This window comes from Streptomyces sp. WAC00040 (assembly GCF_056835925.1).
The window spans coordinates 287,778-402,796 of the sequence record NZ_JAKQZE010000003.1 but is presented as its reverse complement, the minus strand read 5'-3'; the positions used below and the strand labels follow the sequence as shown (position 1 = coordinate 402,796).

The following is a 115,019-nucleotide window of genomic DNA, read 5'->3' as shown; positions in this document are numbered from 1 at the left end:
GCGACTCCAGCAGCTCGTCGATGTCCTCGGCGCTGAATCCGCCCCGGTAGCCGGTCGCGGGATCGTCGATGTAGCACGGCGACGGGGTGAGCAGGACGAGCCGTGCGAAGCGCTCCGGTTCCCGCGAGGCTGCCAGGACACCGACCGTCGCGCTCACCGAATGCCCGACGAAGACGGGACGCACGTCCAGCTCGTGGCAGATCTCCAGTACGTCATCGGCGTAGCCGTCGAGGGTGGAGTACCGCTCTTCGTTCCACGCCGACAGGTCGGACCGGCCGGCCCCCACGTGGTCGAAGAGCACTACCCGGAAGTCCCGTTCCAGCGCCGGCACCACGAGACGCCACATGTTCTGGTCGCACCCGAACCCGTGAGCCAGCATCACCACCGGACCGTCGGCCCTCCCGCTCACCGTGACGCGGTTCCTGTTCCGTACATCCATACGAACATCTTCGCATCAACGCCTCAAACCGGATTCATTCCTCCTGTGGGGGTCATGCGAGTGGTCGCCCGGGGGCCGTCGTGCCCGCGGGGACGCGTCCCGCCGGCAGGAAGAGCACCGAATTGACGTACCGGCCCTCCCGCTGCGCCAGTGCCCGGCGCAGGAGCCCCCGGTGCACGAGGTGCTCGGTCCTCGACTGGTGGCCGGCCAGGTCGAAGTCGTCCAACGGCATCCACCAGCGGGCGGCCAGTACCCAGCCCCTGTAGCCCTGCCCGGTCAGCAGGGCGATCACCGGGGTGATGGGCCGGATACGGGTCTCCAGCTCGACGAGGAGCGCCGGGCGGTCCCGTTGCAGAAGGCCCGCGGCGCCGAGGAGCGCCGGGAGTTCCTCGCCGTCCACGTCCACCTTCACGAACCGCACGTCGCGCAGGCCGAGGCTGTCGACGGTGACCGCCGGTACGGACACGCTGTGGGAGTGGATGTCCCGGCGGGCGAGCGAGGAGACCCCCCGGTCCCCTCGGTCGCCCGCCGGCAGCCACAGCCGCCGGGCGGTGGTCTCCCGGTCGCTGGCGGCCGCCTGCACGACCCGGGCGTTGCCGGGCAGGGTCGACCGCAGATGACGGGCGAGGTGGGGCACCGGTTCCAAGGTCACGACCCTGTCGCAGCGGGCGGCCAGCCGGCGGGACCAGGGGCCGTACCAGCCGCCGATGTCGATCGCCGTGCCTCCTCGCGGGCAGAAGTCGGCGAGCCGGCCGAGTTCCGGTTCGAAGCGCGGGTACAGGGCGCAGGCCGCGGAGCCGACCCAGCGGGTGGGCAGGCGGGAGGCGACCGCCGCCGCGACAGTGGTCACTCGGCGGCCGCCCGCAGATACCTTGCGTGGTCGTCCTCCGTGACCCTGCTCCCCGACGACGGAAGCAGCTGGGGGATGCCGTCCACGATGGGGTAACTCAGCTGCAGCCTCGGGTTGTAGAGGATGTTCTGTCCGCCGAGCAGTGTCAGGGGGCCCTTGTCGAGCGGGCAGGCGAGGATGCGCAGCAGCGGGTCGTCGGCGTCCATGGCAACGTCCTTACGGTTCGGCGGTCGGGTCGGGTCGGTCGGTTCAGGTGACCGGAGGCGGTCCCTGGGTACGCGGGGCCGGATCGTGGCGGGGGAGGGCGAGCAGCACGGACAGCGCAAGCGCCGTGCCGGCCACCCGCAGTGTCAGCAGCAGCGGATCCTCCGGCAGCCGCTCCCCGAAGGTGATCGTCCCGAGCACCGCCGTGAACAGACAGGTCACCGTGGTGCATACGGGCACGATGAGGGAGGCACGGCAACGCTGCAGCGCAGCCTGCGACATGACGAGACCGGCCGCCGCCGTGAACATCAGCAGATACGGGTAGGGCGACGTGAACAGCGAGCGGGCCGCGTCGCCGACGTCGGCCGTGGTCAGCCGGCTCGACGCGCCCTTGATCGCCAGCGAGCTGACCCCGTACAGCAGACCAACGGCCACTCCATAGCCGATGCCGTTGGTCGGCAGCCGGTGGCGCTTGCGGGAGCGCTGCTCGACCCGGCCGTACAGCCACACGCCCGCGGCGAGGGTCGGCACGCTCACCAGCAGCACCAGCGTCCACGGAGCTCCGCCGCTCACCGTGTCCTCGCCCTCCCGGACGGAGGCGACGACCATCAGCAGCGCCACGAGCACCGCGCCGAGCGCGTAGCGTTCGCGGCCCGACGGCCGTTCGCCGAGTACCGCCGAAGAGAGCAGCAGGAGCAGGACGAGTCCCGAAACGAAGATTCCCTGGGCGGCCGCGATCGGCAGCGCCCGGTAGACGATCAGCTGGGCCGCGAACCCGGCGGCCAGTGCCAGCGATCCGGCGATCCACGCCGGACTTGTCAGCAGCACCAGGACGACGTGCACGGGCCTGCCCGCGGAGAGCGCGGGCAGCCGGCCGAGGGCCTTCTTCTCCAGGACGAATCCCACGCTGTACAGCAGGTTGGCCAGCAGTGCCGCGCCCACGCCCCACCACACGGCCGCTACCCCCGCCGGGCGTGCGCGAGGAGGATGGACGCCGCGCCGGGAACCGCGCACGCCGCCCGGTCCAGCAGCCGCAGCCCGCGCGGCACCCCGTGGAACGGCGCGCCGGTGATCCGCACGTCGCGAAATCCGGCGGCCGTGAGGTACGAGCGCAGGGCACGGGCCGTGTACAGCCGCAGGTGGCCCACGACCTGCGAGCCGGGCCGGCCGTGGATCCCGCGCAGGCTCACCTCGGAGAACACCGGCTGCACCCCGGCCAGCAGCAGGGCGCGGTTGTACCAGGCCGCGAGGTTCGGCGTCGAGAGCATCAGATGGCCTGCCGGCCGCAGGATCCGGCGCAGTTCGTCCAGCGCGTGGTCCGGGTCGACGAGATGCTCGATGACCTCGCTGAACAGCACCGCGTCGGCGCAGCCGTCGGCGAACGGCAGCCCGTGGTCGAGCTCGCCGCGCACCACGTTCCCGATGTGCGGCCGGGCGCGGCGCAGCGCGTCGTGCGACCAGTCGACGCCGACGAGCCGATGGCTGCCGAGGTACGGCGCCGCGGCCCGCGCCGCGCTGCCGTCGCCGCATCCGACGTCGACCACGAGCCGCCCCGTCGCCGGGCCGAGGGCGTCGGCCAGCAGCCGTGCCTGGCGTCTGCTGCGGGCGTCGCCGGAGGCGACGGGGACGGCGGGATCCTCGTAGAAGTCCCGCAAGGACGGTGAGCCGGTGCCGGTCACAGGGCCTCCGTCGCCTTCAGATGGTGTGCGAACAGCTCGCGCAGCCGTACGCCGTCCTCGTCGCAGAGCAGCGAACGCGACCACCGCAGCACCAGATGGAGCCGGCCTGCAGTGGCGGCGGTGGTGACGGTGAGCCCGCGCGGCATCCTGGCCGGCGCGGAGAACCAGACGGCGACGGCCCGTCCGGCGTCGCCGAAGTCCAGCGGGTACGGGATGCGGCCGATGTTGCTCAGCAGTGTCGTCGACGTCCACGGCCCGGCCAGCAGCCGCAGACCACGTGTGAGCCCGGCCCGCGCCGCGACCGGCAGTACGGGAAGCGTCAACAGGGATGCCCCGTAACCAAGTTGAGGACGGGGTGCGGCTTTGAGGGCGCGTGTGCGCTCCGCGGTGCGGCGCAGCAGTCGCGCGAGGTCGAGGCCGTCGGTCTCGGCGGCCGTGAAGCCGACCTCGACCAGCCGGGTGCCGTTGCCGATGGGCATCTCGGGGCCACGGCTACGGTCGTCCACGGGCATGGTGATGCGCAGCGGCCGGCGTGGGGCGTCATGGGCCCGGTTCCAGTCGGCGATCATCAGGGCGGTGGCCACCATCAACTGGTCGTTGACCGTGTAGCGGGCTCCTGTCTCCCGCCGGGGCACCGGCAGTTCGGTGACGAGCATCGCGTTGCCCGGAACCGGTCCCGGGGTACCCGCCGCGACCCGCGCGGGTCTGCCCGGCAGGGCGGGGCCGCCCGCCCGGTGCGGCCGCCCGGGGGGCGCGGGCCGGGCCGGCGGGGGTGCGGCAGGGGCCGGCGTGCCGCTGTAGATCTCCGCGGCCGTGGCCGCCAGCCGCAGGCACGCGGGGCCGTCGAGGGCCGTGTGGTTGAGCGTGAACACCAGCACACAGCCGGGCCTGCCGGGTTCCTCGACGACCTCGAGCCGCAGCGGCGGCGAGGACGTCAGCGGCGGCGCCTCGGCGAGGGCGCGTTCCCGTGCCCGGGCGAGGGCGCCGGCCGCGCGCGGCGGAAACGTCACCACCTCCGTGTCGGGCCCGCCCGTCAGCTCCCACTCGTAGCGCCGTGCGAGCGGGCCGCGGGCGCGCTCGCGCATCAGCGCACGCGGATAGCGGCACAGGGCCTGCCCGAACGCGGCGCGCAGCCGGTCCGGTTCGACGGCGCCGGGAAGATGGATCTCGATGTGCACCGTGTTGGGTTCCGTGTCCTGCGCGCAGTGCCGTGCGACCTCGTCGACGACGGGGAACGGCACCCGCGGCAGCTCCGGCTCCGCCGCGTGGGGGGACACGGGGCGCTCGACCGTCGCCATCAGAGACTCCCTCCGGGATGCCGGCGCGGCGGGCCGCCGCTGCCGGCGGCAGGGGGCGGCGGAACGCCGGGCGGCCTGGGCGGACCCGGTTCCGGTGTGCCCGAACCGGGGGGACGCCCCTCGTCAGGGCCCGGCGCCCGCGGCGCGGGCCCTCCGCCGGACCGGTGGGCGCCCATGGGACCGCCACGTTCCCGCCCCACGCTCACCAGAGCGGCGAACAAGGCGGTGAGGGCGAGGAGTTGAGCCGCCGGCCCGTAAGCACCCCGGTCCGGCGACAGCCCGTCGCCGGCTCCCAGCGCGGCCACCGCGCCGGCCCCGGCCATCGCCGTGAACGCGAGCGGTACGAGGAACGCCGGCCGCAGCCACGCCAGGACCGCCAGCACGGGCACCACCACCGCCACGGGTCCGGCGACCACCACGGCCACCACGGTCAGGGCCACGGCGCCGACCAGCGGCCCGGGTGCGGGAGGGGCCGCCACGGGGTGCTCCGCAGCCCGGCCGCGCCGTCCGACGAGCGCGAGGCACACCAGCACGGCGAGCAGCAGCCCGGCGCCCGCCAGACCGGCGCGGTACATCCACGACGGCTCGTACTCGAGCGTCACCGTGCCGCCCTTCCCGGCGGGGACCAGCCAGGCCTGCTGCCAGCCGTCGATCCTCAGGGGCGTCAGCTCCTCGCCGTCCAGCCTGGCCTTCCAGCCGGGGTTGTGGTTCTCGTGGAGTTGGAGGTACGAGGCGTCTCCCGGCCCGACCCGCACGGACCGGTGGTCGCCACTGCCTTCCCGGACCTCCAGGGCGCGGTCGGTCCCGGCGCCCGCGCGGGACGCCGGCGTGCCGGTCGTGAGCGTGACGCCGATGACGGCGAGGGGGCCCGCGTCTCCGGCCTCGACCGTGTGGGTCCGCTCGTCGAGGTCCACCCGGCTCCCGTCCGTGCAGAGGGAGACCTCGACGGGCCGGCGCCCGGTCAGGTCTCCCACCCGTCCTTCGGCACGGGTCTCGAGGAACTGCCCGTCGACGGAGAGGACCGGCCCCTTGCCGCACGGCAGCGTGAACGTCCGCTCCGGGTCCGGCTGAGGTGCGCGGAACTCCTTGAGGGCCGGGATGTGGATCTCGCTCAGGCCGACCGGAAGCTGCAACTGGTCGTCGGCGACCGGGTTGTGCAGAGTGAGCGGCGCGGTCCGCGAGACGGTGATGTCCATCCGGTCGGTGGTGATGGGCGGGAAGCGGGCCATGCCGTTCTCGTCCACCGCGGCGACGGCGGTCCCGTCGGGAGAGCTGATCTGCACCTGCTCCGGCCGGGTGGAGAGCCCGCCGGCCGCCGCGAAGACCATCTCGCCGACCGAGGTCTTCTTCGGCCAGGACAGATGGAGCACGGGGCGCTCACCGGCGATCCAGGCCGTGGTGAGGTCGCCGTCAGTGAGGTTGCGGGGGCTGAGGTTCGTCCCCAGGGCCGCCGTCGAGTCGGCGCTCGCGACGATCTTGTCGCGCTGCCCGGTGAGGTCGAACAGCAGCTTGTCCAGCGCTTCGCCCGGCACGGGCAGCGCGGTGGCACGGACGGTGTACGGGCCGGAGCGGGCCGCGGTGAACTGCCGGTGCAGCCCCACCTCGGCGGCGACGGCGGACAGTCCGCCCGGGTCGCTGCCGCGCTGGAGCGAGTAGACGACCGAGCCGCCGGTCTCCTTCGGTGCGTCCTCGGGGAGCTGGAGCATGCGCGTGACCTGGACGCCGGGAACGGAGATCTCGGCGAACCCTGCGCCGGTCAGTCCGGGACGGCCCTGCTGCGACTCCAGGACGGTGACCTTCAGCCAGGTCGCGGCACCCGCGGGGGCGTCGACGTCCTGCACCGAGCCGTCGGGCCGCAGCGTGCTCGTACGGCTGCCGAGGTCGGTCTCGACGCGGACGGCCGTCGGCGCTGCCCGGACGTTGCCGCTCGGCAGCGGGGTGAGCCGGAGCGTGGCCGGGACGTCGGTCGGGCCGTTGAAGTCGATCCTGATCCATTCGCCCGCCGGCGATCCGGGCGAGCCCTCCGCCCAGCCCGTGCCGGGATTGCCGTCGAAGGCGTTGACCGGGTCGTACTGCGGCAGGTGGAAGAGCCAGTTCCCGGCGGACGACGCGGTCACCGACGCGGCGCCCCGCAGCACGGCGGTGGTCTGGTGCCCGGGGCCGGGCAGGGGCAGGATCTGTCGGGGCTCGGCGCCGGGGTCCTGCACCGCCTCGGGGGCGTTGCGTTCCTCGCGGGTGTAGGTGTGGGACGTGTTCGAGTTGACCAGTCCGAAGCGGGTGTCGGCGCGGCGCATCCCGTCGCCCGCCGCGTACAGCGACGGCTGGTCCACGCCCGGAAGTTCATCGCCGGCGAGTACGGCCGCCCGGCCGTCGAGCCGCCCGCCGGAGGACAGCGGCAGCAGGGACTCGGGACCGCCGCTGACGACGGCCGCCGCCGAGGCCGGGGTCAGCCGGGCCTTGCCGGGGCGTGCGGTGCCCGCCGGCGGTTCGTAGATCTCCACGGCCCGCTGCCGCGGGAACAGGCCCTCCACCTGGACCGGTGTGTCGTCGGCGATACGTCCGCCGGTCAGCACCGGGCCGAAGCCCGCGACGCGCCTGTATCCGGAAGCCTCCAGGGTCCGTTTCACCGTGGTGGTCGGGACATGGCCCAGCTGGCGCGGGTCGAGGTCGTTGCGCACCACGACGTGGTGCAGTCCGGCCCGGTGCAGAAAGGCCCTCAGACCCGGTACCTCGCCGCCGGAGGTGAGCGCCTGCTCGACGGCGTCCATCGCACGGCGGTTGCCCGGTGTGCCGAAGGGCACGTAGTCCCGCTGCGCCCATGGCGAGCGGGCGAGGACGTCGAGCGGCTGGTCGATGGGCGAGCCCCAGGTGTAGATGCCGTGCGCGGTCGCCGGCACGACGAGGGCCCGGTCCTGTGCCGCGTTGTCCGCCAGCCAGTCGGCGGTCGTCTCCCAGTACGCGGGCAGCCGCTGGAACGAACCGGGCTGGAGGACCGAGCCGTTGACGTACGGCCAGCACAGGCCCGGCAGTACGAGCAGGGCCGCCGCCGGGACGAGCCGGCGCCCGCGGACCCACGCGGCGAGCGAGACGACGGCGGTCAGGTGCATGAGGCCCAGCGCCAGGGCAAGGGCGGCTCCCGTCTGGAACTTGTAGATGTTGCGGAACGGCACCAGCGGGCCGTTCAGCCAGTCCTGCACGGCCCCGTGGAAGGGGCCGCCGAGCGCCCCGCCGTACCCGGCCAGCGTGACGAGGCCGACGGTCAGGACGGTCACCACCAGCCAGCGGCGTTCGGGCAGATCACGCCGGGCGAGACCGGCGAGCCCCAGTGCCGCGGCGAGCGCCGAGCACAGCACGGCCACGGCGGAGGTGGCGACGGTCCAGCCGGCCGGGAGCCACGCCTCGCCGAAGTTGAGATAGCCGACCCAGTTGCCCGCGCCGCGCAGCACCTCGGTCGCCGACATCGTGGCGGTGGTGGTCTGCGAGGACTCCACGTACGGCATGAAGTTCTCGCCGTACGTACCGAGGAGCAGCAGCGGAACGATCCACCAGGCGGTGGCGAGAACCACGAAGGGGGTCCACCAGGCGATGAGCGCCCGCTTGCGCGGCCCGCCGGGCCGGCACAGCAGATAGAGCCCGACGGGCAGCAGTGAGGCCAGTGTCGACGCGGCGTTCACACCGCCCATGAGCGGGATCAGCAACGCGGAGCGGGCGGCGGCGATCCGCGGCGGTGTGTGCGGGTTCGTCAGCGGCAGCAGCACCCACGGCAGCATCGCGCCGGGCAGCGCGGCCGCGGAGGTCGAGCCGACGACGATCGTGTACGTGGGCCACAGGGCGTAGACGGCCGCGCCGAGGAGCCTGCTGCCCGACGATCCGGCCTCCAGCCGTTCGGCCAGCCGCAGCGCGCCCCAGAAGGCCGTCGTCACCACGATCGAGAGCCACAGCCGCTCCGCGAGCCAGACGGGCAGCTGGAGCACATCGGCCAGGGCGTGGAACGGCAGCATGGGGACGACGTAGCCGACGTACTGGTCGGCGATGCCGCCGAAGCCGGACCGGTCGTGCCACAGCCCGCTCAGGTCGCTGAGGAACTGCCACGGGTCCGCGACGACGCCGAGCTTCGTCTCGAACGTCATGCGGCCCGGCGACACCGCCAGGAACGCCACGAAAACCGCTGCCCAGAAGCCCAGCAGCCACCGGCGCGACCGGGGCCCCCGCGGCCGGTCGGAGGGCGGACCCCCGGCCGCGGGACGGGCGGGCGGTCGTGTGTGGACAGCGCTGGTCATGAACACCGCCGGAGAATGAGGAGGAGGTTCCAGGTGGCGAACTCACGCAGGCCGGGGACGCGCGGGACGAGCTCCGGCAGGACCGGCCAGTACCGTGAGCGCGCGCAGACGAGGTCCACATCGCCGCGGCCCCTGACATGGCGCAGTGTCGAGCCGACACCGATCTCGAAGAGGTTCTCGCCGAGCCGGTGCTTCGCGGCGCGTCCGCTGCGGCGCTCGTACCGGGCACGGGCCCGCTCGGCGCCCAGATAGTGCCAGGGCGCCCACTCGTGACCGCCCCAGGGCGAGAGCCAGTTGGTGAACGAGACGTAGATCAGGCCGCCGGGGCGGGTGACCCGGACCATCTCGCTCAGGAAGGTCCGCGGGTCCGCGACGTGTTCCAGCACGTTCGACGAGAAGCAGACGTCGGCCGTGCCCTCGGCGAGGGGAAGGAGGTATCCGTCGGCGACGACCGTTCCCTCGGCCGGCTCGGCCGCAAGTTCGGCGGCGTCCGGCTCGAAGAGGTAGCTGTGGGCGCCGCGCCGTCTGAACTCGCGGGTGAAGTGACCGCTGCCGCCGCCGATGTCGACGACGACCCGGCCGTCCAGCTTCACATGGCGCTCCACCTGGTCGGCAGCGTCGCGGGCGAGCAGCCCGTAGGCGGAGTCAGGGTCGGCCTGTTCGCGCAGGAACGCCCGGAAGAGGGTGAGGGAACGCCGGAACGAAGGATCCTTCACGTCCGTGCGCCGTTCGTGACGGCGGGCGCGGGGCCCTGCGGGGCAGGTGAGCGGTGCACCGCTTCCGCGGCCACGGCCTCGAACTGCCGCACCGTGCTGCTCCAGCGGAACGCGGCGGCCCGCTCGGCGGCGGCCTTCCCCATGTCCTCGCGCCGGTCGCAGTCGAGCGCCAGCGTGCACCAGGCCGCGGCGAACGACGACTCGCCCCGGCACAGCAGGCCCGTGACGCCGTCCTGGACGGAATCACGCAGGCCGGGTACGTCGAAGCCCAGCGTGGGCGTGCCGCGCGCCCCCGCCTCCGTCACCACGAGACCCCATCCCTCGACGGCCGCGGGATGCAGCAGCAGCCACGACTCGCAGAGCAGGCGGTGCTTCTCCTCCTCCGGCACATGACCGGTGAACTCGACGCCCTCACCGGCGAGTCGCTCCAGACGGGCCCGCTCGGGTCCGTCACCGACGATGACGAGTCGGCCGCCGGTGACCGGCCGGACCCGTTCCCACAGGTGCAGCAGCAGATCGATGCGCTTGTAGTCGACCAGCCGGCCCAGCGCCAGGAACATCGGCGTCCGCGAGCGGGGGCTGCGCGCGGCCGGTTCGTCGACGCCGTTGTGCACCACGCGGATCTGCCGGTCGGGCACGCCGATCGCGCGCAGGGCGCCGGCCGTGGACGGGGAGACGGCCACCATGAGGTTGCCGCGGTGCGCGCGAGCGAGTGCCCAGTGCTCGAGCAGCCGGCCGGCACGGGCGACGGGTGGTGGGAAGCGCATGTCCCAGAGCTCGGTGTGGACGTGGTTGACCAGGCAGACGGTGGGTCCGCGGTGCCAGAGGGGGCTCAGGTAGGGCATGCCGTTGCAGACCTCGACCAGCAGATCGCACTCGCCGACCTGCCGGGCGAACGCGGACCGTGCGCCGGCGTAGTGCCCGAGCGCGCCGCCGGCGGACACCACCCGGTACGACCGGTGCACGGCGGGTCCGCCGCACAGCAGTGTGATCCGGTGGCCCCGCGCGGTGAGGCCCTGCGCGAGCTGGTCGATGAGCAGTTCGGAGCCGCCGGCGGCGGCGTTGCCCAGGTCCCGATGGGCGAGGAAGACGATGTGCCGGGGGCTCTCGGACAACTCCGGGAGCAAGGCCTGGCGTTGGTGCGGGCGGGCCGGCGGCTGCTGCGGCGCCTCGAGCAGTGGGGGAGGTACGTGCTGGGGCATGGGTGCTCCAACTCGTTTCGGGGTGCGGAGGGGAATGGGGGGTGGCGGTGCCGGGTCGGGGACGGTGGGGGTGACCGGGGGGCCGTGCTGTGGTGGGGACAGCCAGTTTGGATACGCAGTCGGCGCGCGGCTACTCACCGGTATGACAACTTCTGCCGCTCTCAGGCGGGCGGACTCGTCATCAGGTGAGCATTCGCGCGGTCCGGAGCCGGACGGCGACCGCGTGCGACCAGCGCCGCGCCGATCACCGCGAGCAAGGAGCCCAGCGCCGCCGCGCCCACCGGCGCGGTGGAGCCGATGAGGGCGAGCTTGCCGCTGTCGCGCGAGGCCAGCGCGACCTGCTGCCGCTGTGTCTCCGCGGTGAACGCGAGCCGTTCGCTCTCCAGCAGCACCACCGCGTCCTTGTCCGACCCTGGCGCGCGCAGCGTCTTACGGGGACCGATGGCGGCGTGCATGATCCGCCCGGTGCGTCGGTCCACGATCAGCTCGACGCCGCTGTTGGCGTACCACTCCTCGGCCAGCACCTGCGGGGCCCCGGCCCTGCCGACCAGCCGCCCCGGCACCTGGCGCACCCCGGTCCTGGTCGGCGGCACGCTGCCGGTGAACCGCAGCCCCTCGTACCCCCGGACCTTGGCCGTGCCGCTGTAGCGGAGCCGGATCACGCCCCCGAGCGTGCCGTCCCACCAGCGGTAGGAGCGCTTCTCGACGTCGAAGGGGAACTTCAGGTAGGCCTCGCCGTCGAAGGCGGGGGACTCGTCGCAGCAGTGCACCGGCTCGTTGGTGGCGCGGTCGGTCACCCAGCGCTCCAGCGTCCACTGCAAGGAGTCGCGGGTGTCGGCCGCCGGCAGCGTGGCGTCGCTGTCGACGGACGTGGACACGTCCCACACGGCGTTGCCGCTCTTCTCGCTGTCGGCCACGTCGCCCCGCACCTGGCGGGTCACCGTGATCCGCTGCCCGTGCACGGTTCTCACCTTGGAGGTGTCGAAGTAGCTGCCGGTACCGGTGAACACGGTCGTGGTGTCGACGTCGACAGGTGTCCGCTTGGCCTGGGGTGCCACGTACCAGGCGAGAAGGGGAGCCAGTACGAGCAGGAAGACCCCTGCCCCGAAGAGCAGAAGCGAGGTCGGTGAAGCAGTACGGCGCATCCGGCACTCCTGGATCGAAAGAATTCGCAGGGAGATGCACGGACCCCGGGCCGGTCAGCCCTCAAGGGCTCAGAACAGTAGGCAGCCACTTGACGGAATGTCAATGTACTGTCAACACTGTGCGTTCAGCCGGTGGGGGCCGGCCGACGGGTGGGGATCGCCTCCAGCTAGGAGCTGACCCGACATGCGCAGACTTCTTGCCGCCGCCGTCACCGCAGCGTTGGCCACGGCGCTCGCCGTGGGAACGGCGCTGGGCATCGTGGCCGCGCTGCAGGCCACCCCGGAACAGCCGAACACCCCACTGATCAGCTACGACACCGGCCGGCCCGCCCGATGACCCGTCCCGCGTGGAGCGAGGTGCCCAAGGCTCAGGTCGACCGTTTCTCCGCCATCGCCCTGGCCGGGGCACAGGAGCTGGCCGAGGAGATCCTCGGCGAGATACGACGCGAGCACCCGCAACTGAAGCTCGTCGGGGACGAGTCCGGCGAGCCGATGGCACTCGTCGGCATACGCCGGGCCATCGAAGGCTTCGTACACAATCTGGCGTCCGGCGCCGGGCGTCCCCGCGTACCGCCGGACGTCTTCCAGGAGTTCGGCCGCGGCGAGGGACGCGGCGGCCGCAGCCTCGACTCGCTCCAGGCCACCTACCGGCTCGGCGTCAGACTCGCCTGGCGGAGATTCGCCGAGATAGGGCAGCAGGTCGACATCGCCGCGCCCGCCATGTACGAACTCGCCGAATCCGGCTTCGAGTACCTGGACGGCCTCGTGGAACAGTCGGTACGCGGCTACGCCGAGGCCGCGGCCCGCCGCGCGGGCGAACGGCTGCGCCTGCAACGCCAGTTGATCGACCTGCTGCTCGTGGAGCACCGCGGTGACCCGGCCGGCACCCTCGCCGAACGGGCGGCCCGGATCAGTTGGGAGCTCCCGGCCACCGTCGCCGTCGGCGTCCTGGTGCGCCCGGCCAGGGAAGCGGTCGCACCGGCCGTCGAGCCGGGCATCCTCCTCGACATGGAGAGCGAGCAGCCGCGCATCGTCGTGCCGGAACCGTGCACCGCCGGCCGCTCGGAGACCCTGCGCCGCGCCACGGCCGGCTGGTCGGGCGCGATCGGCCCCCCGGTGCCGCTCGCGGCGGCCGCCAGGTCGCTGCGCTGGGCGGAGACGGCGGTCCGTCTCATCGAGAGCGGGCTGCTGCCGGACGGCGAGGTGCTGCACTGCACGGAGCGCACGGAGGAACTGGTGCTACTGCCGTCGGGGGAGCTGATCGACGCGGCGGCCCACCGCTGCCTCGCGCCGCTGCGTGACGCGGCCCCCGCCCAGGCACGCCGTCTGGCGGAGACCCTTCTCGCCTGGATGGAGACCGCGGGCGGGGCACCCGAGGTGGCGCACCGCCTCGGCATCCACCCTCAGACGGCCCGCTACCGGCTGCGGCAGATCCGCGAACTGTGGGGCGACGTGATCGACGACCCCGACCGCCGCTTCGAGATGCTCCTCGTGCTGCGCGCCCAACGGCTGCGCGGGCAACTGGGGGAGGGTGGCGCCTGAGCGGTGTGCCCTGCCGCCGTCACGTCTGGCGAGCGATGCACGTGTACAGGCCTCACGCCTCGCCCATGACCCACCCGTACGCGGCCTCCGCCGTGAACTCGCGCTGCCCGCCCTTGAACAGCAGGTCCGCCGCGAGGAACGCCGTGTCCTCGGCCGTGTCCTCGACGTACGGCACGGCGATGCACCGCATGCCCGCCGCGCGGGCGGCCGCCGCCCCCGGCGGCGCGTCCTCCACGACCACGCAGTCGCCCGGCGCCGCGGCCAGGCGACGTGCCGCCTCCAGGAAGACGTCGGGCTCCGGCTTGCCGCGCCCGACCTCCTCCGCGGAGACCGTCACGGGGATGTGCCTGGCGAGACCGGTGACGGCGAGCACGGCCTCGATGGCGGCCGGCGACGAGCCCGAGGCCACCGCCATCGGCACGCCCCGGGCCGACAGGCGTTCCACGAACGATCGCATCCGCGGGAACACGTCCGTCGAGGCGCCCGCCAGCTCCAGGTAGGCGCGGTTCTTCGCGGCCAGCAGGTCGTCGAGCGGCGCGTCGATGGCGTACCGGGCGCGAAGGATCTCCAGCGTCTCGCGCGTGCCGATGCCGATGAACCGCTTGTGCTGCTCCCAGTCGAAATCGAGCACTCCGTGCGCCGCGAGGACCCGGCGCCCCGCTTCGAAGTAGTTCGGCTCGCTGTCCACGAGTGTGCCGTCGAGATCGAAGATCACCGAAGGGGTACGCGCAGTGCTCATGCCGTCCAGCATGCCAAGCGCCGGTTCAGCGCGGCGTACCGGTCGACCGGCCGACGGCCTCGACCAGCGGCAGCAGCCGGTAGGGCACTCGCTCGCGCAGGGCCATCTCGGTACGGGTCCGCACCACGCCGGGCAGATTGATCAGCCGCTGGATGACGTCCTCGAGATGCCCGTTGTCCCGTGCGGCGACCCGGGTGAGCAGGTCTCCGCCGCCAGTGATCGAGAACGCCTCGATGATCTCCGGCACGGCCGCCAGGGCATCGCCCACCTCGTCCAGATGCCCCTGGGTGACCTCGATGTGGACGAAGGCCAGTACCGGATGCCCCAGCGCACGGGGGGAGAGGTAGGGGCCCGTCCCGGTGATCACGCCGTCGCGCTCCAGGCGGTCGATCCTGGCCTGCAGCGTCCCGCGGGCGATGCCGAGGATGCGGGCGTACTCGCGCACGCTGGTGCGCGGCTGCTCGATCAGCAGCCGCAGGATGCGGGTGTCGAGTTCGTCCACCGCCATGGTCCGTCGGGCCCTTCCGCGGCGCGTTTTCCGGACCCCCACGGTACCAATGGCCCAGTCGGCCGGGCCTGGGCCCGCCGGTGCGCCCGGCGCTCACCACTCGAAGTCGTCCAGCAGCGTGCCGCCGGGCGGCACCTGCCCGTCGGTCAGCGACTGTTCCGTCCAGATCACCTTTCCCGTCGCCGTGTACCTCGTTCCCCACCGCGCGGACAGCTGAGCCACGAGGAACAGGCCGCGCCCGCCCTCATCGGTGGTGGCCGCCCGCTTCAGGTGCGGCGAGGTGCTGCTGCCGTCGGACACCTCGCAGATGAGGGTCCGCTCGTAGAGCAGCCGCACGCGGATCGGCTCGCTCCCGTACCGGATGGCGTTGGTGATCAGCTCGCTCAGCACCAGCTCGGTGGTGAATCCGGCCTCCTCGAGCCCCCACTCGTCCAGCTTCCTGCTGCACGCGCTGCGGACGGGCGCCACGGCCGCGGGGTCGCGCGGGACGTCCCAGGTGGCGATCCGGCTCCTGTCGATCAGCCGGGTGCGGGCCACCAGCAGGGCGATGTCGTCCCGCCGCGTCGCCGGCACCATGGCGTCGAACACGGCCTCGCAGGTCTCCTCGGGGGTCTCGTCGTGGCGGCCTGCCAGCGTCGTGCTGAGTGCGTGGAAACCGGCATCCAGATCGCGGTGGCGATGCTCCACGAGGCCGTCGGTGTACAGGACGAGACGGCTCCCCTCGGGCAGTCGCACCTCCGAGGACTCGAACGGCAGGCCGCCCAGGCCCAGTGGCGGGGACACGGGCAGGCGCAGGAACTCCACGCTGCCGTCCGGGCGCACGAGGGCCGGCGGCAGATGCCCGGCCGTCGCCAGCGTGCACAGGCCGGAGACCGGGTCGTAGATGGCATAGAGGCAGGTGGCGCCGGTGATCCCCTCAGTGCCCCCGCCCGGCTCGTCCTGGTCGATACGGCCCACCAATTCATCGAGACGGGCGAGGAGTTCGTCCGGCGGCAGGTCGAGCGTGGAGAAGTTGTGGACCGCGGTGCGCAGCCGGCCCATCGTCGCCGCGGCGTGCAGTCCATGGCCCACGACGTCTCCGACGACGAGAGCGACCCGCGCCCCGGGCAGCGGGATGACGTCGAACCAGTCGCCGCCGACCCGGGCCTGCGCCGGCAGATACCGGTAGGCGATGTCGACCGCGGTCTGACTGGGCAGGCCATGGGGCAGCAGACTTCGCTGGAGGGTTTCGGCCATCGTGTGCTCGCGCGTGAAGCGGCGCGCGTTGTCGATGGCGACGGCGGCCCGTGCGGCCAGTTCCTCGGCGAAGGACAGATCCTCCTCGCCGAAACGCTCCTCGCGCTGGGAACGCCAGAAGTTGACCATCCCCAGCACCACGCCGCGGGCCTGAAGGGGAGCCGTGATCAGCGAGTGGACGCCGTACGCGAGGGCGTTGTCCGCCCCTTTCGGGTCCTGGGCGCGCCAGCCGTTCGCGACGGTCAGATCGGCCTCGAGCACCGCGTGCCCGCCCGACAGTGCCTCGGACATCGGCGTGGCCGGGGAGAGGAAGCGGATCACGTCACCCACCGGCTGGAACGGGTGGTCCGCGCGGATGCCGGTCAGCGCGGCACGGCGCATCTCCGTGGGAGCACCCGACGGCTCGTCACCGTGCAGCACCGGGTTCAGCAGCTCGACCGTGACGAAGTCCGCGAACCGCGGGACCGCCACGCGGGACAACTCCTCCGCGGTCCGCACCACGTCCAGTGTGGTGCCGATCCGTCCGCCGGCGTCGTAGAGGATCTTCAGACGCTGCCGGGCGGTCTCGGCGGTGCCGGACAGGGCCCGCAGTTCCGTGGTGTCCCGCAGGGTCGCCACATTGCCGGAGTGCCCGCCGTACGGAGCGGTGGGTCGGGTGCTCACCGCGAGCAGCCGGTCCCCGGCCGTGTGCACCTCGTCGGTCACGGCTCGGTGGGAGGCCAGCAGAGCGGCGATGCCGCTGTCGAGGCCGAGGTCGGTGACGAGGCGTCCATCCGCGTCCGGCGGCAGCTCGAGGAGCCTGCGGGCCTCGTCGTTGGCCAGCATCAGCCGCCCGTCACCCCCGACGATCAGAACGCCTTCGCGCACCGCGTGCAGGACCGCGTCGTGGTGCTCGTACATCCGGGTCATCTCGGCGGGACCGATGCCGTGCGTCTGGCGGCGCAGCCGGCGGCTCACCAGGAGGGCGCTGCCCGTGGCCAGCGCCAGCGCACCGGCCGCGGAGAACAGGAGCATCGGGAGCTGCCGGTCCACCGCGTTGCCCACGTTCTCGATCTGGACGCCCGCCCCGACCAGGCCGATGACCGTGCCCTGGGAGTCGGCGACGGGTACGACCGCCCGTGCCGCGTCGCTGGGAGCGCCTTCGTAGATCTCGGTGAAGGCCTCACCTGCGGCGGCCCGCTCGACGCCCAGATTCCGCACGCCGATCAGGCGCGGGTCGGTATCGGCGTAGCGGGTGCCGTTCTTCGACATCACGGTGATGAAGTCGACCCCCGCCTCCCGGCTCGCACCGTCGATGAGCGGCTGGAGCGTGGCAGTGGGGTCCGGCGACCTGAGCGCGGCCGCCGTTCCGGGAGCGTGGGCGAAGGCCGTGGCCGTCGCCAGGGAGCGGTTCTCCGCGTCCTGCTCGCTGTTGCTCCGTGCCTGGATCACCAGCGCGGCGACCGCGGCGATGATCAGCAGCACGGCGACCACCATCTGCAGGAGGAGTACCTGCCCGGCGACGCTGCGCGCGCCCAGCAGGGACTCCCGCGGTCCCCACAGCGGGCGCCTCGATGTGTCGGGCCTGTGCCCGTTCATAGCGCTCCACTTCCCGGAGATGGGCGCCGACGCCGGGCTGATGCGCCGGCGAGAGCCACTTACCGCACTCCGGACCGGGCGGTCGGCCCGGTCATGTCTCTTTTCTAACACTTGAGGCGCTTTCCGGGCGTCGCCGCACGGAGGCGCGCAACTCTCAGCGCAGCGTGGCCTCCCTTGTCATCGGGGGCTCGGCGGGCGTCCTGGGCGGCGGGCCGAGGAGCACCGCCCGGAGCACCTTCGGCGCGAACAGGGTGCTGAGCGGAGTGGTCAGCGTCAGCACGGAACGGAACGCCTGTCCGACGACCGGGTCCCCCGGGTAGCGGTGCTGGACGCGGGACAGGTACCAGCCGGCAGCCCGGTCGGCCGGGGTGGCGGTGACGGCGCTGCCCACCGCCCCGGGCATCTTCTTGTCCGCCCCCGCCGAGATGTCCCACGCCTGCCGTGACGCCTCCAGCAGCGCACGCTGGACCCGGCGTGTCGTCGGTGTACGGCGGTGGTCGGTCAGCGCGTCGCGCAGTGCCACCGCGCTCATCGCGGCCACCGCCATGCCCTGCCCGTAGATGGGGTTGAACGTGCACAGCGCGTCGCCCGTAGCGAGGAAACCGGCGGGACGGCGGCCCGGCCGGTCGTAGCGGCGGCGCAGGTTCGACGTGCCGCGGAAGCCGAACGCCGGTGCCTCCGGCCGCGCCGCGCGCAGCCAGTCGTGGATGAAGGGGTGCGGGAGGCGGGCCGCGTACGCGGTGAAGCCCTCCTCGTCCGTGGGGGGTTCGTCACCCCGCAGGCCCGAAAGGGTCACCAGGTAGCGGCCGTCCTCCAACGGCAGCACCCCGCCCCCGTGCACCTGCGACGGTCCGGGCAGGACGTAGTAACCGAGCGACTGGGAACCGAGGTTGCCGCTCCCGTTGTGATAGACGCGGGAGGCGTACGCGAGGCCCGTGTCGATGGTCTCCTCCTGCGCCGGCTCCGCCCCGATCGCCGACAGCCACTGGGGGGCGCGCGACGCCCGTCCCGAAGCGTCCACCACCAGGTGCGCCTCCAGCGGCCGCGGCTCCTGGCCGGCCCCCGCGCCGCGGTCGCGCACCAGGACGCCCCGTACGCGCGTGGAGTCGCCGAGCAGGCCGACGGCCTCGGTCGAGGTGAGGACCCGGATCGAGGGCCGGGCGAGGACACGCCGGCGCACCAGATGCTCCACCTGCCCGCGCGAGCCGGTGTATAGGTGCGTCGTGGCCTCCGTACGGCTGAACCAATGGCCGCCCTGCCACTGGACCATGTCCGACGGCATACCGATCCGGGGCGCACCCGACGCCCTCAACTCGGCCATGAAGCCGGGCAGCAGGTCCTCCAGCGCGAGCTGACCGCCCTCCAGGAGCACATGGGGGTGCTGTCCCTGCGGAACACCGGGGCGCGATGCGGCGTCCTCGGGCAAGCGGTCCCGCTCGACGAGCGTCACCGTGTCGGCGTGATCCGCGAGCACATGCGCGGCCAGCAGCCCGGCGAGGCTCCCGCCGACGACGACAGCGTGCCGCCCGCCTGTGCCCCGCCGCCCCCAACTGCCTTTCCCCTGCGCGTCGTCCACCATGCGTCTGCCTCTCGTGGTCAGCAAGCCGATCGAGCACGACCAGTATCCCGGTGGCCGTGCCCCCAGCTCACCGCCCTCCGGCACCGCCCATGCGCAGGAACCAGTCCCGGGCCGCGTCCGCCGCCGCCTCCAAGGTCCCCGGTTCCTCGAAGAGATGGGTCGCGCCCGGGATCACATGGACGCGGTACTCGGCGCTCAGCTGCTCGGCGGCCTGCTCGTTCAGCTCGAGCACCTCGCGGTCCTCCCCGCCCACGATCAGCAGCACCGGAGCGCGCACCCTGCGGAGCGCGGTGCCCGCCAGGTCCGGGCGGCCGCCGCGTGACACCACGGCGCTCACCCGGTCCGCTCTGGCCGCTGCCGCGACGAGCGCGGCGGCGGCGCCCGTGCTCGCGCCGAAGAGACCCACCGGCAGGGACCCGGTGTCCGGCCGTTCGGTGATCCGGTCGACGGCCGCCTTCACACGCCGGCCGAGCAGCGGGATGTCGAAGCGCAGCTCGGCGGTCACCCGGTCCACGCGTTCCTCGTCCTCGCTGAGAAGGTCCATGAGCAGCGTGCCGAGGCCGGCCCGCTGCAGCGTCTCTGCCACCTGCCGGTTGCGCGGGCTGTGCCGCGAGCTGCCGCTCCCGTGGGCGAAGCACACGATGCCCGGAGCCGCCTCCGGCAGCACCAGATCACCCGTCAGGGTGACGTCGCCGGCGTCGATGGCGACCGTCTCCGTTGCCGTTGCCATGGGACCGCACCTCCTGTGCCTGTCGTCCGGTACGCCGGCCGCCCTTCTGCCGGTGCCTCCTCGGCCCGTGCCGCCGCCGCCGTCCGGAAGTCGGCGGGTACCCATGGACGGCGAAGACCCACTAGAGGCGAAGACCCGGGGGCGAAAGGCACGCGCGGGTGGGGGCGGGGCCGGCGCGAGCAGGGGCATGGAGGGGGCATGCCACGGAGGGAGCGGCGCGGCGGCCATGGCCGGGCGGGGCATGGCTGGAGTGTCGCGCAGCCGCTGCGGGCGGGACGGTGCCGCGCCGGGCTCCGGGGTCCCTCGGTCGGGCAACGCCGGGGGTCGTGGGCCAATGGCCGGCCCCGCGGCCGACGACCGTGCGCTCTGCTGAGCCAATGGCACAGTCTGATCCGGATGAGTTGAGCCAGCGGGCCGCCGGATGGTGTCATAGATACGTCGATGGCGCTGCGGGATTCCGTGGCGCCTTTTTCATGCCCGAACGAAAAGGGGACGGTAAGCAGTGCTGAAGAGGATGTTCGTCGCCGCGGATCCCGGACGGCTGCGCCTGCGCAGCGCCGTCCGGGCCGTGCTCGGCACCGGCCTGGCGGTCGCGGTCTGCGCTCTCGCCGGTCTCGCTCTGCCCGCGGTCGTCACCGGCGGGCTCTCCGCGCTCCTCGCCCTGTTCACCGTCACCGACCGCACGGTACGCGGCCAGGCCGTCACCACCGCGCTGCTGCCCGCTGTCGGCCTTCCCGTACTGGCTCTCGCCGCCGGCCTGCACGATCACGCCGTGCCCCGCGACCTTGCCTTCCTCGCCGTGGCCGGCGCCGGTGTGTACGCCCGGCGCTGGGGTCCGCGCGGTCACGCGCTCGGCACCTTCGCCTTCATGACGTTCTTCGTGGCGCAGTTCCTGCGCACCGCGCCCCGGCAGCTCCCCGAGGTGTACGCCGCCGTGATCCTGGCCGTGCTGGCGGCTTCGGCCGTCCGCTTCGGGCTCTGGTGCTACGAGCGGCGCATGCCGCCGCCGGTCGTCCCGGTACTGCCCGGCGGCTCGGGGCTCGCCCGGATCACCACACGGCAGGCCGTCCAGGCAGTGGCGGGCGGGGCCTTCGCACTGGTCGTCGGCCAGGTCGTCTCCGGCGACCGCTGGTACTGGGCCGTCGGCGCCTCCTGGTGGGTGTTCGTCAACACCTCCTCGCGCGGGGAGACGCTGGTCCGCGGCTTCCGCCGGGTCCTCGGTACGTTCCTCGGGATCGGCGCCGGTGTTCTCGTCGCCGTCCCGCTGCACGGGGCGACCGTCCCCACGGCGGTGCTCACCGCGGCGTGCGTCTTCGGCATCTTCTACACCGCCGCTGTCTCGTACAGCTGGATGATGTTCGCCGTGACGGTCCTGGTCAGCCTGCTGTACGGGCTCCTCGGCTTCCTCGAGCCGGCGCTGCTCCTGCTCCGCCTCGCCGAGACGGCCGTGGGCGCGGCGGGCGCGATGCTCGCAGTGCTGCTCGTCCTTCCCGTCACCACGCACGCCACCACCCATGCCTGGATCGAGCAGGCAGTGCGCAGTGTTCACCGCTGCACCGCGGAGGCCGCCGCACGTCTGGCCGGCGCCGTGGACGCCGACCCGGCCCCGCACGTCACCGAGCTGGAAGGGCTGCTCACCAGGGTCCGCCTGTCGCTCGCCCCGCTGACGCACCCCCTGTCGCCGCTTCGCGCCCGCAAGGCGCGTGCCCGCCGGGTGCTGGCGCTCCTCGACGACTGCGCCCGCGAGGTACGGGGGCTCGCCGCGGTCGCGGCGGATCCCCGGGCCTCGCACGACGCCCGCCTCGCGGCGGCCTGCCGGCGCGTGGAGGCGGCGGTCCACGCCCTGGTGGCGCCGCCCTCCGCCCCTGCGGCCGTGGCGGTCACTCCCGCCCCCGGGCACCACCCGGGGGCCGAGGCCGCACTCGCGCACCTCCACGGCCTGGAGCGCGCGCTCGCGGAGCTGGCCGCTCCCGTACGCACGTCGCCGCGCGCGCCGCTCGTAGCGGCCTGAGCCGTTCCCTCACGAGCGGTCCCATCGGTCACCCCGACCGGCGGATTGGTCTGGACCAACCTGCTACCTTCGTGGCGGCAGCAGTGATCGGTGACGGACGGCCGACGGGCCGAAGAGGGGCGGCACAGTGGCGGACAACAGTGCGGGACGGGCTTTCATCGGCTCGTTCACCTCGGCGGGAGGGCGCGGCATCGTGGCCGCGACCGTGGATCCGGTGACCGGAGCACTCACCGGGACAGGAGCGAGCGACGTCCTCGCCGATCCCTCCTACCTGGCCGCCGTCACGACGCCGGCCGGAACCGTCCTCTACGCGGTCTCCGAGACGGCGGACGGGGCGGTGGCGGCTTTCGCCGCCACCGGCGGCGATCCGCGGCCCATCGGCCGTCGGGTGCCGGTGGGCGGCGCGTCCCCGACGCACATCGCGGTCTCGCAAGGGCACCTGATGACCGCCAACTACGGCTCCGGCAGCGTGAGCGTGCTGCCTGTCGGAACGGACGGCGCGCCCGGACCCCTCGGTGGAGTCATGCGGCACGAGGGGCACGGCCCCGTGGCCGAGCGACAGAGTACGCCGCACGCCCACCAGGTACTGCCGGATCCGACCGGGCGCTGGGTGCTCAGCGTGGACCTCGGGACCGATTCCGTACGGACCTGCGCGCTCGACACCGCCGCGGACGCCCTGACCCTCCACCGGGAGGCGCCGCTGCGGCCGGGGACCGGACCCCGCCACCTCGCCTTTCATCCGGACGGGCGGCACGCCTACGTACTCGGCGAGCTCCAGCCGACAGTCACCCTCTGCCGTTGGGACCCGGCCGCCGGCCTGCTGGAACCGGTCAGCGAGACGAGGGTGGTCCCGGACGGCACGACGGGCCCCGTCCACCCTTCCGCGCCGGTCGTCTCGCGCGACGGCCGGCACCTGTGGGCCGCGGTCCGTGGGCACGACAGCATCGCCGTGCTCGCGCTCGACGCGACGGGGGAGCGGGCGACGCTCGTCACGAACGTGCCGTGCGGCGGGCACTGGCCGCGGGATCTGACGCTGGACCCGACGGGCCGCCGGCTCTACGTGGCGAACGAGCGCTCGGGCGATGTGACCTGGTTCGCTGTCGACCCGGCCACCGGCATCCCGCACCGCAGCGGGTCGCTCGCCGTCCCGGCGGCTTCATGCGTGGTCTTCGCCTGACCCTCCCGGACGGACGGGGTCTTCCGGGCGTGCGCCCTGGCCGCCGACCGGGCCGCCGCCGGGCACGGGCGACGACCGGCACGGTGGGCGCCCGCACGGTATCGAGGACCGCGGTGTCCTCACCGGCCGCCGGCAGCCGGTGAGCGGCACCGCTCGTACCCGCGCCGGTCAACCGGGCGCGCGCCGGCACGCGATGCCTTTCGTACACGCAGGGCCCGGGCCGGGCGACTCATGTCGCCCGGCCCGGGCCCTGCGGTGTGCTGCTCCTCGTCGGCCGCGTCCGCCGCCCGGTGGCGTCAGTGGGACGGCGTCCCGGGCTGCGGCGCGATGCCCAGCGCGGTCGTGTACTGCGACAGCACCAGCTTGCCGATCGCCGGGTACGCGCCGAGCGCCTCGGCGGCCGCACAGCCCGCGTCCTTCGCGGCGGCGTCGAGCAGACCTGCGGGCAGCTCCGGACCCACCAGGTACGGGGCGAGGGCCAGCTGCATCGACCCGGAGCCACGCAGCTGCTCCGCGATCGCGGCGACAGAGCCCTCCTCGTCGAGCGCGGCGGCCATCACCGGCACGGCCAGGCGGGCGGCGAGCAGCATGCCGGTGATTCCCGCGGCCTGCACCGCTTCCTCGCCGCCCACGGTGGCCAGGATGATGCCGTCGGCGGCGGTGGCCACCGTGAACAGCCGGGCACGGTCGGCGCGGGCCAGCCCTGCCTCTGAGAGGCGTACGTGCACGGCCTCCGCCAGCAGCGGATGCGGGCCGAGGACGTCGGTCAGCTCCACGGCGGCGCGGCTGTCCATGACGGCCTGGCGGACGCGGCGCATCAGCGCGTTGTCCGGGCCCGCCAGCAGCGGCACCACGACCGCGGCGGGACCCTCTGGCGCCGCCACGTCGCGGCCGGCGGCCTTGGCGATCTCGTAGCGCTCTGTACGCCGGGCGGCGGTGTGCGCGAGCACGGTCCGCAGCGCGGGGTACTCGGCGTCGTCACCGTCGAGGTAGCCGATGGCGACATCGAGGCCGGGCAGCTCGGACCGGGCGATGCTTATGACCTCTTCGGCCAGGCTGCGCGTGGTGGGCGACGGGGCGCCGGGCACAGCGAGCACGAGGGCGGGGGCGCCCTCGGGAGCCGCCACGGGCTCCGGGCGACGGTGTCGCCCGGACTGGCGGGGTCGCGGCATTCGTACAGGCAGGCCGGGTGCAGGCCCAGTGGAGGAGCTCATGGCGCCGCATGCTACTGGTTTTGCCTGAGCGGCTGTTCGGGGAGGGGGCGGACGAGCGTCATCTGTCCCGGTTTATCCGGTGGGGTCGTCGTGGCCCTCCCGCGACGCCGTCCCACCGGGGACGTACAGCATGGTCGGATGCGCCGGAAGCCGCAGTTCACCGGCCGCGAGGGAAGCCGCGAGGCGCAGCGCCCCGAAGAGCGGGTCGCCGTCCGCCGGCACCTGGCGGGCGTGCGGCAACTGCCCGGCCAGCTCGGCGCGCAGCGGGGCGAGCAGCGGCTCCCCGAGCTTCAGCAGCCCGCCGGTCAGAGCGACCTCGCAGCCCTCCGGCACCTCGTCCGGCGGAGGGCACACGGCGGCGGCCGCCTCCGCGATGTGCCCCGCGGCCCGCTCGAGGATGCTTGCGGCCACCGGGTCGTATCCGGCGCACCGGCCGACCTCGGGTGCGAAGGAGGCGAGCACCGCCGGCCGGTCCGGGCGGGGGTAGAGCATCCCCGGCAGCTCCGCGGCCGGGCCGAGTGCCGACTCCATCCGTTCCAGGAGCGGGGCCGAGCCGCCCCGCCGCCCGTCGTGGGCGCGCAGCGCCGCCTCGAGTCCCGCCCTTCCGATCCAGGCGCCGCTCCCGCAGTCGCCCAGCAGATGACCCCAGCCGTCCGCACGTCGCCAGGAGGTCAGATCGGTGCCCAGGGCGATCGTCCCGGTGCCGGCGGCGACCACGGCCCCGGGCCTGCTGCCCAGCGCGCCCGCGTACGCGGTGACCGCGTCGGCGGCCAGCCCCAGACGCCGTACGCCGAGCTCGCGGTCCAGCGCGGCGGGCAGTTCGGCCCGCAGTCGGCCGCCGAGTGTCGCCATCCCCGCCGCGCCGATCACCACGGCGGACAGCCGGCCGGCCCCGACCTGCTCCATGAGCCGCCGCACCATGGGGACCAACTGCTCCCGCATGTGTCCGGCATCGATCCCCGCGCTGCCGGTGCGCACCGGCTCACCGGAGAAGGCGGTCCGCGCCTGCTCCGGCTGCCCGGCCTCCGCGAGCGCCGCGCGCAGGCCGGAGCCGCCCGAATCCACACCCAGCACCCAGCTCACGACAGTCGCCGGCTGGAAGGACGGGCGCCTTGGCGCAGCACAAGCTCGTTCACGCGACTCCAGGACGAAGAGGACCGGTAACGACGGCGGCAGCCTATCCGCAGGCGCATGTCGGGGCGCAGCGGTGGCGGTTGAGGCCGTCGCGGCGCGGGCGTCGGACCGGTGACGGAGTGCCGACCGCTCCGCGCCACAGCGGCCGCGCCGACGGGCCGCGGTGGGTAACCGGTTCGCGGTCGGCAGGGAACCAGGGTGGTGGCAGGCGTGACCAGTCGCGGTCAGGGGGAACAGGCGCGGGCGTTGACGTCTCCGCCGTGCGAGCCCTCCGCCACCGGTCGGATGGCACTCCGTGGGCCGGTAGAGTGACGCGCCGTGGCAGCACGACCGTTGAGTGAACTTGTGGAGCCCGGATGGGCCGAGGCGCTGCGCCCCGTGGCCGGGCGCATCGCGACGATGGGTGACTTCCTGCGTGCGGAGATCGCGGCGGGCCGGACCTATCTGCCGGCAGGGCAGCACGTTCTGCGCGCCTTTCAGCAGCCCTTCGACGAGGTGCGGGTGCTGATAGTGGGTCAGGATCCCTATCCCACGCCGGGAATGGCGATCGGACACAGCTTCGCGGTCGCACCCGAGGTCCGTTCGCTGCCGGGAAGCCTGGAGAACATCTTCCGGGAACTGCAAACGGACCTCGGCTTGGACCGCCCGTCGAACGGTGACCTGACCCCGTGGACCCGTCAGGGTGTGCTGCTGCTCAACAGGGCACTGACCACGGCCCCTCGGAAGCCGGGGGCGCATCGCGGCAAGGGCTGGGAGGAAGTGACCGAGCAGGCCATCAGGGCGCTCGCCGCCCGGGGCAAGCCGCTGGTGTCGGTGCTGTGGGGGCGTGACGCCCGCAATGCCCGACCCCTGCTGGGCGACCTGCCGGCCATCGAGTCCGCGCACCCCTCGCCCATGTCGGCGGACCGGGGCTTCTTCGGCTCACGGCCCTTCAGCCGCACCAATGAACTCCTGCTCCGCCAGGGGGCCCAGCCGGTCGACTGGCGGCTCCCGTAAGGACGCGCTTCGCGGACGCGGGTTTCCTGACCGGCGACCGGCGGGTGAGGGACGCCGACCATCGACATTCTGGTGCACGGCCAGGACACCGCCCTGGCGCCGGGCGGGAGCGCACGATGCCGGTGTCCGCCGCGGCCGACGCGACGGACCGGGTAGGGACCATGCGCTTCCCACTCCGGCCCTGGCCGCTCCCCGAGGCCCGGCTCGTCGCCACCGACGCCGAGAGGGCCCACGGCGCGGAGGAGGAGGTCCGCGCCGGTCTCGGCGCTTCTGATGCTCCTCACCGGTCGCGCCGGGCATCTCCTCCCTCCGCCGCACCCCGGCACCGGCGATCGAGAAGCCTCGGGACGGCCGTGAGCGTGGTGCTTCATTTCATGACGGCCGCCCGCACGCACAGCACGTCCGGGAGGTGTGAGGCGAGCAGCTGCCAGCTGTCGCCGTCGTCCGCGCTCGCGTACAGCTCGCCGTTGCGGTTGCCGAAGTAGACGCCCGCCGGGTCGGCGTCGTCCGTGCACAGGGCGTCCCGGAGCACCGTGCCGAAGTGGTCGCCCTCGGGCAGGCCGGCCGACAGCGCCTCCCAGGTCTCTCCCGCGTCACGGGTGCGGTAGACCCGGCAGCGGCGCTCGGCGGGGACGCGATCCGCGTCGGCGGTGATCGGGAACACGTACGCGGTGTTCGCGCGGTGCGGATGGGCAGCCATGGCGAAGCCGAAGTCGGACGGCAGCCCCGCGCCGATGTCGGTCCACTTCGCCCCGGCGTCGTCGCTGCGGAACACGCCCCAGTGGTTCTGCAGATACAGGCGGTCGGGGTCGACGGCGTCCTGTGCGATCTTGTGCACGCACTGGCCGAACTCCGGGTTCGGGTCGGGCAGGAAGACAGCCGACACGCCCTGGTTCGACGGGGCCCAGCTCTCCCCGCCGTCACGGGAGCGGAACACACCGGCCGTGGACACGGCGACCGTCACGGCCAGTGGGTCCCTCGGGTCGGTGATCACGGTGTGGACGGCCTCGCCGCCGCCACCGGGCACCCACTGCGAACGCGTCGGGTGCTCCCACAGCGGTCGGACCAGCTCGAAGCTGTCGCCGCCGTTCTCCGAGCGGAAGAGCGCCGCCGGCTCTGTGCCCGCGTAGACCACGTCCGGATCGGCGTCGGAGGCGGGGTGCAGCTGCCAGACACGCTCCAGCGACGCACCCGTGTCCTGGGGAAACTTGACCGCCGGCTTCTCCGGCTCGATCCAGGTCTTCCCCAGGTCGTCCGAGTGGAACACCGACGGGCCCCAGTGGGCGCTGTCGCCGCCGACCAGCAGCCGCGGGACGGCCCGGCGGGTGTCGATGCCGATCGAGTACACCGCCTGCGCGTTGAAATGCGGGCCACTGAACTCCCAGGTCCCGCCGCTCCTGCGGCCGATGAAGAGCCCTTTGCGTGTGCCCACGGTGAGAAGAACATCGGTCATGACCTGCTACCTCCAGGACGCCTTTGTCTCGGTTGTGGGCCAGTCTGCACCCGACCACCGACAGCGGCCCGCAGGACGCTCTCGGCGCAGGTGGGCGCCCGTCACCCAGGCCGGCCCGGCAATGCAAGTGCTGACCGCCGGCCGGCCCGGAACTCATCGGCGGGACGGAAACCTGTGCACATCCGCCGGGCCGGCGCCGCGCCCCGGGGGAGGCGCGGAAGCGCGTCCAGGGAGGCACTGGCGTCCGCGCGGGCCCGTGCGCCGCGGAGCGTCGTCCGCGCGCAGTCGTCCGCCGACCGCGTCTGGGACGCGGCGGGCCTCCCGCTCGGACAGAGCGGCAGCGGCGCGAACCGCCACCGGCCCGGGCCGAGCGGCGGCCAGGCGCGCCCCCGGCTCAGACGGAGCGGTGGTACTGCCGCGGCACGTGGACCTCTCCGCCGAGTTCGCGCGCAGCGTGGCGGGCCCAGGAGGGGTTGCGGAGCAGTTCGCGGCCGAGCAGTACCGCGTCGGCCTCGCCGTTGGCGAGGATCTTCTCCGCCTGCTCCGCGTCGGTGATCAGGCCGACGGCGGCCACCGGCAGGTCGGTCTCCGCCTTGACCCGGGCCGCGAACGGAACCTGGTAGCCGGGGCCGGTGGGGATGCGCACGCCGGCTGCGTTGCCGCCGCTGGAGACGTCCAGGAGATCCACCCCGTGCTCCTTCAGCAGCGAGGCGAAGCGGACCGTGTCGTCGGCCGTCCAGCCGCCTTCCTCCAGCCAGTCCGTGGCGGATATCCGGAAGAACAGCGGCAGTTCCTCCGGCCAGACGCCGCGTACCGCGTCCACGACCTCCAGCGCGAAGCGCACGCGGTTGTCGAAGGAGCCTCCGTACTCGTCGGTGCGGTGGTTGCTGTGCGGTGACAGGAATTCGCCGATCAGATAGCCGTGGGCCCCGTGGATCTCGGCGACCTTGAACCCGGCGTCCAGGGCGCGACGGGCCGCGTCGGCGAACCGGCCGACGATATCGGCGATCTGTACGCCGGTCAGCTCGTCCGGTACCGGATGCCCCTCGGCAAAGGGGATCGCGCTGGGCGCCAGGGGCTGCCAGCCGTGCTGCTCGGGGCCGACCGGCTCGCCACCGTTCCACGGCCGGTCGGTCGAGGCCTTGCGTCCGGCGTGGGCGATCTGGATGCCGGGCACCGTGCCCTGGCTCTCGAGGAACGCGGTGATCCGGCGGAACGCCGCGACCTGGTTGTCGTTCCAGATGCCGAGGTCGGCGGGGCTGATGCGCCCTTCGGGGCTCACGGCGGTGGCCTCGACGAGGATGAGCCCGGTACCGCCGGCGGCACGGGCGGCGTAGTGGGCGAAGTGCCAGTCGCCGGCGACGCCCGCGTTCGGGCCGAAGACCTCGGCGCTGTACTGGCACATCGGCGCCATCCAGACGCGGTTGGGGACGGTCAGTGACCGAAGGGCGTAGGGCTCGAACAACGCGCTCACTGCGGGCTCCGTTCGGTAGAGGGTCCGGGGCACTCGTACGATAGACACCGTAGTACGATGGAAGTCAAACTACGAGGGGTATCGAACTACCGGCTCGCCGTATCGCGGGCGGGGACCCGGCCCGGGAGGGGGAACACGCGAAACGCCGAACTACGAAGGGCCTCGTACCATGGACCTCCCCGGACGAAGCGGAGCCGTCGTGACCACCGTGACCAGCCCCCGAGTGCTCGCCCACCCCGGCCGGGACGAGATCCGGCTGGAGAACGTGCTCCATGCCCTCTCCGACCCGATGCGACTGCGCGTCGTGCGCGAACTCGCGGCCGGCGAGGCCGATCTGAGCTGCTCCGACATCGAGCTGCCGGTCACCAAGTCGACGACCACCCACCACTTCCGCGTGCTGCGTGAGAACGGTGTGATCCGCCAGACCTACCAGGGCACGGCGAAGATGAACGGTCTGCGGCGGGACGACCTCGAAGCACTGTTTCCCGGTCTTCTCGACCGGGTGCTCGAGGCGGCGCAGGCCCAGGAACGCCGCCTCACCGACGTCTGACACGACCCTCGCGACGCCCTCGGCCGAGCCAGGTGCCGGCGCCGTCGAACGCGCCGGGCGCCGACGCGACGGCCGTCAGCGCCCGCCCTCGCCGGGCACGCCGGAGCCGGCGCCCCGTGCCGCCTCCAGCAGCCCCTCCCAGTCCGCGATCTTGACGGGCGGCCGGCCCAGGGTGCGCCCCAGCGCCGCTTCCGCCTCCTCGATCGCGAGCCACCCGCGCCACCGCACCGGCTGTTGCCCCATGGCCCGGAGTTCGGCTTCCGGATCAGCGGCGACCGGCCGCCCCACCAGCGTCGCCGCGTCCTCCAGCAGGGAGTTGACGGTCTCCTTCGCGCAAGGGCGGTTGGTGCCGATGACGCCGTTCGGTCCGCGCTTGATCCATCCCGCCACGTACTCGCCGGGCGAGGAACGGCCCTCCCGCAGCACCCGTCCCGCGGCGTTCGGCACCACACCGCGATCGGCGTCGAACGGCAGTCCCTCCGTCGGCACGCCCCGGTATCCCACCGCGCGCAGCACCAGCTGCGCCTCGATGTCCTGGTACGCGCCGGTCCCGCGCACGCCGCCCGTGGCGTCCGGCTCGGTCCGCTCGAAGCGGACACCGCCCACCCGTCCGTCACGCTCCAGAAGTTCCACCGGCCTCAGGAAGAACCGCACATGGATGCGGCGCGGCCGGCCCTGCGGCGGCCTGGCGGCCCACTCCCGTACGACGGTGAGGTTGCGGCGCACGATCGCCGGCACGGCGGCCGGATCGGCGTACGCCGTCTCCAGCGCGAGATCCGCGGGGTCCACCAGGACGTCCGCCGAGGGCAGCGCGCCCAGCTCCCGCAGCTCCTTGGTGGTGAACTTGGCTCCCGACGGGCCGCGCCTGCCGACCATGTGCACATCGCGCACCTGACTGGCCGCCAGTGCCGCCAGCGCCCGCTCGGGAACGTCCGTTCCGCGCAGCTCGTCCGCGCCACGCGCAAGGATGCGCGCCACGTCGACCGCCACATTGCCCACGCCGATGACGACCGCCGCCCGCGCCCCGAGGGCGAAGGCGTCCGGGGCTGCGTCGGGATGCGCGCTGTACCAGGAGACGAAGTCGGTGGCGGAGTGGCTGCCGGGAAGGTCCTCGCCAGGGATGCCGAGCTTGCGGTCCTTGGCCGCGCCCACGCAGTACACGACCGCGTGGTAGAGCCGCAGCAGCTCCGCCGGACCGAGGCCCGCCCTGCCGACCTCGACGTTCCCCAGGAAATCGATCCGGTCGTCCTCGAGGACCGCCCGCAGGCTGTTCTGCAGCGACTTGATCTTTTCGTGGTCGGGAGCCACGCCGTAGCGCACGAGTCCGTACGGGCAGGGGAGGCGGTCCAGGATGTGCACCCGGACATCGGGCACAGCGGTCTGGCCGACGAGGGCCTGCGCGGCGTAGACCCCACTGGGACCCGATCCGACGACGGCGACGCGAAGCACGTGGCGCTCCTTCCCGCAGTGGGATCTCCAGCATCGCACCGGAGCGCGTCCCTGGGGAGGCTTGCGCCCTCGCGTCCTTCCGTCGCGCTCCGAGGCCACCCTTCTGGCCCGGCGTATCGTCCTCCGTCCCGCGTCGGCCGGCGTCCGCCCGGCGACCGGGCCGCCCCCGGGTGACCCGCCCGGTCCGTCGCGCCCCGAGGGTGCCCGCCGGCCCCGGCGCAGGCTTGCGGCCCTGGCGGCACGCGCCGGCCCCGCCCGTCCCGGACGAGCCGGTCCGCCGGGCCACCGCCCTGGCGTCCCCGCGCCCGCCAGCGGCAGCCCGGTCCGCCGGGCGACCCCTCCGGCCGGGCCACCCCGAGCGCGGCGCCCACGCACCCGCCCGCAGGACCGGTCCGCCCCGGCAGCCCGGTCCCTCGGCTCCGACGCGACCCCGTCGCGTCACATCTTGCGCATCCGGCCGATCTCCGCCGTCTGCTGGGCGATCACGTCGTTGGCCATCTCCTCGACCTGGACGTTGTTCCCGTCCGACAGCACCTCGGCGGCCATCGTCACGGCGCCCTGATGGTGGGTGATCATGAGTTTCAGGAAGAGCTCGTCGAATGCGCTGCCGTCGGACTCACGCAGCTGCTTCAGCTGAACCTGCGTGGCCATCCCGGGCATCGCGCCGTGGTCGTGCCCGTGCGCGCCGTCCTTCTTGGGACCACCGTTGTTCGTGAGCCAGCCGCGCATCGCGTCGATCTCGGGCTTCTGGGCCGCGGATATTCGCTCTGCCAGCCGTTTCACCTGTGTCGACTCGGCCCGTTGCGGCGCGAGCGCCGTCATCTGCAGCGCCTGTTCATGGTGTTCGATCATCATCTGCGCATAACCGAAGTCGGCCGAGTTGGGGCTGTCGTCGGGCAGTGCGGCGGCGGCCTCGTCCGCGGAGAGCGTCTTGGCCGGCTCTCCGGGCTTCCCCGGCGCCACCACCGAGGGGCCGTCGTCGCCGGCCGCCCTTTTCGGGCCGTCGGACTCCGACTCGCATGCGCCCAGGGACAGTACGGCCACGGCGACCGCCACGGCCACGGCCGATCTGCGCGGACGCGCGGTACGGGGGCGGTTCAACACGGGTGACCTCCTGGGGAACTCGGGCCTCTTGCGACAGCCGCCTTCACTTACTGCGCACGTGTCGCCGCTCAGAAACCTTGATTACGTCCGTGTTGCCATCTGTTGAGATGTGCATGCTAGGGAAGATACTGCCGGGGTCCGTGAACCGTTCAACCAGGAACGGATACCAGGGGAGGACCGCAGTGATCCTGTTGCACACCACCCAAGTGCGACGCAGACGACTGGGTGTCGCCGCGGCGGCGGCCGGACTGCTCGCCACCATGCTGGCGGCGGGCCCGGCGGCGGCAGTTCCCGATCCGGGAGACGCCACCGTCCGCGAGAGCATCTCGGCGAGCGAGTCGGCGGAAACCAGGTCGGCGATCCGCGACGGCGAGATACCCGGCGTGGACGAGGTCGTCCACAGCGACAACATCGAGCACGTGACGAACATCCCCAAGGCCGCGCTCACCGGCACCAATTCGGATCTGGCCTTCCAGGGCAGGTACGCGTTCGCCGGCAACTACGACGGCTTCGTCATCTACGACATCGGCAACCCTGAGCGTCCGAAGACCGTTTCGCAGGTCCTCTGCCCGGGATCGCAGAACGACATCAGCGTCTCCGGCGACCTGCTGTTCCTGTCCACCGACTCCTCGCGGAGCGACAACTCCTGCAACAGCACGTCCCAGCCGGCGACCGAGAAGTCGTCCTGGGAGGGCATGAAGATCTTCGACATCAGCGACAAGGAGAACCCGAAGTACGTCGCAGCGGTCGAGACGGCGTGCGGTTCGCACACCCACACGCTGGTGCCCGAACGCAAGAACGTCTACGTGTACGTCTCCTCGTACTCGCCGAACGCCGCGTTCCCCGACTGCCAGCCCCCGCACGACGGGATCTCCGTCATCAAGGTGCCGCGCAAGGCCCCGGAGAAGTCGGCGATCGTGAACTTCCCGGTGCTCTTCCCGGGCGAGGGACCCGACGGCGGCGGCAACCCGGGCGCACCCACCAACCCGGGCGTCTCCAAGACCACGGGCTGCCACGACATCACCGTGCTGCCCTCCAAGGACCTGGCCGCCGGCGCCTGCATGGGTGACGGCATCCTGTTCGACATCGAGGACCCGGAGCACCCGAGGGTCATCGACCGGGTCCAGGACAACGTCAACTTCGCGTTCTGGCACTCCGCCAGCTTCAACCAGAAGGCGAACAAGGTCGTCTTCACCGACGAGCTCGGCGGCGGCGGCGCCGCCACCTGCAACGCCGAGATCGGCCCGAACCGCGGCGCGGACGGCATCTACGACATCGCGGGCAAGGGCGACAGGCGCAAGCTGGTCTTCCGCAGCTACTTCAAGATCCCGCGCCACCAGGCCGCGACCGAGAACTGCGTGGCCCACAACGGCTCCCTGATCCCGGTCAAGGGCCGCGACATCATGGTCCAGGCCTGGTACCAGGGCGGCGTCTCCGTGTGGGACTTCACCGACTCCTCGAAGCCGAAGGAGATCGCCTACTTCGAGCGCGGCCCGCTGACCACCGACAGGCTGTCCAGCGGCGGTTCCTGGTCCGCGTACTACTACAACGGCTACATCTACTCCAACGACATGGCCAAGGGCTTCGACGTCCTGAAGATCAGCGACCGGCGCACCGACGCCGGCGCGAAGGTGCGGATGCACGAGCTCAACGTGCAGACGCAGCCGGACTACTTCGACGACTTCGACGACTGATCCGGTATGTGATCCGGCGCTCCGCCGGGCGGGGGACCGCCCGGCGGAGCACCCAGTTCCCAGTCCAGCCCGTACCGCTGGAACAGCTCCGCGCGCAGCCGCGCGCGGGGCATCGGTACGCCGGGCAGCAGAAGGGCGAAGACCGCCCCCATCAGCAGCCCGCGAAGCAGCGGATAGTCGGTGTCGACGTCCCGTGATCCGTAGCGCTCCACCGTGTCCCGCAGCAGTCCGGCGAGCCGCTGCTGCTCCGGGCACTGCACGAAGCCGTCGGCCTGCAGGAGTCCCGCCATGTGCGTGCGCATCAGCACGGGATGGTCGATCGCGAGGCCGAGGATCGCGTCGATGGCCCTGGCCAGCCGCTCGCGGCCGTCGTCGGTGCGCGGTTCCCTCTCCAGCGCCTCCTCGAGAGTGAGGTGCATCAGCCGGTGCACGGCGGACTGCAACAGCTGCCGTTTGCCCGGGAAGTAGTACGAGACGAGACCTCGGGCGGAACCTGCCCGGTCGGCGATGTCACCGAGGGTCGTGGCCTCGTAACCGCGCTCGTCGATCAGCTCCACCGTCGCCTGCAGAAGCCGCTGGCGAGAACGTCGACGAAGCTCTTCATTGACCGATGCGCTTCGCGGGGACATGCTTGGCTCCTGCGTTGACTGGCTCTCAGCCAATATACTCAGCGCGTCCCGTCGTCCGGCCCTCGGGGGCCTGGGCCGGCGGGTGGTGCTGCCCGAACCGGGCGACGCGGGGGATCGTCCGGTTCGGGTGGCTTTGTTCTGCTTCCAGTCTCCTACGGCGCGGGCCGCCGGTCGACGAGTCCGAGCACCGGAAGAAGCCCCGCGGGCCGTTCCTCCGCCGGCAGGTGGTCCACGAAGTGGACGGCACAGCCCAGCTCAGCGGCGCCGCCGTCGGCCCGGCGGTCGTCGCCCACCATCAGCACCTCCCGCGGATCTCGGCCGAGTCCCTCGCACGCCGTCCGGAACAGCCGGGCATCGGGTTTCTGCACGCCGTGCTCGAACGACAGGGTGTACGTGTCGACCAGCTCCGCGAAGCCGTGGGCCCGGAAGACCGGGCGCAGGTCCCAGCCGATGTTGCTGACCACGCCGACGCCGATGCCCCGTTCGCGCAGGCCGCGCAGCACCTCTGCGGCGTCCGGGTAGGGGCTCCAGGCCCCCGGAGTCATATGGCGGTCGTAGAGGGCGTCGTACAGGGCCTCGTCCGGCAGGGGCACCTCGCGCGCCAGTCCTGTGTATGCCGCCCGGTGCCGGGCCGTGTCCGTGTCCCGCGCGGCCCACAGCTCGGCCAGATGATCGGGGATCCGCTCCGGGTGGGCGCCGCCCGGCAGTGCGCCGGCCGCCTCCAACCGCCGGGCGAAACCGTCGAGTTCCTCCTTGGGCAGGCAGGCCCCGTGCTCTCGCAGCACCGCGCGGAGCCAGCTGCCGGCCGACTCGATGCGAAAGAGCGTTCCGGAGAAGTCGAAGAGAACAGTCCTGATCGTCATGCCCCGGATCCTCGGCTGTTCAGTGACCGCGGGACAAGGCCACCCGCCCGTAGGAGGCCACGGCGAGAGCGACGACGCACACCCCGAGGAGCCAGCCGCCGACCACGTCGGAGGGCCAGTGGACCCCCAGATAGAGCCGGGTGAAGCCGACGCCGAGGACGGAGACGGCCGCGACGGCGACGCACCACATCCAGGCGCCCGCGGCCATGCCCCGCCGCCTGCAGAGCCAGAGCAGCAGCCCGCAGGTGACCACGGCGGTCATCGCGTGCCCGGACGGGAACGCCGCGTAGTGCGCCGAATCGACGGGGTCCGGCCACAGCGGCCGCTCCCGCCCGACGAGGGCCTTCATGCCCTGCTGGAGGCCCGCGCCGAGGACACTTGCGAGCGCCACCCACATCGCGAGGAGGCGTTCCCCGCGCAGCCACAGCCACACGACCGCCGCCGCGGCAAGCAGCCGCATGGCCCATGGGTCCCACACCCAGTCGGTCAGCACGCGGTTGACGTGCGTGAACGTCGGCTCCTGGACCGCGGAGGTATGCAGCGCGTCCACCACCGCACGGTCGAAGGAGACCAGCGGTGACCAGGTGACGGCGACCGCCGCAAGCAGCAGGGCGCTCAGCGCGGCGGTCACCGCACAGGTGCGCACGCACAGGGCGCTCGTCCTGGTCGCCCGTCGCGACCGGGCGGTGCGGGGGGAGGTGTCCTTGGTGTCGTGGGGGGCAGCGGGGTCCGTGGAGTGGGGGGAAGACATGAATAAATCCTGTCTTCTTCGTGGCCGTACGGCTATCCCAGCGCGCGCAGTCCCGGCACGAAGGCCACGAGCAGCGGAACCACCGGAACCAGAGCGGCGGCCGCCGTCAGCCGCAGCCGGCGGGCCGGAGTGAGCCGGGGCACCGGGGTCAGCAGCCTGTTCACGCGCTGCGGCAGTTGCGCTCCGGGCGTCGGGCAGGGGCCGAACACGCCCCGTTCCTCGTTCAGTTCGACCAGGGCCAGTGCGATCGTCAGCCGGCCGAAGCGCCGTGAGGCGACGTCGTCGGCCGCCAGCTCGACCAGCCGGTGCATCTCGTCACGGAAGGCGGCGAAGACCGGGATCTGCGGAAATCCGTTGGCCAGCGCGGCCGAGCAGTGCAGCAGCCAGTCGTGCCTGGCTCGTGCGTGGCCCTGCTCGTGCGCCAGCACCGCGTCGAGCTGGCGGCCCTTCAGCCGCCGCAACGCCGCGGTGGTGATGACCAGCTGCGGCGCGGCGCCCGGCAGCCACCACGCGTCGGGCCGCTCCGCCTCCAGGACCACCAGGGGCTCGCTTCCAGGGACCTCGTCCGGCATCAGGGGGGAGCGCACGAGCAGCTCGGCGCGCTGCCGCTTGCGCTGGACATGCGCCCGGTGGATCTCCCTCGCCAGCATGGCCCCGGTCCACACGCCGCCGCATGCCAGGATCACGGCGAGGGCGGCGGACCATGTCTCGTTCGCCCCGAGCGCGTACGCCTCGACCACCCCGTGCGGTGCGGATGCGAAGACAGGGCCGCGCACCAGCTGCCAGGCAGCGGCAGCGCTGAACGTCATGGAGAGCGCGAACGACAGCAGCACGGCGGCGACCACGCACTGCCAGACCCAGAGGGCAACGACGGGCTCGCGCTCCGGCCAGTCGGCACGCGACACGAGGCGCGGGGCGACGACGGCGGCCAGTGCGCCGAGCAGCAGCAGCGCGAGCGAGACCATCATGGAGGCAGCCTATGAGCGCGGAGCTACCTGCGGGTATGCCCGTGCGCGTCAAGTGACGCACGCCACGGCGGTACACACGCCGCCGCTCGCACGGGGCAGCACCCCGTCACAGGGCCAGCAGCATCACCAGCATGGCCGTCGCCATCGAGACCCGGCAGGCCGGCACCAACTCGGGCCGCGAACCGGCCGGATCCTCGACGGGGACCGTGCCGCCGCCCACCGGGGCGAGCGGCATGAGCCGGGGGCCGGAGAGGAGCACGTATCCGGCGAAGTAGAGGAGCAGCACGCCGGTGAGGAGCGGGACGCCGCCGGCCGTGTGCGCCCCGTGAGCGCCCGTGCCGCCCATCGCGGCCGCCATGTAGACCATCGCCACGCAACCGACGGCGTGGTGGAGATGACGCGCGCCGTGCCCGGCGGGCCGCACCGCGTGCACCGCCGCGGCGCCGAACACGACCGCGTACACCATCCAGTGCCAGGTCGGCGGGGTGAACACGGGGGCGGGCACGGCCATCGCCGCCATGCCGAGTCCCATCAGCGCCTCACCGCCTGCCACCTTTCTGTCCGGCGCTCGGCAACTGCGCATCCGGATCAGGCAGTACAGGCCGGTCGCGGTGCACAGCACCATGAGCAGCCAGCCGGACATCGCGGGTCCGTGCACGGCGTACCTCCCCCTTCGGCCGGCCTCGGCGGCGGCTGAGGAGTCGATGCCCACCTCCCGCCCGCGTACGCGAGCGCACGGGGGTACGGGGGAGTACACGGAGGCGCGAGGGGAGTGCGGCGAGCGCGCGAGAGCTCATGGCGGACCGGCTCGGGGCGTGTGCGCGGGGCCGGGTTACTCTCATGCCGACCGCACCCCGTTGGAACGGAGCCACTCCATGGACACCGCCCCGCCCAGGGACTCGGCCGAGCTCACCTACCGGTACGCCGCCGACGCCGACGTACCGGCGCTCGTCGCGCTGATCGAGTCGGCGTACCGCGGGGAGGCGAGCCGCGCGGGCTGGACCTCGGAGGCCGACATCCTCGGCGGGCAGCGCACCGATCCGCAGGGGGTGCGCGAGGTCATCACCGCCCCTGGCAGCCGTCTTATGGTCGTCGAACGGGACGGGGAGCCGGTGGCCTGCTGTCAGCTCGAGCATCGTGGCGAGGCCGCCTACTTCGGCATGTTCGCGGTCCGCCCGGACCTTCAGGGCGCCGGTCTGGGCCGCAGGATCATCGCAGAGGCGGAGCGTAGCGTGCGCGAGACCTGGGGCGTGGTGGCGATGCACATGACGGTGATCTCCGTGCGCGAGGACCTGATCGCCTGGTACGAGCGCCGCGGCTACCGCCGTACGGGCCGGATGACCCCCTTCCCGTACGGCGACGAGCGGTTCGGGATTCCCCGGCGCGACGATCTCGCCTTCGAGCTGCTGGTGAAGACCCTCGCCTGAGCGACCTGTCCCGGGCGCGCCCGCCGGTTCCACAGCGGTGCCGGCGAGCGCGGGTGCGGGCGGTGGTCAGGCCGTGAAACGGCCGGTGCGCCGGATCTCGGGGAAGTCCGTGGTCGCGCCGTCGAGCTCGAGGGCGCGCACCAGCCGCAGATGCTCCTGTGTGTTGACCACCCAGCCGATCACCCCCAGTCCCTCGGCGTGCGCGGCCTCGACGGTCTCCAGCGTCAGCCTGCGGATGTTCAGCGCCAGCGCTCGGGCGCCGACGGCCTTTGCCCGGTCCGTGATGTCGCCGCCCCAGCGGCTGGCGATCAGCACCGTGCGCACCCCGGGCACCAGCGCGGAAATCTCGGCGATCGCGTCGTCGTGGAACGAGGAGACCTCGACCCGGGGCACCAGATCGCGCCTGTGCATCACCTCGGCGAGGGCGCGCGCGGCGGCCACGTCCTTGATCTCCGCCTGGAGCGGGCACCGCACGGCGTCGAGAACCTCCTCGAACACCGGCACCTGCTCGCCGCCGCCCGCGTCGAGCTGACGCAGCTCGGCCAGCGTCATCTCGGCGATGGAGCCGCTTCCGTCGGTCGTGCGGTCCACGTCGGCGTCGTGCATGACGGCCAGCGCGCCGTCCTTGCTCAGATGCAGATCGAGTTCGATGGCGTCCATGCCGGCCTGCTCGGCGCGGACGAAGGAACGCAGGGTGTTCTCCGGCTCGACGCCCATGACCCCGCGATGACCGATGGTGAGGAAAGTCAAGATTCTCTCGCTTCCGTCGACGGCGGCTCCCGCGGGACGCAGCCCGACGCCCGGCGGTACCGAGGCAGCCTAACGGCCCCTCCCGGAGACGGAACCGCTCGCGCGCGGGGTGTCCGGAAGCCGCACACCGACGGCGTCAGCGGCCTGCGGACCGCGGCCTGTGGGATCGGGTCACCCGTGGGTGGGCGAGTCCTCCTGGAGCTTGACGTGGATGGACTCTTCGAGCCCTCATCGGACACCGATGCGGTCGTGATGCGCACCCGTCACCGCAAAAACTGCGGCGATCATGGGGGTAGGGCAGGATAATTTCCCTCACACTGACTTGTGAGGGAGAACCGCACATGGATACGGTGTCTTGACGCGAGGTTCTCCTGTGGAGGAAGTGACATGACGGAAATTCTTGTGCAGGACGTGGCTGCAAGGGGCATATCCCAGGCCGGCCCGGTGGTCGGCCATTCGAGCTGGACGTTGCTCAAGAATGCCGTCGAAGAGATCCGCCCCTGGCAGTCCAAGGACGGCTCGATCGACTTCGACGCTGACGGCGCTCCCTCCCGTACGGACGCCGAGGCCGCCGTGGAACGTGTGATCGGCGCGGTGGAGGACCTTTCCCCGCTGCTCCCGCACGACGCCGCTTACCACCGTGCCCTCGTCGCCGACCTGCGCAAGTGGGCCGACGCGGGCTTCGCGGTGCCTGACTTCCTGGACTCGCTGCTCGCCTTCCAGCCCGCCGCCTCCCGCGAGGACGGACTGCGGCACCTGGTCGTCTTCCCGATGTACACGCAGAACGGCAACCCCGACCGCAACCTCGAGGCGGTCGTCCTCCAGATGGTGTGGCCCGAGTGGCTCGCCGAGCTCGAGCGCACCCGCTACGACAACCCGCTCTTCTGCGGCATCACGTTCGAGGACTTCACCGCCGGCTACGACACCAACTCCGCGGTGCTCTTCCCCGAGACCATCGCCGTGCGTGAGGCGCCCGAGCGCTTCACCTGGGGCGGCATCTTCTGCGACCGCGAGGCGGCCCGTTTCCGCGCCGTCACGGAAGAGGCCGTGCGGGTGCTCGGTCTCGAACTGCCCGAGGACATCCGGGAGATGGTCGCGGACCAGAAGCGGTGCGAGCAGGCGTTCGTGCTCTGGGACATGGTCCACGACCGCACCCACAGCCACGGCGACCTGCCGTTCGACCCGTTCATGATCAAGCAGCGCCAGCCGTTCTGGATGTACGGCCTCGAGGAGCTGCGCTGCGACCTCACTGCCTTCAAGGAGGCCGTGAAGCTGGAGGCCGAGGGCAACCCGCACGGCCGTGACGTGCAGTACGCGGTGCTCTTCGACCGCATGTTCCGCTTCCCCGTGACCGGCGACCGGGTGCGCAACTACGACGGCCTCGGCGGCCAGCTGCTCTTTGCCTACCTGCACAAGCACGACGTCGTCCGCTGGACCGACAACACCCTGAAGATCGACTGGGAGCGTGCCCCGCACGTCACCAACCAGCTCTGCGGCGAGATCGAGAAGCTCTACCGCGAAGGTATCGACCGCCCGAAGCTGGTCCACTGGTTCGCCGCGTACGACCTGGTCTCCACCTACCTCGCCCCGCACCCCGGGTCGCGCTGGGCCAAGGGCCCCGACGCCCTCGATCTGACGCTGCCGCCTCGTAAGCTCGTGGATGACGTGCTTCCGGACGAGTTTCCGCTGAGCATGTTCTATGAGGCGCTCTCCAAGAAGCTGAAGAACGTGATCGCCTCCACCAAGGGGATCACCGCCGCTTCCGCTCCGGGGGCTGCCGCGTGAGCTCTCGAACCGAGGAGGCGACCAGCATGGACACCAACGGCAGTGGCGCCCTGGAGGGCGCGGTGATCGCGGTGGCCGGCGCGGCCGGTCCCGCCGGCCGGGCCACCCTGCTCCGGCTGGCCGAGGCGGGCGCCGTCGTCGTCGCCTCCGACGCCGACGCCCAGCGGCTCGCCGAAGCCGTGGACGCGGCCAGGTACGCCCACGGCGGAGCCACCGTCACCGGCGACACCGTCGATCTGCTCGACCTGGGCGCCGCCCGCGAGTGGGCCGACAAGACGGAGAAGGAGTTCGGCCGGATCGACGGACTGGTCCACCTCGTGGGCGGCTGGCGCGGCAGCGCCTCGTTCACCGAGAGCAACCCCGCCGACTGGGAGCTGCTGGAGAAGCTGCTGATCCGTACCGTCCAGAACACCTCGCTCGCCTTCCACGACGGTCTGCTGCGCAGCGACAAGGGCCGCTACCTGCTGATCAGTGCCGCCGGGGCGAGCAAGCCCACGGCGGGCAACGCGGCGTACGCGGCGTCCAAGGCCGCCGCGGAGGCGTGGACCCTGGCCCTCGCCGACTCGTTCCGCAAGGCGGGGGGCGAGCAGGGTCCGAAGGCCGCTGCTGCCATCCTGGTCGTCAAGGCACTGGTGCACGACGCCATGCGCGCCGAGCGTCCCAATGCGAAGTTCGCGGGCTTCACCGACGTGACGGAGTTGGCCGACGCCATCGCCGGAGTCTGGGGCCGCCCCGCACAGGAAGTGAATGGACAGCGTCTGTGGCTGACCCCCGAACCGTAAAGACCGACGCACGGCGCCACCACGACCCGTCCGTGCGCGGGTTCGCCAGCGACAACTACGCGGGTGCCCACCCGGAGATCCTGGCCGCGCTCGCTCTCGCCAACGGCGGCCACCAGGTCTCCTACGGCGAGGACGAGTACACCGACCACCTCCAGCGTGTCGTCCACAGCCACTTCGGCCCGACCGCCGAGGCCTTCCCGGTCTTCAACGGCACCGGAGCCAACGTGACCGCGCTCCAGGCGCTCACCGACCGCTGGGGTGCAGTGATCTGCGCCGAATCGGCCCACATCAATGTCGACGAGGGCGGCGCGCCGGAGCGCATGGGCGGGCTGAAGCTGCTGACCGTGCCCACGCCGGACGGCAAGCTCACGCCCGAGCTCATCGACCGGCAGGCGTGGGGATGGGACGACGAGCACCGGGCCATGCCGCAGGTGGTGTCGATCACCCAGAACACCGAGCTGGGCACCCTCTACACCGTGGACGAGATCCGCGCGATCGTCGCCCACGCCCACGGCCACGGCATGAAGGTCCATCTCGACGGGGCCCGGATAGCCAACGCCGCGGCGTCGCTGAACGTGCCCATGCGGGCCTTCACCAACGCCGTCGGCGTCGACGTCCTGTCCTTCGGCGGGACCAAGAACGGCATGCTCTTCGGTGAGGCGGTCGTCGTCCTCAACCCTGACGCGGTCAGCCACATGAAGCATCTCCGCAAGCTCTCCATGCAGCTCGCCTCGAAGATGCGTTTCGTCTCCGTGCAGTTTGAGGCGCTGCTCGCCAAGGACCTGTGGCTGCGCAACGCCCGGCACTCCAACGCCATGGCCCAGCGGCTCGCGGACGGAGTGCGCGCGGTGGACGGGGTGGAGATCCTCTACCCGGTGCAGGCGAACGCCGTCTTCGCGCGGCTGCCGCACGACGTCAGCGAGCGGCTGCAGAAGCGCTTCAGGTTCTACTTCTGGGACGAGGCGGCCGGCGACGTGCGTTGGATGTGCTCGTTCGACACCACGGAGGACGACGTGGACGCCTTCCTCCAGGCGCTGAAGGAAGAGATGGCGCGCCGGCCCTGAACCCGGCTTGAAAACTGCATAGATATACGACCGGCCGATAAGTCATTGACTGTCGGTCGGTCGTCTTTCTATGCTCCCCGGTCATGGAGCTCATCCAGCAAGACCCGGGACTGTCGGCCTACTTGGCGGCTGATGCTGCCATCGACCACGGCCATCCGGTCGTTCGCGAGGTCGCTGCCGAGCTGGCGCGCCAAGCTGCTGATTCATACGTATACGCCCAGGCCGCTTACGAGTACGTCCGTGACGCCGTACCGCACTCGCATGACACGGGCGACCCCCGGGTCACCTGGCGCGCCTCCGACGTGCTGCGGCAGCGCACCGGCATCTGCTACGCCAAGTCCCATGCCCTGGCCGCCCTGCTGCGCGCCGAGGACATCCCGGCGGCCTTGTGCTATCAGCGGCTGGAGGGGGTGGTGCACGGCCTGGTGGCGGTGCGCTTCCACGGGGCCTGGCACCGTCAGGACCCCAGGGGTGGCCGGCCCGGTGGGTCCGTGCCGTTCTCGCTGACGGGGGAGCGGCTGCCGTACACCCCGCGATCTGAGTCCAGTGACATGGACTACCCGGTACTCTATGCTGCACCGCACCCCGTGGTCCTGGAAGCGCTCCAAAAGGCTCCCGACCGGGAACGTCTGTGGAAGGCGCTCCCGGCCACCCTCTGAGAAGTTCGAGGCAAGCAGGCGATGACACTCCGGCTCACCGTGTCCCACGACGTACGCGCAATCGCGCCCGGATTCACCCATGTCGCCGTCGAGGCGAACGGGCTCACCAACGGTCCCAGCAACGAGGGGAGTTCGGCGCTCCTTGACGAGGCCACCCGCCGACTCATGAGCCGCCTCGACGGGTGCGCGCCCCACGAGGACCCCGGCATGGCCGCGTGGCGCGAGGCCTACACGGCGTTCGGTGCCAAGCCGTCCCGGACCCGCAACTCGGCGGAGGCGCTGGCCAGGAGGGCGCTCGCGGACGGCGGGCTGCCCCGGATCAACGTCCTGGTCGACGTCTACAACGCCATCAGCGTGGCGCACCTGATCCCCGTCGGCGGCGAGGACACCGACCGGATCAAGGGCGGCATGAGGCTCGTCAGGGCCACAGGGCAGGAGCCGTTCGTCACCGTGGCGGGCGGCGAGGAGATCGTCGAACACCCGGAACCCGGCGAAGTCGTCTGGCGCGACGACGAAGGCGTCACCTGCCGTCGCTGGAACTGGCGCCAGGGAATGCGCACCCGGCTCACGGAGGACTCGGTGAACGCCCTGTTCCTCCTCGAGGGCATGGGTCCCCTGGCGGGCGGCCAGGTGGCGGCCGCAGGGGAGGAACTCGCCGAGTCGCTGGAGAAGTTGAGCCCTGGGGTGCGCATCACCGTCCATGACCCGCTCCAGTAGTGTCTTGCGAAATTGTTCATCGCTGAACCAGGGGGCTTCGGCCCAGGCGATGCCGGGTCGCACACCCGTGACCGATCCGATCGCCGGCGCCGCGCCGTGTCCGTGCTCGAATCGAGCACGCCTTCGCCCGTACGAATACCTGGAAGATGCTGCGCGACTGTCGTCCCAAGGGTGAAGGCGTGCACCACGCCATGAGCGGCATCGCCCACCTGCACTCCCTCGCCCTCGCCGGATGGACGAGGGTGCCGTACGGCGACCGACCTGGCCCATGCTGATTCGAAGACCGGGCTCGGGACAGGTCTCAGCCTCCGAAGCGGAGCTTGTACTGCGCCTTGCCGTTCGGGAAGTCGTCCAGCGTCCCGCCGCCCCAGTCATGGTTGAAATACGCCTGATACTTGGAGTCCTGGACCAGCTCGGCCATCCGGTCGATGAAATAGGGCGAGTCGCCGCCCCCCGCATAGACGTCACCCTTCAGGTACAGGCCCCATTCCGGGTAGGACTTGGGCTTGTTGTGGGCGGCGGCAAATGCCTTGAACTCGTTCACTCCCATGGCGGTGGTGAGGGTGTGGTTCCACCGCTGAGCCGGCGTAGCGCCCGGGTGCTGCCACCACACGTCGTAGATGTTCAATCCAACTATGTCGACATAGGAGTCGCCGGGGTACAGCGTCTCGAACGACGTGACCTTGCCCGATGGGCCGACGGCCATGTTGTAGTCGAACTGGAAAGCCGCTCCGGTACGAGCTCGCATAAGAGAGACCACGCGTCGGAACATGGCCCTATAAGCTGCTGGATCGTCAGTGCCCTGCCATGGTCCGATGATCTTGTTATTACCCTCGTACCCGAGGCGTACGACCGAGTTGCCCAAGCCGTTCTTGATCATCAGGTCGGCGAGGCCCTGAAACTGGCTGTCGTACTTACCGGCGAGCCCGTCGGCGAAATTGCCGCCCTTCGGCAGCATATGCAGCCCGAGTACGAACTGCCGACCGGCTTCGGCCTTCTTCCAGTCGCCCCAGTACTTGAACGCGTACTGGTTCCACTTGGTGTTCTCGGACGGGTCCGCATAGTCGGTCGCGTGGACCTGTGACCGGCTGAGCCAGGTCCGGAAGTTGTTCAGGTCATCGGTTTTCCCGGGGCCGACATAGACACCCAGGTGCGAGGAGGTGGCGACACCCTCGGACGGCACTGCCATGAGCGAAAGAGTAGCCGCCGCCATGGCCACTGTCGTTACCAGCCTGCGCTTCATCCTTGGCCTTCCTCACTCACTCGCCGACCTACCGACCAGGCTTCCTGTAATGCGCTACGCCTGAGCCACCCGGGCCTCCCCGCGGCCCCGTCATTCTTAGGAGAGCCTGACGCGCAGGGCAACAAAAGATCGCTACGAAGGGACTTCGTAGGCGAGAGAGGTCTTGCTTACGGACCTGCGGCATGCTGTCCGGTCCCAGGGTTTCGCGGAAGGAATCCATCTCGCCGCCGAAGCGCCTTCATCGCATGGCGGGCGGCGGAATGGCGGGCGGGTCGAATGCCGCGTCGCCACTCGCAGGGCATGTCCGCTATGGGCGCCTTGTCCGGATGTGTGCCAGGGATCTGCTGCTAACGGGCATCGTTGGAGCGGAACGCGCGATGGCTCATGTCACATCGCCCAAGAGTCCGGAGCCGTATGTGGCCGGCAGGGCCGTGGAGAGTCCGTCGGCTGATCGCGGGGCCCGGTGTGCCCACCCGGCCCGCCGGGGCCGGGCGCATCCAGCGCGTCAGACGCGGTCGACGTGCCGGACCGGGAGCCGCAGTGTCGTTCGGCGCCGGCGGCAACTGATCGGATTCGGCCATGCAGGCCTCTTGACGGCTGGCCGAAACCCGCCAGTAATATGCGCTCACCCGGCAGAGCACCTGTGCCCTGCGGCCTGCGGAAACCCGCTCATCCGCTGCTCGGTCGCTCCCGCAATCCGGGAGCCGCTCCTCGTGCGTCGACGGACCTCTCTCGCTTTTACGCCATGCCGTTCCCAACGGCAGGCACCCATTCGTTCGTCCCCACCCGACGTGAGGTCTCATGAACAAGATCCTCGGCGCCGCCGTGCCTGCTGCCGCCCTGCTCCTCGTGGTCGGCCAGGCGCCGGCCGACGCGGCCGCTCCGTCCGGCTACCGCCCGTCGAGCAATCCGATCATCTTCGTCCACGGCTACAACTCCAGCGGTTCCATCTGGAACACCATGGCCGACCGTTTCCAGAACGACGGGTGGCCCGTCAGCCATGTGAAACAGTGGAGTTACGACTGGCGCCAGTCCAACGCGACCACGGCGCACCAGCTCGCGGGCGAAATCGACAGCCTTCTCGCCGCCACCGGAGCCTCACAGGTCGACGTCATCACGCACTCCATGGGTGGGCTTTCCTCCCGCCACTACGCGAAGAACCTCGGCGGCAGTTCGAAGATCGACGCCTGGGTGTCCCTCGCGGGCCCCAACCACGGCACGGACTGGGCCAATTCCTGCATCGACGCGTCGTGTGTCGAGATGCGCATCGGTTCCGCTTTCCTGGCCGACCTCAACTCGGGGGACGAGACGCCGGGCACCCCCCGCTACGCCACCTGGTGGTCCCCGTGCGACACGATCATCAACCCTGACAGCAGTGTGTCCCTGTCCGGAGCGGCCAACACCAGGACGGCATGCCTGGGCCACAACGCTGTCACGACGGACAGCACCGTCTACGCCCAGACGCGGGACATGGTCAACAGCTAGGGCCTCTCGTTCGGATCAGGCTGGGACGACGCGGCGAGCGTCCGTGCCGGACCCCGCTCCCTGATCCAGCCTGATCCGAACGGAAGACCCCAGTACTGCGGTGAGATCCCGTGTGCGTACCAAGGGCTCCTGCCCGATCGGGCAGGCTCAGTGCGCCTCGCGGACCTCGGCGGCCGTGGGGGCCGTGCCGCCGAGGTGGGCGGGCACCCACCAGGTGTCGGCCGCGTCCCTGGGGCGTACGGGGTAGGCGCGCTGCGCGGCCTCGAGCAGTTCCTGGACACGCTCGCGCAGCCGCCGGGTGATCGCTCCCGCGTACTGGTCGGCGGGCGCCTCGAGGGGCTCGCCGACGCGGATGGTCACAGGGATGTGGGAGCGTTTGAAGTTGCGCGGCCGGCCCTTGGTCCACAGCCGCTGCGTACCCCACAGCGCCATCGGGATCAGCGGGACGCCCGCCTCCTGCGCGAGTCGCGCCGCACCCGACTTGAACGACTTGAGCGTGAACGACTGGGAGATCGTCGCCTCGGGGAAGACGCCCACGATCTCGCCCGAGCGCAGCGAGTCCAGCGCGTGCGTGTACGCCGCCTCGCCCTGCTTGCGGTCCACGGGGATGTGCTTCATGCCCCGCATCAGCGGGCCGGAGACCTTGTGGCGGAAGACCGAGTCCTTCGCCATGAAACGCACCAGGCGCTTCTGCGGCAGGGCCCCGAGGCCGGTGAAGATGAAGTCCAGATAGCTGATGTGATTGCTGACCAGCACCGCTCCGCCCGTGCGCGGAATGTTCTCCGACCCCTGAGTGTCGATCTTCAGGTCGAGCGCCTTGAACATCGTGAGAGCGGCGCCGATGACCGGCCGATAGACGAGCTCTGCCATGGGGGGAGGACCCTTTCGTCACGCCCGGGGAGGGTTCGCCCGGTTGGAAGTTACGCAGCCGTAGGTTTTCGGCTTTGGGCCGATCGTGCCCCATGTGCGCCGTGCTGACCAGTCCTGGACGCCCGCGGGCGCGAGATTCTCGTCACTCCACGGACGGGAACCCGGCCACCGGCGACGGCCTGCGGGAATCCCCGCCGGGTGGGGAACGCTGCATCTGGGGGAAGTGGATGCATGGAGCACGGCGGAAGGCGGAGAAGGTGCGGGGACAGGACACGGAACGACGGCTGGGCGCACCGGAGCTGGGCCGACCGCCGGGTGAGCGCGCCACCCTCGTCCAGTTCTCCACCGCCTTCTGCCAGCCCTGCCGGGCCACCCGGCGCATCCTCGCCGACGTCGCCGCGATGGTCGGCGGAGTGGTCCATGTCGAGATCGACGCCGAGGACCAACTCGCCCTGGTGCGCGAACTCGGCATCGAGAGCACGCCGACCGTGCTGGTCCTCGACGCCGACGGACGGATCGTCACCAGGGCGTCCGGCACGCCCCGCAAGGCCGATGTCATCGCCGCACTGGGGCGGGCGATATGACGCCCGTGACCCTGGTCGCACCTTCCGGTGCGCACTTGACTGTGCACGCCATGTATCGACAGGCTGGCTTCCGTGCATCCAGAACTCCTTCTCGACGGGCGGGTTCATGCCGATCTCTCCCGTGACGCGAGCGCTCGCTGTCAGGCTGCCCGTGCAGCCGCAGTCGCATAGCCCGCTCCCCAAGAAGGAACACTCGATGACGGCCTCGCCCGATCTCGGCGCCGCTCAGCTCGCCTCTCCCGACCTCTTGCGCTCGGTCTTCCGGCAGCACGCCGCGGGTGTCGCGGTGATCACCGCTGCGGGCCCGCGTCCGGTCGGATTCACCGCGACCTCGCTCACCTCCGTCGCGGCCGAGCCGCCGCTGATCTCGTTCGGTGTGGGCACCGGCTCCTCCAGTTGGCCCGTCGTCGCGGAGGCCGGACATGTCGGCGTGCACATACTCGGCGAGCACCAGCGCGAGCTGGCCGCCACCTTCGCCCGCAGCGGCGCCGACCGCTTCGCGCCGCCGACGAGCTGGCGCGCGGGTCCGGAAGGTGTCCCCGTGCTGGACGGTGTGCTTGCCTGGATGGTGTGCCGTGTCGTGGCCCGGGTGCCCGCGGGTGACCATCGCATCGTGATCGCCGAGGTGGTCGTCGGGGATCCGGCGGGCGGCGGCCGGCCACTTCTGTACCACCAGGGACGCTTCACCGCTCTGCGGGAGTGAACTGGCGGAGGCGGCGGACGCTCCGTTGTCAAGGTCACAGTGCAAAGCGCTTGCTTAGCGGGAACACACTGGGTGTACTGACGAGTAATATTTCGTTCGGAGCGCGGCCCGCCCCGACCGGGATCCGCCCCATCGGACGCCTATGCTGCGTTCACAAGGCAGTCCAGTAGAGACGATGCAGTAGGAGAGCCGGCGTGAGCCTGAGGATCGTTGTCTGTGTGAAGTACGTGCCCGACGCCACCGGCGACCGGCACTTCGCCGATGACCTGACCGTCGACCGCGACGACGTCGACGGCCTGCTGTCGGAGCTGGATGAGTACGCGGTCGAGCAGGCGCTGCAGATCGCGGACGAGGCGGACGACGCCGAGGTCACCGTGCTGACCGTCGGCCCCGAGGACGCGAAGGACGCGCTGCGCAAGGCGCTGTCCATGGGTGCCGACAAGGCCGTCCACGTCGAGGACGACGACCTGCACGGCTCCGACGTCATGGGCACCTCGCTGGTGCTCGCGAAGGCGATCGAGAAGACCGGTTACGACCTGGTCATCTGCGGCATGGCCTCCACCGACGGCACCATGGGCGTGCTGCCGGCGATCCTCGCCGAGCGTCTGGGTGTCCCGCAGGTCACCCTGCTCTCCGAGGTCTCCGTCGAGGACGGCACCGTGAAGGGCCGCCGTGACGGCGACACCGCCAGCGAGCAGCTCGAGGCGTCCCTGCCCGCCGTCGTGTCCGTGACGGACCAGTCGGGCGAGGCCCGCTACCCGTCCTTCAAGGGCATCATGGCCGCCAAGAAGAAGCCGGTGGAGTCCCTGGACCTCGAGGACCTCGAGATCGACGCGGAAGAGGTCGGCCTCGAGGGCGCCTGGACCAAGGTCGACTCGGCCGCGGAGCGTCCGGCCCGCACCGCCGGCACGATCGTCAAGGACGAGGGCGAGGGCGGCAAGCAGCTCGCGGAGTTCCTCGCGAGCCAGAAGTTCATCTAGAGGCTTCGGCCCTCTACCGCCCCCTTCATACTTCGCAAGCAGGAGAGAAGAAGTCCCATGGCTGAAGTTCTCGTCTACGTCGACCACGTGGACGGCGCCGTCCGCAAGCCCACCCTGGAGCTGCTGACGCTGGCCCGCCGCATCGGCGAGCCCGTCGCCGTCGCTCTCGGCTCCGGTGCCGAGAACACCGCCGCCGCGCTCGCCGAGCACGGCGCGGTGAAGGTCCTCACGGCCGACGCCCCCGAGTTCGCCGAGTACCTGGTCGTCCCGAAGGTGGACGCGCTGCAGGCCGCGTACGAGGCGCTCTCCCCGGTCGCCGTGCTCGTCCCGTCCTCCGCCGAGGGCAAGGAGATCGCCGCCCGCCTCGCGGTCCGTATCGGCTCCGGCATCATCACCGACGCCGTCGACCTCGAGGCCGGCGACGAGGGCCCGGTCGCGACGCAGTCCGCGTTCGCCGCGTCCTTCACCACCAAGTCCCGCATCACCAAGGGCACCCCGGTCATCACGGTCAAGCCGAACTCGGCCGCCGTCGAGGCCGCCCCGGCCGCCGGCGCCGTCGAGGCGCTGACCGTGTCGTTCTCCGATCAGGCCACGGGCACCAAGGTCGTCTCCCGCACCCCGCGTGAGTCGACCGGTCGCCCGGAGCTGACCGAGGCCGCGATCGTCGTCTCCGGCGGCCGTGGCGTCAACGGCGCCGAGAACTTCGCGATCATCGAGGCGCTCGCCGACTCCCTCGGTGCCGCCGTGGGCGCCTCGCGCGCCGCCGTCGACGCCGGCTGGTACCCGCACACCAACCAGGTCGGCCAGACCGGCAAGTCCGTGTCGCCGCAGCTGTACATCGCCTCCGGCATCTCCGGCGCGATCCAGCACCGCGCCGGCATGCAGACCTCGAAGACCATCGTGGCCATCAACAAGGACGCCGAGGCTCCGATCTTCGACCTGGTCGACTACGGCGTGGTCGGCGACCTCTTCGAGGTCGTCCCGCAGCTGACCGAAGAGGTCAAGACCCGCAAGGGCTGATCCGCAGGTTGTCTTCCGGCCCGGGGCCGCGCGGTGTTCGCCACCGCGCGGCCCCGGCCCGTTCCGGGGGACCATTGACGCAGATCACGGCCGCCCATTAACTTCATTCAACAGAATGTTGAATCCGTGATGCGGAAACCACGGATCCCGAAGTGTGCGGAGGGTGTGGGAATGGGTCAGCAGGAGAAGGTGGCGACGAGCCTCGCGGGCGCGGTCAGCGAGGGCATCAGCGCCTCCCTGGCGACGGTGGACGCGGAACTCGCCCGCCGCTACCCCGGGGATCCGGGCACCCGCCAGCCCGTCCACACCGTCTACGTCCCGGGCAACGACTTCGCCGCCGGCACGATCCGCTCGTGGGGCGACCAGGCACTCACCGCACTCGACGAGCACGCGCCCGACGCCCGCACCTTCGCGGGCGTCCTCGGCCTCACGGACGAACTCGCGGAGCCCGTGTACACGCGCGTTCGCGCCAAGCTGGAGCGCGAGCCGATCGAGGACCTGCGTGTCGACTTCGAGGACGGCTACACGGGGGCCGGTGGGGCCGATGAAGACGCAGCCGCCGCACGCGCCGCGCGGCTGATCTCCGAGGCGTACGAACAGGGCACCGCCGCCCCGTACATGGGCATCCGGATGAAGTGCATGGAGGCCGCCGTACGCGACCGGGGCATCCGCACCCTCGACATCTTCCTCACCGGCCTGATGGAACGCGGAGGACTGCCCGACGGGCTCGTCCTGACCCTGCCCAAGGTCACCTACACCGAGCAGGTCACCGCCATGGTGCGACTCGTCGAGGAGTTCGAGAAGGCGCGCGGCCTGGAACCCGGCCGCATCGGCTTCGAGATCCAGATCGAGACGAGCCAGTCGATCCTCGGCGCCGACGGGACCGCCACCGTCGCCCGCATGATCGACGCGGCCGAGGGACGGGCCACCGGACTCCATTACGGCACCTTCGACTACAGCGCCTGCCTCGGCGTCAGCGCGGCCTACCAGTCCAGCGACCACCCCGCCGCCGACCACGCCAAGGCCGTCATGCAGGTGGCCGCAGCCGGCACCGGGGTACGTGTGTGCGACGGGTCCACCAACGTGCTGCCCGTCGGACCGACCGAGAAGGTCCACGACGCCTGGCGGCTCCACTACGGCCTCACCCGTCGTGCCCTCGGTCGCGCCTACTACCAGGGCTGGGACATGCACCCCGGCCACCTTCCCACCCGGTACGCCGCCGTGTTCGCGTTCTACCGCGAGGGCTTCGAGCAGGCAGCGGCGCGCCTCGCCGCCTACGCCGGCCACGTCGGCGGCGACGTCATGGACGAACCCGCCACCGCCAAGGCGCTCAGCTCCTACCTGCTGCGCGGCATCGACTGCGGAGCCCTCGACGAGGCGGAGGTCACCCGACTGACCGCCCTCGACCGCGCCGGTCTCGACAGCTTCGCCCGGCCGCGGCGCGGCGACCTGACCGCCACAGCCGGATAACACCCGGCCTCGGCACCGCGCTGGCCCCTCTAGTCTGTGATCCGTCACTTCCGGAGCGAGGAGCGGGGCAGCGGTGTCAACGGGGGAGAACGAGCGGCTGGCCGGGCGCTACCGGCTGGTCGAACAACTGGGCCGCGGCGGCATGGGCGTCGTCTGGCGGGCGGTCGACGAGGTGCTCGGGCGCGAGGTCGCCGTCAAGGAACTGCGCACGTACACCGACTCGTCGGCGCCCGAACTGGCCGACCTGACCGTGCGGATGCAGCGCGAGGCGCGGGCCGCCGCCCGCGTCCGGCATACCGGGGTCGTCGCCGTCCACGACGTCGCGGAGCACGAGGGCCGGCCGGTCATCGTGATGGAACTCGTCGACGGCCCCTCGCTCGACGACGTGCTGAACACCCGCGGCGTGATGGACCCGAGAGAGGCGGCCGGCATCGGCGCGAGGGTCCTCGAGGCGCTCGCCGCCGCGCACCGCGCCGGCGTGCTGCACCGGGACGTCAAGCCCGGCAACGTCCTGCTGGACCGCTCCGGCCGTATCGTGCTCACCGACTTCGGCATCGCGGCCATGGACGATCCCGGCGACGGTTTCACGTCCCGTCTCACCCGCAGCGGCGAGATCGTCGGCTCCCTCGACTACCTGGCACCCGAGCGTGCCCAGGGCCACGATCCGGGCCCGGCCTCCGACGTGTGGGCGCTCGGCGCCACCCTGTACGCGGCGGTCGAGGGTTCGTCGCCGTTCCGCCGCACTTCCACCTGGTCGACGCTCACCGCGATCGTCGTCGAGCCGCTGCCGGAGTCCCGGCGCGCCGGTCCGCTCGGGCCGGTACTGCGGCAGTTGATGCAGAAGGATCCGGCGCAGCGGCCGGACGCCGAAGCCGCGGCGCGGATGCTGTCGGCCGTCGCAGCCGGTGAGGATCCCGCCGGACACACGGCGCCGCTCGTGCCCCCGCCGGACGGACCGCGGGAACAGGCGCCGCCCAGGATCCCGACCGTGCTCGACGCGGCGCCGTACCAGCCGCAGGGCTTCGGCCCTGCGGAGTCCGGGCCTGTCGCGGGCGGTGCGGTGCCCGGATCCGAGGCGGCGTACGGGCCGCCGGGACCCGGTTCCGCAGGCAGTGCGATGCCCGGCCTCGGGGAGTCGTACGGTCAGTCGGCAGCCGGCTCACCGGTGGCGGGTGCCGCCGGATCCGCGGAGCCCTTCGGACGTACCGACGGGCGGCCGGTCCGGCCCGGTCGCGGCAAGGTGATGATCGCCGCTGCCCTCGCCGCGGTCCTGCTCGCAGGCGGCGGCGTGACATACGGGCTCGTCGGCAACGACGGCAGCAGCATCGGCGGCGGACTCGCGGGCGGCGAGGCCGCGGGCCCCTCCGCCGCAGCGGGCCCATCCGGTGACACGCCGGGCACCAGCCCGGCGGGGGAGCGGTCCCCGACCACCGGCAGCGAGACCGACGACAAGGGCAGGGACAGGAGGAAGTCACCGTCGCCTTCCTCGAAAGCGCCCGTGCCGGGCGCCTCGGCGGCCGGATCGGAGTCCGGAGGATCGACCGGCGGCAGCGGGAGCGACGGGGCCGGCGGCTCCGAAGGCGCCGCGTCCCCGGGTTCCACGGGCGGTTCCACCGCAGGGAGTTCGACCGGAGGGGCCGGTACGACGGGCGGCGGCGACGCGGAGCCCGCGCCGGCGTGCCACGCGATCGGCGCCGGCAAGTACAACTGCCAGGTGTGGAAGACCGCGCACTCCTACAACGACGGCGGCGCCCAGGTCGGTGTCCTGAACGCGGGCATCAACTACTTCTACTGCCAGGCGAACCTCGGCCGCCGTGAGACCTCCGGCGAGTGGACCAATGTCTGGTGGGCCAGGACTGACGACGACAGCGGCAACCGCAACGTCTGGGTGAGCGACGTCTACGTCCAGGGCGGTGCCAACGACGATCCGGTACCGGGCCTACCCGTCTGCTGACCCCCTGCCGTCCCCCGGGCCCGCCCGGTCAGGACGGCGGCGGGATCTCGCCGGAGCCGCGCGGCACGAGCACCGTCTCCAGTGCCACCTGGACCGGCTCGTCGTTCACGCCGTCGAGCCTGCGGAACAGCCGCTCCGCCGCGGTGCGCCCCAGCGCCGCGGCGTCCTGGGCTATGACCGTGATCCCGAGCAGGTCCGCGAGCTCGATGTCGTCGAACCCGACGAGGGCGACGCGCTGGTCGTGCCCGGCGAGGACCCGTACGGCGGTCACCGTCACCCGGTTGTTTCCGGCGAAGACAGCGGTGACCGGCTCCGGGCCCGCCAGCACCGACTTCACGGCATCCTGGACCCGCTCGGGAGCCGTCGAGCCGAGGGCCACCCACGAGTCGTCGATCACCAGACCCGCGTCCTCCATGGCGGCCCGGTAGCCGCGCAGCCGCTCCACGGCGGTGTGGATGCGCGGCTGGTCGCCGATGAAGGCGATACGGCGGTGGCCGTGGGCGATCAGATGCGCCACACCGGCCCGCGCGCCCCCGAAGCTGTCGGACAGCACCACGTCCGCGTCGATCCGGCCCGGCGGACGGTCGACGAACACCGTGGCCACGCCCGCCTTCATCTCCGGCTCCAGATAGCGGTGGTCGTCGCCCGCCGGAATCACGATCAGGCCGTCCACCCGGCGCGCGCACAGGGCCAGCGCCAATTCCTGCTCCCGCTCCGGGTCCTCGGCGCTGGAACCGTTGATGAGCAGCGCCCCGTGGGCCCGCGCGACCTCCTCGACCGCGCGGCTCAGCGGACCGTAGAACGGGTCGGCGAGATCCTCCAGAACGAGGCCGATCGAGGCGGTACGGCCCTTGCGCAGCACACGCGCGCTGTCGTTGCGGCGGAACCCGAGGGACTCGATCGCCTCCTGCACCCGGCGCTCCGTGTCCGGCGTGACACCCGGCTCGCCGTTGACCACCCGCGACACCGTCTTCAGCCCGACACCGGCCCGTGCCGCCACGTCCTTCATCGTGGGCCGGTTCCCGTAGCGGGGCTCGGGGCCGCGGGGGCCGCCCGGAGGCGTCGGGGGACGGGTCGAATCGGCCACAGTGCGCTGTCCTTATGGGTCTGGCGGTCACGTTCTTCGTATTTGTAGCGTGTGGCGTCGAGCATAGGCCCTGGACAACGTTGTCAGGGGAATGGAGACTGTTATGGAAACCGCAGGTCCGACAGCTCCCGGGGGATCCCGTACCGATGCATAACAGCCTCGTCGCCGCTCTCGACATCGGCGGCACCAAGATCGCCGGCGCGCTGGTGGACGGCAACGGCGCGATTCTCCACCGCGCCCAGCGCCCCACCCCCGCCCACGACGACGGCGAGACGGTGATGCACGCGGTCGAGAACGTCCTGGCCGAGCTGACGGCCTCACCGCTGTGGGCCCCTGCCACGGCGCTCGGCATCGGCAGCGCCGGCCCGGTCGACGCCTCCGCCGGTACGGTCAGCCCCGTCAACGTGCCCGGATGGCGTGAATTCCCCCTCGTCGAGCGGGTGTCGCACGCCGTCGGCCGCCACCTGCCCATCACCCTCGTCGGCGACGGCGTGGCCATGACCGCCGCCGAACACTGGCAGGGCGCCGCACGCGGCTACGACAACGCGCTGTGCCTGGTCGTCTCCACCGGCGTCGGCGGCGGCCTGGTGCTCGGCGGCAAGCCGCACGCCGGACCGACGGGCAACGCCGGGCACATCGGCCACATCAGCGTCGACCTCGACGGCGACCTGTGCCCCTGCGGCGGGCGCGGCTGCGTCGAACGCATCGCCAGTGGACCCAACATCGCCCGCCGGGCTCTCGAGAACGGCTGGCGGCCCGGTCCCGGCGCAGACACGTCCGCCGCAGCCGTCGCGGAGGCGGCGCGCGCCGGCGACCCCGTCGCCACCGCCTCGTACGAACGCGCCGCCCAGGCGCTCGCCGCCGGGATCGCCGCCGCCGCCACGCTCGTCGAGATCGAGATCGCCGTGGTCGGAGGGGGAGTGGCCGGGGCGGGCGACGTCCTGTTCGGCCCGCTGCGGCGTGCGCTGCGCGACTACGCCGCGCTCTCCTTCGTCCAGCGGCTGACCGTCGTGCCTGCGATGACCGGCACGGACGCCGGGCTGGTGGGCGCGGCGGCAGCGGCGATGCTGGGGCGGGGGGAGGCGGCGGTGCCGGCGGGGCGTGGCTGAGTGGGGGTGGTCCGGTAGGGGGTGACGTCCCTGCGGGGCGTGTCGCCCCTTCGGGGGCGGCCGGGCAGGTGGTGCGCCTCGCGGGGCTTGGCTTGTGTCGTCCTTGCATGGCATGGCCCCGGTGAGGGGGCGTTGCGATCCTGCGGGGGAGGGGTGCCCCGCCCCTCCCCGCCGGACGGGCTCTTGTCTCTCACCGCGGACGACCTGCTGCTCCAGCAGGTCGTCGTCACCCCGCCGTGCGTGCTGTTCCACCGCGTCCCGCTGCCCTACCGGATGTCCGACTCGATGACGATGCTCGACTCGTAATGGGCCGTGTTGCTCGTGCAGACCGGCTTCCGGGCCGGGTCCTACGTCTTTGTTCTCGCCAACTTCATGCGCACCCTGCCGCAGGAGATCCTCGAGGCGGCGACCGTGGACGGCGCGGGCGTGTGGACCCGGTACGGGCGGGTCACGCTGCCGCTGTGCCGGCCCGCGCTCGCGGCGCTGGGCACGCTGCAGTTCACCTGGATGTACAACGACTTCCTGGGGGCGCTGGTCCTCGTCTCCTGGAGTCCGTGAAGAACTGGCCGCGCAGGTTGTTCAGTGCCGAGGTGATGGGCAGCTTGTCGCCGTCGTCGTCTTCCTGCTGCTCCAGCGCAACTTCATCGCCGGGCTCACGCTTGGCTCCACCAAGGGCTGAGCCCCGACGGCCGTCACCAGTCCCGCTCCGAGCTCTGCTGCTGCGGCACCACGACCAGGAACGCGTCCGAGTCCAGGTCCATCACGACTTCCGCGGCCAGACCCTCGTTCCTGCGGTGGCGGGCGTACTCCTCCGCCTGCCGACTGCCCCGCGGATCACCCGCCGGGAACTTCTCCAACACTGTGCGGCGCATGACGCACTCCCTCGTCTCTCCCGCTCCAACGACGGTCCCCGGCAGGTGTCACGGCCCGGCCACAGTTGGAGTGCCTGACCGGCCAACCGGTTCCGGTACCGCGTTTGCGTGGCAGGGTGTTGCGGGCAATCCACTGTGGGCTACGGAAGAGGGGGACCCGTGATCGTCTGGATCAACGGTGCGTTCGGAGCGGGCAAGAGCAGTACCGCACGCGAACTGATCGACCTGATCCCGAACAGCACTCTGTTCGACCCCGAACTGATCGGCGCGGGCATGCGCCACCTACTGCCGGCCAAGCGGCTGGCCGAGGTGGGTGACTACCAGGACCTGCCCATCTGGCGGCGGCTCGTGGTCGACACGGCGGCCGCCCTGCTGGCCGAGCTGGGCGGCGTGCTGGTGGTGCCCATGACCCTGCTGCGCCAGGACTACCGTGACGAGATCTTCGGTGGCCTCGCCGCTCGCCGGATAGCGGTGCGGCATGTGCTGCTGGCACCTGCTGAAACGATTTTGCGCGAGCGGATAGCCGCCCGTGAAGCATTCCCGGGCGACGCGGAGGAGAGCGAACGCGTCCGCCGGTGGGCCGTCGGCAACATCGAGCGCTATCAGGCCGCGCTCGACTGGCTCGCGGGCGACGCGCACGTGATAGACAACAGCCGCGTCGGCGCCCGGGCGGTCGCCGCAGCCGTCGCCGAAGCCGTACGCACGGGCGCGGCACCGGTCAGCGATATCGTCCAGACGCCCGAACCCGAGGCCGAGACCCTCGCCGCCGGTGTACTGCTCTTCGACGCACACGAGCGTGTGCTCCTCGTCGACCCGACCTACAAGCCGGGCTGGGAGTTCCCCGGCGGCGTCGTGGAGAGCGGCGAGGCACCCGCCCGCGCGGGTATGCGGGAGGTCGCGGAGGAACTCGGCATCGAACTGGCCGAGGTGCCCAGGCTGCTCGTCGTCGACTGGGAGCCGCCCAAGCCGCCCGGCTACGGCGGACTGCGGCTGCTGTTCGACGGCGGCCGGCTCCCCGATGGCGATGCCGGACGCGTACTGCTCCCCGGTTCCGAACTGCGCGGCTGGAAGTTCGCCACCGAACAGGAAGCGGCCGCCATGCTCCCGCCCCACCGTTACGAGCGGCTGCGCTGGGCGCTGCGGGCCCGCGAGCGGGGAACGGTCCTCAACCTGGAGGCGGGCGTCCCGGTGGGCGGCTCCTGACGGCCCACCTCCCCTGACGGTGGACGCCCGTGGTTCACCGCCCGTGACGGTGCCGGTGTGCCCGCCGGACCCCGCGACCGGGAGGAGCGGACGTGAGGCGGCCTCCGCCGGCGCGTCGCACGACCATCGTGCCGCCGGCCGCCGGCCTCAGAAGGTGGCCGCCTCCGCCGCGGCCAGCAGCATCGCGGCCGAGTCCTCGGTGAGCGGCTCACCGTGCCCGAAGCAGACCGTCGAGGGCGCGAGCGACGCGAGGCGGCGCATCGACGCCACCGCCGCCGCCCGGTCCACGTTGAACACCCCCAGCATCACCTCGCCGACACCGGCGACGCAGTCGCCCGTGAACAGCACCCCGTGGGCCGGCAGATGGAGGCCGATCGAGCCGTCGGTGTGCCCGGGGGAGTGCACCACCCGGGCACCGTCACCGAAGTCCAGCACGTCGCCGTCCTCCAGTTCACGGTCCACCCGGGTGGGCGGCGCCGGCGGCACGGTCAACCCGTGCTCGTACAACGAAAGCTCCCAGTCCAGCAGGACCGGTTCCGGAACCGGCTGGACGCCCCGGACCACCGGCGCGTCCAACCGGTGCGCGAGCACCTCGGCGCCGTATCGCTCCGCCAACTCCCCGGCCGCGCCCACATGGTCGCGGTGGCAGTGCGTCAGGACGATCCGCCGGACACGCGCCGGGTCCAGCCCGGCGCCGCGCAGCGCCTCCTCGATCAGCGGTGCGCAGCCCGCCTGCCCCGCGTCGACCAGCGTGAGATCGTCACCGTCGCGCCACACGTACGCCTGGCCGATCGGGAAGCGGAACATGTGCAGCCGGGGAGACACCTGGATGAAGTCCATGCGGCGAACCTACGCAGGCGCACCTGCCCGCCGCACGCGTCTCTGCTCTCGGCAGATCTGTGGAGGTCAACTCCGCTTCGACCGGGCGTAGTTGCCGAGGAACAGCGCCTCCGTGACCGACATCCGCTCGAGCTCCGAGGGCGACACGCTCTCGTTGACGGCGTGGATCTGCGCCTCCGGCTCGCTCAGGCCGATCAGCAGGATCTCCGCCTCCGGGTAGAGAGCGGCCAGCGTGTTGCACAGGGGGATCGAGCCGCCCATGCCCGAGGCCTGCATCTCCTCACCCGGGTACGCCACCTTCATCGCCTCGGCCATCGACGCGTACGCGGGGCTCGTCACATCCGCACGGAACGCCTGCCCCTGGCCGATCTGCTCGACCGCCACTCGCGCGCCCCACGGCGTGTGCGCCTCCAGGTGCGCTGTCAGCAGCTTGTTCGCCTCGGCCGCGTCCTGGCCCGGCGGCACCCGCAGGCTGATCAGCGCCCGCGCGGAAGCCTGCACCGACGGCGTCGCGCCGACCACGGGCGGGCAGTCGATGCCCAGCACGGTCACCGCGGGCCGGGCCCAGATCCGGTCGGCGATCGTGCCTTCGCCGATCAGACCCACCCCGTCGAGCACCTTGGCGTCCCTGCGGAAGTCCTCTTCCGGGTAGGCGAGTCCGTCCCATGTCGCGTCCGCCACGAGCCCGTCCACGGTCGTCGAGCCGTCCTCGTCCCGCAGCGAGTCCAGCACCCGGATGAGTGCGGCCAGCGCGTCCGGGGCGGCGCCGCCGAACTGCCCGGAATGCAGATTGCCTCCGAGGGTGTCGATCCGCACCCGCAGCAGCGTCATGCCGCGCAGACTCGCCGTGACCGTGGGCAGGCCGACACGGAAGTTGCCCGTGTCGCCGATGACGACGGCGTCCGCGGCCAGCAACTCGGGGTGGGCCTCGGCGTACTGCTCCAGACCGCCCGTGCCCTGCTCCTCCGAGCCTTCCACGATCACCTTGACGTTCACCGGCACGCCGCCGTTGGCCTTGAGGGCGCGCAGCGCGAGCAGGTGCATGATGAAGCCGCCCTTGCAGTCCGCGGCACCCCGTCCGTACCAGCGGCCGTCCCGCTCGGTCAGCTCGAACGGAGGTGAGATCCACGCCGCCTCGTCCAGCGGCGGCTGCACGTCGTAGTGCGCGTACAGCAGCACGGTCGGGGCGTCGGCCGGGCCGCGCAGGAAGCCGTAGACGGACTGCGTGCCGTCCGGGGTGTCCAGGAGAGCCACGTCCGTGAAGCCCTCCGCGGTAAGGGCGCCCGCCACCCATGCGGCCGCTGCCTCGCACTCGCTCTTCGGGAACTGCGCCGGGTCCGCGACCGACTGGAACGCCACCAGCTCCGCGAGCTCCGCCTTGGCGCGGGGAAGCAGCGACGCGACGGTTTCTGCGATCGGTACGGCGGTCATGGGCACGCTCCTCGAGGGCACGACGTTGTGCGATGTGTGTACGGCGAATGTGTGGTCGATCCTCCCACAAGGGATGGGAGGCGACCGCGCCGTAGGATGCCGTCGAGAGCTTGGGCCACAGGTCGGATCGGGAGCAGAAGTACATCGTGAGCAGCGAGAACGATGCCACCGGAGCAGAGGCGGCAAATGAGCTTGGCGACCCCGTGTGGGACGTCGTCGTGGTCGGCGGAGGGCCCGCGGGGGCGTCGGCGGCCTACGCGGCGGCGGTGACCGGCCGCAGAGTGCTTCTGCTGGAGAAGGCCGAACTGCCCCGCTACAAGACGTGCGGCGGGGGGATCATCGGACCGTCCCGCGACAGCCTGCCGCCCGGCTTCGAACTGCCGCTGCGTGACCGGGTGCACGCGGTGACCTTCTCGCTCAACGGCAGGCTGGCCCGAACCCGCCGCTCCAAGCGGATGCTCTTCGGGCTCATCGACCGCCCGGAGTTCGACGCCGGTCTCGTGGAGCAGGCACAGAAGGCCGGAGCGGTGCTGCGCACCGGCGCGACGGTGTCCCGCGTCGAGCAGCACGGACCCGCCGTGCCGGACCGGCGCACGGTCGCCGTGGTGCTGTCCGACGGGGAGACGGTCCTGGCGCGCGCGGTCGTCGGCGCCGACGGCAGTGCCGGCCGGATAGGCGCACATGTCGGTGTGAAGCTCGACCAGGTCGATCTCGGGCTCGAGGCGGAGATCCCCGTCCCGGCGACGGTCGCGGAGGACTGGGAGGGCCGGGTCCTCATCGACTGGGGCCCGATGCCCGGTAGTTACGGCTGGGTGTTCCCCAAGGGGCGGACGCTGACGGTCGGTGTGATCTCGGCCCGCGGCGAAGGGGCCGCCACCAAGCGGTATCTGGAGGACTTCATCGCGCGGCTGGGGCTCGCCGGCTTCGAGCCCGCGATCTCCTCCGGCCACCTGACGCGCTGCCGCAGCGACGACTCGCCGCTCTCCCGCGGCAGGGTCCTGGTCTGCGGCGACGCGGCCGGGCTCCTCGAGCCGTGGACGAGGGAAGGCATCTCGTTCGCGCTGCGCTCCGGACGGCTCGCGGGGGAGTGGGCCGTGCGGATCGCGGAGGCCCACGACGCCGTCGACGCGCGCAGGCAGGCGCTGAACTACGCGTTCGCCGTCAAGTCCGGGCTCGGCGTCGAGATGGCGGTCGGGCGGCGGATGCTGTCCGTCTTCGAACGGCGGCCGGGACTGCTGCACGCGGTCCTGACCGGCTTCCGGCCCGCATGGAAGGCGTTCGCGGACATCACCCGCGGGTCCACGACGCTGGCCGGCCTGGTGCGCACGCACCCGCTGGCACGGCGTGCGCTGGATGTCCTGGACAAGCGGGCGGCGTCGCAACTCACACCGTGAACACTCCCGGCCGGGCCCCGTGGCCCGCGGGCGGTCCGGCCCGGGAGGCGGTTCACTTCCGGCGCCGGAGGCCCCGCCGGCCCGGGTGCGCCAGGTGTCCCGGTCTGCGCGCGCTCCGGCCGCGGCATGCGGCCCCGGCCGGGCCCTGTGAGTTGCCCCGGCCACCGTGAGGCCCGGTGCGTCGGCCGCCCCGGTGCGTCGCCGGTCCGGACGCTCCTTCGGCGCTGGGTGCCGCACGTGTCCGCGCGGTCAGCCGGTGACGGTGATCCGGAAGACGGGATGCCGGTGGGCCGCCGCGAGGAGCTCATCGTCCGTGGACCGGGCGTCGACACCTTCGAAGAAGCGGCCGACCTCCCAGCCCCAGCGCTCGAGGTAGGTGCGCAGCAGCTGCGGCTTCTGCTCGTCGGGCAGCTCCACCGCCGTGAACCGCTGTGTCTTCCGGCCGACCTTGAGCTGCCCGCCGCCGGCGGCGCGGAGGTTGCGGACCCACTGGGAGTGGCCACGGGCGGAGATCAGGTACGGGCCGCCCTCGTAGGGCAGCGGGTTGACGGGGATCGCGCGCCACTCCCCGCTGGTCCGGCCGCGTACGGAGAGCTCCGCCGTGCCCATGAGACTGATGCCCCGGCGGGCGAGCCGGCCGACCACGTTGTTCAGGATGGTGTCGAACCGGTTGGGCTTGATGTAGTGCGCCTGCGGCATGGCGTTCTCCCCTGTGCTGGACCGGTTCGTCCGGTGCCCTGTTCGTGACCGGTGCTTCTCTTCGAGAGCGGTGCTCTCGCTTGAGATCAGTGTGCATGCTCGGCCTCGGCAAGGCAAGAGCACTGCTCTCGTTGTTGGCTGCTGCTCTCGAACGTGACAGAGTGTCCGCCATGAGCACCATCCGAGGGGCCAGGGAACGGGCCCGCACCGAGATCACCGCTGCCATCAAGGACGAGGCCCGCGCCCAACTCGCCGCAGAAGGCGCGGCCAAGCTCTCCCTCCGCGCCGTCGCCCGCGAACTCGGCATGGCCTCCTCCGCCCTCTACCGTTACTTCCCCAGCCGCGACGACCTGCTCACCGCCCTGATCATCGACGCCTACAACTCCGCCGGTGCCGCCGCAGAGTCGGCCCTCGCCGCTGCCCCGCCCTCCGCCGGCCACTTCGCCCGCTGGACCGCGGCCTGTGCCGCGGTACGTGCCTGGGCCCTCGAGCACCCGCACGAGTACGCCCTTGTCTACGGGTCACCCGTCCCCGGCTACAGCGCACCCGAGGACACCATCGCCGCGGCCTCCCGCGTCCCGCTCGCGCTCGTCTCCGTGGTCCGCGACGCACACCGCACGCATGGTCTCGCGCTGCCGCCGCTGCCGGCCGGGCTGCGCGCGGAAGCGGAGCGCATGGCCGCGGACATCGCCCCCGACCTGCCGCCGCCCGTCGTCGCCGCGATGGTCGCCGCCTGGTCGCACGTCTTCGGGACGATCTCCTTCGAGCTCTTCGGCCACTTCAACAACGTGGTCGCGGACCGGGAGGCCTTCTTCGAGCACACCGTCACGCGTATCGCCCACGAGGTGGGACTGCGCGCCGAGGCCGGCGGCCCGTCGTCGCTAAGCATCCGCCCGCGCGGGGCCTGACGCGGTATCCGCCCGCGCGGGGCCCACAGCGCCGGAACGCGACGCGCGCCCACGGTTTCCGGGATCCGGCCCCGCTCCGGGGTCCCGGCGCCGGCCGCGCGAACGGGAGGGGGCCACGCCCTCATGCGCCGCCCGCACGTCGCGCCTCCCCGCACGCGGACCCATGCGCCCGTGCATCGCGCCCCCGCCCACATGCGCCGCCCGCACGCCGCACGCTCGGCGTGCCGCTCGCACGCCGAGGCCGGGACCCCGGAGGCCGCCGCCCCACCGTTACGTACTCCCCAGGGAGTACACGTGACCGCCACGCCCGGCTGACGCCCGTGTGGACCGCGCCGGTCTAGCGTGGCCGTATGGAACAGCAGCGCACCGGAAACCACGGAGGTCCGCCCTGGTCACGCGCCGGACCGCCGTGGATGCGGGCCTTCGAGGACCGGCACGACAGCGGACGCATCCCGTGGCTGTCGACCCTCGCCCTCGCCGTCTTCGTCATGGTCGGCACGGGCTTCGCCGCCGAGGGGCAGCAGGACACCCGCGAGCCGCTCGACGTGTTCGCGCGGGTCCTCCTCCTCGCCGGCCCGGCGCTGCTGCTGCTGCGCAGGCGGTATCCCGTCGCCACCGTCTTCGGCGTCTGCGCCGTCGGGCTCGTCTACTTCGCCGCCGGCTATCCGTACGGGCCGGTCTTCCTCACCATCGTCGTCGCGTGCTTCGCCGCGATCGTCGCGGGGCACCGGCGCGCCGCCTGGTGGGCCATCGGCCTGCTCTGGGCGGGGCACCTGCTGATCGCGCACTGGCTGTACCGGTACTTGCCCCCGGCGGGTGACGACGCCGCGCCCTGGGGCCAAGAGGTGTTCATCACCGCCTGGGTGGCCGCGATCGTCGCCGCGTCCGAGCTGGTGCGGGTACGGCGCGAGGTCCGGGCCCGGGAACGGGCCGAGCGCGCCGCCGCGGAACGACGCCGGGCCGACGAGGAACGGCTGCGCATCGCCCGCGAACTCCACGACGTGCTGGCGCACTCGATCTCCGTCATCAACGTGCAGGCGGGGGTCGGCCTCGCGCTGATCGACTCCGACCCGGAACAGGCCCGCAGCGCCCTGACCACCATCAAGGCGGCGAGCAAGGAGGCCCTTGGAGAGGTACGCCAGGTCCTCGACACGCTCCGCACCCCCGGCGACGCCCCCCGCGCCCCCGCACCCGGCCTCGACCGTCTGCCGGAACTGGTCGAACAGGCCGCCGGCGCCGGCCTCACAGTCGGCGTCGAGCGGGTCGGGGAACCGGCCTCACTCGCGGCCGGCACCGACCTGGCGGCCTTCCGCATCGTCCAGGAGGCACTGACCAACATCGTGCGGCACTCCGGTTCACGCACCGCCCGCGTACGGCTCGCGTACTCGCCCGGCAGGCTCACCCTGCAGGTCGACGACGAGGGGCCCGCGACCGGCTCCGACGCCGGCGGGAGCGGCAACGGCCTGATCGGTATGCGGGAGCGGGCCGGCGCGCTCGGTGGCACCATCGAGGCCGGTCCGCGGCCGGACGGCGGTTTCCGGGTCGTCGCCGACCTTCCCGTGCAGGCCAAGGAGACGCCGTGATCCGTGTGGTGCTCGCCGACGATCAGTTGCTGGTCAGGGCCGGTTTCCGGGCGTTGCTGGACGCCCAGCCCGACATCGAGGTCGCGGGCGAGGCGTCCGACGGTGAGGAAGCGGTGCGCATGGTGGGCGAACTGCGCCCGGACGTGGTGCTGATGGACATCCGGATGCCGCTCATGGACGGCCTGGCCGCCACCCGCCGGATCACCGGGGACGAGCGCCTGGCGGACATGAAGGTGGTCATGCTCACCACCTTCGAACTGGACGAGTACGTCTTCGAGGCCATCCGCTCGGGTGCCTCCGGCTTTCTGGTGAAGGACACCGAACCGGAGGAACTGCTGCGCGCGGTAAGGGCGGTCGTGGAGGGAGCCGCGTTGCTGTCGCCCGGTGTGACGCGCCGTCTGATCGCCGAGTTCGCCGCCCGCTCCAAGGGCCCCGCAGAGGCCCAGGGCCTCGGCGAACTCACGGAAAGGGAACGGGAGGTCATGGCCCTGGTCGGCATCGGCCTGTCCAACGAGGAGATCGCCCGCCGCTTGGTCGTCAGTCCACTCACCGCCAAGACGCACGTCAGCCGCACCATGGTGAAGCTCGGTGCCCGCGACCGGGCCCAACTTGTCGTCCTCGCCTACGAGTCGGGCTTGGTACGCCCCGGCTGGCTCGGCTGATGAACCGCGCGCCGCGCGGCAGCGACGCGGCTCACCTCCCGCGCCGTCCGAAGATGAGCCCCTCCGCGGCAAAATCCGGTGCCCGGAGCGGCGGTGACCTGCGACGCTGAGCCCATGACCGAGACGACCCCCTACGACGCCGACCGCGCCAGGTTCTCCCGCTCCGCTCTGGCCCGCTTGGTCCTCTGCGACCACGCCGTGGACGTTTCCCAGAGTGCCGAGGGCCTGGTTCCCACCGGCAATGACCCGGACACCGGCCCGGGCGGCCGGGTGAGCCAGGCGGCCCAGCTCGTCGAGCTCGCGGAACGCGCGCTGGCCTCGGCCGTGATCTACGAGCGTGAGCGCGGCAGTTCGTGGGGCGAGATCGCCTCGTACCTGGGCATCGAGGCCGAGCAAGCGGAAGAGCGCTTCGCCACGGAGGTCGATCGTTGGAACACGGCCTTCGACGTGCCGTACCGACTCGACGAGACGGGCCGCAAACGTATCCCTCAACTGCCAACGGCGGCGTACGACCCCGTATGGGCGTGCAAGCACCTCGACCGCTGGGCGTTCCTCCGGCACCTCGGTGTCAACGACCGGGACGCCGTGAGCTCGGGACTGGACACGGCCGCGCCCGAGGAGGGGGCCTCTCCGGTCGCGCCGTAGTGGCCTTCGTCGCAACGGTGACCCGCCGGCGGGGACGCGACGGCGATACGGACGGACCGGACCCGCAGCGGGACGTCCGCGCGCGTTGAGCCGGAGATTCGCACTGGACGGCGGGAACCGTACCGGCGTACCGTCCGCAGGCGGCCGCCTGAGCGCGTCCGCTCGCTTCTACGCGAGGGGCCTCCGGGGAGGGTTCCGGTCCGTTCACTTTCCCGGGGGGCTGCTCCGCCATGCTGTGTTCCAACTGCCGTAGCCGGACGACGACCGAGGAAGGCCGCTGTGCCGACTGCGTGTTCACCGAGGCGGCGGCAGGAACGCCGGCAGTCCCCGCGTCCTTGACCCCCACCCCGGTGCCGGCCGCCTCGCTGCTGCGCTCGCCGCTCGGGCTGGGGCGGGCCGTGACGGTCCTGCTGGGTCTCGTGGTGCTCACCGACATCGCCTCGATCGGCGCCGTCCTCAACATGCGCGCCCTGTTCGCGGACACCGGTACCAAGCCGTTCGCCGCGTACACGGTGGAGGAGGGCCAACAAGCGGACATGCTCGTGTACTTCACCACCTCCTTCCAGATGATGGCCTTCTTCGCCACCGCGTTGGTCTTCATCATCTGGTTCCACCGTGTCACGAAGAACGCGGTCCTGCTGGCGCCTGATGTGCTCACTCGCGGCACGGGCTGGGCGATCGGCTCGTGGTTCGTTCCGATCGCCAACCTGTGGATCCCCCGAAGCATTGCCGCACAGGTCTGGACGGCCAGCCGTTCACGGCCGCACGCAGGGGACGAGCACCAGCCTCGTACCCTGGTGAACCTGTGGTGGGTCGCCTACATCGCGAGCTGGCTCGCGGCGAACGCGGCGGGACGCCGCTACGCGGCGGCCGAGGCGCCGCACGACATCGTTTCCGCCACCGAGCTGCTCGTCGCCGCCGAGGTCGTCGACATCATCGCCGCCGCGCTCGCGATCCGGTTCGTCCACCGACTGACCGCCATGCAACGCGCTGCCGCAGCATCCCGACCGTCCGCACCCCTCGTCCCGGCCCGCGGCCCTGACAAGGGCCACCGGGGCGGCAGACGTCACTGATCGCGACCGCCCCGGAGCGGGCGCCGGGACTACGACCAGGTGATGCCCGACTGCTCCCGCCACAGCCGCGCCAGTCCGGCGTCACCGGTGATGGACACGGCGTCGAGGGGAAGCCGGTTCCAGAGCGTCAGATACAGGCGCTCCGCGGTGCCGCTGACCTCGCAGTCGGCGGGTCCTTCCTCCGTTCGTCCGGTACGCGGCGGCTCCGGGGAGAGCCGTACGGTCCACACGTCGCCCGTGTCCGTGGCCCTGACCCGCAGCACCCTGGGCGTCTCGGTGCGCACCCGGCTCTTGCCGCGGGCGTGGAACGCCGACAGCAGTTCGTCGACGCCGTCCACGGCGAAGTCCGGCGCGACATCGCCCGGGTCGCCGCCGGCCGCGGACTGGGCGTCCGCGCGATGGACGGCCGTCTCATGGGCCTGCCGACGTGCCCAGAAGTGGAGCGGCGACGGTGCGGGCAGGAACGACCAGCAGCTCACGTCCGGTGGCGCCTCGCTGAGCGCGCCCACCAGCAGCCCGTGGCCCTCGCGGAACCATTCGAGCAGCTCGTCGCCGTCGAGATCCGGTTCACCGCCGTCCGGGCGGTACTCGGTGCAGCCCTCCGCCACGAAGACCGTCGCCCAGCGGTGCACCATTCCCGTGTGCCGCAGCAGGTGGCGCACCTGCCACGCCGGGCAGGTGGGCACAGCGGCGTCCGGCCCCGCCTCCTCGGCGGCGAGGGCCAGCAACTGGCCCTCCTGGACGAGCGACTTGATCAGGGCAGAGGTCTCCATGACGCCGATTGTGCCAGCGGACCGCCCGGCTCTCGAGGGGGCGCCGTCAGACATTGTGCGGCCGGGCGGCGCCCGTTGCGGCGGCACCCCGAGCGCCGCCCGCGATGGCCGCCGCGCAGGCAGCCAGTAGGGCCACCGTCGTCAGCGCCACGGGCAGCGAGAACCAGTCGGCGAGGAAACCGATCGCGGGCGGGCCGAGCAGCATGCCGCCGTATCCGAGGGTCGACGCGGCGGCGACACCACCGGGACCGGCGAGCTCACCGGCCCGTCCGACGGCCACCGGGAAGATGTTCGCCAGGCCCAGCCCCGCGACGGCGAAACCGGCCAGCGCCACCCAGACCGAACTCCCGAGGGCGCCGATCAGCATGCCGGCGGCGGCGGTCGCCCCGCCGAGGACGAGCGTGCGGGTCTGGCCGAACCGTTCGAGCATCGCCGTGCCGCTGAGTCGCCCGACGGTCATGGTCAGCGCGAACAGTGAGTAGCCCGCGGCGGCGAGACCCGGGTGGGCGTTCAGGTCCTGCTCGAGGTGCAGTGCGCTCCAGTCGGCCATCGCACCCTCTCCGTACGCGGTGCACAGCGCGATGACGCCGAAGAGCACCACGAGCCGGCGGGTGCGGCCCTCGAGGCGGCGCGGCGCGGCGGACGCCGTCGGTGTCCCGGCCGTGGGCGCGGGGTGGCGGAGCAGCACGGGTCCGGCGACGGCGGTGACCAGGAGCCCGATGCCGGTGAGGGCGAGCAGGTGGACGGTGGGGGACAGCCCACCCGCGACGAGGCCGCCGAGGCCTGCGCCGAGCATGCCGCCGAGGCTGAACGCCGCGTGGAAGCCGGGCATGACGGGCCGTCGCATCGTCCTGACGAGGTCGACCGCGGCGCTGTTCATGGCGACGTTGATGCCGCCGTAGGCGGCGCCGAAGACCAGCAGCACCAGTCCGAGCGCGAGCGCGGAGTGCGTGAGCGGCGGCAGGGCCATGCTCAGGGACAGCAGTACGGCGGCGGCGACGGTGACGGAGTGGCTGCCGAAGCGGCGGCAGAGCCGTCCTGTGAGGGTCATCGTGACGACGGCGCCGGCCGACACCCCGAGCAGGGCGAGGCCGAGGTCGCTCGCGGACGAGCCGGTCTGCTGCTTGATCGCCGGGATGCGGACGACCCAGCCGGCGAAGAGGAAGCCGTCGAGGGCGAAGAAGACGGTGAGGGCGACGCGGAGGCGGGACAGGGAGACGGGGGCGGGGTCTCCGCCGGGTCCGCCCGGAACGACTGTCCGGAGTTTGTTTAGTAGCGGCACAAAGTGAGGATAGGGGGTGCGGCCGGTTCCTTTCAAGGCGGCCGGATTCGCCGTGCGGCAGCGCTCGCACCTCCGGGATCATGGGAGACTCGCCTCCATGAACGGCAAGGCGACGACCACCCGGACGAGACTCGAGAGGGGCCGCAGCGCACTCGGCCCTGCCCTGGAGCTGGTTCACACCGGACGTGCGCCGACGCGTGCCGTGCTCACGGCGGAACTCGGCGTCACCCGCGCCACCGCCGGGGCCGTCGCGGCGGAACTGGAAGCACTCGGCCTGATCCGCGTCGACTCCCGGCCCGGCGCGGCCGCCGGCTCGCAGGGCCGCCCGTCCCACCGGCTGTCCGTCGACGACACCGGCCCGGTCGTCCTCGCCGCACAGGTGCACGCCGACGGATTCCGCGCCGCGCTCGTCGGACTCGGCGGCCGGATCGTCGCCACCGCACCCGGCTGCGTCACCGTCCAGGCCGACCCCGCCCAGGTACTCGGCGAGGTCGTCGACGCCGGCGCCGAACTGCTGCGCCTCAGCGGCCGGCGCTGCGTCGGCGCCGGACTCGCCGTGCCCTCCGCCGTCGCGGAACCCGAGGGCACCGCGCTGAACCCGCTGCACCTGGCCTGGCCGGCCGGTGCTCCGGTACGGGACATCTTCGCCGAGCAAGTGAGTGCGGCGGGCATCACGGGACCCGCCTTCACCGGCAACGACGTCAACCTCGCGGCCCTCGCCGAGCACCGGCACGGCGCCGGCCGGGGCGCACAGCACCTGCTGTGCGTCGCCACCGGCCACCGCGGCGTCGGCGGCGCGCTCGTGCTCGACGGACGCCTGCACAGCGGCAGTTCCGGGCTGGCGCTCGAGGTCGGGCACCTCACGGTGAACCCGGAGGGCCGCCCCTGCCACTGCGGCAGCCGGGGCTGCCTCGATGTCGAGACGGACCCGCTCGCCTTCCTGACCGCGGCGGGCCGCAACCCCGGCCCGGAGGTCTCCCTGCTGCAGAGGGCCAGGGACCTGCTCCGCGAGCAGTACGACGACCCGTCCGTGCGTGCTGCGGCGGAGGAGCTCATCGACCGTCTGGGGCTGGGACTGGCGGGCCTCGTCAACATCCTCAACCCGGATCGCATCATCCTGGGCGGCCTGCACCGGGAACTGCTCGACGCCGACCCCGACCGGCTGCGGGCCGTGGTCGCCGACCGCAGCCTGTGGGGCAGGAGCGGCGGCGTACCGATCCTGGCCTGTTCCCTCGACCACAACAGCCTCGTCGGCGCGGCGGAACTGGCCTGGCAGCCGGTCCTCGACGACCCCTTGGGCGCGCTCGCCTGACGGCGCGGTCCGAAGGGCCCGCCGCTTCCGCCACGCATGCGCGCGTCCGCCGGTCCGGCTGCGTCCCCCGGCCGGTGGAAGCCGCTCCGCGGGCCCGGGACGCCAGGAGCACCGGGCGGCCCCGGGCCGGGCCACCCGTCCGGGGGCACACCGGCCGGTTCGGCGGCGGTTTCGGGTAGGCCACGACATGTGAGCTACGACCCCGCCCACCCGCACCGTCTTATGCGCCTGTGGCGCAAGCTGGCCGAGTCGCCGCTCGGGGTCGGCTGGAGCCGTGGCCGCCGGCTCGAACTGATGCACCGTGCCATGGGCTTCGCCGCACTCGCCTTCCTGACGCTCGTGCCGCTGCTGATCGTCGTCGCGGCCACCGACCCGGCGAGCGGCCAGGGCTTCGCCCGGTGGATGAGCCAGGCGCTGGGGCTCGCGGAGTCCTCGCAGGACGAGGTGGAGCGGCTGTTCGGCCTGCCGCGCCAGGCGCTGCAGCGGACCACGGCCTTCGGTCTCGCCGCGCTCGCCGTCTTCGGGCTCACGTTCGGCTCCGCCGTGCAGACCACGTACGAGAAGGTCTGGGACCTGCCCGCAGCCCGGTGGCACACGATGTGGCGGCATGTCGTGTGGCTGGGGATGCTGATCATCTATCTGATGATCTTCGTGAGCACGCCGCTGCCGGGCGAGTCGCTGCTGTCGGCGACGATCGGGGCCATCGGTGACCTCACGGGCACGGTGCTGTTCTTCTGGGCGTCCCAGAGGGTCCTGCTCTGCGGACGGGTCCGCTGGCGGGCCCTCCTGCCGGGGGCCGTGGCGACAGCGATCGCCCTGCTCGGGCTGCGGGTCTTCTCCCAGCTCGTCTTCTCCCCGCTGATCGCGTCGAACGCGGTGACCTACGGCCCGTTCGGCACGGTTCTCGTGGTCCAGTCCTGGCTCGTAGGAGTCGGGGTCGTCGTCTACGGCGGCGCGATCGCGGGGCGCGTCGGCCACGAGATGTGGACGAGGCGGCATCTGGCGCGCAAGCGCGGGGGGCCACACGGGAGGCAGGGCCCGCCGCATCCTTGATCACCAGTGTCTGCCGCGCCGGAGCGCCGCGCGCTGCGGCTGCGAGAGGTGCAGCACCTCGTAGCGGTCGCCGTCGGCTCCGGGCCGGTCGTCGGCCCAGAAGGTGACGTGGAGGAGCTCCCAGTGGTGCGGGTCGACGGCGAGCGCGGCGCAGACGACGCCGTCCAGCGCGGCGAGCCGCTCCGTCTCCCGCACGGCCTCGTCCACCAGCGGGGCGGGCGCGGCGCCCGGGGCCGGCGCGAGGCGCCGCCGGACGGCGGTGCGCGGACGGCCCCCAGCGGCGGGGCCCTCGTAGTAGGCGAGTCCGGCGAAGTGCCGCACCTCGGGCCGTCCGAAGTCGTCGACGATGCCCTGGAACCCGGGGCCCCACAGGAATCGGTTCATCCCCTCCGGCGCCGCCCAGAGGTACAGCGGCGCGTACTGGTTCACCGGCGAGTCCGCGCCGCGTTCCCGCACCAGGTAGGCCTTGAGACCCAGGCCGGGGAAGTCGTCGAGCAGATGTCCTCGTGTCGCGACCCGCTCGCGGATGACGCCCATGTCGTAGTCGGCGGGAAGTGTGATCTCGTACTGCATCACGTGCACGGCGCACTCACCTTCTGTCCGCGGCGGAGGGCTTCAGCAGGCTGAGCAGTCCCCTCACTCCGGCGTCGAAGGCGGCCGGAGAGCCGGAAGCGCGGGCCATTACGTAGCCGCCCTGGACGGTGGCGACGATCGTCGCGGCGATGTCGCCCGGAACGAGGGCCGGGTTCAGCTCGCCACATGCCCCGCCCTCCTCGACGATCGACGCCAGCCGCCCGCGCAACCAGCCGAGCGTCTCGTCGACCGGTGCCCGCAGCCGGTCGTCCGCGATGACGTCCGGGTCCATGGTCAGCCGGCCGACGGGACACCCGCGCAGCACGTCCCGCTGGCGCAGCAAGTAGCCGGCGATGCGCTCGTACGCGGTGCCCGGTCCGTCGAGCAACGCCGCCGCGGCCGCCCTCATCTCCTCGGCGGTGCGCCGGACGGCGGCCAGCGCGAGGTCCGGCTTGCCCGCGAAGTGGTGGTACATGCTGCCCTGGCCGGCACCGGCGAGCTGCTGGATCGCCTTCGGACTGGTGCCCACGTAACCGCGTTCCCACAGCAGCTCGCGAGTGGCCTCGATCAACCGCTCGGAAGTGCTCATGAGGCCACTGTACATACCAGTAGGTACAGTGACCAACGTCGACGGAAGGAGCCGCACGGACGCCGCGTACTCCGCAGGTGGTACGCCCACCGCCGCCGGCCGTACGACGACCCGCACCCCCCGTCGGCGGGAGCCTCGAAGCGAACAAGGAAACGCCCCCATCGCCCCCGAGGAGTGATCGAGATGAACGAGCTCACCTACGACGGGCCCGGCCCATGGATGCTGTTCTTCCCGCTGATCTGGGCTGCCGTCGTCGTCGGGGCCGTCACGGTCCTGCGCCGCACGGGCGTCCGGCGCGGCCGTCCCGCGCGGTGGCAGGGCGCTCGCCCGCCGATCGCCGAGAGTTCGCCCATCGCCGTCCTGGGCCGTCGCTTCGCCGCGGGCGAGATCGACGAGGAGGAGTACTGGCGGCGCCTGTCGGTCCTGGAGGAGCAGTTCGGCCGCGCGTCCAAGGACGGTGCATGACCGGCGCCTTCACCACCGGGCCGGACACAGCAGCCGGGGCGCGACCCATGCAGGCGCAGCCCAGGTGCGCGCGACCCTCTGTCCGCCCGGTCAGCCGGCTACGGCCGACCGGGCGGCAGCCGTCTCCGTCTCTGGTACGACCGGAAGGATCTCGGCCTCTGGTGCACCGGTGAACGGGCCGATGGTCGTCGCCCCGTAGACCGCCGCACGGGGCGGCATGGCGACGACGGGGCAGGAGGCCGGAAGCGTGAACCAGACGACCTTGCCGCTGTCGCCCTGTGGTCGCACGCCCCAGCTCTCGCTCATGGCGGCCACCAGCGCGAGGCCCCGTCCTGAGGTGGCGGACGCCCCGGGCCTGCGGACGGTCGGCATCCGCGGATCGTGGTCATGGACGGACACCGTGAGCCGGTCGAGCAGCAGCTCGACGTCCACGGTGCACATCTTGTCCGGCTGAGCATGCCGGTGGACATTGGTCAGCAGCTCGGTGACGCCCAGCGCCGCCTGGTCGATCAAAGGATCGAGATGCCAGTAGCGCAGTTGCGCCGAGATGATTCTGCGGACCTGACCGATCCGCGACGGCAGGGCCTGGAGCTCCACCGTGCAGTGCCTGCTTGGCTGGCTGATCACGGCTGCGACTCCCCGAAATAGTCCGGAAGAAGACGAGAAAAGCGATCCAGCAGTCGGCCGACCTGCTGATCATACCGGCGGGGCTGGTTCGCAGCGTAACCACCGGTGCACCCTTAGTGATGTGGAACCAGCGTGGACCATCGCTGAGGGGCCCGCAACTCACGGGTTCCGCGCGTCTCAGCGCTCGGAACCACCTGCTCCGTGCACCGCTTCGAGGAAACGCCCAGCCAGGGCGCGGGCATCGGGCCGCCGACTGCGCTGCCCCATGGTCAGCCGGTACCGCTTGCCGTTGAGCGTCGCAACCGTGCTGTCGTCCCCCGCGAACCACGGTCGTCCCGCGGTGACCGCACGCACGGGCGCGCTCTCGATCACCCGGCCGTAACTCGTCATCAGCGCCAGCCTGCCGTCCTTGATCAGCACCTGTCCGGCCCGCGTGAGCGAGCGTGGCCAGCGCTCGATACGCACCCCCGTGGCGCTGAATTCCGGCTCTGCCATGGTCATTGCGTCCGCCCCCTTTGCAGCGACTCTCCTCGAAGTGTGCACAACTCGCGCCGTGCACACCAGTACGCCCGGCGCAGTCACGCCACAAGCGGTGCCTATGGATACCCAAAGCGAACGTTTACGCAGGTGGCGGGCTTACTGTTGCCGGTGTGGCCGGATGACGGCACCGAGGAGCGCAGACGGAGGGCGACGATATGAACAGCACCGGGCAGCAGCAGGCGCCGGGCGCGCCGGCCGTGACCGTCGACGTCGACCGCAGCGATCCCCACTACCGGGCATGGCTCAAAGAGGCCGTACGCAAGGTCCAGGCCGACGCCAACCGGTCCGCCGACACGCACCTGCTGCGCTTCCCGCTGCCTGAACAGTGGGGGATCGACCTCTACCTCAAGGACGAGTCCACCCACCCCACCGGCAGCCTCAAGCACCGGCTGGCCCGCTCGCTGTTCCTGTACGGGCTCTGCAACGGCTGGATCAGACCAGGCAAGCCCGTCATCGAGGCGTCCAGCGGCTCGACCGCCGTCTCCGAGGCGTACTTCGCCAAGCTGATCGGCGTGCCCTTCGTCGCCGTCATGCCGCGCACCACGAGTGCCGAGAAGATCCGCCTCATCCAGTTCCACGGCGGGCAGTGCCACTTCGTCGACGATCCGCGCCGGATGTACGAGGAGTCCGCCGCGCTCGCCGAGCGCACCGGCGGCCACTACATGGACCAGTTCACCTATGCCGAACGGGCCACCGACTGGCGCGGCAACAACAACATCGCCGAGTCCATCTACCAGCAGCTGCGCCTCGAACGCTATCCGGAACCGGCCTGGATCGTCGCGACCGCCGGGACCGGAGGCACCTCGGCGACCATCGCCCGCTACGTGCACTACATGCAGCACGACACACGCGTCTGCGTCCCCGACCCGGAGAACTCCTGCTTCTTCGACGGCTGGTCCCACGGCGACCCCCGGGCCAGCAGCGACTGCGGCTCGCGGATCGAAGGCATCGGCCGGCCCCGCATGGAGCCCAGCTTCGTGCCGGGAGCCATCGACCGGATGATGAAGGTGCCGGACGCGGCCAGCGTCGCCGCCGTACGGGCCCTGGAACAGGCGATCGGGCGCAAGGCGGGCGGCTCGACCGGTACCGGGCTGTGGAGCGCGTTCAAGATCGTCTCGGAGATGGTGGCCGCGGGCGAGAAGGGCAGCGTCGTCACCCTCATCTGCGATCCGGGCGACCGCTATCTCGACAAGTACTACTCGGACGGCTGGCTCGCCGAACAAGGGCTGGACATCCATCCGTACACGGTCGCCATCGAGGAGTTCCTCGCCGGCGGCGTCTGGCCCTGTTGACCGGCCGGGACGGAGGTCAGCAGGTGGAGCGGCCCAGCCGGCGGTCCAGATTGCGCATCGCGTCCTTGAAAGCGCGCCCCAGCCCGGGACGGCCCAGGCGCAGCACGATCCGCAGCGGCGCGGGGCCGTCGGCCGCGAACGTCCACTGCACCCGGGAGCCGGTCGGCGTCGGGGTGATCCGCCACTCCTCCAACAGGGCGCGCAGCCCAGGGGCGTTGGTCTGGTCGACGCGATAGGCGTAGCGGGTGTCCGGCTCGCGCGCGAGGACCGTCTCGGTGAACACCGTGCCGCCCTTGAGCCTGATCTCGCGGCCCGCGCCGTCGTCCACGGGCCGGGCCGCGGTCACCGCGGTGAACCATTCGGACCAGTCGGCGACATCGTCGGCGAGTGCCGCGTACAACGCCTGCGGCGACGCCGTGAGATGCGCGGCGAAGACCAGACGCAGCGGTGCGCTCTCCACGAACTCCAGCTTTACGGGGCGGAGTTGACGAGCCATGGGAGTCCTATCTCCAGCGGCGGACGACGGGACCGCACACCATAGCCGCAGCCCGGTCCGATGTCCGCCCTCAGTGCCCCGCCCTGCCGTTCAGGATTTCGTCGAGCGCGCGGGCGAACACCAGTCTTCCCACCCGGGCAACGAGCCGGTCCAGCAGCCGCGGCAGCCGGGCGAGGCGCAGCTCCTCCACCCACAGGACCACCGAACCCGAGTCCGTGCCATGGACCTCGATCTCGGCCCACCCTGTCACGACCCTGCCGCGCTTCTCCAGCCGGCAGCGGCCCCGCCGGCCCGCCGACGGCGGCTCCCACTCGACGATCTCCATCGGATCGTCGAAGCCGAACCGGCCCGTACCACTGCGCGCGACGACCGTGGTGCCCACGCCGGCGGGCCGGGGGCCCGACACCGTGACGGCGGTCAGCGGCACCGCCGCCCCGTGCGCCGGCCAGTCTGTGACCTTCAGCCAGCTCTCGGCGGCCGGTAGACCGGTGACCCGTCCGATACGGAAGGTGCTCACAGCGCTGAGCCGTCCTGCGCGTCGGCCTGCTCGCCCGCGACGACGAGCGACGGCAGATACTCGGCGATCTCCTCGCGGACCGCCGCCGACAGCCCCGCGTCGGTGACCAGGGTGTCCACGTCGTCGAGCCCGGCGATCGAACTGAGGCCCACCGTCCCCCACTTGGTGTGGTCCGCGACCACCACCACACGGCGTGCCGCCTGCACGAGGTGGCGGTTGGTCTCCGCCTCCGCCAGATTCGGCGTCGACAGACCGGCCTCCGCCGAGATGCCGTGCACGCCGAGGAACAGCACATCGAAGTGCAGCGAGCGGATCGCCTGGTCGGCCACCGGCCCGACCAGCGAGTCCGACGGCGTGCGCACCCCTCCGGTGAGCACCACCGTCGCGGCGCCCGGCCGCTGGCCGCCCGCGCGCTGTGCCGTATGGAAGACGTCGGCCACCCGCACCGAGTTGGTGACGACCGTGAGGTCCGGCACGTCCAGCAGATGGTGCGCCAGCGCGTACGTCGTCGTCCCGCCGGACAGGGCGATCGCGCTGCCCGCCGCCACCAGGGCCGCCGCCGCCCGCGCGATGTCCTCCTTCGCCCTCAGCTCCAGCGCCGACTTCGCCTCGAACCCGGGCTCGTGGGTGCTCGCCTCGACCACCGGGACGGCGCCGCCGTGCACCTTCTCCACGACGCCCTGCCGAGCCAGGGCGTCCAGATCGCGCCGCACGGTCATGTCGGACACATTGAGCCTGCGGGTCAGTTCGTTGACCCGGACCCCGCCGCGCCTGCGCACCTCGTCGAGGATGAGGGCACGCCGCTGCTCCGCGAGGAGGTTCTGGTTGTCGCTCACCGCCGGGGCCGGTCCTTCCTGGTTGCCGTACGCCGTCCACGCCCTCCCACGAGGCCGTGGCCAAGGCTTCTCATCCTCGCACGCGTATTGCCGGTCGGGCTCGGGGAGATTCCGTGAGAGCGGTGCGGCGGGCTGTCGTGTTCCGCGATTCTGTCGCCATCGTTGCCGCGGGGGGCGCACCGGGCCGGGCCGCACCGTACCGGGCCATCGGGTTCCACCCGTTCCGTCCTGTTGTGTTCCGGATCGTCCCGAGATGAGGGAGTCACCCCAGTGTCCCCTGCAACCCCGGCGCCGCGAAGCGGCGGTCCCGCACTCGAGCTTCTCGTCCACGGTGTCGGGGGAGCGACCCCGCAGGACATGCTCGGCGACCCCCGTACCGTACGGATAACCGGCGACGAGAAGGCCGCCGTGTACCGCCGCACCGACGACGCTGAGGCGGAGAACCGCCCCGGCGAGTACCGGGACCGGCCCATCCCCGAGGCGTACTGCTGGTCCAACCTCACGTCCGGCAACGGCGCTCGGGCCCTGTGGCTGCTGCTGCTCCCGTTCATGGTCGTCAACCTCGCGCACTGGATGCGGCCCAGAGCCGAGGGAAGACGCAGGACCACCCGTCTCTACGGCGCGCTGGTGCGCCTGGTCGCCCTCAGCCTCACCGTGCTGCTGACCGCGGCGGCCTGTGAGGTCGCGCTCGACCTGCTGGCCTGGCAGTGCGCCGGGTCGGACGGGTGCAGCGAAGAGAGGTCATGGCTCGGCTTCATGTCCGCCGCCAAGGAAGGCTGGTGGTCCCAGCCGGGGCGGCGCCTGGCGCTTGCCGCGGTGGTGCCCGCCGCGCTGGTCGCGCTGCTCTGGTACCTGTCCAACCGGACCTGGAGCGCCTACGAGTCGCAGCGCCCGCCGACCGGCGTCGGCGACGCGGCCGCCGGGGACGACGAGGACGACGAGGACGATCCGGAGGCCGACGGCGATCACAACGGCCGCGGTCCGGACGGAGATCACGACGGCCGCGGCGCCGGTGAGGCCGCGGGGCAGCGGAAGCCGCTCGTCCGGCCCGCGCTGGGAAGGCCCGGGTTCTGGTACGGCCGGCGGCTCGTCGCCCGGCTGCGTGCCGCCCACACCGCCGCCGGATTACTCACCGTCGCCGCCGCGGTCGCCGGAGCCGCCGCCCGGTACGACCGGGGCGGCGAGGACACCCTTCTGAAGATCTGCGGCATCCTCCTGGAAGGCGCGCTCGTCGCCGGCGCGGCCGCCGTGCTCTGGGTCGTTGCCCTCCGGGGACGCAGCGAGCGGCGCGTCGACGCCGGCATCGACCGGGCCGCCGTGCGCTGCCTGCCGGGCGCAGCCCTGGCCCTGCTCGCCCTGTCGCTGCTCTATGCCTCCTGGTCACGCCCCGGATGGACCTCCGGCGGCACACTGCCCGGTGACGTCACCTTCCGGGTGATCGTCCTCGCCCAGGGCGGCCTCGTCGTCGCCCTGGCCGTCGCCGCCCGGCGGCTGCATCGCCGCGCCCGGCACCCGCGCACCGTGCTGCACGGGCTCGGCGGGCCCGCCGTCGCCATGCTGGCCTGCGCGCTCGGTGGCGTGATGACCGGCGGCGTCGCCCAGCGCGTCGCCGACTGGCTCGACGGACCGGGCACCCCCGGCATGGATGGGGAGGGCACCATCCCGGGGCCGCCGGTGCTGCTGAGCTGGCAGGCGTCCGTCATCCCCGTACTCCTGGCGGTGCTGCTCGTACCGGCCGTGCTGCTCGCCGTACGGACCTGGCTCGCCGCACGCCGTCTCGTACCGCAGATCGAGGCCGAGTACTTCGACGGCGACCCCGGCGAAGGCCGCCGCGACCGTGTCCGCACCCGCCGGATAGCGGGCACCCGCGCCCGGGCGGCACTCACCGACGTCGCCCCACTGATCGTCGGCGTCGTCTCCGGCGCGACCCTGCTGCTCGGCGCCGCGGCCGTCGGCGGCGCGTGGCTCAGCGGTGAGGTGCCCGGCCGCTCCTTCGGCGACGGGCCCGCGGAGTCGGCGGCCGAGACCGCTCAGGCACTCGGCTCCTGGCTCGTCGGCTTCGGCTTCATACTGTTCGTCACCATGGGCCGCCGCGCCTACCGCGACGCCTCCGCCCGGCGCACCATCGGCATCCTGTGGGACGTGGGCACCTTCTGGCCGCGCGCCGCGCACCCCTTCGCGCCGCCGTGCTACGCCGAGCGGGCCGTCCCCGACCTGACCTGGCGCATGTGCACCTGGACCGGGCGGACCGGCGGCCGACTGGTGATCTCGGGGCACTCCCAGGGCAGCGTGCTCGCCGCGGCCGCCGTGTGGCAACTGCCCGCCGCCACCCGCAAACGGGTGGCGCTCCTGACGTACGGATCGCCGCTGGAGCGCCTGTACGGGCGCTGGTTCCCCGCCTACTTCGGGCCCAAGGCGCTGCTGGAACTCAGCAGCGAGGTCGACTGCTGGCGCAACCTGTGGCGGCGCACCGACCCCATCGGCGGGCCGATGTTGATCGCCGCGGAGACGGATCCCCCCGGTGACGGCTGCGACGACCCGACCGACGTCGACCGCCAGGCACTCAAGGACCCGGTGGTCTACGGCCGTTCGGAACGCCATCCGCTGCCGGAGCCGATCCTCGGGCACTCCGACTACCAGGCCCACCCGGACTTCGCCAAGGAGCGGGCGGCCCTGCTCGACCGGCTCACGCCGGCCGTGCCCCGGCAGGCTCAGGGCAGTTCGGGCAGATCCTCCGCGTAGAGCAGGGTGAGGTCGTCGGTGTCCGTCTCCGCGAGCTCGGCGACCCGCCCCGCGTGCCGCTCCACCATCGACTCGAACGTCTGGCGCGCGGTACGGCCGTTGCCGAAGGCCGGCCCCTTGGGCAGCGCCGTGAAGTACTTCAGCAGCGCCTCCGACGTGCCCTCGGCCAGCCGGTACTCGTGCTCCTCCGCCTGCTGCTCGACTATCCGCAGCAGTTCCTCCGGGGCGTAGTCGCTGAAGGTGATGGTCCGTGAGAAGCGGGAGGCGACGCCGGGGTTGACCGCGAGGAAGCGCTCCATCTCCGCCGTGTAGCCGGCGACGATGACCACGACGGCGTCCCGATGGTCCTCCATCAGCTTCACCAGGGTGTCGATGGCCTCCTTGCCGAAGTCCCGGCCGGAGTCCTCGGGAGACAGCGCGTACGCCTCGTCGATGAACAGCACACCGCCGCGCGCCCGGTCGAACGCCTCCTGGGTGCGGATCGCGGTGGAGCCGATGTGCTCGCCCACCAGGTCCACCCGGGACACCTCGACGAGATGGCCGCGCTCCAGGACCCCGAGGGAGGCGAGGATCTCCCCGTACAGCCGGGCGACGGTCGTCTTGCCCGTGCCCGGTGAGCCGGTGAACACCAAGTGGCGCCGTACGGAGGCCGCCTTGAGTCCGGCCTCCTGACGGCGGCGGCCCACCTCGATCATGTTGGTGAGCGTACGGACTTCGCGCTTGACGCTGTGCAGGCCCACCAGGGCGTCCAGTTCGCCGAGGACCGCGACGGAACTTCGCACCGGCTCCGTTGAGGGGGCGGGAGTCGGGACGGACTGCGTGGCCTGTGCGGGTGTGGCGGACAGTAGACCGGGCGTCCTGGTCGCCGTCAGGGTGGCCGTGGCAGGCTCCGCGCCGGGGCGGGCGATCCCGCTCTCGTCGCTGGTGCAGTCCTCGACGACAGGACCGGAGTCCTCGCCGAACTCGTAACCGCCGCGCGCACAGCGCTCCGTGCGACAGCGATTCAGCGTCGTCCGACAGCCGTCCATCACATGGAAGCCGTAGCCCCCGCTGCCGGTCACCCGGCAGCCGCGGAAGGTGCCGCGGCCCTCCGCGGACACGTAGAAGCCCGCCTCGGCCGGGGAGGTGACGGTGCAGCGCTCGATCACCGGGTCCGCGCCCTTGGTGACGATCACCCCCGTCTGGGCGGCGTCGATGGTGCAGCCGTTCAGGGTGCCGCCGCTGCCGTGGTCGCGGAACCAGGCGCCGGTCGAGACCTCGCGGATACGGCAGTCGTCGAGCTGTGCCGTCGCGCCGTCGCTCACCGAGACCGCCGTGTTGCGGACCTGCGAAAGGTCGCTGTCCACGACGTCGACGCGGGAGCCGCGGTCGAGGACGAACAGCGCGTCGGGCACGTCGTGGACGCGGCAGGAGTCGAGCACAGCCGTCGCGCCGTCACTGACCCAGACCGCCGGATAGTCGCCCGTACTGTCGTGGATCTCGCACTGGTTGGCGTCCACGCGTGTCCCCGGGTCCCACACGGACAGGCCGTTGCGGCCGAAGCGGCGCACCGTGGAGCGGGTGAGCGTCAGCACGGACCGGGAGCGCAGATCGATCGCGTTCTCCGGGATGTCGTGGATGTCGCAGTCGGAGAGAGTGAGGACCGCGTCCGTGTCGAGGGTGACGCCGTCGGCCGAGGTGCGGTGCACGGAGGAGTCGGTCAGGTGGGCGCCGGCGCGGGACGCGATCTGTATGCCGGTGCCCTTGATCTCGTAGACCTCGCAGCCGATCGCCTCCAGGCCGCTGCCCTCGCCGGAGACGCTCAGACCCGCGCCGGAGGTGTGGTGCACCCGGCAGCGCTCGAGCCGTGGATGCGCCCCGCCGTGCACCGACACGCCCGACTGGCCCGCCGCCACCACCTCGCACTCCTCGAACACGCCGCCCGCGCCGTCCAGTACGCCGATCCCGACGCCCGCGGGGTTGTCGACGGTGCAGCGGCGCACCGTGGGCCGTGCGGCGCCGCGCACCTCGAGACCGACGGCGGACCTGGTGACGATCCGCAGGTCCGTCAGTTCTGGCGTGCCGTCCTCCACCAGCAGGGCGGGGGCGGCGGAGTCCTGACCTTCCACATGCAGGTCCCGCACGGTGGCGGAGGCCCGGACGGTCAGCGGCACACCGTCGGCCGGGGCGATGCGCACCGACCCGGCAGCGCCCTCGGGGCCGCGCAGCGTGACCGCGCGGCGGACGACGAGATTCTCGCGGTAGGTGCCGGGGGCGACGGTGAGGATGTCCCCGTCACCGGCGGCCTCCAGGGCAGCGGCGAGGGAGGGGTACTCGCCTGTGCGGCGTCGCCACCGCGAGGTGCCGATGTGCGTCACCTGGACCGTGCCCTGTGCCATCGTGCTGCTCTGCCCCCACCTCGTGTTCCGTACAACGCCGCGTCTCTGAGGGGGACGCCTCCCGAACCCCGAAGGGCGTCGCACCACCGTAGCGCGCGCGGCCCGCGGGAGTTGACGGGATGTGGCAGGTCAGCTTCCTGCGCCGGTGCGCCCCCAGTCGGGCCCCACCGCTTCCCAGTCACGGTCCAGCGCGGCGTGTCTGCGGCGCACCAGTCGCCAGAGGAGCAGCCTCCTGGCGCATTCGACGAGCACACCCCAGGCCAGAGCGGCGCCGACGCCGGCGAGCGCGGCGTGCACCTCGGCGGCGGCCGTGCTCATCGGGCGGGGCACCATGCGTCCGGAACCGTCCGTCCACACCGGGAAGGTGTCACCCGGGCGGGGTGCGGGCAGCGTGGTGGGGACCGTGCCGGTGTGCCGACTGCCGTCCGGGGCGGTCCACTTCGCAGTGACCGCCCCACGGCGCTCGTCGGCCACGGCGGTCTCCGGATCAAAGGCGACGGGCCGTGGGAGTTCGGCCGACCCGAGCACGGTGGCCGTCGTGGCGTACCGCTCGACGCGCTGGACACGGATCGACTGGCGCAGCGACTCCTCGGTCAGCGCACCGGTGATCCAGCCGACCGCCGGGGCGGCCGTGACGATGAGCAGGACGGCGACCAGCGCGAGCCATGCCTCGCACAGATCTGTGGCACGACGCAGGGGATTGCGGCGCCAGCGCCAGATGCCGACGGCTGCCCGCACGAACCGCACCCCCTTCCCTCGTCCGTGATAGCCCGGCAGGGCACGGCACAAGCGCGGGTGGTGCTAAGAGACAGGGACGTCACCCTGCGGGCCGTGCCGCACTGTCCAACGAGCCTGCCACCAGGATCGGTTCCCGTAGGGCGGGGCGACATCGGCAGCGGGTGCAGGGCAGGGTCGGTCACGCGCGGGCAGAGGTGGGGGCCGGTCGCTCTGCGTGATCAGGGAGGGGCGAGCCGGTGAGGGCCTCATGTACGTGGTGCACGTGGGCACATGAGCACGTGGCGAGGGAACTCATGAGCGTCCAGGGCGGGCTCCGGTGTGCCCTGCTCGTCGAGCGGCGGCCCGCCCTGCCTCCGCGCCGGAGCACTGTCCGGACGGGCCGCCCTCGCCGTCGCTCAGTACCCCCGGCCCTGGTACGGGCGGTTGTACGGATCCTCGTAGGGCGCGGGCGCCGGAGCGGGACGCGCCGCCGCCGGCCGCATGGCCTCGTAGCCGGTGGACACCGGCCGCTGCGGCTGGGACTGGTACTGCGGTCCCGGATAGCCGCGGGGAGGGCCGGCCTGCTGCGGGATGTACGGGGCGGGCGCATGCTGCAGCGGGACCGGCTGCTGCGTCTGCTGCGGGTAACCGTAGGCGGGGGCGGGATGGGAGGGCGCCGCCGGGAGGGCGGGCAGGGCCGCGGGGAGCGCCGGCAGGTAGCTGTTGCCGGTGTCGTATGCGGAAGGCACTCGGATCGGGGCGATCTGAGGGGTGCCCCGCTCCGCGACCAGGGAGTCGTAGATCGGGGTGTCGGGAAACGCCGGCGCGGAGTAGTAACCGCCGCCATAGGTGGCGCGGGGGGAGGTCATGGCACATAAGTTAAGCCCACGATGTGCTGGTTGGGGAGCCCGATAAGAGGGTTGTTTCATCAGCTGTGAGTGACCACGGTTCACTAATGTGGGCGAAGTTGGGGGAAACGGGCTTCCTGACGTCTCGTGATCGTGTAAAGGGCAAGCTGGGAGAGGGTTACCGACGGGTCGGCCCCCCTGTGGGGGATGTATGCGGAATAGGTTGACGATGAATGATCTTCCGGGCGCAACGAATCGAGATGGGGGAGAGCATGTCCATGCTTAAGGGAGCGAATACTCCGGTGTCGGTGCGGAGTGTCCGCGTCGAGCTGGGCTGGCACTCCGGACCGGGGGTGCCCGACGTCGACGCGTCGGCACTCCTCCTTCTGTCGTCGGGGAAGGTCCGTTCCGACAGCGACTTCGTCTTCTACAACCAGCCGGCCCACGCCTCGGGAGCCGTACGGCACGAGGGCAAGCAGTCGGCGACCGGCGCCACGACCGATTCCGTCGCCGTCGACCTCGACCGCGTCGAGAGCTCGATCGAACGCGTCGTGCTGGCCGCCTCCGCCGACGGTGGCACCTTCGGGCAGGTGCCCGGCCTCCACATCAAGGTGCTCGACGCAAGCTCCGGGGCCGAGATCGCCCGCTACGACAGCCAGGACGCCACGGTCGAGACCGCCTTCGTGCTCGGAGAGCTCTACCGGCGCCAGGGCGCGTGGAAGTTCCGCGCCGTCGGACAGGGCTACGGCACCGGCCTCGAAGGGCTCGCCACGGACTTCGGCATCACCGTCGACGAACCGCAGCAGGCCGCCGTCACCGAAGCCGCCGTCACCCAGGCCACCCTGCCGGCGGTCGCGCCGCCCGTCGCCACCCCGCCGCCCCCGCCCGTGGCACCCTCCGCACCGGCCACGCCCACAGTGCCGCCGGCAGCGGCCACCCCCGCCGCGCCGCCCGCCCCCGCGGCTCCGGTACGCCTCACGAAGGTGACGCTGACCAAGGAGTCGCCGAGCGTCTCCCTCACCAAGCAGGGCGGCACCTCCGGCGCGATGCGCGTCAACCTCAGCTGGCAGGTCCGCAAGCAGTTCCAGGGCTGGGGCGCCAAACTCGGCCGGGCCATCGCCATGCATGGCGACCTCGACCTCGACCTGTGCGCCCTCTACGAACTCTCCGACGGACGCAAGGGCGTCGTGCAGGCCCTCGGCAACGCCTTCGGGGCGCTGAACCAGCCCCCGTTCATCCACCTCGACGGGGACGACCGCACGGGCGGGACCCCGGGCGAGAACCTCACCATCAACCTCGACCGCCGGCAGGACATCCGCCGCGTCGTCATCTTCGTGACCGTCTACCAAGGGGCCCGCAGCTTCGCCGACCTCGACGCGACGGTGACGCTGCAGCCGCAGCACGGAGCGGCGATCGACTTCTCCCTCGGCGAGTGCACCGTCCCCTCCACGGTCTGTGCCCTCGCCCTCATCACCAACACCGGCTCCGACCTCGTCGTCCAGCGGGAGGCCCGCTTCTTGGTCCCGGAACGCGGCGTGAGCCCGCAGCGCACGATCGACCACGCCTACGGCTGGGGCATGAACTGGACCCCCGGCCGCAAGTAGCGGCCCTGCGTGCTTCCCGCCCCGCCGTCACCCGGCGGGGCGGGAGCCGTTTCACGCGGAACCCGTCACCCGTGGTGCGCTCAGGAGTCGCCGGCGGCCTCGGGCCGCGCGTAGGTGCGTCCCTTCCACGCGGCGCCCCGGCCCCGGTAGTGCTGCACCGCGGAGTCGACCGTCATCAGGAGATAGAGCCAGGCGGTGAACGGCAAGGTCAGCGCGAGGAGCGGCGGCTGGCGGTAGTAGCGCAGCATCGGCAGGTACGTGCCCGCCATCACCGCCCACGCCGCCGCCCCCGCCCACGCGGCCACCGCGTCCCCGCCGAGCAGCCCGACCGCCAGCGCCGTCGGCGGGGCGAGATACACCAGTGCCAGCCCCGCGACCGTCCCCGCCAGTACCGGAGGGCTGTGACGCAGCTGGGCGTAGGCGCTGCGCGACACCATCCGCCACAGGTCCGCCAGCCGGGGGTACGGACGCACGCTCTCGACCCGGTCGGCGAGACCGAGCCAGATTCTGCCGCCCGAGCGCCGCACGGCACGGGCCAGGGAGACGTCGTCAATCACCGCTTGGCGGATCGAGTCGGGGACACCGGCCCGCGTCGCGGCCTTGGTACGCAGCAGCACACAGCCGCCCGCTGCGGCCGACGTCCGCGCCCCTGCCTCGTTGATCCACCGGAACGGATAGAGCTGCGAGAAGAAGTACACGAAGGCCGGTACCACCAGCTGCTCCCAGCCGCTCGCCACCCGTAGCCGCGCCATCTGCGACACGAGGTCCAGCCCGCCGGTGCGCGCCGCGGCGACCAACTCCCGCAGGCTGTCCGGTGCGTGGGCGATGTCGGCGTCGGTGAGCAGCAGGAACTCCGGGTCGCGTTCCTCCGCGGCGTCGATGCCGTGCCGCAGGGCCCACAGTTTCCCGGTCCAGCCGTGCCCGGGCTCGCCCGGCGTCACCAGCCGCAGCGGCAGGCCACCGTGCCGCGCCGCCAGTGACCGCGCAAGGTCCCCCGTACCGTCACCGCTGTTGTCGTCGACGAGCACGATCTCGGCCCGGCCCGGATAGTCCTGGGCGAGCAGCGTCGGCAGACTCACGGGCAGCACGTCCGCCTCGTCCCGCGCGGGCACGACGACGGCGACATCCGGCCAATGCGCCGGATACTCGCGGTCCGGCAGCCGCTGGTCGGTCCGCCAGAAGAAGCCCTGGCCGAGCAGCAGCCACACCCAGGCGGCCAGCGATCCGACAGCGGTCCAGGCAAGAGCGCTCATCCGCCGCAGTCTGCCCCACGCAAGGCCCGCCGTGACGGCGGTCGACTATGGTGACCGGGTGAAGATCGCGCTCATGGATTCCGGTATCGGCCTGCTGGCGGCGGCGGCCGCAGTGCGTACGCTGCGCCCCGACGCCGACCTGGTGCTGTCCTCCGACCCCGGCAGCATGCCCTGGGGTCCCCGTACACCGGACGATGTCGCCGGGCGGGCGCTGACGGTGGCGCGAGCGGCCGCCGCGCACCGGCCCGACGCGCTCATCGTCGCCTGCAACACCGCGTCCGTGCACGCCCTGCCCGCCCTCCGGGCCGAGCTCGAGCCGTCGATCCCGGTCATCGGTACGGTCCCCGCGATCAAGCCTGCCGCCGCCGGAGGCGGTCCGGTCGCGATCTGGGCGACGCCCGCGACCACGGGCAGCCCCTACCAGCGCGGACTGATCAAGGAGTTCGCCGGCTCCGTCGAGGTGACCGAGGTTCCCTGTCCGGGTCTCGCCGACGCGGTGGAGCGGGCGGACGAGGACGCGATCGACCGGGCCGTCGCCGCGGCGGCCGCGCTCACCCCGCGTGACGTCCGTGCCGTCGTCCTCGGCTGCACCCATTACGAACTGGTCTCCGAGCGCATCCGGGCGGCCGTCCAGCAGCCCGGCATGCCGCCCCTCGTCCTGCACGGCTCGGCGGGAGCCGTCGCCGCGCAGGCCCTGCGCCGGATCGGTGCGGAGCCCGCGCCCGACGCGCCGCCGAGCGGTCGGCTCACGGTCCTGCTCAGCGGGACGGAAGCCACTCTTCCGGCGGAGGCGCTCGGCTACGCAGAGAGTCACCTGCTGCCGGCCGTGACCCCGGTCCGCTGAACCGGGCTCGCGGCCCTTTCGCGGGCGTGTGCCGCTGACCCGCCGGCCGGGACGACCCTGGTCCCCGATCGCCACCTTCCACCTGCGACGACGGCAGGCGCCGAACCCGGTCGGGTGGTTCGTCGGCGCGTGCGTTTCCGAGGCCAGGGAGCGCTGATGGGTGCCTTTCCCGCCCTTGTGGCCGTTTCGCCGCATCAGTGCTGGTTGTCCCGAGGCTGGGTAGGGTCCTAGGCATGAGGCACCACTTCCGCCATGAGGGGCGCGGCTCGGAGCCCCTTCCAGAGGTATGGACCGGCCGGGCGACCAACCGCATGCAGTGGCTGCTCGCCGTCGCGGGCCTGGCCTGTCTGGCCCTCGGCATCAAGCTTGCCGTCGGGGCCACGTGGACCACCGGCATCGCGGCCATGCTGATGGCGGTCATCGGCTGCGTCGCGGCGGGCCTCATGATCCTTTACGGGACCCTCGCCTTCGTGCACGTGGCGGTGAAGATCGACAGCCATGCGCTGGACGTGCGCTGCGGCCACATCGGCGTACCGCGCCGGCACATCCCCCTGTCGCATGTGGAGAGCGCGGAGTTCGTCCACAGGGTGACGCCCCGGCAGTGGGGCGGCTGGGGCTGCCGCTGGCGTCCGGAGCAGGGCACCGCGGTCGTCGTCCGGCGCGGCGAGGGCGTGGCGGTCAACCTCAGCGACGGCAGCAGGTTCACGGTGACTGTCGACGACGCGGCCATGGCGGTGCGGGTCCTCCGCGCCAGGCTCAATCACCTCAGGGCGACGGGGGCACCGGGAGCCCCGGGGGCGAGCCAGGCGCCAGGGGCGTGAGCCCGCCCGTGCGGAGCGGCCCCCGGCACCGCCACCTTTCGTGACCGCCCCCGTGCCTCCCCTGGCGGCCTCGGCAACTTCGGCCCTTGCGCGTTCTGCTGGCGGATGTACGCGCCGTGCCGTGTCCTACAGGTCCTGTCCTTCGCGTGGCGGGCGCGCCGTGGCCAGTCCCGCCAGCAGCGCGGCCCCGGTGGTGACGGGGGCGAAACTCAGCACGTTGCCGACACAGGCCAGTACCGCCACTGCCGTGAGCGCGGCGGCGGCGCTCAGCGCGACGGGCGTCGGGCGGGGTGAACGCCCGATTCCGTACAGGATCCAGCCGAAGACCGCCGCGAGCAGCGCGACGCCGGCCACTCCCTGCTCCGCCGCCTGCTGGAGCGGTGCCGAGTGGGGTTTGTTCCCCGAGGCCGGCGACTGGACGGACGCGGGGCTCAGCCGGCCGAAGCGAGCGGGACCGACGCCCCGGACAGGCTCCTGTTCCGCCAGGGTGAGGGCGTCCCGCCACAGAACGACCCGGTGGACGGTGAGGGGCGCCTCCACCGAGGCGGCGAGGCCGGAGGGAAGGGCGTCCTCCGCGACGGCCCACGTGGTTCCCGCGACGAGACCCGTCGCCAGCGCGAGTGCCACGAGAACGGCGGCGCGTCGGCGTATCCGGGCCACGGCGAGCGAACAGAGCAGCACGCTCAGACAGGCGGCGAACGCGGGGACGGACGCCAGCACGAGGGCCGAACAGGCCATGGCCGTCGCGAACAGGCGCGACACCGTCCTGCTTCCCGCCGTCCGGGCGGCGGACGCAGCGCAGCAGGCCGCACCCGTGCCGAGCACCAGGAGCGCGGCGACGGCGCCCGTCTGTCCCAAGGGCGTGACGGCACCGGCGGCGGCTCCCGGGACCACCCCGTCATGGGATGTGACCGCGACCGTGGCGGCCCCCGCCGCGGTCATGACGAAGCCGCCGACCGGCAGGAGCGAGCCCGCGATCCGTCCGCACGCGTATCCCGCGGTCACGGCGAACACGGCGAGCAGCACGCCTTCCGGCCGCCCCTCCCGTCCGGCGGCGCTGACCAGCGACCACACGGCGCAGCCGACAAGGGCGACGACGCCCGCCGCGTCCGCACCGCTACGGCCCTCGCCACCCGTGTCCGCACGCTGCCCGCGGTCCGGGTGGGCGCGCGTACCTTCCCCGGGATCCCGGTGCGAGCCGCGTGCCGGGTGCGCGTGCGCACCGTACGCGCGGTCCGGGCCCATGTCCGGATCGCTTCGGTGTTCCCGGTCCGTGGGCGGACCGCCCGTTGAACCCATTCCGTCGCCCCCCGACTGTGACGGGCCCCGCGCGGCCGGAACTGGCCGGACGCCGACGGGCGCCGGATGCGCGACAACCCGAACCGACCTGAACGGCTCGTGGTGTGCGCGGGACCGGCGAACACGCTAACGGGAGCCTCGGACATGTGTGGAGTGATTGCGAAGAAACGTTGCTTCTGGGTGAGGTGGACGTGACTGCGCCGCTCACAGGCCTCCGCCGTAGACTCCGCCAGGTGAGCGCCATCATGACCCCCGTCGACACCCCCGGACCCGCACCCACGGAGGGCCGGCCGCTGCTGCGCCGGTTCGCGCGCCCCGCTGCCGCCGCGCTCTCCGGCCTGCTGCTCTTCGCGAGTTTCCCGCCGCGTCCGCTGTGGTGGCTGGCCGTTCCGGCGTTCGCCCTGCTCGGCCTGACCCTGCACGGACGCCGGCCGCGGTCCGCGTTCGGGCTCGGCTACCTCGCGGGCCTCGGCTTCCTGCTCCCCCTGCTGTTCTGGACGGGCGAGGAGGTCGGCCCGGTGCCCTGGCTGGCGCTGGTCGCGGCGGAGGCGCTGTTCGTGGCGTTCGCCTGCATGGGCATCGCCCTCGTCTCACGGCTGCCGGCGTGGCCCGTATGGGCCGCCGCCGTCTGGATCGCGGGCGAGGCCGCGCGTGCCCGCGTACCGTTCGGCGGCTTCCCGTGGGGCAAGATCGCGTTCGGTCAGGCCGATGGCTTCTTCCTGCCGCTCGCGGCGCTCGGCGGCACCCCTGTGCTGAGCTTCGCCGTCGTGCTCTGTGGATTGGGCCTCTACGAATGTGCGCGGCAGGCGCTTGCTCACCGCCGCGGCGGGACCGTTCCGCGCAGCGCGGCCGTGGCGGCGCTGCTCGCCCTCCTCGTGCCCGTTGCCGCGGCCCTCGCCTCCCGGCCGCTGGTCGACGCCTCCGCCGAGGACGGCACCGCCACCGTCGCCGCGATCCAGGGCAACGTCCCCCGCCTCGGTCTCGACTTCAACGCCCAGCGTCGGGCCGTCCTCGACAACCACGCCCGCCGGACGGAACAGCTCGCCGCGGACGTGGCGGCCGGCAAGGAACCCCGGCCGGACTTCGTCCTGTGGCCCGAGAATTCCTCCGATCTCGACCCGTACCGCAACGCGGACGCCCGCCTGGTCATCGACCGGGCGGTCAAGGCCATCGGCGTGCCGACCGTCGTGGGCGCCGTGCTGACCCCGGAGACGGGCAAGCTCCGCAACACCCTCATCGAATGGGACGCCGACCGGGGGCCCGTCGACACCTACGACAAGCGCCACGTGCAGCCGTTCGGCGAGTACATCCCGATGCGGTCCGTCGTGCGGGTCTTCAACTCCGACGTGGACCGGGTCCAGCGTGACTTCGGGCCCGGGCACGAGGTGGGGGTCTTCGACCTCGCCGGCACCGAGGTCGGCCTGGTCACCTGCTTCGAGGCGGCCTTCGACGACGCCGCCCGCGACACAGTCACGCACGGGGCGCAGCTCATCTCCGTGCCGAGCAACAACGCCACCTTCGGCCGGAGCGAGATGACGTACCAGCAGCTGGCGATGTCCCGCGTGCGGGCCGTCGAACACAGCCGGTCCGTCGTCGTCCCCGTCACCAGCGGTGTCAGCGCCGTCATCCTGCCCGACGGGGAGATCGTCGAACAGACGGCGATGTTCACGCCGGACGCGCTGGTCGCCGAGGTTCCGCTGCGCTCGTCGCTCACGCCCGCGACCCGCCTCGGCAGCGCGCCCGAACTGGCCCTCGTGCTGCTCGCGGCCGGCGGCCTGTCCGCGGTCGCCGTCGGCGTGGTCCGGACCCGGCACCGTGCGAGGGACGAGGCGGCCACGGCAGCGGACAAGGCCTGAGTCCGCCGGGCGTCCGGCCAGGGTGCTGCACTGTCGTGGCCGGCCGGGAGAGCGCCCGGGGGCTGTGCCGGTCCGCGGAGGGGTTCGGACGGTCAGGCCGGGCCAGCGGTAGGGTCCGGGCATGGCAACTCCCGATTTCATCCGCGCCATCCGGGCGACCGCCGGCCACCAGCTGCTGTTCCTGCCGGGTGTCAGCGCAGTCGTCTTCGACGACGCGGGGCGGGTGCTGCTGGGCAGGCGCGCAGACACGGGCAACTGGTCGGTCATCGGCGGCATCCCCGAGCCCGGCGAGCAGCCCGCCATGACGGCGGCACGCGAGGTGTACGAGGAGACCGCCGTGCGCTGCGTGGCCGAGCGGGTCGTCCTGGTACAGGCGCTGCCCAGGCCCGTCACCTATCCCAATGGCGACGTGTGCCAGTACATGGACATCACCATGCGCTGCCGTGCGGTGACCGGCGCCGCCGAGGCGCGTGTCAACGACGAGGAGTCCCTCGAGGTGGGCTGGTTCCCCGTCGACGCGCTGCCGGAACTCCAAGACTTCGCCACTTTCCGGATCAAACATGCGCTGTCCGAAGGACCAGCATGGTTTGAACCCACCAAGGCGTAGCGAAGTATGGGCTGCGACCACATCGGTCGACGGATGATCGCTGCCTAATGTGCCGGACATGACCGCGCCCACCACACCGCCCGGCACCCCCGTCCCCGCAGCCGCGGCGTCCACCCTGTCCGTCGACCTCGGCGGCCGCACCGCCCTCGTCACCGGTGCCGCGGGCGGCATCGGCCGCGCCTGCGCCCTCCGGCTCGCGGCCGCCGGGGCCAAGGTCAGAGCCGTCGACCGGGACGCCGACGGACTGGCTGCGCTCGCCGCGCACAGCGAGGGCCTCGCCGGGGCCGTGGAACCGTACCTGCTCGACCTCACCGACCTGGACGCCGCGGAAGCGGCGGCCGCCGGCACGGACATCCTCGTCAACAACGCGGGCCTGCAATTGGTCCGGCCCATCGAGGACTTCCCGCCGGACGTCTTCCACACCGTGCTCACGGTGATGCTCGAAGCCCCGTTCAGACTGATCAGGGGCGCGCTGCCGCACATGTACGCACAGGGCTGGGGCAGGATCGTCAACATCTCGTCCGTACACGGACTGCGCGCCTCCGCCTACAAGTCCGCGTATGTGGCTGCCAAACACGGGCTCGAAGGACTCTCCAAGACGGCCGCCCTCGAGGGCGCACCGCACGGCGTGACGTCCGTCTGCGTCAACCCCGGCTATGTGCGCACACCCCTCGTCGAGAAGCAGATCGCCGACCAGGCCGCTGCGCACGACCTGCCGGAGGACCGCGTGCTCACCGAGGTCCTCCTCAAGGACTCCGCGATCAAGCGGCTCGTCGAGCCGGAGGAGGTGGCGGAGGCCGCCCTGTACCTCTGCTCGCCCCAGGCCTCCTTCATCACCGGTACGTCCCTGACCCTCGACGGCGGCTGGACGGCTCACTAGGCGTATCGATCACGGCGCGTGTTGCGCCAGGCGTCACGACAGGCTGTATCGATCAGGAGCGGATCCAGCCCCTGTCCTCGGGCGGTACCGCATCGTTGTCCACAGGGCTGGTGCGACCGCCCGTACGGCAGGAATCCTGTGTCCATGTCCCACGATCAAGCCCACTACCTGGAGCTCCTCGCACGCGGCGCGGCCGCCGACGCGTACGACAGGCCGTTGCTCCTCGCCCGCGCAGACGGCGCCGGGCCCGACCAGCTGGCCGCGCTCGAACACGCCAAGCAGCTGGCCCTGCGGGTGCGGGCCGAGCTGGAGGGGCGCAGGCGCCGCGAGGCGGAACTGTCCGCCCTCTTCGAGACCGCGCACGACCTCGCCGGTCTGCGCGACCTCGACGCGGTGCTCCGGGCGATCGTGCAGCGGGCCCGGTCGCTGCTGGGCACCGAGGTCGCCTACCTCAGCCTCAACGACCCCGAGGCCGGCGACACCTACATGCGGGTCACAGAGGGCTCGGTGTCGGCCCGGTTCCAGCAGGTGCGGCTCGGGATGGGGGAGGGGCTCGGCGGCCTCGTCGCCCAGACCGCGCGGCCCTATGTGACGGAAAGCTACTTCGACGACGCCCGGTTCGAGCACACAGGGACCATCGACGCCGCGGTCAAGGACGAGGGCCTCGTCGCCATCCTCGGCGTGCCGCTCATGCTGGGCAGCCAGGTCATCGGCGTCCTGTTCGCCGCCGACCGGCGCGCCAGGGTCTTCGAACGGGAGCAGGTCGCGCTGCTCGCCTCCTTCGCCGCCCACGCGGCCGTCGCCATCGACACCGCCAACCTCCTCGCGGAGACCCGCTCCGCGCTCGCCGACCTCGAGCGGGCCAACGCGATCATCCAGGAGCACAGCGGCGTTCTGGAGCGCGCCTCGGACGTCCACGACCGTCTGACGGAGCTGGTCCTGCGCGGCGGGGGCGTCGATGATGTGGCCGCGGCGCTCTCCGAAGTCCTCGACGGGACGGTCGAGTTCACCGCGGGCGGCCCGGACACCGCGCGCGCCGGCGGCCATGCGACACGGCACGGCGACGACTGGGTCGCCGCCGTCGCCGCGGGCGGGGAGGTCTTCGGCTCCCTGGTCCTGCACGGGCAGCCCGACCTCGATCCCGCAGGCCGCCGCACCCTCGAACGCGCCGCGATGGTCACCTCCCTGCTGCTCCTCGCCGAACGGTCCGCCCACGACGCGGAACAGCGGGTGCGGGGCGAACTGCTCGACGACCTGCTCGACTCCCCGGACCGGGACCCCAGGCTGCTGCGGGAGCGGGCCGCCCGGCTGCGGGCCGACCTCGACGCCCCCCATGTGGTGCTCGCCGCCCGGATCGACGGCACGGCGGAGGAGACCGCCACCCGGGCAGAGGCCACCCGCGCCGAGCCCGGCGCCGGCCGTAAGCCCGGCGCGCGCGGTGGCTCATGGAGCCGTGCGGGCTCTCTCGACGGGGCAGCCGTCTCCGCACGTGAGACGGCGGACCGCCGACGCCTGTGGTCCGCTGCCTCGCACTTGGCCGCGACCCGTTCCGGTCTCGCCGCCGCACGCGACGGCGGCACGGTCCTGCTCCTGCCCCTCGGCCCCGGCGACACGGCGGCGGACCTCGCCCGCCAGACCGCCCGGCAGCTGAGCGGCGCGCTCCGCGAGCCGGTGACCGTCGGCGCCTCCTCGCCGGTCGACTCACCGGCCGAAGACCCGGCGCCGGTGGCAACGGCCTATGCCCAGGCCCGCCGCTGCCTCGACGCCCTGCGCCTCCTCGGCCGCTCCGGTGAGGGCGCCGCGGCGCAGGACCTGGGGTTCCTCGGGCTGCTGCTGGCCGACCCCGGTGACATCGACGGCTTCGTGCACCGCACCATCGGGGAGATCATCGGCTACGACCGGCGGCGCGGTACCGACCTGGTCGGAACCCTGGACGCCTACTTCGCCAGTGGCATGAGCCCGGCCCGCACCAAGGACGACCTGCACGTCCATGTGAACACCGTGGCCCAACGGCTCGAGCGCATAGGCCGGTTGCTCGGCCCCGACTGGCAGGCGCCGACGCGGTCCCTAGAGATCCAGCTGGCGCTGAGGCTGCACGCGATGTCGTCGTCGGCCGGCTCCTGAGCCCCTGCCCACCTGTACGGGCGACCGCGTGTCCCGTTCTGCGGGGGCCGTGAGCCCATGTTCCCGGCCGTCCATGCGGTCCCCACCGCCTCTGTATACGCGAACGGCGCGGACCCGTCCGGGCCCGCGCCGTTCGCGTATATGGAGGGGCCGGCCGACCGGCCGGCCCCCACCGGGTCAGACGGTACGGGCGTCCGCGGCGGCTGTGGCCGGAGCGTCCTCGACGTCGTGCGCGGCGCTGTCCAGCGTGGTCAGGTCCCGCTCCCTCGTCTCCCGTGCGCAGGCGATGGCCACCACGGTGAGCAGGGCTGCGGCGATCACGTACAGGGCGATGGGCGTCGACGAGTCGTAGTCGGCCAGCAGAGCAGTGGCGATCAGCGGTGCCGGCGCACCGGCGGCGACGGACGAGAACTGCGCGCCGATCGAGGCGCCCGAGTAGCGCATCCGCGTCGCGAACATCTCGGAGAAGAACGCCGCCTGGGGCGCGTACATCGCACCGTGCAGCACGAGACCCACGGTGACGGCGAGGAGCAGGGCGCCGAACCCGGCCGTGTCGATGAGTGCGAAGAACGGGAACATCCAGGCTCCGACGCCGATCGCGCCGATCAGATACACCGGCCGGCGCCCGATCCGGTCGGACAGCGCACCCCACAGCGGGATCACCGCGAAGTGCACGGCGGAGCCGATGAGGACGGCGTTGAGCGCGGTCTGCTTGCTCATGTCCACGGCGGTGGTCGCGTAGACGAGGATGAACGCGGTGATCACGTAATAGCTGATGTTCTCCGCCATACGCGCGCCCATGGCGATCAGGACATCGCGCCAGTGGTGACGCAGCACGGCGATGACCGGCATTTTCTCCACCTGGCCGGCTTCCGCCTTGCGCTGCTCGGCCTGGGCCAACGCGGCCTTGAAGACCGGCGATTCATCGACAGAGAGACGAATCCACAAGCCGACGATCACCAGCACGCCGGACAGCAGGAACGGTATGCGCCAGCCCCATGAGGAGAAGGCGGCGTCCGAGAGCAGCGCCGTGAGCGCGGACAGCACACCGGTGGCGAGCAACTGCCCGGCCGGGGCGCCCGTCTGAGGCCACGAGGCCCAGAATCCGCGCCGCTTGGCATCGCCGTGCTCAGACACCAGCAGCACCGCGCCGCCCCACTCGCCGCCGAGCGCGAAACCCTGCACGAGCCGCAGCACGGTCAGCAGGACCGGAGCGGCGGAGCCGATCGTCGCATGGGTCGGCATGAGTCCGATCGCGAAGGTCGCACCGCCCATCATGAGCAGGCTGAGCACCAGCAGCTTCTTACGTCCGAGCCGGTCCCCGTAGTGTCCGAAGACGAGCGCGCCGAGCGGACGCGCGGCGAAGCCGACGGCGTAGGTGAGGAACGAGAGGAGGGTTCCGACCAGCGGGTCCTCATCCGGGAAGAACAGCTCGTTGAAGACCAGGGCGGCGGCGGACCCGTAGAGAAAGAAGTCGTACCACTCGATGGTCGTGCCGATGAGACTGGCGGCGACGATGCGCTTCAGCGAGCTCGGCGCTGGTTGAGCGGTTTCTGGGGCGGCCATGTACACCACTTCCGGACAGTTGGCAGGGACGTTTGCGTGTCGCCACACCGTAGAAACACGCAGGTCAGGCGCACATGTGGCGGGGCAACATAGTTCAGAGGTTGGTTGTACGTGTGGCCACCATGCCCGTTCATTGAGCGCTGGTTCAGGGGCTAGTGCCGCATCAGGCAACGTTCGCCCCGTCGTGACGTGTCGCCCGGTTGCTGCGCCGGGCGGCATCGGACCGCCAGAATGATCATGTGGTTGAACGCGTGCAGGTCCGGGAGATCGATGACGACGAGGGCAGACGGTTGCTGCGGATCGTCCGCCGGGGCACTGGGTCGGTGGTGACCTGGCGGCGGGCCCAGATGGTGCTGCTGTCCGCGCAGGGCATGCCGGTGGCGAAGATCGCCGAGGTGACGTTCACCAGCGCGGACCGGGTCCGCGACGTGATCCACAACTTCAACGCCGCCGGCTTCGAGTCGCTCTACCCCAAGTACAAGGGCGGCCGGCCCAGGACGTTCACCCTGCCCGAGCGCCGGGAGATCAAGAAGACCGCCAAGTCCAAGCCGGCCGAGCACGGCCTACCGTTCTCGACCTGGAGCCTGGCGAAACTGGCCGACTTCCTGGTCGCCGAGGGGTGGTCGACGACATCAGCCACGAGGGCCTGCGCATCCTGCTCCGCGAGGAGGGCGTCTCCTTTCAACGCGTGAAGACCTGGAAGACCTCCCGCGACCCCGACTACGCGGCCAAGAAGGCCCGGGTCGAACACCTCTACGCGATCGCCGACGGCGAGGTCATACCCGAAGAAAGCGAGCCCGAAGCCATCTTCTGCATGGACGAGTTCGGCCCCCTCAACCTCCAGCCCCACCCCGGACGGCAGTGGGCCGAACGCGGCGGCCGGCACAAGGACCCCGACCGCGAGCCCAGGCCCGGCGGCGAGCGACCTACACCCGCCCGCACGGGGTGAGGCACCTGTTCGCCGCCTACGACCTGGCCAAGGACCAGCTCTACGGTCACATCAAGAAGACGAAGAACCGGTCGAAGTTCCTGGAGTTCTGCCGCTACCTGCGCTCGCTGCACCCGCTGGACGTGCGCATCGCGATCGTCTGCGACAACTACTCGCCGCACCTGACGACCAAGCGGTGCCAGCGGGTCGGTACCTGGGCTGCGGCGAACAACGTCGAGATCGCCTACACCCCGACCAACAGCTCCTGGCTCAACCGGATCGAGGCCCAGTTCACAGCTCTGCGCTACTTCGCCCTCGACGGCACCGACCATGCCAGTCACAAGGCCCAGGGCAGCATGATCCGCCGATACATCATCTGGCGGAACAAGAACGCCGCAGACGAACGCCTCCACAGGGTCGTGGCCAGAGCCAACGTCGCCTGACCGGCCGCTACCCGAACGAGCCGTCGGTTCGACCCGCGAAGCTCGCACAGCCGTCGTGCTCGAACCGCACTCGCCCGTCGAATGACGAGCCGGGGTTGCTGCACGCCCCGTAGTCCTGGCCGAGCTGCCCGCTCAACACGATCCAGAAGCGGCATCCTCCGCACTGGGCGTCATACCACTCGTCCCGGTAGTCGGAGTGGGCCGTCGAGCGGTTCAACGAAGCCCGCCAACGCGCATGACACCGATCATTGTGATCTTGATCGTCACCAGTCCAAGGTTCACCCTCGGCCACTCTCGATGTCCCCCCGCCCGTTCGATCCGAGACCATCAGTCCCGGCGCTTGCCAGTGATCCTCTCACCGAGAAACAGGGCGAAGGTTCTCTGATACGGCACTAGGAGGGGTGAAGCGACTGGTGTCGGAGAGGCATAGCTTTTGACGGTGTCATGCCGACCCCCGTGCGGGTTTGGTGCTGACTACGTTCCGTAGAACTTGGCAACCGGTCACGGTGACTCAAGGAGCTCGGCAATCCTCCGCTGGACCCGCACAGGAGCACAGAAAGGCGAAAGGAGGGACTGTCGTTGCTCTCTCAGAACCACAGGTCCTGGGGATATCCGTGCGCATATGTCGATCCCGTCGTCAGTCGTGGGCAGTCTCGGCCTCGTCGTCCGGCGTCGTGGACAGTCCGGCCGCGTCGGCGAGATCTGGGTCCTCCGTGCTCTGGTCTCCAGCAGGTGTGTCCGACTCCTCGTTCGAAGTCCGGTCGCCGTCGGCGAGTGTCGGGAGGACGTATGCCTGGGCCAGCCCCGCGAGGTGGAGGGGGAGGGGGAGAGACAGGGAGGCGGCGTAGTCCGGGGCCTGGCGGAGCTGGTGCATGGCGAGGGCCAGCGCCTCAGGGGCGTCCGGCTTTTCCAGTACGGGGGCCGCGGAGTCGTCGTCTTCGTGGCAGCCAAGTACCGCGATCTCCACCAGGGTCGGGTTCCAGGCGCTGGTGCCCGCCTGCGAGGTGAGGTTGCCTGCCGCGTTGACCCGGGTGGCGAGGCGGTCGAGTGCGGGGGAGATCGCATGGGTTCCGGGGCGTTCGGTGGTGCTGTAGAAGACCCGCTCGCGCGACGAAGCCCCGTCCCCGTAACGCTGCTGTGCCCAGAAGCCAGCCGGCTGTCCGTGGGGCTTGCCCGGGTCGGCCAGCCCCCACCACTGGGCGCTCTCGCGACCGCCGCATCCGCGCACGCGTACGAGGCGCAGTTCGTCGTCCAGTCGTCCTGCCGGGGCGTGGCCGGTCTTGATCAGATCGCGTTCGGTCTGGCCGTCCTGGAGCCAGGGCCAGTGCAGTCGGCTGTTCTGAGCGTGGGTGATCAGTGCGGTGGGTTGCCCTCGGAGGGAGTGCAGCACGCGTTGGAGGAATGCCGCGGTCTCCCTGCGCTGTTGGGCGAGGTTGCTGCGCCACTGCTTGCCGGTGACCCTAGAGGCATCGGGACGTGCGTCATCGTCTGGAGTCCCGGGTTCCGTGAACGCTTCGGGGTCGATCTCCGCCTGTTTCACCAGACCGAGGAGGAACTGCGGATAGGGCACCCATTCCCCCGCGGTGTCATCCCAGCCGCGTACGGCCGCGAGGCCTTCCCCGGCCGGGAGCGGGGTGACCAGGACGGCCACAGGCAGGTGTTTGGGCAACCGGGTCGGGCCGTCCTTGCGACGTTTCACCATCCACACCGCCGCGTATTGCAGCGAGTCCGGAAGATCGTCACCGAGGGTGTGCTGGGGCAGGACGCGGACGCCGAGTTGGCGCAGTCCGTCGAGCCACGAGCTGCACGTGCGGTGGTCGAGGCTCTCCGCATTGTCGATCTGCCGGTCGGTGGACGAGGTGACGACGAACTGAGTCAGCAGGCCCGCGTCGGCGCACCCGAGGCGGATGGCGAACTTGGGGTCCGTCGACGCCGGGCGGAACGTGCTGCGGTGGGCGACTTCCACGAGGGCGAGTTCGGGCCGGGAGGGGTCCGCGCCGTCCGCGCGGAGCCAGGCGCGCAGGGCGCGGCGCCGTTCGGCGACGGCCGCCGCGAGCGCCGCGCCTTTGACCGCCGTGTCGGGCACGAGCCGGTCGCCCAGTCCGTCGGCGAGGGGTAGGCAGCGCAGCCGGAGTGTGACCTCCGTCGTCCGCCACTCCAGGACGACCGGTGCTCCGGGCGTGGCCTCGTCGAAGTCCCGGTCCGTGACGTGGGCGGCACTGGCGCCGCCGTCGCCGTCGAGGCCCAGGGCCTTGGCGAACTGTTCCACCGCCTCTCTGCGTACCTCGGGTGACTGCCACAGCAGCCGGGCCTCCACAACGGGCGGGCCGGCCTGATCTGGGCCGTGGGAGGCGATTCGGGCCTGCGCCGCAAGTGCCACGCGCCGTGCCTGGGTCTCGCGCAGCAACTCGGCTTTCTTGGCCTCGTCGGTCCTCGGCTTGGGCCGCCGGTTCTGCGGCGCGCCGATGCCCTTGGCACGTCCGCGCGTGAGGTCGGGTACCCGGATCAGTGTTTCAGGGAGGGCCTGCTCGGCCCATTCGGTGAGCTGGGCCCGCTGGTTGGGCATGAAGCCGGTGCCGATCTCGTGCTTACCCATTCTAGTGCTGTGGACCACGCTGGCGCGGACGCCGCGGCCCTCGCCGATCCAGGAGACCGGTTCGGTGAGGAGCTGTTCGGGGTCGGGGAAGTTGCCCGCGAGGCTGAGTCCGCGCAGGATGCCGGAGGTGTCGTTCTCCGACCAGACGAAGGTGCCGGCGGCCCGGTCGCGGCGCAGGCGTGCCAGTGCGTAGCGTTCGGTGGCCGGTGCGCCGGGCAGCCAGGGGATGGTGGGCCGCAGGTAGACGGTGGTGGCCTCCCGGTAGGGCAGGCTGAGGCGTTTGGTGGTGGTCCGAGGGTGGGTCGCCCAGCGGCGTACACCCCAGTGCAGGTGGAGACGCGGCCTGGGGTCGAACGGCGTGGTCTGCAGGGAGATGTTCAGAAGGACGGAGAACCACCACTCCTTGCGTTTGACGGTCCGGCACAGAGGCTGCGACATGAGTTCCGCCCCCTGGTCGCGAGGTCCGCGGGGCAGCGCCCGGAACCGCAGCTCCCCTCCCTCGAACGGGAAGGGGTCGAGGGTCAGGATGCGGCGTGCCAGGGCGTCGGTGGCGAGTTGGAACTGGCGCGGTTCCGGGGCGGCAGTGCCGCCCCGGGTGGTCGGGGTGGTGAGGAGTTCGACGCCGCTGACCGGTTGCCACTCGGGCAGGTTCTGCTTCAGCTCGGTGCTGCTCGCGAGCAACAGCGAGCGGAACCGGGGATCCTGTGCGGAGCCCTTGGGACCGAGGGTACGCAGCCAGGCGTCGAGGAGTTGCTGCATGGAACGGCCGGGGAGGGGGTCGGGCGCCGAGGCCGGTACGTACATCCAGAAGTCCTCGGCGGCCTGCGGCCCCGGCTCGACGGGGATACGCGGCCGGGGGCGGACGATCACGTCGGGGGCGAGAGTCTGGAGCACGCCGTCGAGTCGGCGGGTGGGCAGCGTCGGCTGCCGCTTCTCCTCGTCCCGCCCGTGGTTGTGCAGTTCGAGGAGTCCGGCATGCCAGTGTTCGGGGAAAGGGAGCGCGTGGAAGTCCTCGGTCCAAGGGGTGCCCTCCTCGGCCAGGTGATACGCGGATCGGCGGATGTTCTTGTACATGTCGGTTCTCCCTGCGATGTCCGTACGTGGGCAGGTGCGGTTGCCCGCCAACAGTGCTGCCCAGGGCGGTGGTTGGCGTGCTTCAGTCGACCGATCGCGGGCCGGGTGACGTCCCCATGGCACACAGCGCTTCGTACAGCGGGCGGTAGAGCAGCTTGACGAGTGCGGCGTCGGCGGGGTCGGTGCGCGCGCCGTACGCGACGGTGCCGGTGTCGCTTTGGGTGAAGTACGGCGCCAGGACGTCCCGCAGTCGGACGAGTAGCCCCGGGTCGCCTGCGCGGCGTGGACGCCGGTTCTGGCCGGTGAAGGGGGCCTGTGCTGCGGCGAGTCGAGGTGCGAAGGCCGCGTCGACGAACACGACGCGGGCGGGTACGCCACCGCGGACGAGGCGCCCGATGACCTGCCAGATGGTGACGAGCTGGTCCCAGACGAAGGACTTCTTCTCGTCATCGGAGAGCGAGGAGTAGATGTAGGGCCGTGACAGTACGTGTCGCCACACGCCGCGCGCGGTGGTCCTGAAAGCGCTGCCTGCCGCGTTAAGGTCCCCGGCCTGGGCGACCATGTCGCTGAAGGTCCCTTCGTCCGGCAGCTTCAGTTGACCGCGTACGAACCGCGTCGCCCAGTCGTTGATGGCGAAGACCGCCAGGGAGAGGTCGTCGGGGCGGGGGTGCGGGCGGACCAGGAAGAACACCGTCCCGAACGCCGCCACCTTCTCCTCGCCGGGCCGTTGAGGGGCGGTGAGGATGTTGTGTCCTCGCTCCACGGCGAGCAGGGGCGCCACGAGCAGTTCGGCGTCCGGGTCGTCCGCGAAGGACGCGAGGTCCCCACGCCGGACCGCTCCCGCGCCCGATTCCGTGCCCGGCGCCTGGCTTCGTGCCGACGCCGTCCCGTCGACGGCGGCCTCCAGTTCGGCGTCGTCGGCGGCCAGGACGCGTACGCGGCCACGCCAGCGCGGGATCTCGTTCAGGGCGGTGGCGGCCACTTTGGCTTCCGCGTAGCTGCCCACCAGGAGCAGGGCACGTTTGCGGCGCTGGTCGGGGATTCGGGCGAGTTCGCTCTGGAGAGGGGAGGAATTGCCGTCGATCCGGGATCGGGCGAGCCGGTCGATCATCAGGCGCAGGACGTCCTCGCGCTGGTCGGGGTCCTGGCCGGAGAGCCGGATCGGCTGTCCTGCGGCGTCGTACAGGAACTCGGTGCGGAACACGGTCTTCCGGATGGCGTCGAGAGCCTTGGGCTGCGGTTTCAGTACGGCGCGGACAGGTGCGAGGACGTGGGCCCGGGTAGAGGTGCCGGCCCAACTGGTGCCGGACATCAACAGCACGTGTGGGCCGGCTTTGCCGAGGCCTGGGTCGGCGCCGAGCTGGGGAAGACCCAGGAGCAGTTCCCGGCCTACGCCCGCGCAACGGAAGAAGCGCAGGGTGCCGGTACGGTGTCCGTCCTTGTTGCGGGCGGCGGCCCGTTCGTCCACCAGGTACTGGAAGCCCAGGACGTTGCCCATGGGCGCTTCGGGCAGCAGTGGCGCGTAGTCGAGGGGCGGGCGGCGGGTCAGCTCGTGGGCCGCGGAGTCCAGCCGTAGCGCTGCCTCCACCTGAGGCCACAGGAACGTCACCCGGTCCAGGCGTTGGTGCAAGGCGGCGAGGACGAGGGTGAACTCCAGCCGCCGTGCGTTGAGTTCACGCCACTCCTCGGTGAGTGGTACGTCCTCGGGGGCAGGCTCCTTGCCTCGCTTGGCAGCGGGCATGGGGCGCTGTTCCGGGCCCGGCGCTCCGACGAGGAAGGAGTCGAGGAGCGCGCGGACTCGGCGTCGTGTCCGCTTTTCGTCGAGGGTGTGCAGGACGTCGTGGGCGAGGGCCGTGAGCTCGTCGGCGGGAGTTCCGTAGGGGCCGCGTCCGCCGAGCGGATCGTCGCGGAATGTGTCGAAGAACCCTGTGATCGCGGTGCGTCGCTGCGCCCAGGGAGCGTCGGGGACGGGGGAGTCGCCATCGGCCCCGAGACCTTCCTCGTCCTCGTAGAGTGTGCTCTCGTCCTCGAGATCCCCTGCGTTCATGTTGTCCGGCCGCCCGGCGGCCTGGCCTCGCGTCAGCGGGTACCAGGCGTGCAGCAGCTTCTCCTGGAGGGTCCAGGCACTGAAGTAGTCGATCTGCGCCCAGTCCCGCAGGCTTCCGTCGTCGATGAGCATGGCGTACAGCCGGTCCGCGGCGGTACCTACGACGTCCAGGGCGGCGGACCACCGTTCCACGTCCTGGTCGGAGAGCTGCAGCCTTCCCTGCCGGGCGAGTTCGGCGATCTCGTGGGTCTGCAGCTGGTCGAGCCAGGAGTCGGAGACACCGGTGGTGACGAGCGTGGCCGACGGGGCGAACATCTGGTCGAGCTGCATCTGCACGCGGTCGGCCTCGTCGACGACGACGATGTCGCTGCGCAGGCAGGCCAGCTCCAGATAGCGCAGGCGCTCGGCGTTGAGCTGACGCGGAACCGCAGTCTGGACGAGACTGGCCGGGTTGGCCACCCAGATCAGCGCGTCCACGAGGGCACGGGCGGCGGAGTGCCGGGGGCAGACGCTCCACAGCGGGCAGGCGTGCGGGGTGCCCAGGCCCTCCTCGTCGGTGTCGGTGTCGTCCGTGGCGGCCTCCCTGCCGGCGGCGCCTCGGGCTCGTTCGAGCTCGCGTACCGCGCGCTCGGCCGCGGGCTCCTCGGCGGTCTCCTGGCGCCGAGCGGGGTGAAGGGCACCGCACGGCGCGTCGGTGTAGCGCAGGGGCTCGGACGTGTCGAGCGCGCGCAGGGCGTCGAGCGGGCAGGCGGTGCTGAGGTGGGCGAAGACGGGCCCGGTGTGAGCCAGTAGGGAGTGTTCTCCCCGTGCGGCGAGTCTGCGGTGCAGCCGCTGGGTATGCTGGGGCCGCGTCGTACCCCCCTGCACCAGGGCGGCGCTCAGGCCGAGCGTGCGGAACAGCTCGGTCAGCGTCAGCTGTTCGGCCACGTCGCCGACGACGAGAGTGATGCGCAGGCCGTTGTGGTACGCCCAGACGGCGAGCACGGTCATCAAGGTCGACTTACCGGCGCCGACCATGCCGACGAGGTGTGTGAGTTGGTCGAGCGGCAGCGCGGACGCCGCTTCGAAGACTGTCCCGTCCGGGGTACGGGTGTCGAGGTCGAGTTGGGCGAGGCGCTGCTCCCAGTTCCCCGCCTTGAGCCCGCGCCGCTGCTCCTCCGTGTCCATCCACCGTGCGACGTCGGCGAGTTCGTCGAGTGGCACGTCGAGGGGGCCTGCCGTGGCCGGGCGTTCGGCGGTGAGGGGGTGGCCGGGGAAGGGGTCCCGCACGAGATCGGCGGGGACCGTGACGGAAGTGCGCCGGTGGCGGCGGTCCATGAAGCGGTGTTCGCCCGCCTCCGCCGGGGGAAGCACCTTCGTGGCGAAGCCGGGGAGGTTCGCGAGCGCGTCGTCGTAGGTGGTGAAGCGGTCGGCCGCCACCTTGAGGGGGACCCGGTGGGCGGGCTCCCCGGCCGCCGGGACGCGGTACGCGCGCAGCCGTTCGGGCAGTTCCAGGTAGGCGTCCAAGCTCTGCTGCCACATCCGGCCGCGGCGCATCGGCCAGAGCAGGTGCCGGGCCGCGGCCAGCGCGACCTGTTCGGTGGTGCCAGTGGGGAGCTTCGAGGCCCGTGCGAAGGCGAGGCCGTAGCCGCCGAGGAGCGTCCACGCCCCGTCGGCAGCGTGACCGGGCGCCACGGTCTCCATCAGCCGCAGAGCGAGCTCGACCTGGCAGAGCAGAGCGGGCCGGGTCCCGGCGTGTTCTTCGGGCCAAGGCCTCAGTGCGGCGACGACCGGCTGGTACCAGCTGCTGCGGTCACGCATGGTCTGCTCCCTTCTTCCCGGCGCCGTCGGTCGCCGCCGTCTGACTTTCGGACCGGGACGACGCCTTGCGTGCCCCGCCGTGCTCCCTGGCCGGAGGCACGGTGTGCAGGGGCGCGATGGACGCGTCCGGCCCGCGTTCGCCGGATAGCCGCAGCCGCGCGGTCCGTTTCAGCTGGTCGTCCGTCAGCAGCCGCAGACCGCCCGCCCCCGCGCCCCGCTCCCTGGCGTACATGGCCAGGTAGTCACGGCGGGCGCGCACCCGGAATGCGGGCACCACCCAACAGGCTTCGTCGTACGGGGGCTCGGGGCGGACGGCGGTGGCGGCGCGTCCGAGGAAGGCGGGGTGTGCCCAGTCCTTGACGTCGACGGCCCACACGTGACCGTCGGGGAAGGTGATGCGAAGGTCGTACGCGTCGAAGCCGGGCCACATCTCGACGGTGAGGCCCAGGGCGCGTAGCTCGCCCTCCAGAAAGACCTCGGCGCGTCCGGGCCCGGTGACGAACTGCCGCAGAGGTTTCCGCAGTTGACGCAGCTCGCCCACCTCGGACGCGACGAGTTCCCGGCCGTGCGGTGGGGGACCTTGGTGCCGGCACTGGTCGCGCTCGCACCACCACTCGGTGTCGGACACCGGATGGAGCAGGGTCAGGCAGCGATGACAGCACAGGTACGCGCCGTCCCGGCGGAAGCCGAGGGGGACGGGGGCGTAGATCTCGTCGATGAGAAAGCGCACGGGGTCGAGGAAGAGGTCGGTGCTCACCTCGGCCCAGTCCGCCTCGGTGAGGACGGGCCGATTCACCAGGAGACGACGGAAGGCCGTGTAGGACTCGGGCGACGACACGGCCCGGCAGGCACGCAGGGCCTCATGGATCACCAGGCGGTCGTACTGCCGTCCGGTGCTGTCGCCATATCCCCGAACGGCGAGCTCGTGGCAGAGCTGCGAGGGCTCTCCGGAATCCTCGTCGATCAGCCGGTCCGCGGTGTCGAACAGGTCGGTGGGCAGTCGGTCCAGGGGCCAGCTGCCCAAGGGGCGGGCGCGGGCCCAGCGCATCATCTCGGGCACCCCGGACGGGGGCTTGGCGCCGTTGCGCAGGCACTGGAGTACCAGGGCATCCAGGGCCCGCTGCGCGCCGGCCGGGTAAGGCAGAGTGAAGGAGTCGAGGCGGTCGACGGCCGCCAGGTGCAGTACGGCGGTGGCCACGTCCCGCAGGAGGACGACATCGGGGTTGGACAGCCAGTCCGGTACGAGCTGTTGGTCAGGCATGGGGCGTGGCGTCTCCTCGCGGCGAGGCCTGCGTGTCGTAGCTCGGCGGGCGCGGATGATCGGTGACGTAGGCGGTGCCGGGCCGACACCATGTCCGGGCCTGACAGCCGTGGCAGTGGCGTCCGGTCCTCGGTTCGAAGGTGGTGTCGTCCAGGAGTGGCTGGGCGAGTTCGGCGATGACGGCGCGGGCTTCGTCGACGTTCTCGGCGCGGCCGGGGTCGACGGGTTCGAGCCGACTCTCCCCGTGGCCTTCACGTAGGTGTTCCAGTTCGACCCAGGAGCGGCGCGGGTCGTCGCCGAGCGCGCCCGCGTGGAACAACAAGACACCAAGGGCGAGTTGGGGATAGGCGTGGAGCAGGGAATCGCGTTCCCACAGCGGGCGGGCCGACGTCTTGGTCTCGCGCCAGATCCACCGGCCGCGGTGGGTGTACACCAGGTCGGGTACGGCGAGGACGACGATGTCGAGTTCGGGCACGTAGGCCGTGACCCGATGCTGTACGAGCACCTGCTCGTCGGCGTCAAGTCCGTTGAGGGGGCACAGGAGCCGGTGTTCCGCGAGCATTCCGGCAGCCTCGCGTGCGGAGGTGTCGTCGAGTCCGGCCCTGGCCCCTACCGCCGTCGGCTCGGGGATCTCGCGGTCCCGGCAGCCGCGCACCGGGCGTTCGGCGTGCTGTGCGTCGAGCCAGGCGTCGACGGCTCTGCCGCGCCGTGCCCCCCGGTCCTCGGCCGAGAGGTCGTTGAGGTGCAGTCGCCGCACCAGGTGGTACTGGGCGGGGCACTTGGCGTGCAGCCGCAGGTCCCAGACGGAGACGGAGCGGCGTTGGCGTGCGAGAGCCGGAGGGCTCCCACCCCACAGCCGCGGGGTGCGTTTCAGATCCGTGCAGCCGGCGATGGCCTTGCAGTCGACACAGCTCTCCCCGGGCTGCACGCCGGGTTCGGTGGCAGCAGTGACGAAGGCAGGCACAGCGTCGTCCCTGAAACGCTGCCTTGCCCCGGCGGGGTCCTCGGAGAGCAGCTCCTCCATGGATCCGTCGGCGCACCCGACGTCGAAGACGCGGACCAATCGGGGCAAGCTGGTGCTCTCGGTCGCGGTGGCCGGAGGGTGGGCGCGTTGCTTGCGGCGAGGCGTGGGCGCGCCGAAGGCCATCACCTGTGCCACGGCCCCGAGCTCCGCGTCGGGGCGGCCGGTCTTGGCCCGGCCCATGGAAGGCAGCCACAGGTCGCGCACCCTTCCGTCGGAGGAGGCGTACATGCGGCCCCAGAGAGTGTGCTCGTACTGCCGGGCGCCACGGGCGTCGGGAGCGTCCGTGCGGGGAGTGCGCCACGTCCATGGCTGCTTCACCGGCTTGGTCTCAGGCAGCCCGGCCTCGACGGCGGCCGCCTGTTCGCGGGTACGGGCGGCCACGTAGCGCTCCAGGGAGTGGGCGGTCCAGGCCAGGTGGGCGAGGTGGACCGGGGCGCCCCATCCCCGGAAGGGACCGCGGGTGCCCCGGAGTTCCTCGCGTACCCGCTCCACGGACCATCCGTCGTGTTCCAGCAGGTCGAGGGCGGTGAACAGCGGGCCGAATGCGAACTCCTCGCGGGGTGGCCGCCGGAACGGCACGGCCGGGTCGGCGACGAGCAGAGGCCGCATCGCGGTGCGTCGGTGGGTGGGGCAGGCCGCGTCGTCGGGCCGGGCCATCCGGGGGCTCGCCCTGATCAACCAGTCGTGGCCGGCGACACCGGGTGGGTTCTGCATGGTGACCCCCCTGGCAGGTGGTATGGGCAGGAAGGTGTCCAGAGCAACGGGAGTCCGAGGACGTCCGGGCACCACTAGAGCATGGCACAAATCTGTGAACTGAGTCCATGGACGGCTCGTGTCCAGAATCTTTCACGCTACGCTGGTGGGTCTGATGCGCAGTGGTGCGAAGGGGCACAGTGGTGGACGCGGATACTTACAGGCCCGGCGTGGGTGATCTGGTCGACGGGCGCTACGAGTTGAAGGACTCTCTGGGCAAGGGCGGGATGGCCCAGGTCTGGCGGGCCCGAGAGGTGTCCGGGGGGCGGGAGGTGGCGGTGAAGTTCCTGCGCCACGACTCCGAGGCCCTGTACTGCCTCGACCCGTATGAGCGGGATGCCGAACTCGCCGTCAGGGACGCCCGGTTCCGGCGCGAGGCCAACCTTCTGGGCGCGCTCGACCATCCGGGAATCACCGAACTGTATGGGAGCGGATCGCACCGGGGCGTCCCCTACATCGCGATGCGCCTGGTGACCGGAGTGAGTCTGCGGACCTTCCTCGACGAGCACAGCCCCCTGCCTCTGGCCACGGCGGTTGCCGTCGCCATCCAGGTGGCAGGGGCGTTGGCCTGCGCACACACGCTCCCGGTCGTACACCGGGACCTCAAGCCCGCGAACATCATGATCGATGAAGAGGGGTGGGCCGTCCTCATCGACTTCGGCATCGCCAAGCCGCTGCACGCCGACGCCACCCGTTACACGGCGCACGGTTCGACGCTTGGCACCCGCGGTTATCTGGCGCCGGAGCAGCTCCTGGAGCGCGAGCCCACCACGCGCACGGATGTCTACTGCTTCGGCTGCATCTTCTACGAACTCCTCACCGGGCGGCCCCCGTTCCCGCTCGGCGCGGAGTCCGGCCTGACCGACAAGCACCTCAACGAGGAGCCGCTGCCACCGAGCACGTACGCCGCGGGCATCCCGGAGCCGATCGACGATCTCGTACTGCGGATGCTCGCCAAGAACCCCGAGCAGCGCCCGGCCGTTGACGAGGTCCTGGAGGTCCTCGACCCGTTCGCCCCGGGGATCGGCGATCCCGAACCCCGGCCCCGCACCCACCCCGACCCCACCGCCCCCCTGCGTCGGCCGCGGGACCGAGCTGTTCGTCCGCGCCCGGTCGCTCTCACGCTGCCTGCCGCGTCCGCACCGGCCGACGAGTGGCTGGACGCCCGCGTGGTGGAACAGCTCTGCGCGCAGGCCGAGTCGGAGATCGCGTCCGGTGAGCCGGGCGACGCGACCGACCGGCTACACGGTCTGACAGAACGGGTCCGCAAGGAGTGGGGTGAGCGGCGCCCTCTGGTGCGTCGCGTGTGGCAGGGGGCTGCGGACGGATTCCGCCTCGCCGGCAACTTCGGCGCTGCGGCCCGCCTCTACCAGGCCGTCGACAACGATCTCATTCACGGGGACGGCCCGGCCGAGCGGGCCGATCGCGCGCTGATCCGGCTGCGCACGGCCGAGTGCCGGCTCACGTTCGGTGAACTGGAGGCGGCCATCGCGGCGGTTGACACGGCGGGCCGCACCGCCGCCGGACTGCCAACGGAACTCGCGGCTCGTGTCGAGGCCGTACGCCACGCGGTCGACGCCCAGCTCACGGCCCGCCTGGCCGAGCCCAGACGCGGGGAGGCGTGACGCCAGCCGTTGCGGGCGCGTCGATGTGCTACGCCTGGTTGGCCAGGCGTCCGGCCGCCAGTTCGTCGCCAAGGTCGCGGGCAAGGCTGGTGCCGAGGTCGGCCGCGCGGCGCAGCAGCCGTTCGAAGGCGGTGAGTTCGCGGAACGCCTCTCCGTAGCGCCGTTGTTCTCCGAGGGGAACCTGGCGGATCTGAAGACGGCGGACGTCGATGCGGGAGGAGTTCGTGGTGTGGGTGCCGGCCTGCCGGGCATTGGCGGGAGCCCGCAGTGAACCGGCGAGGAACCAGGCGTCGAGCTGTTCGGGCTGTACTCGCACGGCATGCAGTTGGGGGCCGAGGGCGGTCGGCGGCCCCTCGTGGACCCAGGCGGAGAAGGCACGGGCGACGCCCACCACCACGATGTCCCCGGATTCGGCGATCACGGCCTCGCCGGCCGCCGCGGTGCCGGGAGCGAGCCAGCTGCGGGGTTCGCCGTCCACCAGAAGATCGGGGACGGTGAGGAGGGGGATGCCGTCGTCGGACGGCGGGCCGGCGTGGATCGACTCCTCCGGCGGCTGCTGGCCGCCGCGCAGCGTGAGCGCCCCGGCCCGGGCGAGCTCGGCGACTGTGGTTGCCGTCGGCGTTTCCGCCTCGGCCGTGGCGAGGTCGAGCGCCGCGAGCAGCCTGGCCGACTTGTTCACGTTCGCGGTGAGCCCGGTGAACTCCCGCCAGGATTCGGCCAGTCGGAGTGCCGTGTCCGCCGGGGGCGGGGCAATGTGGCGTCCAGGGGTGAGGTCGACCTCGTCGTTGAGGAGTTCGATGACGGGCACCTGTCGTACGTAGGCAGGGGCCTGTGGGGAGTCCGCCTCTTCGACGGCCTCGCGCACGAAAGCGCTGATCGCCGCCCAGTCGGGGGTCCACTTCTCCTCCGGGTCCCGGGGAAAGCGCGAGGCCGCGTCGGCGACCAGCAGCCGATCGCCCACCGGCGTGCCTTCCCCGTGGGCGGGCATCCGCAGCACCCACAGGTGCAGGGAGACGCTGTGTGGTGCGGCGCAGCCCGGCGGCAACGCGACGACGGCCCGCAGTTGCCCGGTGCGCAGCAGCGAGCCGCGGATGCGGCGTCCGGCCTTCCTGGCCGCGACGGCGGGCGGCAGCAGCAGTACCGCGGCGCCGCCGGGCCGCAGCTGGGCCAGGCAGTGCTGGACCCACGCGAGTTCGGGCTCGGTGCGCGGGGGAAGGCCATGGCTCCAGCGCGCGTCGGTGGCCAACTCCTCGTATCCCCAGTCCCGTTCGTTGAAGGGCGGGTTGCACAGGACGATGTCGGCGGGGGTGCCGGAGAACGGGTCGTCGCGCAGGGAGTCAGCAGCCCGTACGGAGACCTGCGCCCACTCCTCCTCCCTGTGGCGCTCGTTCTCGGCGAGGGCCAAGCGGGAGTCCGCCAGCGAGGCGAGGACGGCGTCCCGGTCACTGCCGAGCAGCGTGAGTGCCTCGGCGCCGGATGCCCTCGCGGCGTCCGCCCCGGCCAGGAGGAGATGCCCGGGGCCGCAAGCAGGGTCCATGACCGTGGTGCCACCGGAGCTGCCCGGGCTGTCGCCCACCACGCTGTTGGCCGCCCCGAGGGCGAGCTGCGCCATGAGGGATGCCAGCGGTTCCGGGGTCGTGGCGATCTGGCGCACATGGACGTCGAGCCAGCGGCGCAGCAGAAACGCGAACGTATCCGTGCCTCCTTCACGCTGTCCGAGATCCACGGCCCGTTCGATCAGCTCCCGTGTGTCGGCACGAATCTCTTCGCCTTCGTCGCTCACCCGCCCGGAGAGGAGCCGTCCCACCTCGGCGATCGCGGCCCCGGTCTCGTCACGCCCGCCGAGCGCCTCGAAACCGGGCCAGAGCCATTCCCTCTCGGCGGACTTCTTCAACTTCTTGTTGTCGCGCAGCCAGCCCTCGATGTCGGTCAAGGAGAACTGAGGGTTGGTGTCGGTGCCGGCGATCCGCTCGGGGAAGGACGGATGCCGCCGCCGCCAGTTGCTCACCGCGGCTCGTCCCACACCCGCAAGGCGGGCGATTTCGGCCAAGGTCACCGGTACGGCGCGCGACGTGGACATCTACACTCCCAGGGCATTTCTGGTGGAGGGAGGACTTGTCCCCCGGTCATGGGTGTGTGATCAAGCCACCCTTCCTCCGAACTGCATCGGTCAGCGTACATGACCATTGACTTTGTTCACAGATGTGCCATGGCGGGTTTGAGGGTGTACGTCGCGTTCCGGTCGGCGAGGCGCGCGGGTCAGCGCGACGGTCGGTCGTGCCGCCCCGATGCTGCCCATGCCCGCACCGGCCGGGCCTCGGGTCCCATGGGGTGGGTGAAGGGCCGCAGCGGGTCCACTTCGGCCCAGGGGAGGAGCGCCTGCTCGGGGGTGCGACGCTCGGGCAGCCACACCGCGAGCCGCCGCCACACCTCGCCGGCGTGGGCGGGCCGCTCGTCGGGGTCCTTGGCCAGTAACTGGAGCACCAGGTCCTCCAGTTCGGAGGGGATGCCCGCGCGGAGCCTTCCGGGCGGTACGGGGGGCTGCTCAAGGATCATGCCGGGCAGCATCAGTTCGGACTCGTGCGTGAAGACCGGCTCGCCCGTCAGCATCGCGTACAGCAGGCAGCCCAGCGCGTACAGATCGGTTCGGGGGTCGACCGGCTTGCCCCGCACCTGTTCCGGCGCCATGCACTCCAGGCTGCCGGGGCGCTCCCCGGTGGTGGTGAGGCCCGTGGTGTCCGGGTCGAGGAACGCCGCGACTCCGAAGTCGAGGACCTTGACCACGCCGTCCGTGCGGATCACGACGTTGCTGCCCTTGAGGTCGCGGTGCACGACGTCACGGGCGTGCACTGACCCCAGGACGGAGGCGATCTGGACCCCGATCGACGCGGTCTCCTCGATGGAGAGCGGCCCCTCCTCGACGATCCGGTCGTCGAGCGGGGGGCCGATCACGTACTGCATGACGAGAAAGCGGGTGCCGTTCTCCTCGCCGAGGTCGTAGACGGTGGCGAGCCCCGCGTGGTCGAGCCGTGCGACGGCCTGCGCCTCCCGGCGGAACCTTTCGGCGTCGCGGGCGCGCTGCTCCTCGGTGAGTCCCGGATCGACGTTCATGGTCTTCAGCGCCACGTCGCGGCCCAGGTTCTCGTCGTGGGCGAGCCAGACGACTCCCATGCCGCCCCGTCCGATGAGGCGCTTGATCCGGTAGCGACCGGCGATCAGTGTTCCGGTGTCCATTCGCGCTGCGGCCCGTCCCCTCCGTGCCCTGCCGCGCCCTGCCCGGGCTGGTGTCAGGGAGAGTGTGACACGGTGGTGCGTCGAATGCTGCCCGCGCGACGCTTTATTCGTTGACTGAGTTCACATGCTCTTGCTCTAATGGGGTGAAG

At 72.0% G+C, this 115,019-nt stretch carries 97 protein-coding genes and 2 pseudogenes (1 of these 99 only partly in view); 43 read left to right on the top strand and 56 right to left on the bottom strand.

Annotated elements, in window-relative coordinates:
- From MDN94_RS27200 to pgfA, 10 genes are all read right to left on the bottom strand, one after another.
- A protein-coding gene (locus tag MDN94_RS27200) for an alpha/beta fold hydrolase (protein ID WP_482728540.1) crosses the window boundary here: on the bottom strand, positions 1-439 show its 5' portion. Its footprint begins 371 nt before the window's first position; 439 of the gene's 810 nt are visible here — the first part of the coding sequence; it begins with the start codon at positions 437-439; its stop codon lies beyond the left edge, outside the window.
- A gap of 52 nt (positions 440-491) precedes the next feature.
- On the bottom strand, positions 492-1,289 hold the full coding sequence (locus MDN94_RS27195) for an FkbM family methyltransferase (RefSeq protein WP_482728539.1): 798 nt from the start codon (positions 1,287-1,289) through the stop codon (positions 492-494).
- The gene (locus MDN94_RS27190) at positions 1,286-1,495 is read right to left on the bottom strand and encodes a Trm112 family protein (RefSeq protein WP_159694254.1); all 210 of its coding nucleotides are present in this window, start codon (positions 1,493-1,495) and stop codon (positions 1,286-1,288) included. Before MDN94_RS27190 ends, MDN94_RS27195 begins: the two co-directional genes overlap by 4 nt.
- A gap of 43 nt (positions 1,496-1,538) precedes the next feature.
- On the bottom strand, positions 1,539-2,447 hold the full coding sequence (locus MDN94_RS27185; protein WP_482728538.1) for a hypothetical protein: 909 nt from the start codon (positions 2,445-2,447) through the stop codon (positions 1,539-1,541).
- Between the two features lie 5 nt (positions 2,448-2,452).
- On the bottom strand, positions 2,453-3,172 hold the full coding sequence (locus tag MDN94_RS27180; RefSeq protein WP_482728537.1) for a class I SAM-dependent methyltransferase: 720 nt from the start codon (positions 3,170-3,172) through the stop codon (positions 2,453-2,455).
- The gene (locus tag MDN94_RS27175; RefSeq protein WP_482728536.1) at positions 3,169-4,470 is read right to left on the bottom strand and encodes a condensation protein; all 1,302 of its coding nucleotides are present in this window, start codon (positions 4,468-4,470) and stop codon (positions 3,169-3,171) included. The genes MDN94_RS27180 and MDN94_RS27175 overlap by 4 nt, the downstream gene beginning before the upstream one ends.
- Positions 4,470-8,750, bottom strand: coding sequence for an alpha-(1->3)-arabinofuranosyltransferase domain-containing protein (locus MDN94_RS27170; protein ID WP_482728535.1), 4,281 nt, complete (start codon positions 8,748-8,750; stop codon positions 4,470-4,472). The genes MDN94_RS27175 and MDN94_RS27170 overlap by 1 nt, the downstream gene beginning before the upstream one ends.
- A complete protein-coding gene (locus tag MDN94_RS27165; RefSeq protein ID WP_482728534.1) occupies positions 8,747-9,466 on the bottom strand; it encodes a class I SAM-dependent methyltransferase in 720 nt (239 codons plus the stop codon). The genes MDN94_RS27170 and MDN94_RS27165 overlap by 4 nt, the downstream gene beginning before the upstream one ends.
- Positions 9,463-10,668, bottom strand: a complete 1,206-nt coding sequence (locus MDN94_RS27160; protein WP_482728533.1) for a glycosyltransferase family 4 protein — start codon at positions 10,666-10,668, stop codon at positions 9,463-9,465. The genes MDN94_RS27165 and MDN94_RS27160 overlap by 4 nt, the downstream gene beginning before the upstream one ends.
- A gap of 161 nt (positions 10,669-10,829) precedes the next feature.
- Complete coding sequence (gene pgfA / locus MDN94_RS27155) at positions 10,830-11,813, bottom strand: cell envelope lipid trafficking protein PgfA (protein WP_482728532.1); 984 nt, start codon at positions 11,811-11,813, stop codon at positions 10,830-10,832.
- Positions 11,814-11,997: 184 nt separating this feature from the next.
- Here pgfA and MDN94_RS27150 point away from each other — a divergent pair, with 184 nt between their 5' ends.
- On the top strand, positions 11,998-12,150 hold the full coding sequence (locus MDN94_RS27150; RefSeq protein ID WP_482728531.1) for a hypothetical protein: 153 nt from the start codon (positions 11,998-12,000) through the stop codon (positions 12,148-12,150).
- Entirely contained in the window at positions 12,147-13,355 is a 1,209-nt protein-coding gene (locus MDN94_RS27145) for a PucR family transcriptional regulator (RefSeq protein ID WP_453454979.1), read from the top strand. The genes MDN94_RS27150 and MDN94_RS27145 overlap by 4 nt, the downstream gene beginning before the upstream one ends.
- Positions 13,356-13,407: 52 nt before the next feature.
- Here MDN94_RS27145 and MDN94_RS27140 read toward each other — a convergent pair whose 3' ends face one another.
- From MDN94_RS27140 to MDN94_RS27120, 5 genes are all read right to left on the bottom strand, one after another.
- Positions 13,408-14,094, bottom strand: a complete 687-nt coding sequence (locus MDN94_RS27140) for an HAD family hydrolase (protein WP_482728530.1) — start codon at positions 14,092-14,094, stop codon at positions 13,408-13,410.
- Positions 14,095-14,119: 25 nt separating this feature from the next.
- Complete coding sequence (locus tag MDN94_RS27135; protein ID WP_482728529.1) at positions 14,120-14,602, bottom strand: Lrp/AsnC family transcriptional regulator; 483 nt, start codon at positions 14,600-14,602, stop codon at positions 14,120-14,122.
- A 93-nt stretch (positions 14,603-14,695) separates the two neighbouring features.
- Positions 14,696-17,416 (bottom strand): SpoIIE family protein phosphatase, encoded by a 2,721-nt coding sequence (locus tag MDN94_RS27130; protein WP_482728528.1) that lies wholly within the window; start codon positions 17,414-17,416, stop codon positions 14,696-14,698.
- A gap of 154 nt (positions 17,417-17,570) precedes the next feature.
- Positions 17,571-18,995: an FAD-dependent oxidoreductase gene (locus MDN94_RS27125; protein WP_482728527.1), complete on the bottom strand. Its 1,425-nt coding sequence runs from the start codon at positions 18,993-18,995 to the stop codon at positions 17,571-17,573.
- Positions 18,996-19,062: 67 nt separating this feature from the next.
- Positions 19,063-19,725: a dienelactone hydrolase family protein gene (locus tag MDN94_RS27120; protein WP_482728526.1), complete on the bottom strand. Its 663-nt coding sequence runs from the start codon at positions 19,723-19,725 to the stop codon at positions 19,063-19,065.
- Positions 19,726-20,227: 502 nt separating this feature from the next.
- Between MDN94_RS27120 and MDN94_RS27115 the strand changes: the two genes are divergently transcribed.
- Both MDN94_RS27115 and MDN94_RS27110 read left to right on the top strand, forming a co-directional pair.
- Positions 20,228-21,736 carry an FUSC family protein gene (locus MDN94_RS27115; RefSeq protein ID WP_482728525.1) on the top strand — a complete coding sequence of 503 codons (1,509 nt, stop codon included), beginning with the start codon at positions 20,228-20,230 and terminating at the stop codon, positions 21,734-21,736.
- A gap of 127 nt (positions 21,737-21,863) precedes the next feature.
- Positions 21,864-22,913, top strand: coding sequence for a lactonase family protein (locus MDN94_RS27110; RefSeq protein WP_482728524.1), 1,050 nt, complete (start codon positions 21,864-21,866; stop codon positions 22,911-22,913).
- 296 nt (positions 22,914-23,209) lie between these two features.
- Here MDN94_RS27110 and MDN94_RS27105 read toward each other — a convergent pair whose 3' ends face one another.
- Together MDN94_RS27105 and MDN94_RS27100 are read right to left on the bottom strand one after the other, a co-directional pair.
- Positions 23,210-24,127, bottom strand: a complete 918-nt coding sequence (locus MDN94_RS27105) for a sirohydrochlorin chelatase (protein ID WP_482728523.1) — start codon at positions 24,125-24,127, stop codon at positions 23,210-23,212.
- Positions 24,128-24,199: 72 nt separating this feature from the next.
- The gene (locus MDN94_RS27100; RefSeq protein ID WP_482728522.1) at positions 24,200-25,210 is read right to left on the bottom strand and encodes an N-acetylglucosamine kinase; all 1,011 of its coding nucleotides are present in this window, start codon (positions 25,208-25,210) and stop codon (positions 24,200-24,202) included.
- Between the two features lie 369 nt (positions 25,211-25,579).
- Here MDN94_RS27100 and MDN94_RS27095 point away from each other — a divergent pair, with 369 nt between their 5' ends.
- Positions 25,580-26,257: a uracil-DNA glycosylase gene (locus MDN94_RS27095; RefSeq protein WP_482728521.1), complete on the top strand. Its 678-nt coding sequence runs from the start codon at positions 25,580-25,582 to the stop codon at positions 26,255-26,257.
- Positions 26,258-26,624: 367 nt separating this feature from the next.
- On the opposite strand, the gene MDN94_RS27090 is transcribed toward MDN94_RS27095, so the two are convergent.
- Positions 26,625-27,710: a WD40/YVTN/BNR-like repeat-containing protein gene (locus MDN94_RS27090; protein WP_482728520.1), complete on the bottom strand. Its 1,086-nt coding sequence runs from the start codon at positions 27,708-27,710 to the stop codon at positions 26,625-26,627.
- 394 nt (positions 27,711-28,104) lie between these two features.
- Entirely contained in the window at positions 28,105-29,184 is a 1,080-nt protein-coding gene (locus tag MDN94_RS27085) for an NADH:flavin oxidoreductase/NADH oxidase (protein WP_482728519.1), read from the bottom strand.
- 199 nt (positions 29,185-29,383) lie between these two features.
- On the opposite strand from MDN94_RS27085, the gene MDN94_RS27080 reads away from it, so the two are divergent.
- Entirely contained in the window at positions 29,384-29,734 is a 351-nt protein-coding gene (locus MDN94_RS27080) for an ArsR/SmtB family transcription factor (RefSeq protein ID WP_482728518.1), read from the top strand.
- 75 nt (positions 29,735-29,809) lie between these two features.
- Here MDN94_RS27080 and MDN94_RS27075 read toward each other — a convergent pair whose 3' ends face one another.
- Complete coding sequence (locus tag MDN94_RS27075) at positions 29,810-31,183, bottom strand: FAD-dependent oxidoreductase (protein ID WP_482728517.1); 1,374 nt, start codon at positions 31,181-31,183, stop codon at positions 29,810-29,812.
- 438 nt (positions 31,184-31,621) lie between these two features.
- Positions 31,622-32,287 (bottom strand): DUF305 domain-containing protein, encoded by a 666-nt coding sequence (locus tag MDN94_RS27070; RefSeq protein ID WP_482728516.1) that lies wholly within the window; start codon positions 32,285-32,287, stop codon positions 31,622-31,624.
- A gap of 260 nt (positions 32,288-32,547) precedes the next feature.
- Between MDN94_RS27070 and MDN94_RS27065 the strand changes: the two genes are divergently transcribed.
- A complete protein-coding gene (locus MDN94_RS27065; protein WP_482729094.1) occupies positions 32,548-33,981 on the top strand; it encodes an LVIVD repeat-containing protein in 1,434 nt (477 codons plus the stop codon).
- Here MDN94_RS27065 and MDN94_RS27060 read toward each other — a convergent pair.
- From MDN94_RS27060 to MDN94_RS27040, 5 genes are all read right to left on the bottom strand, one after another.
- Entirely contained in the window at positions 33,957-34,610 is a 654-nt protein-coding gene (locus tag MDN94_RS27060; protein WP_482728515.1) for a TetR/AcrR family transcriptional regulator, read from the bottom strand. The two genes, MDN94_RS27065 and MDN94_RS27060, sit on opposite strands and share 25 nt — an antisense overlap.
- Before the next feature lie 152 nt (positions 34,611-34,762).
- On the bottom strand, positions 34,763-35,473 hold the full coding sequence (locus MDN94_RS27055) for an HAD family hydrolase (RefSeq protein ID WP_482728514.1): 711 nt from the start codon (positions 35,471-35,473) through the stop codon (positions 34,763-34,765).
- 19 nt (positions 35,474-35,492) lie between these two features.
- Entirely contained in the window at positions 35,493-36,224 is a 732-nt protein-coding gene (locus MDN94_RS27050) for a phosphatase PAP2 family protein (protein WP_482728513.1), read from the bottom strand.
- A 32-nt stretch (positions 36,225-36,256) separates the two neighbouring features.
- Positions 36,257-37,192 (bottom strand): M56 family metallopeptidase, encoded by a 936-nt coding sequence (locus MDN94_RS27045; RefSeq protein ID WP_482728512.1) that lies wholly within the window; start codon positions 37,190-37,192, stop codon positions 36,257-36,259.
- A gap of 106 nt (positions 37,193-37,298) precedes the next feature.
- The gene (locus MDN94_RS27040) at positions 37,299-37,850 is read right to left on the bottom strand and encodes a DUF5134 domain-containing protein (protein ID WP_482728511.1); all 552 of its coding nucleotides are present in this window, start codon (positions 37,848-37,850) and stop codon (positions 37,299-37,301) included.
- A gap of 217 nt (positions 37,851-38,067) precedes the next feature.
- On the opposite strand from MDN94_RS27040, the gene MDN94_RS27035 reads away from it, so the two are divergent.
- Entirely contained in the window at positions 38,068-38,619 is a 552-nt protein-coding gene (locus tag MDN94_RS27035; protein WP_482728510.1) for a GNAT family N-acetyltransferase, read from the top strand.
- Positions 38,620-38,685: 66 nt separating this feature from the next.
- Here the strand turns inward: MDN94_RS27035 and MDN94_RS27030 are convergent, their stop codons facing one another.
- Complete coding sequence (locus MDN94_RS27030) at positions 38,686-39,369, bottom strand: glycerophosphodiester phosphodiesterase (RefSeq protein ID WP_482728509.1); 684 nt, start codon at positions 39,367-39,369, stop codon at positions 38,686-38,688.
- Positions 39,370-39,756: 387 nt separating this feature from the next.
- Between MDN94_RS27030 and MDN94_RS27025 the strand changes: the two genes are divergently transcribed.
- The 5 genes from MDN94_RS27025 (at position 39,757) to MDN94_RS27005 (ending at position 44,376) form a co-directional block, all read left to right on the top strand.
- Positions 39,757-41,154 (top strand): DUF6421 family protein, encoded by a 1,398-nt coding sequence (locus MDN94_RS27025; protein WP_482728508.1) that lies wholly within the window; start codon positions 39,757-39,759, stop codon positions 41,152-41,154.
- A 26-nt stretch (positions 41,155-41,180) separates the two neighbouring features.
- A complete protein-coding gene (locus MDN94_RS27020; RefSeq protein ID WP_441265995.1) occupies positions 41,181-41,936 on the top strand; it encodes an SDR family NAD(P)-dependent oxidoreductase in 756 nt (251 codons plus the stop codon).
- Entirely contained in the window at positions 41,915-43,000 is a 1,086-nt protein-coding gene (locus MDN94_RS27015) for a threonine aldolase family protein (RefSeq protein ID WP_482728507.1), read from the top strand. Before MDN94_RS27020 ends, MDN94_RS27015 begins: the two co-directional genes overlap by 22 nt.
- An 83-nt stretch (positions 43,001-43,083) precedes the next feature.
- Positions 43,084-43,659: a transglutaminase-like domain-containing protein gene (locus MDN94_RS27010; RefSeq protein ID WP_482728506.1), complete on the top strand. Its 576-nt coding sequence runs from the start codon at positions 43,084-43,086 to the stop codon at positions 43,657-43,659.
- Between the two features lie 21 nt (positions 43,660-43,680).
- Positions 43,681-44,376, top strand: a complete 696-nt coding sequence (locus MDN94_RS27005) for a B3/B4 domain-containing protein (protein ID WP_482728505.1) — start codon at positions 43,681-43,683, stop codon at positions 44,374-44,376.
- Positions 44,377-44,677: 301 nt separating this feature from the next.
- Here MDN94_RS27005 and MDN94_RS27000 read toward each other — a convergent pair whose 3' ends face one another.
- Positions 44,678-45,619 carry a glycosyl hydrolase gene (locus MDN94_RS27000; protein ID WP_482728504.1) on the bottom strand — a complete coding sequence of 314 codons (942 nt, stop codon included), beginning with the start codon at positions 45,617-45,619 and terminating at the stop codon, positions 44,678-44,680.
- An 801-nt stretch (positions 45,620-46,420) separates the two neighbouring features.
- Between MDN94_RS27000 and MDN94_RS26995 the strand changes: the two genes are divergently transcribed.
- Positions 46,421-47,104 (top strand): esterase/lipase family protein, encoded by a 684-nt coding sequence (locus tag MDN94_RS26995; protein WP_482728503.1) that lies wholly within the window; start codon positions 46,421-46,423, stop codon positions 47,102-47,104.
- 147 nt (positions 47,105-47,251) lie between these two features.
- Here the strand turns inward: MDN94_RS26995 and MDN94_RS26990 are convergent, their stop codons facing one another.
- Complete coding sequence (locus MDN94_RS26990) at positions 47,252-47,974, bottom strand: lysophospholipid acyltransferase family protein (RefSeq protein ID WP_482728502.1); 723 nt, start codon at positions 47,972-47,974, stop codon at positions 47,252-47,254.
- Positions 47,975-48,201: 227 nt separating this feature from the next.
- Between MDN94_RS26990 and MDN94_RS26985 the strand changes: the two genes are divergently transcribed.
- The 6 genes from MDN94_RS26985 (at position 48,202) to MDN94_RS26960 (ending at position 54,685) form a co-directional block, all read left to right on the top strand.
- Positions 48,202-48,558, top strand: coding sequence for a TlpA family protein disulfide reductase (locus MDN94_RS26985; RefSeq protein WP_482728501.1), 357 nt, complete (start codon positions 48,202-48,204; stop codon positions 48,556-48,558).
- Positions 48,559-48,754: 196 nt separating this feature from the next.
- Positions 48,755-49,261, top strand: a complete 507-nt coding sequence (locus tag MDN94_RS26980; protein WP_482728500.1) for a flavin reductase family protein — start codon at positions 48,755-48,757, stop codon at positions 49,259-49,261.
- A gap of 194 nt (positions 49,262-49,455) precedes the next feature.
- A complete protein-coding gene (locus MDN94_RS26975; protein ID WP_441265833.1) occupies positions 49,456-50,241 on the top strand; it encodes an electron transfer flavoprotein subunit beta/FixA family protein in 786 nt (261 codons plus the stop codon).
- 57 nt (positions 50,242-50,298) lie between these two features.
- Entirely contained in the window at positions 50,299-51,261 is a 963-nt protein-coding gene (locus MDN94_RS26970) for an electron transfer flavoprotein subunit alpha/FixB family protein (RefSeq protein WP_482728499.1), read from the top strand.
- 171 nt (positions 51,262-51,432) lie between these two features.
- Positions 51,433-52,731, top strand: a complete 1,299-nt coding sequence (locus MDN94_RS26965; RefSeq protein WP_482728498.1) for a DUF6986 family protein — start codon at positions 51,433-51,435, stop codon at positions 52,729-52,731.
- Between the two features lie 73 nt (positions 52,732-52,804).
- Positions 52,805-54,685, top strand: a complete 1,881-nt coding sequence (locus MDN94_RS26960) for a serine/threonine-protein kinase (protein WP_482728497.1) — start codon at positions 52,805-52,807, stop codon at positions 54,683-54,685.
- 28 nt (positions 54,686-54,713) lie between these two features.
- Here MDN94_RS26960 and MDN94_RS26955 read toward each other — a convergent pair whose 3' ends face one another.
- On the bottom strand, positions 54,714-55,694 hold the full coding sequence (locus tag MDN94_RS26955; protein WP_482729093.1) for a LacI family DNA-binding transcriptional regulator: 981 nt from the start codon (positions 55,692-55,694) through the stop codon (positions 54,714-54,716).
- 224 nt (positions 55,695-55,918) lie between these two features.
- Between MDN94_RS26955 and MDN94_RS26950 the strand changes: the two genes are divergently transcribed.
- Together MDN94_RS26950 and MDN94_RS26945 are read left to right on the top strand one after the other, a co-directional pair.
- Positions 55,919-56,881, top strand: a complete 963-nt coding sequence (locus tag MDN94_RS26950; RefSeq protein ID WP_482728496.1) for an ROK family protein — start codon at positions 55,919-55,921, stop codon at positions 56,879-56,881.
- Positions 56,882-57,073: 192 nt separating this feature from the next.
- Positions 57,074-57,560, top strand: a pseudogene (locus MDN94_RS26945) (ABC transporter permease subunit); the annotation flags it as partial.
- A gap of 13 nt (positions 57,561-57,573) precedes the next feature.
- Here MDN94_RS26945 and MDN94_RS26940 read toward each other — a convergent pair.
- Positions 57,574-57,753: a hypothetical protein gene (locus MDN94_RS26940; RefSeq protein ID WP_467658499.1), complete on the bottom strand. Its 180-nt coding sequence runs from the start codon at positions 57,751-57,753 to the stop codon at positions 57,574-57,576.
- 159 nt (positions 57,754-57,912) lie between these two features.
- Here MDN94_RS26940 and MDN94_RS26935 point away from each other — a divergent pair, with 159 nt between their 5' ends.
- Complete coding sequence (locus MDN94_RS26935; RefSeq protein ID WP_482728495.1) at positions 57,913-58,956, top strand: NUDIX hydrolase; 1,044 nt, start codon at positions 57,913-57,915, stop codon at positions 58,954-58,956.
- Between the two features lie 147 nt (positions 58,957-59,103).
- On the opposite strand, the gene MDN94_RS26930 is transcribed toward MDN94_RS26935, so the two are convergent.
- Together MDN94_RS26930 and MDN94_RS26925 are read right to left on the bottom strand one after the other, a co-directional pair.
- Positions 59,104-59,796 (bottom strand): MBL fold metallo-hydrolase, encoded by a 693-nt coding sequence (locus tag MDN94_RS26930; protein ID WP_482728494.1) that lies wholly within the window; start codon positions 59,794-59,796, stop codon positions 59,104-59,106.
- A gap of 66 nt (positions 59,797-59,862) precedes the next feature.
- Positions 59,863-61,227 (bottom strand): M20/M25/M40 family metallo-hydrolase, encoded by a 1,365-nt coding sequence (locus MDN94_RS26925; RefSeq protein WP_482728493.1) that lies wholly within the window; start codon positions 61,225-61,227, stop codon positions 59,863-59,865.
- 146 nt (positions 61,228-61,373) lie between these two features.
- Between MDN94_RS26925 and MDN94_RS26920 the strand changes: the two genes are divergently transcribed.
- The gene (locus MDN94_RS26920) at positions 61,374-62,621 is read left to right on the top strand and encodes a geranylgeranyl reductase family protein (RefSeq protein WP_482728492.1); all 1,248 of its coding nucleotides are present in this window, start codon (positions 61,374-61,376) and stop codon (positions 62,619-62,621) included.
- 249 nt (positions 62,622-62,870) lie between these two features.
- On the opposite strand, the gene MDN94_RS26915 is transcribed toward MDN94_RS26920, so the two are convergent.
- The gene (locus MDN94_RS26915; RefSeq protein ID WP_482728491.1) at positions 62,871-63,320 is read right to left on the bottom strand and encodes a nitroreductase family deazaflavin-dependent oxidoreductase; all 450 of its coding nucleotides are present in this window, start codon (positions 63,318-63,320) and stop codon (positions 62,871-62,873) included.
- A gap of 170 nt (positions 63,321-63,490) precedes the next feature.
- Here MDN94_RS26915 and MDN94_RS26910 point away from each other — a divergent pair, with 170 nt between their 5' ends.
- The 5 genes from MDN94_RS26910 (at position 63,491) to MDN94_RS26890 (ending at position 68,191) form a co-directional block, all read left to right on the top strand.
- Positions 63,491-64,228 (top strand): TetR/AcrR family transcriptional regulator, encoded by a 738-nt coding sequence (locus MDN94_RS26910; RefSeq protein WP_482728490.1) that lies wholly within the window; start codon positions 63,491-63,493, stop codon positions 64,226-64,228.
- 350 nt (positions 64,229-64,578) lie between these two features.
- Positions 64,579-65,811, top strand: coding sequence for a sensor histidine kinase (locus tag MDN94_RS26905; RefSeq protein WP_482728489.1), 1,233 nt, complete (start codon positions 64,579-64,581; stop codon positions 65,809-65,811).
- Positions 65,808-66,473, top strand: coding sequence for a response regulator transcription factor (locus tag MDN94_RS26900; protein ID WP_482728488.1), 666 nt, complete (start codon positions 65,808-65,810; stop codon positions 66,471-66,473). The genes MDN94_RS26905 and MDN94_RS26900 overlap by 4 nt, the downstream gene beginning before the upstream one ends.
- A 114-nt stretch (positions 66,474-66,587) precedes the next feature.
- Positions 66,588-67,118, top strand: coding sequence for a hypothetical protein (locus tag MDN94_RS26895; RefSeq protein ID WP_482728487.1), 531 nt, complete (start codon positions 66,588-66,590; stop codon positions 67,116-67,118).
- A gap of 335 nt (positions 67,119-67,453) precedes the next feature.
- Complete coding sequence (locus tag MDN94_RS26890) at positions 67,454-68,191, top strand: DUF4328 domain-containing protein (RefSeq protein ID WP_482728486.1); 738 nt, start codon at positions 67,454-67,456, stop codon at positions 68,189-68,191.
- Between the two features lie 29 nt (positions 68,192-68,220).
- On the opposite strand, the gene MDN94_RS26885 is transcribed toward MDN94_RS26890, so the two are convergent.
- Positions 68,221-68,964 (bottom strand): maleylpyruvate isomerase family mycothiol-dependent enzyme, encoded by a 744-nt coding sequence (locus MDN94_RS26885; RefSeq protein ID WP_482728485.1) that lies wholly within the window; start codon positions 68,962-68,964, stop codon positions 68,221-68,223.
- Positions 68,965-69,010: 46 nt separating this feature from the next.
- A complete protein-coding gene (locus MDN94_RS26880; RefSeq protein WP_482728484.1) occupies positions 69,011-70,246 on the bottom strand; it encodes an MFS transporter in 1,236 nt (411 codons plus the stop codon).
- 97 nt (positions 70,247-70,343) lie between these two features.
- On the opposite strand from MDN94_RS26880, the gene MDN94_RS26875 reads away from it, so the two are divergent.
- Positions 70,344-71,558 carry an ROK family protein gene (locus MDN94_RS26875; protein ID WP_482728483.1) on the top strand — a complete coding sequence of 405 codons (1,215 nt, stop codon included), beginning with the start codon at positions 70,344-70,346 and terminating at the stop codon, positions 71,556-71,558.
- Between the two features lie 222 nt (positions 71,559-71,780).
- The gene (locus tag MDN94_RS26870; RefSeq protein WP_482729092.1) at positions 71,781-72,611 is read left to right on the top strand and encodes a YhjD/YihY/BrkB family envelope integrity protein; all 831 of its coding nucleotides are present in this window, start codon (positions 71,781-71,783) and stop codon (positions 72,609-72,611) included.
- On the opposite strand, the gene MDN94_RS26865 is transcribed toward MDN94_RS26870, so the two are convergent.
- Complete coding sequence (locus tag MDN94_RS26865; RefSeq protein ID WP_482728482.1) at positions 72,612-73,193, bottom strand: DUF4865 family protein; 582 nt, start codon at positions 73,191-73,193, stop codon at positions 72,612-72,614.
- A gap of 7 nt (positions 73,194-73,200) precedes the next feature.
- Positions 73,201-73,788, bottom strand: a complete 588-nt coding sequence (locus MDN94_RS26860; RefSeq protein WP_482728481.1) for a TetR/AcrR family transcriptional regulator — start codon at positions 73,786-73,788, stop codon at positions 73,201-73,203.
- Between the two features lie 168 nt (positions 73,789-73,956).
- Between MDN94_RS26860 and MDN94_RS26855 the strand changes: the two genes are divergently transcribed.
- Positions 73,957-74,238, top strand: coding sequence for an SHOCT domain-containing protein (locus tag MDN94_RS26855; RefSeq protein WP_482728480.1), 282 nt, complete (start codon positions 73,957-73,959; stop codon positions 74,236-74,238).
- A gap of 90 nt (positions 74,239-74,328) precedes the next feature.
- On the opposite strand, the gene MDN94_RS26850 is transcribed toward MDN94_RS26855, so the two are convergent.
- Positions 74,329-74,865, bottom strand: a complete 537-nt coding sequence (locus MDN94_RS26850; protein ID WP_482728479.1) for an ATP-binding protein — start codon at positions 74,863-74,865, stop codon at positions 74,329-74,331.
- 177 nt (positions 74,866-75,042) lie between these two features.
- Positions 75,043-75,366, bottom strand: coding sequence for a hypothetical protein (locus MDN94_RS26845; protein WP_482728478.1), 324 nt, complete (start codon positions 75,364-75,366; stop codon positions 75,043-75,045).
- A gap of 194 nt (positions 75,367-75,560) precedes the next feature.
- Between MDN94_RS26845 and MDN94_RS26840 the strand changes: the two genes are divergently transcribed.
- Positions 75,561-76,697: a PLP-dependent cysteine synthase family protein gene (locus MDN94_RS26840; RefSeq protein ID WP_482728477.1), complete on the top strand. Its 1,137-nt coding sequence runs from the start codon at positions 75,561-75,563 to the stop codon at positions 76,695-76,697.
- 16 nt (positions 76,698-76,713) lie between these two features.
- Here MDN94_RS26840 and MDN94_RS26835 read toward each other — a convergent pair whose 3' ends face one another.
- The 3 genes from MDN94_RS26835 to MDN94_RS26825 form a co-directional block, all read right to left on the bottom strand.
- Positions 76,714-77,193 carry an SRPBCC family protein gene (locus MDN94_RS26835; protein WP_482728476.1) on the bottom strand — a complete coding sequence of 160 codons (480 nt, stop codon included), beginning with the start codon at positions 77,191-77,193 and terminating at the stop codon, positions 76,714-76,716.
- A 70-nt stretch (positions 77,194-77,263) separates the two neighbouring features.
- Positions 77,264-77,710, bottom strand: a complete 447-nt coding sequence (locus MDN94_RS26830; RefSeq protein WP_482728475.1) for an SRPBCC family protein — start codon at positions 77,708-77,710, stop codon at positions 77,264-77,266.
- On the bottom strand, positions 77,707-78,546 hold the full coding sequence (locus MDN94_RS26825; protein ID WP_482728474.1) for a DeoR/GlpR family DNA-binding transcription regulator: 840 nt from the start codon (positions 78,544-78,546) through the stop codon (positions 77,707-77,709). Before MDN94_RS26825 ends, MDN94_RS26830 begins: the two co-directional genes overlap by 4 nt.
- A 270-nt stretch (positions 78,547-78,816) precedes the next feature.
- Here MDN94_RS26825 and MDN94_RS26820 point away from each other — a divergent pair, with 270 nt between their 5' ends.
- On the top strand, positions 78,817-81,288 hold the full coding sequence (locus MDN94_RS26820) for a hypothetical protein (protein ID WP_482728473.1): 2,472 nt from the start codon (positions 78,817-78,819) through the stop codon (positions 81,286-81,288).
- Here the strand turns inward: MDN94_RS26820 and MDN94_RS26815 are convergent.
- From MDN94_RS26815 to MDN94_RS26805, 3 genes are all read right to left on the bottom strand, one after another.
- Positions 81,258-83,666 (bottom strand): right-handed parallel beta-helix repeat-containing protein, encoded by a 2,409-nt coding sequence (locus tag MDN94_RS26815; RefSeq protein WP_482728472.1) that lies wholly within the window; start codon positions 83,664-83,666, stop codon positions 81,258-81,260. The genes MDN94_RS26820 and MDN94_RS26815 overlap by 31 nt on opposite strands.
- A 129-nt stretch (positions 83,667-83,795) precedes the next feature.
- On the bottom strand, positions 83,796-84,404 hold the full coding sequence (locus MDN94_RS26810; RefSeq protein ID WP_482728471.1) for an Rv1733c family protein: 609 nt from the start codon (positions 84,402-84,404) through the stop codon (positions 83,796-83,798).
- Positions 84,405-84,799: 395 nt separating this feature from the next.
- Positions 84,800-85,252, bottom strand: a complete 453-nt coding sequence (locus tag MDN94_RS26805; RefSeq protein WP_482728470.1) for a DUF6643 family protein — start codon at positions 85,250-85,252, stop codon at positions 84,800-84,802.
- A gap of 251 nt (positions 85,253-85,503) precedes the next feature.
- Here MDN94_RS26805 and MDN94_RS26800 point away from each other — a divergent pair, with 251 nt between their 5' ends.
- Positions 85,504-86,835 carry a TerD family protein gene (locus MDN94_RS26800; protein WP_482728469.1) on the top strand — a complete coding sequence of 444 codons (1,332 nt, stop codon included), beginning with the start codon at positions 85,504-85,506 and terminating at the stop codon, positions 86,833-86,835.
- An 80-nt stretch (positions 86,836-86,915) separates the two neighbouring features.
- Here MDN94_RS26800 and MDN94_RS26795 read toward each other — a convergent pair whose 3' ends face one another.
- On the bottom strand, positions 86,916-88,088 hold the full coding sequence (locus tag MDN94_RS26795) for a glycosyltransferase (protein ID WP_482728468.1): 1,173 nt from the start codon (positions 88,086-88,088) through the stop codon (positions 86,916-86,918).
- Between the two features lie 58 nt (positions 88,089-88,146).
- Between MDN94_RS26795 and MDN94_RS26790 the strand changes: the two genes are divergently transcribed.
- Positions 88,147-88,932: a glutamate racemase gene (locus MDN94_RS26790; protein WP_482728467.1), complete on the top strand. Its 786-nt coding sequence runs from the start codon at positions 88,147-88,149 to the stop codon at positions 88,930-88,932.
- A gap of 233 nt (positions 88,933-89,165) precedes the next feature.
- On the top strand, positions 89,166-89,753 hold the full coding sequence (locus tag MDN94_RS26785; RefSeq protein WP_482728466.1) for a hypothetical protein: 588 nt from the start codon (positions 89,166-89,168) through the stop codon (positions 89,751-89,753).
- A gap of 126 nt (positions 89,754-89,879) precedes the next feature.
- Here the strand turns inward: MDN94_RS26785 and MDN94_RS26780 are convergent, their stop codons facing one another.
- A complete protein-coding gene (locus tag MDN94_RS26780) occupies positions 89,880-90,998 on the bottom strand; it encodes an O-antigen ligase family protein (protein ID WP_482728465.1) in 1,119 nt (372 codons plus the stop codon).
- 287 nt (positions 90,999-91,285) lie between these two features.
- On the opposite strand from MDN94_RS26780, the gene lnt reads away from it, so the two are divergent.
- The 4 genes from lnt to MDN94_RS26760 all read left to right on the top strand — a co-directional run bounded on the left by lnt (position 91,286) and on the right by MDN94_RS26760 (position 96,519).
- On the top strand, positions 91,286-92,908 hold the full coding sequence (gene lnt, locus MDN94_RS26775; protein ID WP_482728464.1) for an apolipoprotein N-acyltransferase: 1,623 nt from the start codon (positions 91,286-91,288) through the stop codon (positions 92,906-92,908).
- A gap of 121 nt (positions 92,909-93,029) precedes the next feature.
- Complete coding sequence (locus MDN94_RS26770; RefSeq protein WP_482728463.1) at positions 93,030-93,515, top strand: NUDIX hydrolase; 486 nt, start codon at positions 93,030-93,032, stop codon at positions 93,513-93,515.
- A 58-nt stretch (positions 93,516-93,573) separates the two neighbouring features.
- Complete coding sequence (locus tag MDN94_RS26765; RefSeq protein WP_482728462.1) at positions 93,574-94,395, top strand: 3-hydroxybutyrate dehydrogenase; 822 nt, start codon at positions 93,574-93,576, stop codon at positions 94,393-94,395.
- Between the two features lie 144 nt (positions 94,396-94,539).
- Positions 94,540-96,519 (top strand): helix-turn-helix domain-containing protein, encoded by a 1,980-nt coding sequence (locus MDN94_RS26760; protein ID WP_482728461.1) that lies wholly within the window; start codon positions 94,540-94,542, stop codon positions 96,517-96,519.
- Between the two features lie 177 nt (positions 96,520-96,696).
- Here MDN94_RS26760 and MDN94_RS26755 read toward each other — a convergent pair whose 3' ends face one another.
- The gene (locus MDN94_RS26755) at positions 96,697-98,085 is read right to left on the bottom strand and encodes an MFS transporter (RefSeq protein WP_482728460.1); all 1,389 of its coding nucleotides are present in this window, start codon (positions 98,083-98,085) and stop codon (positions 96,697-96,699) included.
- 239 nt (positions 98,086-98,324) lie between these two features.
- Here MDN94_RS26755 and MDN94_RS26750 point away from each other — a divergent pair.
- Positions 98,325-99,456, top strand: a pseudogene (locus tag MDN94_RS26750) (IS630 family transposase).
- A gap of 7 nt (positions 99,457-99,463) precedes the next feature.
- Here the strand turns inward: MDN94_RS26750 and MDN94_RS26745 are convergent.
- The 5 genes from MDN94_RS26745 to MDN94_RS26725 all read right to left on the bottom strand — a co-directional run bounded on the left by MDN94_RS26745 (position 99,464) and on the right by MDN94_RS26725 (position 109,972).
- A complete protein-coding gene (locus MDN94_RS26745; RefSeq protein WP_482728459.1) occupies positions 99,464-99,784 on the bottom strand; it encodes a DUF3027 domain-containing protein in 321 nt (106 codons plus the stop codon).
- A 309-nt stretch (positions 99,785-100,093) separates the two neighbouring features.
- Positions 100,094-103,126 (bottom strand): pPIWI_RE module domain-containing protein, encoded by a 3,033-nt coding sequence (locus MDN94_RS26740; RefSeq protein WP_482728458.1) that lies wholly within the window; start codon positions 103,124-103,126, stop codon positions 100,094-100,096.
- Positions 103,127-103,208: 82 nt separating this feature from the next.
- Positions 103,209-106,973 carry a pPIWI_RE_Z domain-containing protein gene (locus tag MDN94_RS26735; protein WP_482728457.1) on the bottom strand — a complete coding sequence of 1,255 codons (3,765 nt, stop codon included), beginning with the start codon at positions 106,971-106,973 and terminating at the stop codon, positions 103,209-103,211.
- Positions 106,966-108,234: a pPIWI_RE_Y domain-containing protein gene (locus MDN94_RS26730; protein WP_482728456.1), complete on the bottom strand. Its 1,269-nt coding sequence runs from the start codon at positions 108,232-108,234 to the stop codon at positions 106,966-106,968. The genes MDN94_RS26735 and MDN94_RS26730 overlap by 8 nt, the downstream gene beginning before the upstream one ends.
- Positions 108,227-109,972, bottom strand: a complete 1,746-nt coding sequence (locus MDN94_RS26725; RefSeq protein ID WP_482728455.1) for a PD-(D/E)XK nuclease family protein — start codon at positions 109,970-109,972, stop codon at positions 108,227-108,229. Before MDN94_RS26725 ends, MDN94_RS26730 begins: the two co-directional genes overlap by 8 nt.
- Positions 109,973-110,181: 209 nt before the next feature.
- On the opposite strand from MDN94_RS26725, the gene MDN94_RS26720 reads away from it, so the two are divergent.
- A complete protein-coding gene (locus tag MDN94_RS26720) occupies positions 110,182-111,636 on the top strand; it encodes a serine/threonine-protein kinase (protein ID WP_482728454.1) in 1,455 nt (484 codons plus the stop codon).
- A 28-nt stretch (positions 111,637-111,664) separates the two neighbouring features.
- On the opposite strand, the gene MDN94_RS26715 is transcribed toward MDN94_RS26720, so the two are convergent.
- Both MDN94_RS26715 and MDN94_RS26710 read right to left on the bottom strand, forming a co-directional pair.
- On the bottom strand, positions 111,665-113,716 hold the full coding sequence (locus MDN94_RS26715; protein WP_482728453.1) for an HsdM family class I SAM-dependent methyltransferase: 2,052 nt from the start codon (positions 113,714-113,716) through the stop codon (positions 111,665-111,667).
- A 179-nt stretch (positions 113,717-113,895) separates the two neighbouring features.
- Complete coding sequence (locus MDN94_RS26710; RefSeq protein WP_482728452.1) at positions 113,896-114,870, bottom strand: serine/threonine-protein kinase; 975 nt, start codon at positions 114,868-114,870, stop codon at positions 113,896-113,898.
- Between the last annotated feature and the right edge of the window lie 149 nt (positions 114,871-115,019).

Bases quoted from the DNA above. Each gene is read 5' to 3' on its own strand.
- MDN94_RS27190 (WP_159694254.1), bottom strand. From the start codon at position 1,495: ATGGACGCCGACGACCCGCTGCTGCGCATCCTCGCCTGCCCGCTCGAC.
- MDN94_RS27175 (WP_482728536.1), bottom strand. From the start codon at position 4,470: ATGGCGACGGTCGAGCGCCCCGTGTCCCCCCACGCGGCGGAGCCGGAG.
- MDN94_RS27170 (WP_482728535.1), bottom strand. From the start codon at position 8,750: ATGACCAGCGCTGTCCACACACGACCGCCCGCCCGTCCCGCGGCCGGG.
- MDN94_RS27160 (WP_482728533.1), bottom strand. From the start codon at position 10,668: ATGCCCCAGCACGTACCTCCCCCACTGCTCGAGGCGCCGCAGCAGCCG.
- pgfA (WP_482728532.1), bottom strand. From the start codon at position 11,813: ATGCGCCGTACTGCTTCACCGACCTCGCTTCTGCTCTTCGGGGCAGGG.
- MDN94_RS27150 (WP_482728531.1), top strand. From the start codon at position 11,998: ATGCGCAGACTTCTTGCCGCCGCCGTCACCGCAGCGTTGGCCACGGCG.
- MDN94_RS27145 (WP_453454979.1), top strand. From the start codon at position 12,147: ATGACCCGTCCCGCGTGGAGCGAGGTGCCCAAGGCTCAGGTCGACCGT.
- MDN94_RS27140 (WP_482728530.1), bottom strand. From the start codon at position 14,094: ATGAGCACTGCGCGTACCCCTTCGGTGATCTTCGATCTCGACGGCACA.
- MDN94_RS27135 (WP_482728529.1), bottom strand. From the start codon at position 14,602: ATGGCGGTGGACGAACTCGACACCCGCATCCTGCGGCTGCTGATCGAG.
- MDN94_RS27130 (WP_482728528.1), bottom strand. From the start codon at position 17,416: ATGAACGGGCACAGGCCCGACACATCGAGGCGCCCGCTGTGGGGACCG.
- MDN94_RS27125 (WP_482728527.1), bottom strand. From the start codon at position 18,995: ATGGTGGACGACGCGCAGGGGAAAGGCAGTTGGGGGCGGCGGGGCACA.
- MDN94_RS27120 (WP_482728526.1), bottom strand. From the start codon at position 19,725: ATGGCAACGGCAACGGAGACGGTCGCCATCGACGCCGGCGACGTCACC.
- MDN94_RS27105 (WP_482728523.1), bottom strand. From the start codon at position 24,127: ATGAGCTCCTCCACTGGGCCTGCACCCGGCCTGCCTGTACGAATGCCG.
- MDN94_RS27090 (WP_482728520.1), bottom strand. From the start codon at position 27,710: ATGACCGATGTTCTTCTCACCGTGGGCACACGCAAAGGGCTCTTCATC.
- MDN94_RS27065 (WP_482729094.1), top strand. From the start codon at position 32,548: ATGCTGGCGGCGGGCCCGGCGGCGGCAGTTCCCGATCCGGGAGACGCC.
- MDN94_RS27060 (WP_482728515.1), bottom strand. From the start codon at position 34,610: ATGTCCCCGCGAAGCGCATCGGTCAATGAAGAGCTTCGTCGACGTTCT.
- MDN94_RS27055 (WP_482728514.1), bottom strand. From the start codon at position 35,473: ATGACGATCAGGACTGTTCTCTTCGACTTCTCCGGAACGCTCTTTCGC.
- MDN94_RS27050 (WP_482728513.1), bottom strand. From the start codon at position 36,224: ATGTCTTCCCCCCACTCCACGGACCCCGCTGCCCCCCACGACACCAAG.
- MDN94_RS27045 (WP_482728512.1), bottom strand. From the start codon at position 37,192: ATGATGGTCTCGCTCGCGCTGCTGCTGCTCGGCGCACTGGCCGCCGTC.
- MDN94_RS27035 (WP_482728510.1), top strand. From the start codon at position 38,068: ATGGACACCGCCCCGCCCAGGGACTCGGCCGAGCTCACCTACCGGTAC.
- MDN94_RS27025 (WP_482728508.1), top strand. From the start codon at position 39,757: ATGACGGAAATTCTTGTGCAGGACGTGGCTGCAAGGGGCATATCCCAG.
- MDN94_RS27020 (WP_441265995.1), top strand. From the start codon at position 41,181: ATGGACACCAACGGCAGTGGCGCCCTGGAGGGCGCGGTGATCGCGGTG.
- MDN94_RS27010 (WP_482728506.1), top strand. From the start codon at position 43,084: ATGGAGCTCATCCAGCAAGACCCGGGACTGTCGGCCTACTTGGCGGCT.
- MDN94_RS27005 (WP_482728505.1), top strand. From the start codon at position 43,681: ATGACACTCCGGCTCACCGTGTCCCACGACGTACGCGCAATCGCGCCC.
- MDN94_RS27000 (WP_482728504.1), bottom strand. From the start codon at position 45,619: ATGAAGCGCAGGCTGGTAACGACAGTGGCCATGGCGGCGGCTACTCTT.
- MDN94_RS26995 (WP_482728503.1), top strand. From the start codon at position 46,421: ATGAACAAGATCCTCGGCGCCGCCGTGCCTGCTGCCGCCCTGCTCCTC.
- MDN94_RS26990 (WP_482728502.1), bottom strand. From the start codon at position 47,974: ATGGCAGAGCTCGTCTATCGGCCGGTCATCGGCGCCGCTCTCACGATG.
- MDN94_RS26985 (WP_482728501.1), top strand. From the start codon at position 48,202: ATGCATGGAGCACGGCGGAAGGCGGAGAAGGTGCGGGGACAGGACACG.
- MDN94_RS26980 (WP_482728500.1), top strand. From the start codon at position 48,755: ATGACGGCCTCGCCCGATCTCGGCGCCGCTCAGCTCGCCTCTCCCGAC.
- MDN94_RS26970 (WP_482728499.1), top strand. From the start codon at position 50,299: ATGGCTGAAGTTCTCGTCTACGTCGACCACGTGGACGGCGCCGTCCGC.
- MDN94_RS26965 (WP_482728498.1), top strand. From the start codon at position 51,433: ATGGGTCAGCAGGAGAAGGTGGCGACGAGCCTCGCGGGCGCGGTCAGC.
- MDN94_RS26955 (WP_482729093.1), bottom strand. From the start codon at position 55,694: ATGAAGGACGTGGCGGCACGGGCCGGTGTCGGGCTGAAGACGGTGTCG.
- MDN94_RS26950 (WP_482728496.1), top strand. From the start codon at position 55,919: ATGCATAACAGCCTCGTCGCCGCTCTCGACATCGGCGGCACCAAGATC.
- MDN94_RS26940 (WP_467658499.1), bottom strand. From the start codon at position 57,753: ATGCGCCGCACAGTGTTGGAGAAGTTCCCGGCGGGTGATCCGCGGGGC.
- MDN94_RS26930 (WP_482728494.1), bottom strand. From the start codon at position 59,796: ATGGACTTCATCCAGGTGTCTCCCCGGCTGCACATGTTCCGCTTCCCG.
- MDN94_RS26925 (WP_482728493.1), bottom strand. From the start codon at position 61,227: ATGACCGCCGTACCGATCGCAGAAACCGTCGCGTCGCTGCTTCCCCGC.
- MDN94_RS26915 (WP_482728491.1), bottom strand. From the start codon at position 63,320: ATGCCGCAGGCGCACTACATCAAGCCCAACCGGTTCGACACCATCCTG.
- MDN94_RS26910 (WP_482728490.1), top strand. From the start codon at position 63,491: ATGAGCACCATCCGAGGGGCCAGGGAACGGGCCCGCACCGAGATCACC.
- MDN94_RS26905 (WP_482728489.1), top strand. From the start codon at position 64,579: ATGGAACAGCAGCGCACCGGAAACCACGGAGGTCCGCCCTGGTCACGC.
- MDN94_RS26895 (WP_482728487.1), top strand. From the start codon at position 66,588: ATGACCGAGACGACCCCCTACGACGCCGACCGCGCCAGGTTCTCCCGC.
- MDN94_RS26885 (WP_482728485.1), bottom strand. From the start codon at position 68,964: ATGGAGACCTCTGCCCTGATCAAGTCGCTCGTCCAGGAGGGCCAGTTG.
- MDN94_RS26875 (WP_482728483.1), top strand. From the start codon at position 70,344: ATGAACGGCAAGGCGACGACCACCCGGACGAGACTCGAGAGGGGCCGC.
- MDN94_RS26870 (WP_482729092.1), top strand. From the start codon at position 71,781: ATGCGCCTGTGGCGCAAGCTGGCCGAGTCGCCGCTCGGGGTCGGCTGG.
- MDN94_RS26860 (WP_482728481.1), bottom strand. From the start codon at position 73,788: ATGTACAGTGGCCTCATGAGCACTTCCGAGCGGTTGATCGAGGCCACT.
- MDN94_RS26855 (WP_482728480.1), top strand. From the start codon at position 73,957: ATGAACGAGCTCACCTACGACGGGCCCGGCCCATGGATGCTGTTCTTC.
- MDN94_RS26845 (WP_482728478.1), bottom strand. From the start codon at position 75,366: ATGACCATGGCAGAGCCGGAATTCAGCGCCACGGGGGTGCGTATCGAG.
- MDN94_RS26840 (WP_482728477.1), top strand. From the start codon at position 75,561: ATGAACAGCACCGGGCAGCAGCAGGCGCCGGGCGCGCCGGCCGTGACC.
- MDN94_RS26835 (WP_482728476.1), bottom strand. From the start codon at position 77,193: ATGGCTCGTCAACTCCGCCCCGTAAAGCTGGAGTTCGTGGAGAGCGCA.
- MDN94_RS26815 (WP_482728472.1), bottom strand. From the start codon at position 83,666: ATGGCACAGGGCACGGTCCAGGTGACGCACATCGGCACCTCGCGGTGG.
- MDN94_RS26805 (WP_482728470.1), bottom strand. From the start codon at position 85,252: ATGACCTCCCCCCGCGCCACCTATGGCGGCGGTTACTACTCCGCGCCG.
- MDN94_RS26800 (WP_482728469.1), top strand. From the start codon at position 85,504: ATGTCCATGCTTAAGGGAGCGAATACTCCGGTGTCGGTGCGGAGTGTC.
- MDN94_RS26795 (WP_482728468.1), bottom strand. From the start codon at position 88,088: ATGAGCGCTCTTGCCTGGACCGCTGTCGGATCGCTGGCCGCCTGGGTG.
- MDN94_RS26785 (WP_482728466.1), top strand. From the start codon at position 89,166: ATGAGGCACCACTTCCGCCATGAGGGGCGCGGCTCGGAGCCCCTTCCA.
- MDN94_RS26780 (WP_482728465.1), bottom strand. From the start codon at position 90,998: ATGGGCCCGGACCGCGCGTACGGTGCGCACGCGCACCCGGCACGCGGC.
- MDN94_RS26770 (WP_482728463.1), top strand. From the start codon at position 93,030: ATGGCAACTCCCGATTTCATCCGCGCCATCCGGGCGACCGCCGGCCAC.
- MDN94_RS26765 (WP_482728462.1), top strand. From the start codon at position 93,574: ATGACCGCGCCCACCACACCGCCCGGCACCCCCGTCCCCGCAGCCGCG.
- MDN94_RS26760 (WP_482728461.1), top strand. From the start codon at position 94,540: ATGTCCCACGATCAAGCCCACTACCTGGAGCTCCTCGCACGCGGCGCG.
- MDN94_RS26755 (WP_482728460.1), bottom strand. From the start codon at position 98,085: ATGGCCGCCCCAGAAACCGCTCAACCAGCGCCGAGCTCGCTGAAGCGC.
- MDN94_RS26745 (WP_482728459.1), bottom strand. From the start codon at position 99,784: ATGGTCTCGGATCGAACGGGCGGGGGGACATCGAGAGTGGCCGAGGGT.
- MDN94_RS26740 (WP_482728458.1), bottom strand. From the start codon at position 103,126: ATGTACAAGAACATCCGCCGATCCGCGTATCACCTGGCCGAGGAGGGC.
- MDN94_RS26735 (WP_482728457.1), bottom strand. From the start codon at position 106,973: ATGCGTGACCGCAGCAGCTGGTACCAGCCGGTCGTCGCCGCACTGAGG.
- MDN94_RS26730 (WP_482728456.1), bottom strand. From the start codon at position 108,234: ATGCCTGACCAACAGCTCGTACCGGACTGGCTGTCCAACCCCGATGTC.
- MDN94_RS26725 (WP_482728455.1), bottom strand. From the start codon at position 109,972: ATGCAGAACCCACCCGGTGTCGCCGGCCACGACTGGTTGATCAGGGCG.
- MDN94_RS26715 (WP_482728453.1), bottom strand. From the start codon at position 113,716: ATGTCCACGTCGCGCGCCGTACCGGTGACCTTGGCCGAAATCGCCCGC.
- MDN94_RS26710 (WP_482728452.1), bottom strand. From the start codon at position 114,870: ATGGACACCGGAACACTGATCGCCGGTCGCTACCGGATCAAGCGCCTC.